This is a genomic window from Lysobacter dokdonensis DS-58, assembly GCF_000770795.1.
Lineage (GTDB): Bacteria > Pseudomonadota > Gammaproteobacteria > Xanthomonadales > Xanthomonadaceae > Noviluteimonas > Noviluteimonas dokdonensis.
The window spans coordinates 1-113488 of the sequence record NZ_JRKJ01000002.1 but is presented as its reverse complement, the minus strand read 5'-3'; the positions used below and the strand labels follow the sequence as shown (position 1 = coordinate 113488).

Genomic DNA, 113488 nt, shown 5'->3' with positions numbered 1-113488 from the left:
ATGTCGGCGACCGCGCGAACAACGGGCTGCGCGTCAACGGCGCCGACCTGCGCTGCAAGGTGGTGGGCGAGGGCGGCAACCTCGGCCTCACGCAGCTGGGCCGCGTGGAAGCGGCGCAGCACGGCGTGCTGCTCAACACCGACTTCATCGACAACTCCGCGGGCGTGGACACCTCCGATCACGAGGTGAACATCAAGATCCTGCTCAACGCGCAGGTGCAGAAGAAGAAGCTCACGTTCGATGCGCGCAACACGCTGCTGGCGTCGATGACCGACGAAGTCGCGCAGCTCGTGCTCAACGACAACTACCGCCAGAACCAGGCGATCAGCCTGATGGAGCGCATGAGCCTGTCGCGCATGGGCTCCAAGCTGCACTTCATGCGCACGCTGGAATCGCAGGGCCTGCTCGATCGCCAGATCGAATTCCTGCCGACCGACAAGGAAATCGCCGAACGCAAGGTGCGCGGGCAGGGCATGACGCGGCCGGAACTGTCGGTGCTGCTCTCCTACGCCAAGATCGTGCTGTTCCAGCAACTGCTCAACTCGGACGTGCCGGAAGATGCGTACCTGTCGAAGGAGCTGATCCGCTACTTCCCGAAGCCCTTGCAGGACAAGTACGCCAAGGGCATGCAGGAGCATCGCCTGAAGCGCGAGATCATCGCGACGGTGGTGACCAACTCGATGGTCAACCGCATGGGCGCGACGTTCACCCTGCGCATGCAGGAAGACAGCGGCCGCACGCCGGCCGAAGTGGCCAAGGCGTTCACGATCACGCGCGAAACGCTCGACATCCGCGACCTGTGGACGCAGATCGACGCGCTCGACGGCAAGGTCGCCGAGCCCGTGCAGATCGACGCGTTGCAGGTGATCTGGACGTTGCAGCGCCAGTTCACGCGCTGGCTGCTCTCGCGCCCGGGTGCGATCCCCGACATCGCCACGGCGGTGGAGCGTTACCACGACGGCTTCCGCGACATCCGCGCGGGCGAGCGCATCCTTCCGGATTCGCAGCGCCCCGCGTACGAGGCGAGCATCAAGGACTGGAACGCGAAGGGCCTGCCGCCGGCACTGGCCGACCAGCTCGCCGCGTTGCCGTACCTCGAACCGTGCCCCGACATCATCGAGCTGGCGAAGGAACGCAAGCTGCGCCCGACGGATGTCGCGAAGGTCCACTTCCGCCTCGGCGATGCGCTGCGCGTGCCGTGGTTGCAGAAGCAGATCGACGCGCTGGCGGTCGAAGGCCGCTGGCATGCGGTGGCGCGCGGCGCGCTGCGCGAGGAACTCGGCGCGCAGCAGCGCCTGCTCGTGAGCCAGGCGCTGTCGATGCCGGGCAACGACGCCGACGCCAAGGTCCGCGCGTGGCTCAACCGCGACGACAGCTCGCTGCGCTTCACCCTGGCGATGCTGGAAGAGATCGCCTCGCAGAAGACGCTCGACTACCCGACCGCCTCGGTCGCGGTGCAGCGCCTGTCGCAGCTGGCCTCGCGCGGGTAAGCCGACAGGCGTACAGTCGGGGCCCGTGAAACGCAGGCCCCGACGGTTTCCCGGCGTCGTGCGCACGCGCACCGCGGGCGCCGGGTTGCGCGCGCAACTGGATCTGGTGCGGCTGGAGCTCGCGCTGCGATCGGCCAAGTTGATCGTGTGGGTGTGGGACATGGCCACCGACCTGTTCGAGATGACCGACGAGGACCGCGCGTACGCGGGCCTCGCGCTGGACCACGTCCGCGCCGCGCAGACGTTCGCGATGATGCATCCCGACGACCTCGCCCCGACGATGGGCTATGTCGCGCGCGTGAAAGCGGGCGAAGCGCACGTGCCGATCGAGTTCCGGCTGCCCGACGGACGTGGCGGTTGGCGGTGGTGGGTCGGCCAGGCCTCGCGCTTCGGCGCAGGCGAGATGCCGTTCATCGTCGGCGTCTGCTATGACGACACGCAACGCCGCGCGCACGAACAGGCGCTCGCCGATTCCGAAAACGCCGCACGCCAGGCGGCCGAGGACAAGGCCCGCTTCCTCGCCACGATGAGCCACGAGATCCGCACGCCGATGAACGGCGTGGTCGGCATGATCGAACTGCTCGCGCACACCGCGCTGGACGGCGAGCAACGCCGCATGATCGACACCTGCCGCGACTCCGCGCTCGTGCTGTTGTCCCTGCTCAACGACGTGCTCGACTACTCGAAGATCGAGGCCGGGCACCTGGACCTCGAAGCGACGCGCCTGTCGCCGCGGCGCCTCGTCGAACAGGTCGGCGCGGTGCTCGGCGCGCAGGCCACGCCGCGCGGGATCGATGTCGACGTGCAGGTCGAGGCCGACGTGCCGTCGCGCGCCATCGGCGACCGCGTGCGCCTGCGCCAGATCCTCGCCAACCTCGGCGGCAACGCCGTGAAGTTCACCGAACGCGGACGCGTGTTGCTGCGCGTGGCGGTGGAGCGACGCGACGAGACCCACACGCACCTGCGCTTCGACGTGCACGACACCGGCATCGGCATCGCGGACGAGGTCGTGCCGCACTTGTTCCAACCCTTCCGGCAGGCCGATGCATCGACCACGCGTCGCTTCGGCGGAACGGGCCTGGGGTTGAGCATCGTCGGTCATCTCGTCGCGTTGATGGAGGGCCGCGTCGAATGCGAAAGCCGCGCGGGGGAGGGCTCGCGTTTCAGCGTCGTGGTGCCGCTCGCGCATGCCGACGTGCCCGATGCGCGCGCCGCGGCGCCGACGCACGCGATCGTGTTCGCCGCCGATGCGCGGCGTCGCGCGTTGTTGCGCGATGTCTTGCTCGACCTGCAGGTGGACGTGGCGACCGCGGCGGACGGTGACGAACTCGCCGCGCGTTTGTCCGAAACGCCGCGGGATACGCCGAGCGTGGTCGTGGTCGACAAACGCACGCCGCTGGCGGGGCAACTGCTCGCCGGCTTGCCGACCACACCGTCGCTCGGCGGCGTGCCCGTCATCCTCGTGCGTGGCCTGGAAGGCAGCGCGAGTGCACCGCACCTCGTGCAGGTCGAAGGCAACCCACTGACGCGCGCGAACCTGCGCGATGCGATCGAGGCGGCGCTCGGGCGCACGCAACCGCGCGCGACACCGGCGCCGACGCCGCTCGTGCCGCAGCTTGAACCGGATGTCGCCGCGCAACTGGGTCGCCTCGTGTTGCTCGCCGACGATCACCCGGTGAATCGCGACGTCATCGCGCAGCAATTGCAGCAGCTGGGGTACGGATGCGTGACGGTGGGCGACGGCGAACACGCGTGGTCGCTCGTGCGGGACGCGCGCGTGCGTTACTGCCTGTTGCTCACCGACTGCCACATGCCGGCGCTCGACGGCTTCGCGTTGACCGCACGCGTGCGCGCCGCCGAAGCCGAGGGTCGATGGCCGCACTTGCCGATCGTCGCCATCACCGCGAGCGCGACGCAGGGCGAAGGCGAGCGTTGCCTGGCGGCCGGCATGGATGGATTCCTCGCCAAGCCCGTGCAGATGGAAGACATGCGCGCGATGCTCGCCACCACCTTGCCGCCGATCGCCGGCTACGACACGCTCGCCCGGCTCGTGCAGGGCGACCGCGACCGCCTGCGCCGCATCCTCGGCAGCTATGTGCTGGACACGCGCAGCGACCTGGACCGTTGGCGACTGGCCGAATCCACGGGCGATCGCGACGCGTTGCAACGCCTGGCGCACAAGCTCAAGTCCGGATGCGTGCAGGTGGGCGCGCGCGATGCGGCGCAGGCGATGGAGGTCGTCGAACGCGACGCGCCCGATTCCCGCGTGCCGCGCGCCGTGCTCGACGCCGCGGTCGCGCGGGCGCGCGTTCGCGTTGAAGCGATCGTCGCGGACATCGAACGGGCGCTCGGCGGGTTATCCTCGGCCGCATGACCCAGGACCGCACGTCACCGCCCGGCATGCCGGCCTCGCCGCGCCTGTCGTTCCTCGCCAGCCCGGCCGACGAAGCCCAGAAGGCGCTCGCGCACCTGGTCGAGGTGCACGGGCAATGCGAGCCCGAGGCCGCCGACGTGCTCGTCGCCCTCGGCGGGGACGGTTTCATGTTGCAGACGCTGCACCGCCACGGCGGCTTGGGCAAACCGGTGTTCGGCATGAAGCTAGGGACCGTCGGGTTCCTGATGAACCACCATCGCGACGACGCCGCCGAGGGCCTGATCCAGCGCATCACCTCCGCCGAACCCGCCGTGCTGCGCCCGCTGGAAATGGTGGCGCAGACCGAATCCGGCGCGAGCGTGGGCTCGCTCGCCTATAACGAAGTCTCGCTGCTGCGGCAGACGCGCCAGGCCGCGCACGTGGCCATCGACCTCAACGGCAAACCCCGCCTGGACGAATTGATCTGCGACGGCGTCCTGGTCGCGACGCCGGCCGGCAGCACCGCTTACAACTACTCCGCGCACGGCCCGATCCTGCCGCTGGGCTCGCGCATCATGGCGCTGACGCCGCTCGCGCCGTTCCGCCCGCGTCGCTGGCGCGGCGCGTTGCTGAAGGCCGATACCGAAGTGCGCTTCCGCGTGCTCGATCCCTACAAGCGCCCCGTGAGCGTGACCGCCGATTCGCACGAGGTCCGCGACGTCGTCGAAGTCACCATCCGCGAATCGGGCGAGCGCACCGTGACGCTGCTGTTCGACCCCGAGCACAACCTCGAGGAACGGATGCTCAGCGAACAGTTCGTGGTGTGAGATGGCCAGCGACCCGCACCCGCCGCTGACCGTCGCGATCACCTCGCGCGCGTTGTTCGACCTCGAACACAGCCACCAATTGTGGGAACGCGAGGGCATCGACGCCTACCAGTCCCACCAGCGCGAAAATGAAGACACGCCGCTGCAACCGGGCATCGCGTTCCAGCTGGTGCGCAAGCTGCTGGCGTTGAACGGCAGCGGGGAAGACCCGCGCGTCGAAGTCATCCTGCTGTCGCGCAATTCCTCCGACACCGGCCTGCGCATCTTCAATTCGATCCGCCACCACGGCCTGGACATCTCGCGCGCGACGTTCACCTCCGGCGCGCCGACGTGGCCCTACATCCGGCCTTTCGGCGCGCACCTGTTCCTCTCGGCCAATCCCGAAAGCGTGCGCCGCGCGCTCGAACACGGCGTCGCCGCCGCCACCATCCTGCCGGCGAAGGCGGCCGCGCAGACGCATGGCCAGTTGCGCATCGCCTTCGACGGCGACGCGGTGATCTTCGGCGACGAATCCGAGCGCGTGTCGCAGGAGCAGGGCCTGGCCGCCTTCCACGACCACGAAACCACGCGCGCCCACGAGCCGCTCTCCGGCGGTCCGTTCCGCGGCTTCCTCGATGCGCTGCATCGCCTGCAGGCCGCATTCCCCGCCGGCGACGCCGCGCCGATCCGCACCGCGCTGGTCACCGCGCGCAGCGCGCCCGCGCACGAACGCGTGATCCGCACGCTGCGCGAATGGGACGTGCGCCTCGACGAGGCCCTGTTCCTCGGCGGGCGGCCGAAGGGCCCGTTCCTCGAGACCTTCGGCGCCGACATCTTCTTCGACGACTCGCTGCACAACATCGATTCGGCACGGCTGCACGTCGCCGCCGGCCACGTCCCGCACGGCGTGTCGAACGAGCCCGCCAAAACCGGCTGAACAAGGGTGACGTTGTTCACATAAGCGGCCGCACAGTCGGATACGCTGCGCCGCAGGGGACTGCCGACCGGGGGGACGGCATGCGGAAGTGGGTGGGAAGGGGGCTCCTTCTTTCAGGTCTGATGCTGTCGTCGCTGGCGACGGCCGCGTCGTTGTCGGTGCAGGTCACCGATCGCGCCGGCAAGCCCGTGGCCGATGCCGTCGTCACCGTGCTCGGCGCCGGTCCGCGCTACGTGCCGGTCACGCGCGTGGTCGACCAGAAGCAATTGATGTTCCTCCCGTATGTCGAGGTCTTCCACCCCGGCGACAGCGTCGTGTTCCGCAACAGCGACGGCACGCGGCACCACGTGTATTCCTTCTCTCCGATCAAGCCTTTCGAACTGGTCGTCGAATCCAAGGCGCGCTCGACGCCGCTCCTGCTCGACAAGACCGGCGTGGTCGCAGTGGGCTGCAACATCCACGACGGCATGATCAGTTACCTCTACGTCACCGATGCGCCGTATGCCGCGCGCACGGACGCCAGCGGCCGCGTGTCGTTCGAGGATCTGCCCGCCGGTGCATTCGACGTGCGCGTTTGGCAACCGCGCTTGCCGCCGGGCCGGCCCGACCTGCGCCGACAGGAGATCGTGCTGGGCGCGGAGGACATCCGCACGCTCGCGTTCCCGCTCACGCTGCGGCCCGATCCGCGCCGCCAGTTCGACCGCGAACACACCCACTACTGACGCCATGAACTTCCGCATCCGCCTCGCGTCGTTCTTCGTCGCCGCGCTCGTCGTGATGCAGGGGCTGACCGCGTTCCTCGTGTATCGCGTGACGCGCTCGGAACTGATCGGAGAAGGCCAGCGGCAGCTCGACGTGGCGGCGCGCGCATTCGCCGGCCAGCTCGACGAACTGTCCAATCGCGTGTCCGCCAGCGTGCAGGTGCTCGCGTTCGACTTCGCATTGCGCTCGGCCATCGCGCAGCGCGACCACGCCACCGTCGTCTCCGCGTTGCGGAACCACGGCATGCGTGTAGGCGCGAAGCGGATGCTGCTGGTCGGCGTGGACGGGCGCGTGGAAGCGGATACCGACGGCAAGTTCGCGCCGGGTGCGGCGTTCCCGTTCACCGACCTCACCACGCGCGCCCTGGAAGCGCCGGCATCGGCGATCACGGCGTGGGAAGGGCGCGCGTACTGGGTCGTCGTCGTGCCGGTCTCGGCGCCGGACCTGGTGGGCTTCATCGCCGCTGCGATCCCCGTCGACGACCGCCTGCTCGAACGCCTGCAGCGTCAATCGGCGTTGCCCAAGCGGATCGAACTCGCGACCCGCGGGCGCGACGGCCAATGGCACATCGTCGCGCAGGGCGGCGGCGACGCCGACGTCGATGTCACGCCCGCGCTCGCCGCGCTTTCGCCATCGCTCGCGACCCGGCCGGCGGTGATCGAAGTCGAGGGCCGCGAATACGTCGCGCAAGCGGTGCCGTTGTCGCATTCGCAGCAAAGTGCGCCGGTGGCCGCGGTGCTCGGCTATTCCGTCGATGCGGCGCTGCAACCGTATCGCTCGGTCGGCGCGGCGTGGGCCGTGCTGCTCGGCCTCGGCTTGCTGGTCGGCCTGATGGTCGCGTTCTTCATCGCCCGCAGCGTTTCGCGTCCGGTGGAAGCGTTGGCCGACGCCGCGCGGCGCATCGCCGACGGCGACGACAGCGTCGTGCCGCCGTCGCACGACCGTGGCGACGAACTCGGACAACTCTCCGGCGCGTTCTCGCACATGGTGCAAGCCCTGCGCGAACGCGAAGCGCGCATCCGACACCAGGCCGGCCACGACCTCGTCACCGGCTTGCCGAACCGCATGGCCGCAGAGGCCGCGATCGGCCGCGCCCTGGAAGCCAGCCCGTCGGCGCGCGCGGCGCTGCTCATGATCGGCCTGGCGCGCCTGCCGGAAATCATCAACACGATGGGCCACGTGGTCAGCGACCGCCTGATGGCCGACGCCGCCGCGCGCATCGCGCCGCTCGCGGGCGACGGCCTCGTCGCACGCGCGACCGACGACGAGTTCTCCGTCTTCCTGCCCGCCGCGACGCGCAGCGAAGCGGTGAGCATCGCGTTGCGCTTCGTCGAAGCCTTGTCCGAGCCATATCGCGAATCGGAATTCACGCTCGATCTCCAACCGGCAATCGGCATCGCGCTGTCGCCGAAACACGGCGGCGAAGCGAGCACGTTGCTGCGCCGCGCGGAAGTCGCGCTGCTCGGCGCGATGGGCACCGAAGAACCGGTCGCCTTGTACGACCCCACGACCGACCCGCATCGCCCCGAACGCCTCTCGCTGATGTCCGACCTGCGCAAGGTGCTCGAAGGCCCGGGGGTGCACGGCGAACTCTCGCTGATGTACCAGCCGAAGTTGCACCTGCCGACCGGACGCATCGACGGCGCCGAAGGGCTGTTGCGTTGGCGGCATCCCGTCGCGGGCCCGCTCGCGCCCGACGCGTTCATCGCGCTCGCCGAAGAAACCGGCAACATCCGCCGCCTCACGCGGTGGGTGCTCGGCGCGGGCATCGAACAGGCCGGGCGCTGGCAGGCCGCGGGCGACGATCTGCGTCTCTCGCTCAATGTCTCCGCGCGCGACCTCGACGATGTCGACTTGCCGCGCCGCGTTGCCGGGCTGCTGGCCGCGCACGGCGTTTCGCCTTCGCGCATCGTCCTGGAGATCACCGAGAGCGCGATCATGGGCAAGCCGGAAACGGCGATCACCGTGTTGCGCCGCCTGGCGGAGCAGGGCATCGAACTGGCGATCGACGACTTCGGCGTCGGGCAATCCTCGTTCGCCTACTTGCGCCGCCTGCCGGTGCGCGAGTTGAAGATCGACCGCACGTTCATCGCCAACCTCGCGCATTCGCGGGAAGATCGCGCGATCGTGCGTTCGATCGCCGACCTCGGCCACGACCTCGGCTATCGCGTGACTGCCGAAGGGGTCGAAGACGCCTACGCGGTCGAACTGCTGCGCGACATGGGCTGCGACTACGCGCAGGGTTATCAGGTCGGGCGGCCGTTGACTGCGGATGCCTTCCTGTCGCTCGTCTCGTCGACTGCGGGCGTAGAAGCATGAAGCGCGTCGCCTTGCTGGCGTTGGCGGCCGCGAGCTTCGCGGCGCACGCGCAGTCGGTCGAAGTGCGCGGCTTCCTCGAAGCGCGCGCGACCACGTCGCCCGACGAGCGCGCATGGCGCGACGGCGGCCTGGGCAAGACGCGCTTCGGTCACGGCGACGATGCGATCGGCGGCAACGCCGCGCTCGGCGTGAGTTGGCAGGCGACCGAATCGTTGTTGTTTTCCGCCGCCGGTCAGTACGTGCCGGATATTCGCCCCGACTTCGACTTGATCGATGCGTCGGTGCGCTGGCGCCCGGTGTCGACGACGCCGTGGCGCTTTTCCGCGACAGGCGGAATGTTCTTCCCACCGATCTCGCTGGAAAACGACGGCGTCGGCTGGACGAGCCCGTGGACAATCACGCCGTCGGCGACCGACAGTTGGGTCGGCGAAGAGTTGCGCGTGTTCGGTACCGAGTTGCGGCTGGAACATCGCAGCGAAGGCGCGACGTGGGACGTACGTGGCGCGGTGTTCGGCAAGAACGATCCCGCCGGCGAATTGCTCGCCTCGCGCGGGTGGGCGATGGGCGATCTCACCTCGGGCCTCGACGCGAGCGTGCGCCAGCCCGACGTGCACGCGCCTTACGCGGGCGCGAGCGCGCCGCTGCGGTTCAAGCCGTTCGTGGAGATCGACGACCGCCTCGGCGCGTATGTTTCGGTCGGCCGCGAGTCCGGCGACGACCGTCTACGCGTGCTGTATTACGACAATCGCGCCGACCCCAGCATGGATGTCGTCTACGCCAACCGCGAGTTGTACGGATGGCGGACGCGATTCTGGAGCGCCGGCTGGCGGCAGGGTTTCGGTGATTGGACGATCGCCGCGCAGGCGATGACGGGCAAGACGCGCATCTCGCCCGACCACGACTTCCTGCTGGACACCGATTTCAACGCCGGCTACGTCCTCGCCACGCGCGCGTGGGGACAATGGCAACCCGCGCTGCGTATCGACTTTTTCCAGGCCTACCAGACCTTCGACGGTGCGCCTGCGTTGCTCAGCGAACATGGCAACGGCATCACCGCCGCGCTCAACTGGCGACCGAACGACCGCTTCCGCATCATCGGCGAAGTCCTGCGCATCGACAGCACGCGCAATCAACGTGCACTCGAAGGTTCGGCACCGCGCCAGGTGGACGTGCAGGCGCAGCTCGCGGTGCGCGTTTACTTCTGAGCGATGACACGAGTCGCGCGGGATGACGTCAGTTGCCCAGCGGCAACCGGATGTCCGCCAAGCGCCAGCGCAAGCCATCGCGCTTCAGCACGAAGACGACGGGTTTGCCCTGGTCGTCCTGGATCGTGGCCGTGAAGCGCGACGTCGACTCGTAACGCAGCACCGCGTCTTCCAGCGGCTTCTTCGGCTCGGCCGCAGGCAACGGCTCGCCGTTGCCATCGAGCGGCGGGCGCTCGAAGCTGTCCTTCGAGTTCTTCCACAACCGCCGGCCCTGCATCACGGCGGTGAGCCCGCCGGCATTCACCATGCCGTCGACGAGGCCGTTCACCACGCCCGTCGCCATCGTCAGCGCGATCGCGCCGAAGGGATTGCTCTGCACGTCGGGGCCGGCTTGCCGCACCATCTCGTCGACCATCTGCGCCTTGAGGCTGGCGCGCAGGGCGGGGAAATCGACCTGTTCGGCGAGCTCGCCCGCATCCTGTGCCTGCACCGCGTGTTGGATCGCGCGGATCGTCATGTACGGGCCCGCGGCGACCCACGCGAATACGAGCAGCACGACCGCGAGGCCGAGAGCGATCCACTTCTTCATCGTCAGAACTCCAGGTCGAGCGCAGCGCAAAGATAATCGACGAACGGGCCGAGCGCGGCGAGATCCGTCGCCAGCGTCTGCCGCAGGCGCGGGCCGAGCATGGTGTCGTCGTCGAGCGTGCGCTCGGCCACGAAGTTGCGCCGCCGCAGGTCGTCGACAAACGGAAAGTCCTCGGGATACCCCTTCGGCGTCCGCACGAGCATCTCGCTGTCGTCCAGGTCGAACCGCTTGCGGAATGCCGTGCCATGCGCGGCGGCCTTCCAGCCCGACGGATTGTCGACGATGAACTGCCGCACCTGCCGCTGCACGGGCGTCGGCGAATGCCACACCCCCGCGCCGACGAAACACTTCCCGGGTTGCAGGTGCATGTAGAACAGCGGCGCTTCCACCTGGCGGCTGCGGGCATGCATCAACCGCGCGCCCTGCCAGGTCTTGTACGGCGTCTTGTCGTTCGCGAAGCGCGTGTCTCGCTGGATGCGGTACAACGACCCGCCGACGGGCTTGGGATCGACGCGGTACTGCGCGCTGATTTCCGCGACGACGGGCTGCAGGTCCGTCAGCAACCGCTGGAACGGCGCGCGCACGTGCGCGTCGTAGTCGACCTTGTGCGCGAGGAACCACGCGCGGTCGTTGTTCCGCGCCAGTCCGCGCAGGAATTTGAAAGTCTTTTCCGTGAAGTACGTCGTCATGACAGTTCGACGGCGCGCTGCCGCCCCCAGTCCTCCAGGGCATCGAGGAGCGCGAGTTTAGGGCCATGATCCGCATGCGCGGCGCGAAGTGCCGTGATTTCCGCGAAGAACGTGGCGAGCGTGTACTCGGACAAGCCGGCGTCGCGCGTCAGGCGCCCGCGGCGGTAGTCGTCCCAGCGGACGCGTTCGTCGGCACTCAATGTCTCGGGCCAGTTGCGCGCGCGATAGCGGAACAGCAGTTCGGACATGCGCGCATCCTTGAAGTCGAAGGCATGCGTGGCGAGCGACTTCGGCGGCAGCGAGCGCACGGTGGCGAACTTGCGCTTGTCGCCTTCGTCGAGGAAACCGTCGTAGATCGAATGGTCGACGTCGTTGCCTTCGCCGCGCTCGCGCTTGACCGCATAAACCCGACGGACCTTCTCCGCGAGTTCCGGTCCCGCGTCCCGCAAGCGTTGCGCGCGGGACTCGCACAGCGCGCGGTCGATCGACAAGCGCCCGAAGTCCGCTTCGCGCAGATGCTCCCACTGCACGACGATCGGGCACTTGTTGACGTGCACTTCCTTCAGCGCGACGCGCACGGCCCCATCGGGCAGGTCGGCGCTCGGGGTGTAAAGGTGATCGGCGATCTCTTCCGGCGAGAACGTGAGCAGCGCTTCCGGGTCCTGGTCGAGGTCGAACACGATCACGCGGCTGTCGATCTGCGGATGGCGCGCGACCGGCACCACCGGCGCGCTGCTCATGCGCAGGGCCGGGAAGCGCTGCGAGACGTGCAACACCGGCTGCATGCGGACGGGATCGACCAGTTGCGCGACGTAACGCTTGTCGCGCAGGCGCAGCGCGTAGTCCCAGAGCTTCGGCTGCGCCTGCTTGAGCTTGCGCGCCAGGCCGACGAGCGCGAGCACGTCGGAGAGCGCCTCGTGCGCATCGCCTTGCCGCACGTCGTTCGCGACGGCGAGGTGTTCGAGCCGGAACGACGCCGCGCCGTCGTCGCGCAACGGCCATGCGATGCCTTCGGGCCGCAGCGCATACGCCATGCGCAGGACGTCGAGCAGGTCCCAGCGCGAATTGCCGCCGCGCCACTCGCGCTCGTACGGATCGTAGAAATTGCGGAAGAACCCGCAGCGCACGAATTCATCGTCGAAGCGCAGCGAGTTGTAGCCGAGCGTGCAGGTCTCCGGCCGCGCCATCTCGTCGAAGATGCGGGCGAAGGCGACCGCTTCGTTGACGCCTTCGGCGTGCGCACGTTGCGGCGTGATGCCGGTGATCATCGTCGCGGCGGGCGAGGGCAGCAGGTCGTCGGCGGGCTGCACAAAGAGGCTGATCGGATCTTCGACCGCGTTGAGGTGCGCGTCAGTACGCAATGCTGCGAACTGCGCGATGCGCGTCCGGCGCGGATCGCTGCCGAAAGTTTCCAGGTCGTAGAAGAGGAAGCTCGCCGGCACGCGCGCGTCAGCCTTCGACCGGCAGCGGCGGGAGGCGACGTTCGACTTCGGCATCGAGCCATGCGCGGTCGATACCATCCAGGTCCTTGCGGCCCCGCGTCGCTTCGACCAGCAATTCGCGCTGGATCCGGCCGCGTTCGAATGCGACGGCGTACGGCAGGCGGCGGAAGGTCACCATGCCGTAGCGCGGGACAAATCGCGTGGGATGGCGTTGCGCGAGTTCGCGTTCGAGGTCGCGTTGCAGCAGGAAGTCCTGTTCGTCGACGCGGGCGCGCATTTCCAGGTAGTTCTCCAGCGCCATGGCCTGGATCGCGCGGGCGTTGGGCAGGCGTTCTGTCTCGAAGTCGGCGAAGGCCTGCGCGAGATCCGGCGTGCGTTCGAGGTGGTTGGCGAGCGCGACGCAATCTTCGAAAGCGCAGTTCATGCCCTGGCCGTGGAACGGCACCATCGCGTGCGCCGCGTCGCCGAGCAGGACAGCGCGGCCATCGAGGTGCCAGTGGTCGAGGTAGAGCGTCGAGAGCTGGCCGATCGGGTTGTGTTCGAAATCCTCTTCCAGCGCCGGGATCAGCGGCACGGCGTCGGCGAAGTCGCGCTCGAAGAACGCGCGCGCATCGTGGCCGGTGCGGACCGTTTCGAATGACGGATCGCCCGTGAGCGGCAGGAACAACGTGACGGTGAACGTGCGCTCGTCGTTGGGCAACGCGATGCACATGTAATGCCCGCGCGGCCAGATGTGCAGCGCGTTGGGTTCGATGCGGAAGCCGCCGTCGGGCGCGGGCGGGATTTCGAGTTCCTTGTAGCCGTGTCCCAGCGATTCGATGCGCTCGCCCAGGGCGGTGTGCTGCTGCATTGCGTTGCGCAAAGCCGAGCCTGCGCCATCCGCGCCGAGCAGCGCGGTGAAGACATGTTCGCTGTGCTGTCCGTTGGTGTCGTCGACGAAGTGTGCGCGCATCGCATCGAAATCGACGGCGTCCAGGCGCCGGTCGAAGTGCAACCTGGCCCCGGCGCGCTCGGCCGCATCGAGCAGTGTGATGTTCAACTCACCGCGGCTGACCGACCAGATGACCTCCGAATCGTCCTTGCCGTAACGCAACAACTGCTGACCGCCATCGAGCGAATGCACCATGCGCCCGCGCATCATCACGGCCTTGTCGAGCACCGCGCCATCCGCGCCCGCGGCACGCAACGCATGCAGGCCCCGTTCGGCGAGCGCGAGGTTGATCGACCGCCCGCCGGCATACCCCTTCACCCGCGGATCGCCGCGACGCTCGAACACATCGACGGACCAACCGCGCTGAGCGAGCAGAGTGGCGAGCAAACCGCCGGCGAGGCCGGCGCCGATGAGGGTCAGGTGGCGTGTCATGCGCCCAATGGTGCCAGCCCGTCCGCGCCGCCGCCATCGGCGTCCCGGTTCGCATCTTCCGAATGCACCTCACGCGGGGTGGCGTTGCATGCTGCGGGCGTCAACCACCGGAGCTTGTCGTGCACGTCGCCACCGAGGAACAAATGCTCGATCTCACGCGGACCCTGCTGCAAATGGGCGCAATGCGCCTGGAGGAGGAGCGGTTCGAGATCTTCGGGCTCGCGCTGCGGCTCGACGGCTCCCTGGCGCAGATCGTGGCGACCGAGGGCGAGGAACCGTCGATCGACAGCATCGCCGCCCTGTGCAAGCGCGTGCAGGGCGCGTGCCTGGCCTTCGGGATCTTCGCGATGGTCGCAGTGGAAGGCGTGCCCGACCATTGCTTGTTCACGATGGCCATCGAAGGCCGGTGCGGGCACGCGGTGTGCTCGTGCGGCCTGATCGCGAAGGGGCCGGACGGTGTGTATGACGTCGAGGACGGATTCGATGTCCCGTCGAAGCCGGGGTTGTTCGAAATGGTCCACCACTGACGGGCGTCAGCCCGTGCGCCAGCGATCCGTTTCCGTCGCGAACCGCAGGATGTCCTCGCGCGTGTTGTACAACGGCGCCGGCGAGATGCGGATGACGTCGGGTTCGCGCCAGTCGCCCAGCACGCCGCGCGTGGCCAGGAACTCGAACAGATCGCGGCCCGCCGCACGCCCGCTCAAGCCGCGGCCCTGCAACACGCGAATCGACAACTGCGCACCACGGCGCTCGCTTTCGCGCGGCGTGACGATCTGCAGCGTGTCCGACAACTTCGCGCGGATCAGCGACTCCAGGTAAGCCGTCAGTTCCAGCGAACGCGCACGCAACCGGCCCATGCCCGCACGCGCGAACACATCGAGCGATGCACGCAAGGGGGCGAGTCCGAGGATCGGCGGATTGCTCAACTGCCAGCCGTCGGCGCCGGGCGTGGCCTGGAAGTGCCCGTCCATCTTGAAGCGCGATGTCTGGTCATGCCCCCACCAACCCGCGAAACGCGGACGCGTGGTCTGCGCATGGCGCGCATGCACGAAGCACCCCGCGACTGCCCCCGGCCCGGCGTTCATGTACTTGTAGTGGCACCACACCGCGAAGTCGGCGTCGCTGTCGTGCAATTGCACGGGCAGGTTGCCGACCGCGTGGGCGAGATCGAACCCGACGATCGCGCCGGCCGCGTGACCGAGGCGCGCGATTTCCTTCAGGTCGAAGGCCTGCCCGGTACGGTATTGCACGCCCGGCCACACGATCGCCGCAAGTCGCGGGCCGTGCTGCGCGATCGCGCGTTCGATGGCGGCCATCGAGAACGTGCCGTCGGCTTCGTCGGGTTGCAGTTCGATCAGGTCGGTGGCCGGATCGAACCCATGGAACCGCACCTGCGATTCCAGCGCATGACGATCCGACGGAAACGCGCCGGCTTCCATCAGGATCGCGGGGCGCTCGCGCGTGGGGCGATAGAAACTCACGAGCATCAAGTGCAGGTTCGCCGTCAGCGTGTTCATCGCGACGACTTCCGACGGCTGCGCACCGACCACATCGGCAAGCGCATCGCGCACCAGCGCGTGGTAAGGCATCCAGGGCGCGGGCTCGAGGAAATGGCCTTCCACCGCGTCGCGCGCCCACTTGTCGAGGACTTCCTCGACCATCGCACGCGCGCCCTTCGGCTGCAGGCCCAGCGAGTTGCCGCAGAAATACGCCTGCGGGGCGCCGTCGTGGATCGGGATGTGGAAGTCGTTGCGGAACTCGCGCAGCGGGTCGGCGGCGTCGAGCGCGCGGATGCGGTCGACGTCGAACAGGGCGTCATTCATGGGTGTGTGCGATCAGGCGCCGTTGAAACGCGAGGCGGACAGCCCCAGCCATTCCAGCGCGGTGCCGTGGTAGAGGCGGGCCTGCTCGTCTTCCGACAGGCCGAGCGCGGCAATGCCGGCGCCCGGTTCCTGCTCGCCGAGCGGGAAGGGATAGTCGGTGCCGAGCATGATGCGCTCGGCGCCGCAGGTGTCGATCAGGTAGCGCAACGCGCGCGGATCGGCGACCCACGAATCGAAATACATCCGCGCCAGGTACTCGCGCGGATTGCGGAAGTTGTCCGTGGCGACCAGGTCGGGCCGCATGTTGAAGCCGTGCTCGATGCGCCCGATGGTGTACGGGAAACTGCCGCCGCCGTGCGCCATGCAGATGCGCAGGTTCGGCAGGCGTTCGAGCACGCCGCCGAACACCAGGCAGCACGCCGCGCGCGATTGCTCGGCCGGCATGCCGACCAACCAGGGCAGCCAGTACTTGGGCATCGACTCGCTGCCCATCATGTCCCACGGGTGCACGAGGATCGCCGCGCCGAGTTCGCTCGCCGCTTCGAAGAACTCGAACAACTCCGGGGCGTCGAGGTTCCAATCGTTGACGTGCGAACCGATCTGCACGCCCTGCAGGTCCAGCTGGTCCATGCAGCGTTCCAGTTCGCGCACGGCCAGCGAAGGCGATTGCAACGGCACCGTGCCGATGCCCGCATAGTGCTTCGGATAGGCGCGGCAGGCCTCGGCAGTGTGGTCGTTGAGCGCCTGGTGCAGTTCCAGCGCGTGGTGCGGCTTGGCCCAGTAACTGAACATCACCGGCACCGTGCTGATCACCTGCACCTGCACGCCGAAGCGTGCGTAATCGTCCAGGCGGATCTTCGGGTCCCACGTCTTGGGCCAGATTTCGCGGAAGAACTTGCCGTCCTTGTAGATGCGGTGCCGCCCGTCGTCGCCGTGGTGGATGACCGGGAACCGCTGGTCGCCGTACTTGGCGGACAGGTCCGGCCAATCGCGCGGCAGGAAGTGGGCGTGGGTGTCGATCTTGAGCATCCGGCAAGCTTACCGGAGGCGCCACGGCCGGGCTCGTTCGGGCGCGGGTGAACGGGGCATACTGGCCGCATGCGGGTTCGGCAGGCGACATCGGCGTGGTGCGTGGCGGCCCTGGTGGCCGCGATGTCGGCCGCCCCCGCGCATGCAGCGGTCATCGCCACCGCCGCCCGCAAGGATGGGGCCACCATCCGCCTCACCGACGAAATGCCCGCGGCCTGCAACCAGGGCAGCTTCCACGGCGGTGCGCGCATCCATCGCGGGAACAAGGTGCAGCAGGCGTGCTGGGCGTTCGACTGGAAGGCGCGCGTGTTCCGCGTCGTGCCGCTGGCGCCCAAGCCGATTTCGCAGGGCGTGCTGCAGGGCGTCGCGCGCTTGCTCGATGGCGACCAGGCCGCCGCATGGCGCGAAGTGCAATCGCGCGACACGCTCGACGATGCGCATGCGTTGCGCATGAAGGCCAACGAGTTCAAGTGGGTGGACAAGAAAGCCCCCGGGTGAGGTGACCGGCGGTCACATCGCCCGCCAATCTCGGGCACCTCGCCGTCGCGCGCCGATTACGACAACCCTGTTTGTTATCCTCGCCCGTCATCGAGCATCGCGGTCCACGCGATGCCGGAAGGGGGCAGGGGAATGCAGGCAATCAACGGGGCGGCCGCGCTAGCGGTCGCCGTGCTCGTGGCCATCGCGGGCAGCGCCGGTGCGCGCGATTTCGAATTCAACACGAGCCCGACCTACCTCAAGGATGCGCCGGCGATGCGGTCGAGCTCCGAGTGGGTCGACATCGGCGATGCGAACAACGACGGACGCGACGATCTGTCGGTCGTCGTGTGGGATCCGTGGCCGACGGCGCCCGACACCAGTCCGGTCTATCGGCACGTCAACGTCCGGCTCCAGCGCGACGACGGATCGCTCGCGGCCCCGCTGTCGCTCTCGCTGCCCATGACCAGCATGAACACCGTCGAGGCGGTGGACCTGGACGGCAACGGGCAGAACGAACTCGTCGTCGGCTACGACGAGGGGCTCGCGATCTATCGCTGGAACGGCGCGGAGTTCGTGCCGACGCTGGTGCCGGCATCGTTCGATTGCGACGACATGGCGATCGGCGACATCGACGGCAACGGCACGCGCGACATCGTGTGCCAATCGGCGGCCGCCAACGTGGCCTCGATCTACATGGTCGCGTCCGACGGCACCATCGCCGGTCCGGGCTACATGGGGACGCCGTCGTCGAACGCCGCCCGCCAGACCAAACTCGGCGACGTGACCGGCGACGGCCGTCCCGACCTGCTCCAGGCCGACCAGGGCATGTGGAGTTTCATCGTGTACGCCAACGACGGCGAAGGCGGCTTCCTGCCGCCGCGCTCCTACGCCTATCCACTGGACTACTACACGGGGTTCAACGGGCGCGGCATCGAAGCATTCGACACCGACGGCGACGGGACGCTCGAAGTGGTCGTCGGCCGTGAATGCAACACGCCGTGCGCGAACCTGCTCGTCTACCGCAACGGGAGCGACGGCTACCTGCGCCTTGCGCAGATCATCGCGACACTCGACAACCCCGACGCGCTCGAGAAGGCGGACGTCGACGGCGACGGCTATCCCGACTTGCTGGTGACCCACGGCGGCTACTCCACCCTCGGCCGCTACATGGGCGGCCCGGACGGAATGGCGACGACGGAAATCCGGTCGGGCGCCCTCAATACCCAGGCGACCGCGTTCTTCGACCTCGGCGACCTCAACGGCGATGGCCGCATGGACTTCGCCATCAACAACACCGGCTGGAATGCCGGCGTGAAGTACGGCATGGGCAAACGCTCGCGCGACGTCAACGGCAACTGGATGTCGGACCTGGTGTGGCGCGACACCACGGGGCGCACCGCCGTGTGGCCGCAAGGGTGGGTGTCGAATTCGATGGCGCTGCCGAACGTCGCGTTGCCGTGGGCGGTGAAGGCCGCGGGCGATTTCGACGGCGACGACAAGGCCGACCTGTTCTGGCGGAACCCGTCCAACGGCGCGAACATGATCTGGCTGGGCGCCGACGCGAACACGACGCAGGACGCCATCCCGCTCGCGCCGCAATGGCAGATCGCCGGCAGCGGCGACTTCGACGGCGATCTGCACGACGACATCCTCTGGCGCAATTCGAGCACCGGCGAGAACGCGATCTGGTTCTCCGGTCGCTTCGACGATGCGATCGCGATCCGCGCGGTGCCCGACGTGCGCTGGCAGGTCGCCGGCATCGGCGACTTCGACGGCGACCGCGTCGACGACATCCTGTGGCGTCATTCGGCGACCGGTTCCAACAGCGTCTGGTTCTCCGCGGACGTCGCCACGAGCGTCGCGCTGGCCCCCGTGCAGAACCTTGCATGGAAGGTCGCCGGCATCGGCGACTTCAACCGCGACGGCATGGACGACGTGCTGTGGCGCAACGCGCAAAGTGGCGGCAATTCGATCTGGCGTTCGGCGAACGCCGCGCGGCAGCAGCCCGTCGCGAGCGTCGGCAATCCGGCCTGGCAGGTCGCCGCGGTCGGCGATTACTCGGGCGATGGCATCGACGACATCGTCTGGCGCAATACCAACGGCAGCAATCTGATCTGGCTCGACGCCGACGCGGCGAAACAGCAAACCCTCGGCACGGCTGGTCCCGCATGGCAGGTGGTCCCATGATGAAGCGTTCGATCCTCCTGTTCGTGCTCGCCCTGTGCGCGCTGGATGCCAGTGCGGCGAACGTCTCCTTCAGCCGCCCGATCCGGTTGACGACGGAGTGGGGCCCGTTCGGTTCCACCGCCATCGGCGATGTCGACGGCGACGGTCGCAAGGACCTCGCGGTGACGCGTGCGTCCGGCTACGAGACACCGACGCTGCTGGTGTACCTGCAGCGCACGGACGGCACCTTTGCGGCGCCGTTGCAGACCGTGCTGCCGCCGGCCTACGGCAGCGACCTTCCGATCCTGCTCGTCGACCTGGACAAGGACGGCAAGCCGGAGCTCTTCGTGGGGCAGGGCAATACGCAGGTGTCGATCGTCAAGGTGGCCAATGGCGCGTTGACGAAGTCCTCGTTCCCCACGCGCATGTCCTGCGCGTACGCCGCGGCCGGCGACATCGACGGCGACGGCAACGTGGACATCGCCTGCCACGACGAACAAGTCACCGCGACGATTTTCTTCGGCAATGGCGCCGGGGGATTCCGCAACAACCTGGAAGTCGGGACCGGTGCCGGCACCTGGTACAAGGAATGGGAGATCAAGGGCATCGACCTGGCCGACGTGACGGGCGACGGCCGCCCCGACCTGCTAGTGACCTCCTCGTTGATCAGCAGCTTCTTCGTGCTGCAGAACAATTCGCTGGGCGGTTTCTTCCCGGGCGCGACCGCGTATCCGCATCCGTACACGCCGACCGGGGTCTATCCGGCGGCGGTGCGCGCGGTGGATACCGATGGCGACGGCATCGATGAAGTCGTGACCGTCAGCCCGGACAACCGACCGAACGCGTACATCAACGTCTACAAGCGCAGGGCGAACGGCTACCTCGGCCTGTCGGCGCGCATCCCGACGTTCAGCAGCACCACCGCGCTGCTCGCCTCCGACCTCGACGGCGACGGCGACAAGGAGTTGGTGCTGGGCCATCACCAGATGGGCGCGATCAGCGTGGCCGGCGCCAACGGGAGCGGGCTGCAGTCGCAATCGCGCTTCGAATTGCCCGGCTTCGGCAACGCGGTGTGGGATCTGTTCGAGATCGTGGGGTCGTCGCACGCGTTGTCGATCGGCGATGTCGATTCGGACGGCTGCCCGGACCTGGCCGCCACCACCTTCACGGGGACGACGCTGCTGTTCGGCTGCGAACCGAATTTCCACAAGCTGCCGGTCAACGACGTCGACGGCGATGGCTTCGCGGACATCCTCTGGCGCGAAGGCCCAGGCGGCGTCCAGTACTCGATGTTCCGAGTCACCCAGTACTGCATCCGCGCCTACTACAACTGTCCGACGACGGTGGATCCCTACCAGGAACCGCAGGCGCTGGGCGATTTCGACGGCGACGGCACGTCCGACATCCTGTGGCGCAACCCGGCCACGGGTGCGAACACCGTTTTGCTGGCTTCGTTGTTCCCGCGGATGCTGACGCCGGCGGGCACCGCGTGGCGCGCGATGGGCACGGGCGATTTCGACGGCGATGACCGCTCCGACCTCTTCTGGCGCAACAGCGTGTCGGGTGCCAATTCGATCTGGCGCTCGGCCGATGCGTCGGCGCAGATCGCGGTCGCGCCGGTCGGGAACACCGACTGGAAGGTCGCCGGCATCGGCGATTTCGACGGCGACGGCAAGTCCGACGTCCTATGGCACCACGCGATTTCCGGCGCGAACACGATCTGGCGCTCGGGCAACAACCTGACGCAGATGGCCATGACCGGTGTCTCCAACACTGCTTGGCAGATCGCCGGCATCGGCGACTTCGACGGCGACGGCCGCGATGACGTGGTGTGGCGCAACGCGGTCAGCGGCGCGAACACGATCTGGCTCGCCGCCAACAACGCGACCCAGCGATCCGTCACCGGCGTCTTCAACCCCGACTGGCAGATCGCCACCATCGGCGACTACGACGGCGACGGTCGCGCGGATTTGTTCTGGCGCAACGGAGCCAGTGGCGCGAACACGATCTGGTTGTCCGCCAACAGCGCCACGCAACTGGCGGTGCCGACCTGGCCGACGTACTTCACGTTCTTCGGCCAGCGCTGATCAGCGCCGGAACAACACCGTCTCGTTCCGCTCGAGCGGTGGCGCCAACACGCGATCGCGCCAATGCGCGGTCGCGGGGAACGCCGCGATCATCGCCGCCTCCAGCGCGGCGAACCCATCACGCGTCTCGCCGACGGCGAGCGCGTGCCCTCCGACGGTGAAGGCGAGATAGCCCTCGCTGTCGGTCGCGTGGTCGCACTGCCACGCCCGGATCTCGCACACGGTCTGCCATGCGACGAACGCATCCCCGCACGCGAACCCGTGCGGCGTCACGACCACCGGCGCATCGGCCGCGGTCCGGCAGGTCTTGAGGGTGTGGAGGGTGCCCATTGCGCTTCAAGACGCATCGGATGGGCGCCAGCGGACAGCCGCCGTTACCCATCCATATAGTTTGGTTGCCGGCCGATCGCGCTTCCCGCGTTCGGCCCCGGCATGGACCTCCAGGACCTGGGCAATCTCGCGCAGGCCGTCGGCGCGGCGACGGTCGTGGGCGGCACGATCTTTGCGCTGATCCAATTCTTCGAATACAAGCGGCAACGGCAGGACGCGGCCATCGCGGAGGTGATGCGCACCTTCATCGGCGCGGAGCTTGCGCGGGCGTTGACGATCCTGATGGAAATGCCCGACGGCGTGTCGGTCGAGCAGTTGCGGGAGAAGGGCTTCGAAGCGGAGTACGCGGGCGTGCTGGTGTGCACGACGTTCGAGACGCTCGGCATGCTGGTCTATCGGCGCGTCGTGCCGTTCGCGCTGGTGGTCGAACTGGCCGGCGGCATCATCGTCGTGATGTGGCGCAAGCTGGGGCCGTGGTTGATCCACACGCGCGAGGTGCAGCAACAACCGTCCTGGGCGGAGTGGTTCGAATGGCTCGCGCGCCAATGCGCGCGGCACAAGGACGAGCGCACGCCGGCCTACGTGCGCCATGCCGACTGGACACCACCGCGGCTGTGAGCGCCCCGATTTCCACGCCCGACCGCGTCTGTCGCGCATTCAGGTGACTGATCGGAAAAATGTTCCCTGCGCGCGCAACGCGCGCTGACCGGCATGCCCGACGGGCGGCGTTTGAATCCGACGAACACACGCGCGTCACGGTGCGTTAGCACGCCAGGCTCACGGGCAGGCGCACAGGATGCGCAAAGTCGCCGGACAGTCGCTTGCGACGATGAATGGCGGAGGGGCAGGGACATGAAGCAGTACCGCAACGTGGTGGCGTTCTTCCTGATGTGCGGCGCGGGTGCATTGCTCGCGGCGGCAGGCGACACGCTCACCACACCCGATGGCGGCATCACCGCGGATTTCGCATTCCGCCCGAGCATGCCGCCGCAATCGCTCAAGCAAGTGCCGGTGTGGACGGAGATCGAGCGCATGCTCGATAACGCCAACGCGATCGGCGTGTGCCCCAACGACCCGACCGGCAACGCACTGCCCGGCAACGCGCAGGGTTACGGCGCGCGGTGCTCGACGATCCAGCGCCGCCGTTCGTTCCTGCCCGCCGGTTGCACCTACGATCCGTCCACCGGCCTGCCGCCGTGCAACGACGCGTTGCTGCCGCGCCTGGTGGTGCATCCGCTCACCTACAACCCGATCACCGGCGAGCAGATGCGCATGCTCGATCCGGCGTTCCCCGGCGTTGGCGCGTTCGCCAATCGTGGCCCGGTGTCGGCCGGTGCGGCGCGTTTGCCGAACGGCGCGACGCCCGTGGTGGACTTCAACAGCCCGCTGGTGAACGACGGCGGCGACCCCGGCGAACCCGCGGGTTATTCGTCTGCGGCCGTATGCGGCACCGAAGCGTTGGTCGGCTACACCGAAACGCGCCCGGTGTGCGCGAACCAGACCGGGCGCCTGTTCGATCCGACGCGCACCGCCGGCGGGCAACCGCGCGGCTTCGTCGCGCGCTTGCGCAAGCCGAGCATCGCGCAGAACTACCTCGTCAATTCCGCCGCGGCGCTCGCGGGGCGCGCGCAGGCGCTGCAACCGTCGATCCCGAGCGACTACGTGCGCGACCCGGCCATGGCGATCGCGCTGGGCAAGGCGCTGTTCTGGGACATGCAGTTGGGCAGCGACGGCGTGCAGGCGTGCGGTTCGTGCCATTTCAACGCCGGCACCGACGACCGCGTGCGCAACTCGATCAACCCCGGCCATCTCGCCGGTGACACGCAGCTGGAAATCTTCCGCAACCGCCACCTCGACACCGACGAAGTCGCCTCCGACCAGGACGTCAACCGCGCGCTCGAAGGCATCGACTGGCCGACGCACCGCCTGACCAACAAGGGCCAGCCGGGCGAGCCGCTGATCAATCCGAACAACAACACGCGCGACACAAACGATGTCATCGGTTCGATGGGCGTGCGCCTGCGCCGCTTCACGGACATCCAGGTGCCGGGCACCGGTTCCTTTGCGCCGGCCGCCAACGGCGTGCGCGCGTTGCTGCCCGAAGTCGGCGTGACCCTGACCGACGAGATCCCGCTCTTCCGCAACTTGCGGCGCGTGGAACCGCGCAATACGCCGACGATGATCAATTCGTCGTTCTACTACGACAACTTCTGGGACGGACGCGCGAGCCACGACTTCAACGGCGGCAGCGTGTTCGGTGCGGCCGACCCGCAGTCGCACGTGTACGTCGACTCGGGCGGCGCGTTGCAGCCCACGCGGCAACTGATCCGATTCTCGAGCGTCGCCTCGCAGATCGTCGGCCCGGCGCTGTCGGATTTCGAAATGTCGTTCCGTGGCCGCAACTGGCAGAAGATCGGCAAGAAGCTGTTGCAGGGCAACAATACGGCCGCCTCGCCCGATGTCGTGCCGTTGGCCAACCAGCTCGTCGCGGTGAGCGACAGCGGCATGGGCCCGTGGTCGAACCAGGGCGGTTCACGTTGCGTCGCGCTCGGCCGCACGACGGCGGCGGGACGCCCGGGCCTGTGCGTGTCGTATCGCGAGATGATCCAGCAGGCGTTCTTCCCGGGGCTCTGGCAGAACACCGCGCAGCATCTCAACGGAACGGCGCGTCCTTGCACGAGTGCGCTCAACGGCGTGGTGACGCCGGCAGGATGCGATCCGTTCGATGGCTTCGTGCTCGCCATCGCCGGCGGCGCGGCCGCACCGGCCGACCGCAACCAGTTCACGCAGATGGAAGCGAACTTCTCGCTGTTCGCGGGGCTCGCGATGCAGGCGTACACCGACATCCTGGTGTCCGACGATTCGCCGTTCGACCGCTTCCTCGACCGCAACCCGCAGGCCTTCGTTGCGTTCACGCAGGCGATTTCCTCCTGCAACGCCACCGGCAATCGCCAACCGTGCGTCACGCAGGTCGAAGGCTTCAACCGCGCCACGCCGGTCGAACCGGAAGACGACCGCCTGCGCGGCATGGACCTGTTCTTCGGCACCAACCTCAGCACGCGCAATCCGACCCTGCAGAACGCGCGTTGTGGCGGTTGCCACGGCGGCGGCCTGATGAGCAACAACAGCTGGATGAACACCAATCGGCTGATGCCGATGGACTTCGTGCGCGAATTCTCCACGCCGGGCACCAAGCTGGCGCGCAAGCCGATGGGGATGCCGCGCCTGGCGACGGGCTTCCTGCTCGAATCGCTGGTCAACGGCAACGCGGTCAATGCGATCCGCCGCGACTTCATCAACCCGCGCTTCGGCCTGGATGCGAACGGGCAATCGCGGCCGCAGGGCGCTTCGTTCTTCGACACGGGCATGTACAACATCGGCGTGCGGCCCACGGACGAAGACGCGATGCGCGGCGGCCTGGATCCGTGGGGCTGGCCGCTGTCGCTGATCGCGTTGCAGCTGAAGAACCTGGGCGGACCGACGATGGTGCCGGGGACGCGCTTGCCGACGTTCGACCCGAACGCAGAGGCGTCGTGCTCGCCGCGTTGCACCACCGGTGGCTTGTTCGCGCGCACCGCCCAGGACCAGAACATCAATCCGGGCTTCAGCGGCCGCATCATCACGCCGCGCCTGCCGTCGACGCTCGCGCCGTGGATGCCGCCCTTCATGCTCGGAAAGGCGCATCCGGTGGTCGATGAAGTCGACATCGGGCTCAACACGGTGACCACCGTGCCGATCCAGGACGGCTACCTCGACGTGCGCGGCCCGTTCAATTCGCGCGCGCGCCTCAACCAGCAGACCAACGCCGCGCAGGGCGCGCTCGCGGGCACGTTCCCCAACGTCAATCGCGTCGGCGGGATGGGCGGCAGCAAGGTGCCGTCGCTGCGCAACGTCGAACTCACCGGCCCGTACTTCCGCAACGGCGGCAAGGTCACGCTGCGCCAGGTGATCAACTTCTACGCGCACGCCGGCGACTTCCCGGTCACCAACGGCGCGGAAAAGGACGCCAACATCGTGGACCTCGACCATGAGCAGCCGATCGTGCTGAGCACGAACGAACGCATCGCGCTGACCTCGTTCCTGCTCTCGCTGACCGACGAGCGCGTTGCGCGGGAGCAGGCGCCGTTCGACCGGCCCGAGCTGTTCATCCCGAACGATGGCCGTGCGCCGGACAACACCGGCGGCCGCGCGCGCATCGCGGCGCAGGCCAATGCGGCGAGTTCGTGCGGCACGGCGATCTGCTATCGCCGCCTCGCGCCGACCGGTGCGGCCGGCCACGCGAATCGCCTGCCGTCGTATCTCAACGTGCAACGCACGTTGACGAACGGCGTCAACAACGACCACTTCGACCAGTAGCGCGATGCGCACTGCCGGTCGAGTGGTCCTCGGGGTCGTGTTGATCGCGGCGGCGTTCGCCATCGCCACGGCGTGGCGGCATCCGCGCGTGGCGCCCGTGTCCGTCGCGCCCGCGCCCGTCGCGCCTGCGAAAGTCTCCGACGCCGCATTCGAAACGCCGGCGCAACCGCAACAACGCATGGTCGTCGCCTTCAAGCTGCCCACCGACATCACGCGCGGCCATTACCTGGGCGAGCGGTGGGTCTCGCCGCCGAAATTCGCTTTCGCGCAGGCGGGCAGGGAGTACACCGCGCAGGCGAAATTGCAGCAGGTCGGCGACGATGGCACGCGCACCGACCTCAGCGGCGATTGGTCGACGAGCGATCCGAACATGATCGCCATCAGCCACGACGCGGCGGGGCAGGTCACCCTCGTCGTGCGCGAACCGGGCGAGGCGCAACTCACGGCGTCCGCGGGTGGGCAGCGCAAGGTCCTGAAGGTACGCGCGACGCGGACGGACGATGCGATGGAGGTCGCCTTCGTCCAGTAGCTTGCGTGCGACCGCAACGGCATGGCCCAATCGCCGGACTTGGGGACTCGGGCTTCCACGCACATGGCAACACGAACGACGTCGCCGCTCGCCGGCATCCGGTGGCTGCGCGACGCCATCAACCTCGGCGGACGCAGCCCGGGCACGCTGGTGCTCGCGGCGGCGATGGTGCTGCTCATCGGGCTCGTGCCGAGCCTGGTCACCTTCGCCTTGCAGTACTTCTTCCGCAACAGCACGGTGGCCACGGGGATCGCGTTCGGGGTATCGCTGCTGGTCGGGCTTGCGCTCTCGCCGGTGTTCGCGGGTTTCCTGCAGGTCATCCATGCCATCGAGACCGGCCGCGGCGCGAAGGCGCGCGAGATCTTCGCGCCGTATCGCAACGGTGCGTGGAAGCCGGTGATCGGGTTCGCGCTCATGATGTGGCTGGTTTACATCGTCGGCATCGCGCTGGTCGTGCTGGCCGCAGGCGATGAGATGCGCACGGTGTACATCGAGTCGCTGTCGCAGGGTCAACCGATGCGGATGGAGACGACGCCGCCGGGCTTCTGGCGCGCTTTCGGTGTCGCCAGCGTCATCGGGGTGGTGGTCGCTTCGGTATGGGCGATCGGTTACGGGCAGGTCGCGAACGGGCGGCGCCCGGTGCTCGGTGCGTTCGTCGACGCGTTCACGGGCATGGTGAAGAACCTCCCCGCGATCCTCGTGTTCGTGATCGGCGCAGCCTTGCTCACCGTCGTGCTGGTGATCGTCTTCCTGCTCCTGGCGATGGTGCTCGGCCTGGTCGCGAAGTTCGTCGGCGCTTGGCTCGCGGGGGTGTTGCTGGTGCCGCTGTACATCTTCTTCGCGCTCGGCGCCTACATCTGGATGTTCGGCGTGGCTTACGCGATGTGGCGCGATATCTGCGCTGAGTGAGCGCCATGCCCGTTGACGATCAGGTATCGGGCATCACGTATTTCGAGGGCGCCGGATTCAGATGCCCGCACTGTTTGCATGTGCGGTGTTCGCGCGAGGAATAGAACCGGTCGAACACGGGCGGGAAATCCAGCTCGATGTTCACCAGCTTGAAGAACTCCTCGTACAACTTTGCGTTGCACTGCTCGCAGAACCACAGCAGGCCGTCTTCTTCATGCGGCAGGCGCTTGCGTTCGATGACGAGGCCCACCGAATCGGGCATGCGCTGCGGCGAATGCGGCACGCGCGGCGGCAGCAGGAAGGTCTGGCCCGCGCGGATCGGGATGTCGCGCACCGCGCCGTCTTCCTGGATCCGCAGGATCATTTCGCCTTCGAGCTGGTAGAACCACTCGGCGCCTTCGTCCCAGTGATAGTCGGTGCGCTGGTTCGGGCCGCCGACGACCATGACGATGAAATCGCCGTCGAACACCACCTTGTTGCCCACCGGCGGCTTCAACAGATGGCGGTGTTCCTCGATCCAGGCCTGCAAGTCGAGCGGGGCGGGGAGCATGGTCAGTCCTCCGCGCGCCGCAACGCGGCGACGCACTTGAGTTCGATCGCGATCGGCGTGGGCAACGCGGTGATGCCCAGCGTGGTGCGGCAAGGCGCGCTCGCCGGATCGGCGAAGTGCTCGGCCCAGATGGCGTTGTAGGCCTTGAAGTCGCGCGCCATGTCGGTGAGGTACACCGTGACGTCGACGAGGTCTTCCCAACGGGCGCCGCTCTCGGTGAGCACCGCCCGCACGTTGGCGAACACCGCGCGCGCCTGCGCTTCGATGTCGTACTTGCGCAGGCGGCCGTCGGCGAAATACTCGTTGCCGGCGATTTCGTTGGTCGCCGGATCGCGCGGGCCGATGCCGGAAAGGAACAACAGATCGCCCACGCGCCGCGCGTGCGGATACACGCCCACGGGCTTCGGAGCGCTGGCAGCCTGGATCACGTCGCTCATGCGCGTGCCTTCGAGGTACGGATACGCGCGATGGCCGCGTCGTATGCCGGTTGCAGTTCGTCGGGCGTGGCCACGCCGAGCCCGAGGTCGTTGACGCGCCCGTCGAGCAGCGAATAGCACCAGCCGTGCACGCTCAGCGCCTGCCCGCGCGCCCATGCATCCTGCACGATGGTGGTCTGGCACACGTTGACGACCTGCTCGATGACATTGAGTTCGCACAGGCGCGCGTGGCGCAGCGAATCGAGATCCACTTCCTCCAGCAGCGCCGCATGCTTGTTGGCCACGTCGCCGACGTGGCGCAGCCAGTTGTCGGCGAGCCCGATGCGCGCGCCGGTCATGGCGGCCTGCACGCCGCCGCAGCCGTAGTGGCCCGTGACCAGGATGTGCTCGACCTTCAGCATGTCCACGGCGAACTGGATGACAGACAGGCAGTTGAGGTCCGCATGCACGACGACATTGGCGATGTTGCGGTGGACGAATACCTCGCCCGGATCGAGCCGCATGATCTGGTTGGCAGGCACGCGCGAATCCGAGCACCCGATCCACAGGTACTTCGGCGATTGCTGCGCGGACAGGCGCTTGAAGAAGGTCGGGTCGTCGCGACGGACCTGTTCGGCCCATTCCCGGTTGTTGCGCAGCAAGTCGTCGAGTTTGCGGGTCACAGGGCAATCCCCACGTTCCGCGGGTCGGTGAAGAAACGCATCGCTTCCAGTCCTCCCTCGCGGCCCAGGCCCGATTGGCCCATGCCGCCGAACGGCGTGCGCAGGTCGCGCATCAGCCAGGTATTGATCCACACCATGCCCACGCGCAGTCGCGCGGCGACGCGATGCGCGCGATTGAGATCGCGGGTCCACACCGACGCCGACAGGCCGTAATCGCCGCAGTTCGCGCGATCCACCGCTTCGTCGTCGTTCTCGAAGTGTTGCAGCGTGGCGACAGGCCCGAATATCTCGTCGGTGTTGGTCGCGCAATCCGGCCCGAGGCCGTCGATGACCGTCGGCGCGATGAACCAGCCCGGGCGCTTCAACGCATTGCCGCCGCAGCGCAGCTGGCCGCCTTCGACTTTCGCGCGGCCGATGGCGGCCATCACCTTGTCGAAGTGCGCCTGCGACACCAGCGGGCCGAGGTCGACGTCCGGATCCATCGGGTCGCCGACGCGCAGGGCAAGCGCGCGCTCGACGAAGGCATCGCGGAATTCGGCGTAGATGCGCCGCTCGACGAGGATGCGCGAGCCGCACAGGCAGATCTGGCCGCTGTTCTGGAAGGCCGAACGCACGATCACGTCGAGTTGCGATTCCCAGTCGCTGTCGGCGAAGACGAGCGTCGGATTCTTGCCACCGAGCTCGAGCGAGACTTTCTTCAGCAACGGCGCGGCGAGGGTGGCGATGCGCTTGCCGACCGCGGTGCTGCCGGTGAAGGAGATCGCCTTCGTGCGCGGATCGAGCACGAGCGGCTCGCCGACGTCGGGCCCGAGCCCGTGCACGATGTTGAGTACGCCTTTCGGGAATCCGATCTCCGCCGCGAGCTGCGCGAGCATCGTCGCCGTGTGCGGCGTGACTTCCGAGGGTTTGGCAACCACCGTGTTGCCGGCCGCGAGCGCGGGCGCGATCTTCCAGGTGAACAGATACAGCGGCAGATTCCACGGCGAGATCGTGCCGACGATGCCGAGCGGTTGCCGCAATGTGTAATTCAGCCCGGCCTGGCCGTGGTGCGACTCGCTGGAGAATTGCGTCGCGGCGTGCGCGAAGAAGCGCAGGTTGCTGATCGCGCGCGGGATTTCGATTTCGCGTGCGAGACGCAGGGGCTTGCCGCCGTCGCGCGATTCGGCGTGCGCGAAGTCATCCAGGCGCGCTTCGACCGCATCGGCCAGGCGTTCCATCCAACGAGCGCGTTCGCTGTTCGGCAGGCGCGACCATGCGGGGAATGCACGTTCGGCGGCGGCGAGGGCGGCATCGACGTCGCGCGCATCGCCGGCGGCGACCTGGCCGTAGGGTTGCGCGGTGGCGGGGTCGAACACGTCGATCCAGCGGCCACTGGCCGCCTCGCGTGCTTGCCCGTCGATCCAGTGCGTAAGGCGCATGGCGATCAGCTTACAGCGACTTCGTGCGCCCGCCGTCGACTGGCAGGTTCACGCCGTTGATGTACCCCGCCGCGGGGGAACACAGGAACGCGATCACCGCGCCGAGTTCGGATGCATCGGCGAAACGCCCCGCGGGTACCGTGGCAAGCATGCCCTTCGCGATGGCGTCTTCCGGTTGGCCGGTGGCCTTTGCGCGGTCGCCGAGGATCTGGTCGAGCCGTTGCGTGCGCGTGTAACCGGGCAGCACGTTGTTGACGGTGATGCCGTCGCCGCCGACTTCGGTCGCCAGCGTCTTCGCCCAGCTGGCCACCGCGCCGCGGATGGTGTTCGACACGCCCAGGCCCGCGATCGGTTCTTTCACCGAAGTCGAAATGACATTGACGATGCGGCCGAACCGCGCGGCGCGCATGCCGGGCAACACGGCCTGCGCGAGCGCCTGGTTGGCGAGCAGGTGCTGGCGGAACGCGCGCTCGAATGCGTCGCTTTCGGCGGCGTTGACCGGACCGCCCGGCGGGCCGCCGGTGTTGTTCACGAGGATGTGCACGGGCTTTCCGGCAGCAAGGGCCTGCGCTTGCGCGCGAAGGCGATCGGTGTCGAGCACGTCGGCGGAAATCCAGGCGTGTTGCTGGCCATCGCTGCGGGGCAGCTCGTCGGCGAGCGTTTCGAGCACGTCGGCGCGCCGCGCGAGCAGCGTGACATCGGCGCCGAGCAGCGCGAGTTCGCGCGCGGCGGCGCGGCCGATGCCTTCCGAGGCGCCGCACACGAGCGCGTGCTTGCCGGTGAGATCAAGATCCATGTCGGTCTCCGGCGCGCGACGCGGCGAGCGCTTCGCGCATCCATTGGGCGACGCTGCGTGCGTCGTCGGTGTCCTGGGCGCCGAGCTTGCCGATGACGGCTTCGCGATTGGCGTCGGGGTGGTTCTGGCTGAGCTTCACTTTCGTGTCGATGCGGTCGACATGCAGCCGGAAGCCGACGATGCCGCGCAACTGCGAACGATGCGCGTCGTCGTCGACATAGCGCCACTGCTCGCCCACCTGCGTTTCGAAGCGCGCGCTCAGGTCGGCGACGATGGAGGCGAGATCGTCGGTGCCGGTCAGCCGTTCGAGCGTGCCGTGCAGGTGCGCGACGACGTAATTCCACGTCGGCACGCGCGTTTCTTCGACCTTGTCCGTGTACCAGGACGGCGAGACGTACGCATGCGGGCCGTGCACGATCGCCAGCGCCGGGCCGGTGTGCGAGGACTGCGGGTTCGGCTTCGCCCAGTGGCCACGAAGCGCGAGTCGGCCGCCGTCGCGTTCGATCAGGACCGGGAGATGGCTGACGACGGGCGCGCCATCGACGACGGTGACCAGCGTGACGAACGGATCGGCGGCGAGCAACGCGTCGAGCGCGGCGGGGTCGTTCGATGCGAAGGCGCGCGGCGTGTACATGGGCCTCAGTGGCGCGGCGGGAGTTGCACGACCATGCGGGCGCGCAGGGCTTCGTCGGTGTCGGCGCGCGGCGGTGCGACTTCGTCGAGGTCGAAGCCGCGGTCGATGGCGTCTTCGCGGTCCAGGCCGTCGTACTCGACGAACTCCGCGTCCATCAGCGCGGCGCGCGCGCTGTCCTCGCTGTCGTAGGCGAGGGTGTTGCCGTCGCTGTCGAACACTTCGGCCGTGCCCGCCTCGCGCACGCGCATGCGCGCCCAGACGATGGTGCGGCCCAGCGTCGCGAGCCACCAATTCGTGTTGCCGTCTTCGTGATCAGCCATACGCCTGCGCCCAGAGCCACAACATGCCGGCGAACGCCAGGCCCGCGATGATCACCAGCAGCGACACGCGCGCCGGCGTGGCGAGCCCGCTCAGGCCGCTGTCGCGCGCCGACTGGTAATCGCCGCGCAGCAACCACGCGAGCGCCGACGGTTTGAGGAATGCGCCATGCCCGAGCACGGCCGTGATCTCCGGATGCTTGTCGCGGATGTGCACCAGCGCGAGCGGCCAGAAGATCACGAACGCCGTGGCGCCGGCGATGGCCAGCGCGAGGAAGAGCAGGGCGAAGAAGAGGATCAAATGCTCAGAACTCCGCGTGGCCCGGCGTGCGCGGATACGGGATCGCGTCGCGGATGTTCGACAGGCCGCAGACGTACACGACCAGGCGTTCGAACCCGAGCCCGAAGCCCGCGTGCGGCACGGTGCCGTAGCGGCGGAAATCGCGATACCACTGGTAATGCGCGGGATCCAGGCCGAACTGCGCGATGCGCGCGTCGAGCACGTCCAGGCGTTCCTCGCGCTGCGAACCGCCGATGATCTCGCCGATGCCCGGCGCGAGCACGTCCATCGCCGCAACCGTCTTGCCGTCGTCGTTGAGGCGCATGTAGAACGACTTGATGTGCTCGGGGTAATTCATCACCACGACCGGGCGGCCGACGTGTTGTTCCGTGAGCCAGCGCTCGTGTTCGGTCTGCAGGTCCAGGCCCCATTCGACCGGGAAGTCGAACTTCACCTTGGAGGCCTGCAGCAGCTTGATCGCGTCGGTGTACTCGATGCGTTCGAACGGCGCGTTGACGAAGGTTTCCAGGCGCGTGATCGCGGACTTTTCCACGCGCTCGGCGATGAACGCCATGTCGTCGGCGCGTTCGGTCAGCACCGCGCGGAACAGATACTTGAGGAAGTCCTCGGCCAGGCGTGCGTCGATGTCGAGGTCGGCGAACGCGATTTCCGGTTCGATCATCCAGAACTCGGCCAGGTGGCGCGTGGTGTTGCTGTTCTCCGCGCGGAAGGTCGGGCCGAAGGTGTACACCTTGCTCAGCGCCAGGCAGAACGCTTCGACGTTGAGCTGGCCCGAAACGGTGAGGAAGGTTTCCTTGCCGAAGAAGTCGCGCGAGAAATCCACGGCGCCGGCGGCGTCGCGCGGCAGGTTTGCCATGTCGAGCGTGGAGACGCGGAACATCTGGCCCGCGCCTTCGGCATCGGACGTGGTGACGATCGGCGTGTTGACCCAGTAGAAGCCGTGCTCGTGGAAGAAGCGATGCACCGCCTGCGCCAGGCAGTGGCGGATGCGCGTCACCGCGCCGAACAGGTTGGTGCGCGGTCGCAGGTGCGAGACCTCGCGCAGGAATTCCAGCGAATGCGGCTTGGGCTGGATGGGATAGGTTTCCGGGTCTTCGACCCAGCCGACCACTTCCAGGTGCGTGGCCTGGATTTCATACGACTGGCCCTTGCCCTGCGAGGGCACGAGCGTGCCGCGGGCGATGACGGCGCAACCGGCGGACAGGTGCCGGACTTCGCTCTCGAAATTGCCGAGGGCCTCGGTGGCGACCACCTGGATGGGCGCGAAGCAGCTGCCGTCGCTGACGTGGACGAAGCTGAGGGCGGCCGTCGCGTCGCGCCGGGTGCGCACCCAGCCGCGGACCGTGACTTCTCCGCCGGCGGGCATCTTGCCCGAGAGCGCGTGTTCGACGCTGACCACCGTCATGCCTTGAATCTCCGAGAGGGCGAAACCACTTCCTGAACACATAAGTGTAGCCGCACCGGCATCGCCGGTCCGCCCCCTCTACAATGTGCGCTGCACACCGGAGTCCCCCATGGCCGTCACCCTCGCGCCCGCCGCCCTCGACCGTGTCCGCGGTTACCTGCAAGCCGCGCCCACCGCGCTGGGCCTGCGTTTCGGGGTGAAGAAAACCGGCTGTTCGGGCTGGGGGTACCTCGCCGACATGGCGAAGGACGAGCGCCCCGGGGACACCGTGTTCGAGCAGGACGGGGTGCGGATCTACGTCGACGCCGAGAGCCTGGAGTTGATCGACGGCACGCAGATCGACTTCGTGAAGCAGGGCCTCAACGAGCAGTTCGTGTTCCGCAACCCCAACGTGACGGCCGAATGCGGCTGCGGGGAAAGCTTCACGACCCGGGCCGACGTGGCCTGACGCCCTTCGGGGTTGCCTCAACCCCTTGATTCCCCCATAATTTCGCGCCCCGCGGAACGCCCGCGGGTTTCTTGCTCCACCGGGTGGCTGTATCGCTGCACTCCCCGGGGGGCTGTCCGGCCTGCGAAATCGGGCCACATCCTCAAGGAACCACCATGCGTCACTATGAAATCGTGTTCCTGGTCCATCCGGACCAGAGCGAGCAGGTGCCCGCCATGATCGAGCGCTACAAGTCGCTCATCGAAAACGGCGCCGGCAAGATCCACCGCCTGGAAGACTGGGGCCGCCGCCAGCTGGCGTACCCGATCGAAAACCTGGTCAAGGCGCACTACGTGCTGCTGAACATCGAAGCCGACCAGGCCGTGCTCAACGAGCTCGTCGACACCTTCCGCTTCAACGACGCCGTGCTCCGCCACCTCGTCATGAAGCGCGACGACGCGGTCACCGAGCAGTCCCTGATCATGAAGAACAAGGACGAGAAGGGCGACAAGCCCGAGCGTGGCGAACGTCGCCGCCGCGATGACGACGGTGCCGTGGGCATCGCCGACAACGACGACGCCGCCGAAGCCGCCTAAGGAGCACACGACATGTCCAAGTTCTTCCGCCGCCGCAAGTTCTGCAAGTTCACGGCCGAGGGCGTCAAGGAGATCGATTACAAGGATCTCAACACGCTCCGCCAGTACCTCACCGAGACCGGCAAGATCGTCCCGAGCCGCATCACGGGCACCAAGTCGAAGTACCAGCGCCAGCTGCAGTCGGCCGTCAAGCGCGCGCGTTTCCTCGCGCTGATCCCGTACACCGACAACCACAACGCCTAATCGTCCATTCGGACAGCAACAGTTGCGGCGCGCATCGCGCGCCGCTAACGAATCGGAGTAAATGAAATGGATCTGATCCTTCTCCAGAAGGTCACCAACCTCGGCAACCTCGGCGACAAGGTCAAGGTCAAGCCGGGTTACGGCCGCAACTTCCTCGTCCCGCAGGGCAAGGCCGTGCCGGCCACCGCCGGCAACGTCGCCGAGTTCGAAGCCAAGCGCGCCGAATACGAAGCCAAGGCCAAGGCCTCGCTCGACGGTGCCGAAGGCCGCAAGGCGCGCCTGGAAGGCACGTCGGTCACCATCGCCGCGAACGCGTCGACGGAAGGCAAGCTGTACGGTTCGGTCGGCCCGCGCGACATCGCCGACGCCCTGACCGCCGCCGGCACGCCGGTCGAGAAGTCCGAAGTGGTGATGGGCGAAGGCCCGCTGCGCAACATCGGCGAATACGACGTCCTCGTGCACCTGCACGCCGACGTCGAAACGACCGTCAAGGTCATTGTCGTCGCCGAAGCCGCGTAAGCGCGATCAAGCAATACGACGAACGGGCGCCCCTCGGGGCGCCCGTTTTTTTTGGCATCTCATCCCGTGCGACGGACATCCGGTTCGATTTGCACCGGTTATCCACAGAGTTGTCTGCAACGCATGTCGCCCGAGGGCGACTAGGATCGCCCGTCAGGGCAGGGGAGACGGAAGACCGATGAGCGGACGCAATGGGTTGCGGGATGCCGCGTTCGCAACGCGCAACGACCACAAGGTCGAGCAGTTGCGCGTGCCGCCGCAGTCGGTGGAAGCCGAACAGGCGGTGCTCGGCGGCCTGATGCTCGCGCCCGATGCGTACGACCGCGTCGCCGACCTGGTCGTCGAAACCGACTTCTATCGCCGCGACCACCAGTTGATCTGGCGCGCGATCCGCGAACTCGCCGAACGCAACAAGCCCTACGACGCGGTGACGCTCGGCGAATGGTTCGAGTCGATGGGCCTGGCCGAACAAGTAGCCGGCGGTGCCTACCTGATCGAACTGGCCAGCACCACGCCGTCGGCCGCCAACATCAAGGCCTACGCCGAGATCGTGCGCGACAAGGCGGTGCTGCGGCAGCTGATCGACGTCGGCACCAACATCGTCAACGACGGTTTCATGCCCGAAGGCCGCGACAGCGGCGAGCTGCTGGCCAAGGCCGAGCAGGAAGTGTTCGCCATTGCCGAAGCCGGCGCGCGCGGCCGCACGGACTTCACCGCGGTCAACACCGCGCTGTCCGAAGCCTTCGACGTGCTGCAGAAGCGCTACGAGAACGGCGGCAGCGTCACCGGCCTGCCCACCGGTTACACCGAATTCGACGAAATGACCGCGGGCCTGCAGCCCACGGACCTGTTGATCCTCGCCGCGCGCCCCGCGATGGGCAAGACGACGCTCGCGCTCAACATGGCCGAGTACGCGGCGATGAAGACAAAGAAGGCCGTCGCGGTGTTCTCGATGGAAATGTCGGCTTCGCAGCTCGCGCTGCGCCTGATTTCCTCCACCGGCCGCGTCAACGCCACGCGCCTGCGCACCGGCCAGCTCGAGGACGAGGACTGGAGCCGCGTCACCAGCGCGATCCGCCTGCTGCGCGAAGCCAAGATCTTCATCGACGACACGCCGGGCCTCTCGCCCGAGGTGTTGCGCGCCAAGGCGCGCCGCCTCAAGCGCGAGCACGACCTCGGCCTGATCGTCATCGACTACCTGCAGCTGATGTCCGTGCCGGGCAACAGCGAAAACCGCGCCACCGAAATCTCCGAGATCTCGCGCTCGCTCAAGGGCCTGGCGAAGGAACTCAACGTGCCGGTGATCGCGCTCTCGCAGCTCAACCGCTCGCTGGAAACGCGTACCGACAAGCGCCCGGTGATGGCGGACCTGCGCGAATCGGGCGCCATCGAGCAGGACGCGGACGTGATCGTCTTCATCTACCGCGACGACTACTACAACAAGGAAAACTCGCCGGACAAGGGCCTGGCCGAAGTGATCATCGGCAAGCAGCGTAACGGCCCGACCGGTTCGATCAAGCTGAAGTTCTTCGGCGAATACACGCGGTTCGACAACCTGTCACACGACTCGGTGGGCAGCTTCGAATAGCGCACGCGGCAACGATTTTCTTTCCCCCGGGAGGATCGGCGATGGCGTACGTGTACACGGTGGAATTCCGCATCGGGCCCCAGGACGAGGAGGGCGCGCCCGAATCGGGCCTGCGCAAACACATCCTCGCCGACGACCGCTACGAGGCCGTGCAACTCGCCCGCCAGTTGCTGCGCCTGCAGGAGCCGGACATCGACGCCGAGCGCATCGATCTGTTCAAGGTGGTCCGCCGTCCGTAGCGTCGTAGAATTCCCGCCCATGGCACGCCCGACCTCCGCGACGATCCACACCGACGCCCTGCGCCACAACCTCTCGCAGGTGCGCGCGCGCGCGCCCGGCAGCCGCGTCATGGCGGTGGTCAAGGCCGACGGCTACGGCCACGGCCTGGAACGCGTGGCGCGCGCATTGCAGGGCGCCGATGCCTTCGGCGTCGCCGCGCTCAGCGATGCCGAACGCCTGCGCGCCGCGGGCCTGTCGCAACCGATCGTCCTGCTCTCCGGCTTCGACGCGGCCGACGACCTGCCGCAGTTGCGCCGCCTCAACGTCGAAACCGTCGTGCACCACGCCACGCAACTGACGATGCTGGAACAGGCGCCCGACGGCGACCCGATCCGCTGCTGGCTGAAGGTGGACAGCGGCATGCATCGCCTGGGCTTCGCGCCCGAGTGCGTGCGCGAGGCGTACGCACGCATGCAGGCGATGCCGGCCGTCGCCGATGGCGTCGTGCTGATGAATCACTTCGCGAGCTCCGACGAATTCGCGAACGGCCCCGGCGACGGCGCGCAGACGAAAGCGCAGATGCGCCTGTTCGACGAGGCCACCGCGGGACTCGCGGGCCCGCGTTCGCTCGCCAATTCCGCCGCGGTCCTCGGCTGGCCCGACGCGCATGCCGACTGGGTGCGCCCCGGCGGCGCGCTGTACGGCATCTCCGTGGTCGAAGGCACCACGGGCGCGGACTTCGACCTGCGTCCTGCAATGACGCTGGGCACGCGCCTGATCGCGGTGAACCGCGTGTGCAAGGGCGAGCGCGTCGGCTACTCGGCGACGTGGACCTGCCCGGAGGACATGCCGATCGGCGTCGCTGCGATCGGTTACGGCGACGGCTATCCGCGCCACGCGCCGTCGGGCACGCATGTGTTGCTCGATGGTCGCCCGGCGCCCATCGTCGGCCGCGTGTCGATGGACCTGATGACGCTCGACCTGCGTAACCATCCCGGCGCAAAGCCCGGCGATCCGGTCGTCCTGTGGGGCGACGGCCTGCCGGTGGAAACCATCGCCGCGGCCGCGGGCACCATCGGCTACGAGCTGGTGTGCTCGATCACCCGCCGCGTGCGCTTCGTCGAGGCCTGACCGCAACCGGCGCGCGGCCGCCCGTATCGAATGCAGGTCCCGGTTCCCCGAGGCCTGCCATGGGCACGTACCGATTCCCCTTCGATGCACGCAGCCTGGTCGCGCTCGTCGCGCTGGCGTGGCTCGCGTCCTTCGCGCACGAGTTCACGCACCACGCCGCCGGCGCCTGGCTGTGCGGCGTGCCCGGGCGCATGAGCCTGTCGTTGTTCGCGCTCGACGTCGCGTGCGGCGAACGCTGGCCGTGGACGACGGCCGCCGGCCCCGCGCTGAGTTACGTGCTGATGTGGATCGGCATGGCGCTCATCGTGCGCGACATGCGGCGCGGCGCGGATCCGTGGTGGGGTTTCGCGCTGGTGATCGCGAACAAACCGTTCCTGCGATTGCTGACCGCCGTGATGGGCGGCGGCGACGAAGGCGTGTTGTGGGATCTGCTCACGCCCGATGCGGGGCGGTGGATCGCGACCGCGACGGTCATCGCCTTGTCGTTGCCGCCGATGATCGTCTGCTGGCTCGCGTTGAAGCCACGCAATCGCGGTCGTGTCTTCGCGGCGGCCTTCCTCGTGCCGATGCTGCCGCTGCTGCCCGTGCCGTTCCTCGACCGCGCGGTCTACGGCGCATGGTTCGACGGCACCACGGTCCTCGGCGCGTGGTTCGGCGTGCCATGGACCGTCTGGGCCATCGAAGCCGGCGTGCTCGCCGCGCTCCTGCTCGCGCGCGTTTGGATGCCGCGTACGGCCGCGTCGAGCGCCTTCGCGCGTTGACCCTGTCGCGCCGGGCGTGATTCACTCCCGGGCAATCCCGGAGAGGAACGCCGCATGGCCACGAAGGCCCGCCGCAGGCGCGCAACGCGCGAACCCATGTCGCGGGTCGACACCGCGTGGCTGCGCATGGAACGCGGCACCAACCCGATGATGATCACCGGCGTCCTCATGTTCGCCGAGGCGATGTCGCTCAAGGCGCTGAAGCAGGTCGTCAAGACGCGGTTCCTCGAATACGCACGCTTCCGCCAGAAGCCGATCGACACGCCGGCCGGCGCGTACTGGCAGGACGACGAGAACTTCGACCTCGACTGGCACGTGCAGCTCGCCGCGCTCCCCGGCAAGGGCGGCAAGCGCGCACTCGAGCGCTACGTCAGCCAGCTCGCATCGAGCCCCCTCGATGCCAGCCGTCCGTTGTGGCAATTCCACCTCGTCGAAGCCTACGAAGGCGGATGCGCGCTCGTCGCCCGCATCCACCACAGCTACGCCGACGGCATGGCGCTGGTGCAGGTGCTGCTCTCGCTCACCGACACCTCGCCCACGGCGGTGAAGGGCAGCGACCTCGGCAAGGCATGGTTGAAGGACGAAGCCGTGCCGGTCGAACGCCGCGTCGGCGCCGCGCAACGCGCGATGAAGCTGGGCGGCAAGATGCTCGGTTCGGGCATGGCGATCTATCGCGATCCCTCGCTCGGCACGCTGCTCGCGAAGGAGGGCGGCGAAATCGCGCGCGAACTGTTGCAGGCGCTCGCGTTGCCCGACGATCCGCCGTCGTTGTTGCGCGGCGACCTCGGCACGACCAAGCGCGTCGCGTGGGCCGAGCCGCTCGACCTCGAAGACGTCAAGGCCGTCGGCCGGGCAAGCGGATTCACCGTCAACGACGTGTTGATGGCTGCGGCCGCCGGCGCGTTGCGCAGCTACATGCTCGAACGCGGCGCGGACGTCGACGGCATCACGCTGCGCGCGACGGTGCCGGTCAACCTGCGCCCGCTGGAACACGCGAAGAAACTCGGCAACCACTTCGGACTGGTGTTCCTCGACCTGCCGGTGGGCGAAGCCAATCCGATGCGCCGCCTGGAATACGTCGGCGAATGCATGCATCAGTTGAAGGCTTCGCGCCAGGCGATCGTCGCCTTCGGGCTGCTCGCCGCGCTCGGCATCGCGCCCCCGGCGGTGCAATCGCTCGCGCTGGAGTTGCTCAGTCGCAAGGCGACCACGGTGGCGACCAACGTGCCCGGCCCGCAGCAACCCCTGTATCTCGCCGGTTGCATGGTGCGCGAGATGATGTTCTGGGTGCCGCAGACCGGTTCGATCGGCGTCGGCATTTCGATCCTGAGTTACAACGGCCGCGTGCATTTCGGCCTGATCGCCGATGCGAAACTCATCCCGGATCCCGATGCGGTGATCCGCCGCTTCGGTCCGGAATTCGACAAGTTGTTGTACCTGGCGTTGATGGGCGACTGGGATCGCGAGCTCGATTCGGTGGCGGCCGAAGCGTTGCTCGCCTGACTCGTGCTTGAACGCATGAATGCGTTCCTCACCCGTTGCGCACGCTGTCCTGCTTAGCTTGACACCCGCATTCAGCGGACTTCCCCCGCAAGCAAGGAGCAGCTCCATGAAGATTTCCATGATCGCCGGTGTCGTCGCCACGGGTCTCGCGCTCGCCGCATCCGGTTGCGCGACCTACACCGGGCAGACGAATGCACCGGACGATCCCAACCGCACGCAGCGCGGTGCGCTGATCGGTGCCGCCATCGGCGTGGCCGCCGGCCTGCTCACGGGCGACGATGCGGTCGAGCGCCGCCAGCATGCGCTCGTCGGCGCGGGCGTCGGTGCACTCGCCGGCGGTGCGGTCGGCGCGTACCAGGACAAGCAGGAAGCCGAACTGCGCCGCAACATGGCGGGCACCGGCGTCGATGTCGTTCGCCAGGGCGACAACATCACGCTCAACATGCCCAGCGGCATCACGTTCGACTTCAACAGCTCGACGCTGAAGCCGGAATTCGGCGGCGTGCTCGACAAGGTGTCGCAGACGCTGACGCAGTACAACCAGACCGTCGTCGAGATCGCCGGCCACACCGACAGCGTCGGCACCGACCAGTACAACCAGGCGCTCTCGGAGCGTCGCGCGAACACGGTCGCCGGCTACCTCGGTTCGCACGGCGTGCTGCAGCAGCGCATGATCGTCGTCGGCGCCGGCGAAACGCGTCCGATCGCCAGTAACGATACCGACAGCGGCCGCGCGCAGAACCGCCGCGTGGAAATCACGCTCGTCCCGGTGGAACAGCAGTCGGGCGGTTGATCGCTCGCCGTCGCGAAGACCAGGAGGGCCGCCGGATGGCGGCTCTTCTCGCATCAGTTGAAGAACCGCCGCGCGAACTCCTCTTCCGACATCGGCCTGCCGAACAGATACCCCTGCATCGCGTCGCATCGCAGCAGGCGCAGCAGCTTGGCCTGATCTTCCTCTTCCACGCCTTCGGCCACGACCTGCAGGGACAGCGAGTGGGCGAGGGTGATGATGTTGGTGACCAGGCCCATCGTTTCCGGTGATTCGGTCAGCAGCGCGACGAAGCTGCGGTCGATCTTGATCTCGTCGGCCGGCAGGCGCGCGAGATAGTTCAGCGACGAGTAACCCGTGCCGAAGTCGTCGATGGCCACGCGGCAGCCGAGTTCGCGCAGGCGATCGAGCAAGTGCGTGCTCCGCTCGACATCGTCCATCAACAGGCTCTCGGTCACTTCGATGTCGATGGGCTGCTCGCCCGCGTACGGGCCGAGGATGGCCGCGTAGGCTTCGATGAAGTCGGCGCTGCGCAATTCGCGCGCGGAGAGATTGACCGCGATGCGGATGCTCGGATGTTTTTCGCGCCAGCGCGTCGCGGTGGCGAGCGCGCGCTTGAGCACCCAGCGCCCGACCTGCACGATGAGCCCGGTTTCCTCGAGCACCGGGATGAACTCCACCGGCCCGATGATCGTGCCGTCCGGCAGCACCCAACGCAGCAAGGCTTCGGCGCCGAGCAAGCGTTGCGTGCCGGTGTGGAATTTCGGCTGGTAGTAGAGCGCGAACTGGTTGCGCTCGATGGCAGTGCGCAGGTCGCGTTCCAGCTCCAGGCGTCGCGCCGCACGGCCGCGCAAGTCTTCGGTGAAAGGCAGGACCCGGGCGCGACGCTTCTTCGCTTCCGCCAGCGCGGCGAGTGCGCTTTGCTCCAGGGATTCTCCGTCGTTGCCGTGCAACGGCGACAAGGCGAGGCCTGCGGACAACGTGATGTAGACCGATTCACCGTCGACGACGAAGGGCGTGTGTCCCAGCTGGTGCAGGAACGCATCGAGCCGTGCGGACACTGCATGCAAGTCGTCGGCGCCGGCCGGCCATGCCACGGTGAAGTTGTCGGACTCCGGATGCGCGACGAGGCCGCCGCCATCGATGCGCGACAGCGCCTGGCCGACTTCCTTCAACAACGCATCACCGTAGGGGCGTCCGCGCGACTCGTTGATGCGCCCGAAGCCCTGCACGTCGAGCACGGCGACCGCCAGCGGGCCCACGACTTGCAGCATGGCCGGCAGGCGTTCGCGGAACTCGGCGCGATTCGGCAAGCCGGTGATGGGGTTGTGGTAAGCCAGATACTCGAGGCGCTCGCTCTTCTGGATGAAGTCCGCGGCGTACGCGATGTCGCCGGCCAGTCGGCCGAGCAACTCGGCTTCCTCGTCGTCGGTACGTTGCTTCGTGGCCGAGAACAACAGCATCGCGCCCCACGGCGGCGTGCCGAGCGGCAGGGCGACCTCGGAGCACACGCCGGCGTCCTCCATGGTCGCGCGCAGGCGTTCGGGGAGCGCGGGGTCGGAGAGGTCCTGCATGGCGATCGTCCGCGCCTCGCGGATCGCGCGCACGCCGGGATAGGCCGCCCGCGGGTCGTCGGTGTCCAGCAACGACATCGGATCGGCGTGCAGAATCGCCGCGAGCACCTCGGGCGCCCCGCAGCGTGCGACGAAGCGCAGCATGTCGTCCTGCCCGCGCTCCACGATGAACGCTGCGCGGAACCCGCCCTGTTCGACCGCGACATGGCACGCGCGGTCCAGCACCTGCTTGCGGTCGGTCGCGCGCAACACTTCCGTGCCGAAGGCGCTGAGCACCGAATGGATGCGCACCAACGTACGGATCTTGCGGTCCTGCTTGATGCGCTCGGTGTCGTCGTGGTGCGTGCCGCGGAAGCCCAGGACCGTCTGTCCGTCGTCGTGCATCGAGCGCGCGTTGCTGAGCAGCATGCGTTCGCTGCCGTCGCGGTGCACGAACGCCATGCTGCGGCGGCGCCAGCGGCCCGAGCCGACGAGGTACTGCGGGATCAGCGCTTCGGCCGCTGCGCGCGAGATCGGCGACATCAGGTCGAGCATGTTGCGCCCGATCACCTCGCGCGCCGTGTACCCCAGGATGTCACGCACCGCCTCGTTGCTGTAGACGATGAGGCCGGTCCGGTCGATCTCCCAGATCCAGTCCAGGCTCGATTCGACGATGCTGCGGAAGCGCTCCTCGCTTTCGCGCAACTGCGCGGAGATCCGCAAGCGTTCGGCACGCTCGTGCGCCGAGCGGATCGCGCGGTCCATCGCCGACGGCAGGCGGCGCAGGTTGTCCTTCAGGACGTAGTCGTCCGCGCCGCGCTTGACCGCCTCGATGGCGAGTTCCTCGCCGATCGTGCCGGAGACGAAGATGAAGGGTGTTTCGGCCACGACTTCGCGCGCGATCTGCAACGCCTCCTGGCCGCTGAAGCCCGGCATCGAGAAATCGCTGAGGATGATGTCGGGCCGCGTTTCGGCCAGCGCCATCCGCATCGCATGTTCGCTGGTGACGCGCCGGTGCCGGATCGGGATGCCGAGATCGCGCATGGCGCGCAGGATCAGCTCGGCGTCGGCGGGCGAGTCCTCCACCATCAGCACTTCCAGTGGCTGCGTGCGTCGGTCCATCAATCCGGCACCTCGTTGGCGATCATCCAGTACATGCCGACTTGCGCGATCGTGCTCGCGAACGCATCGAAGTCGACGGGCTTGACGATGAAGCTGTTGACGCCGAGCGTGTAACTGGCGAGCAGATCGAACTCCTCGCGCGAGGAGGTCATCATCACGACGGGGATGCGTTGCGTGCGCGGGTCGCGCTTCATGCGCTCCAGCACCTGCAGGCCGTCCATGCGCGGCATCTTGATGTCGAGCAGGACCAGCCGCGGGTCGCCGTTGTCGCGCCCGGCGTATTCGCCCTCGCGGAACAGCCATTCGAGCGCCTGCACGCCATCGCGCACCCAGTCGACGTGGTTGGCGATCCCGTGCTTGCTGAGCGTGCGCAGCGTCATCTCCGCGTCGGCCTTCGAATCTTCGACCAGCAGGATTTCCACCTGGCGCAGGTTCACGCGGCCGCTCCTTCCAGCGCGTGCGCCGGGAACTCCATGGTGAAGACCGCGCCTTCGCCGAGCGTCGCGTTCGCCGTGACGCGCCCGCCGTGGCGCGCGACGATGCGCTGCACGATCGCCAGGCCGACGCCGGTGCCTTCGAATTCGTCGTTGGCGTGCAGGCGCTGGAACACGCCGAACAGCTTGTCGGCGTAGCGCATGTCGAAGCCGACGCCGTTGTCGCGCACCGTGTAACGCACGCGATCGCCGTCGGTCTCGCCTTCGATCTCCACGCGTGCGTCGGCGCCGCGGGGCGCGCTGTACTTCAGCGCGTTGGACAGCAGGTTGACCCAGGCCTGGCGCAGCAGCGCGGGGTCCGCGTCGGCGGGCGGCAGCGGATCGATGCGCACGCGTGCGTTCGAGTTCGCACCGCCTGCTTCGTACAAGGCCTGGCGGGCGAGGGCGGTCATGTCGACGTGGGTGCGCTCGATCGGCTTGCGCCCGAGGCGCGAGAACGCGAGCAGGTCGTCGATGAGCGTGCCCATGCGGCGTGCGCCGTCGCTGATCACCTCGACGTATCGGCGCATGTCGTCGCTCAGCGCGGGGCCGGCGTCCTCCCGCAGCATCTTCGCGTAGCCGTCGATGTGGCGCAGCGGGGCGCGCAGGTCGTGCGAGATCGTGTAGCTGAAGGCTTCGAGTTCACGATTGCTGCTTTCCAGTGCCTCGGCGTTGCTCGTCAGCTTCTCGTTGAGCGCGCGCACTTCGTTCTCGACGGCGCGGCGCTTCCGGACGTCTTCCTCCAGCGCTGCGCGGATGCGGTCGTTGCGCCGCAACAGCCGCGCCAGTTCCCACGTCATCACCAGGACGAGCACCAGCGCCGCCGCCGTTCCGAACACGAGCAGGTCGACGAACCGCTCCGCACTCCGCTGCGCGCTCGCGACGCGCTGCTGGCGGCGCTGCGCGGCGGCACTGCGGACCGCACCGAGTTCGGCGCGAACGCGCGCGTAGGCGTCGGCGCCACGGACCTGGAAACTGCGACGCACCAGGTCGGCCTCGCCGAGCGCGGCCTGCCGGGAAGTCTCGATCATGAGCGCGTGCCGCGCCCGCAATGCATCGCGCACGTCGTCCACGCGGGCGATCTGGGCCCGGTCGCCGGCGAGCTTGCGCCGCAGCGAGTCGCTTTCGCGCAGGGCCTCACGCCATGCCGACTCGCGTTCCGCGCGCAGCGCGGGATCGCCGGTCAGCAGGTAACCACGATGATGCGCTTCCATCGCCGCGGCCGTGGCCTGCAATGCGAGCGTGTCGTGCAGCACGCCGGTCGTCTGTGCGACGAAAGCCTGCGTGGCCTCGGCCCGCAGATGCTGGCGCCACGCTTCGAATGCGAGCAGTGCGACGATGGCCACGCCGATGCCGATGCCCGCGAGCAGCCACGCGCGGTGATGGTGTGTGCGCCGCCTGCCATGGCGGTTGAGTCGATCCATGTTCCCCCGGACCGTATTCAGTCGTTTGCGTTCAACTGCACCATGGTGCCCACGCAATGAAAGCCGCGTTAAGCGAATGCGGCTCAACGGGGAGAGTGTTGGTCAACAATGCGGAATCGGCATCGAGCCTAAAAAAACGGGCCGCGTTGGCGGCCCGTCGGTGTCACATGCGTGAGGGTTTTCCCTCAGTGCATCAGTAGACCTGCACGCGCTTGTCCGGCGCGAGGAACAGCTTGCCGTCCTTGACGTCGAAGGCCTGGTACCACGGATCGAGGTTGCGCACCGTCAGTGCGCGGTAGCGCGCCGGCGAATGGCCATCGCCGATGATCTGGTTGCGCAGGGCCGCTTCGCGCACCTTGGCTCGCCACGCTTGCGCGAAGGCGATGAAGAAGCGCTGGTCGCCGGTCAGGCCGTCGATCACGGGCGCCTCCTTGCCGTTCAACGACTTGCGGTACGCCGCGTGCGCAGCGGCCAGGCCCGCGACGTCGGCGATGTTCTCGCCGAGCACGAGATTGCCGTTGAGGTGCACGCCCTTGATCGGTTCGTACGCGTCGTACTGCGCGGCGAGCGCGGCGGCGGCGGTCTTGAAGTGCGCCATGTCCTCCTTCGTCCACCAGTTGCGCAGCGTGCCGTCCGAATCGAACTCGGCGCCGGTGTTGTCGAAGCTGTGGCTGATCTCGTGGCCGATCACCGCACCGATCGCACCGTAATTGGCGGCGGGGTCGGCCTTCGGGTCGAAGAAGGGCGCTTCGAGGATCGCCGCCGGGAAGTTCAGCGCGTTCTGCAGCGGCAGGTTCACCGCGTTGACCGTCTGCGGCGTCATCCACCATTCGCGGCGATCCAGCGGCTTGCCGAGCTTCGAGAGCTGGTGCTGGTACTCGAACTTCTCCGCGCGCAGGAAGTTGCCGAGCGCATCGTCGGGGCGGATCTCCAGCGACGCGTAATCGCGCCAGGTTTCCGGGTAGCCGACGGCGACCTGCATTTCCTTGACCTTGGTGCGCGCCTTGGCCTTGGTCTCGGGCTTCATCCAGTCGAGCTTGGTCAGGCGATCGTCGAACGCGGCGACGATGTTCTTCACCATGTCCTCGACCTGCGCCTTCGACGAGGCCGGGAAGTACTCCTTGGCATAGATCTCGCCGACGGCGTCGCCCAGTGCGTTGTTGGTCGAGTTGATGCCGCGCTTCCAGCGATCGGTCTGCTTCTGCGTGCCCGACAGCGTGCGGCCGTAGAAGTCATAGGCGGCGTCCGCATAGGCCTTCGGCAGCAGGCCCGCACCATGGTTGATGGTGTGGAAGCGCAGGTAATCCTTCCACGTCTGCAACGGTTCGCCGGCCACCAGCGCCGAGAGGTTCGCGATGGCGTTGGGCTGCCATGCCAGCACGATGGGCTGCCCACCGACGCCGGCGGCGTCGAAGAACGCCGTCCAGTCGATGCCCGGCGCACGCTTGGCGTACTCGGCGACCGGCCAGGGGTTGTTGGCCTTGTGCACGTCGCCGCTTTCTTCGAGCGAGGTGTGCGCCTTGGCGATCTTCATTTCGAGATCGAAGACGGCCTTGGCCTTGGCCTTCGCGTCCGGCGTGCCCGAAGTGGAGAGGATCTTCTCGATGTAGGCCAGGTACGCGTCGCGCTTCGCGGCGAGGTCCTTCTCGAGGTAGAAGTCGCGGTTCGGCATGCCCAGGCCGCCCTGCATCAGGTACGGCACCTGCGTGCCGGCCTTGTCGAGCGGTTGCGAGACGAAGATGCCGAAGAGGTGTTCGGTGTCGTAGTTGGTCGCGTTGAGCGGATCGGTGTCGGCGCGCACCTGGCCGCCGAGCGCGCGAGAGAGCGATGCGACGTCGGTGATGCCGTCGATGGCCTTGAGGTCGGCGTCGATGGCCTGCAGGCCGCGTTTCTCGATCGTCCCCTCATCCATGTACGCGGCGTAGTAGTCGGCGATCTTGCGCTCGTCGGTGCCTGCGGCGGGGTTGGCCTTGCCGGCGTTCTGGATCAGGTCGCGCGTGCGCTTTTCGGAGAGTTCGTAGACGTAGAAGCCCGTGCCGATGCTCGCGCGGTCGGCGGGGATCTCGGTCTTGTTGCGCCATGCGCCGTTGGCGTATTCCTCGAAGTCGTCGCCCGGCTTGACGGACTTGTCGATGCCGGCCAGGTCGATGCCGATGGTCGGCGAGGCGTTGGCCGCGGTGGTGGAGGCGGGCGCGGGGGTGGTGGCCGCCTTGTCCGCCGGCGATTGCGCGTTGCAACCGACGATCAGGGCGGTGGTCAGGATCCAGCCGATGCGGTGCTGCATGGGGCGGGTCTCTCTCCGGTCGATGGGCCGCCATCATGGCGCCGGAGGCCCGCCCCGACGCATGGACCGAAGGTCATGCAACCCCGCATCAATCTGAATGCGGCGCAGGCGGACTTCCGGCAAACCTCACGGGAATGAACCTCACCTGACCTTTGCAGTAAGCCACTTACGCTCCAAGGCCGTATCCACCGACTTCCCCCGAACGTGGACGAATCGCAACACCCGCCGCAGGACGCGGCCACCGCGCGCCTGGAGCGCGAACTTGCGACGTGCCGCCAGCAGTGCCGGTTCGCGGACGCCGCAGTGCGGGCGATTTCCGACGCCGTGGTGATCATCGACCTGCAAGGCAAGATCACGCTGCTCAACCCCGTCGCCGCGCACCTGACCGGCTGGACGGAACCCGAATCCCTCGAGCGCCCGTTGGGCGACGTGGTGCGTTTCGTCGACGAGCACGGCAACGGCATGGATCCGCTCTCGCCCGAATCGGACTGGCACTTCACGATGCTGCGCCGTCGCGACGGGCACGTGGTGCTCGTCGATGGCAACGTCTCTCCCATCGTCGACGACCTGCGCCGCGTGCTGGGCTCGGTGGTGACGTTCCGCAACGTCACCGCGGCCAAGCGCCTCACCGACGAGCTCACGCACCAGGCGCACCACGATCCGCTGACGGGCCTGCCCAACCGTCGCGCATTCGAAAGCCGCCTGCGCCGCGCCGTGCAGAGCGCGAAGGAAAACGGCTCGCGCCACGCGCTGCTGTACTTCGACCTCGATCATTTCAAGCCGGTGAACGACACCGCCGGCCACGCCGCCGGCGACGAACTGCTGCGCCAGCTGGCGAAGTTGCTGCGCAGCCAGTTGCGGGAGAACGATGCGCTCGCGCGCCTGGGCGGCGACGAATTCGCGATCCTGCTCGAAGACGCCGCGCCGGAGCAGGCCAGCTACGTCGCCGAGAAGGTGCGTCGTGCGATCGGCGCGTATCCGTTCGAGTGGCAGGGCGAGGTGTTCCGCATCGGGGCGAGCATCGGCCAGCTCGAATTCGCCGACGGCAAGTTGAGCGCGTACGAATTGCTCTATCGCGCCGACGAAATGTGTTACCTGGCCAAGTCGCGCGGGCGCGACCGCGTCGTCGCATTCTCGCGCGAGCGCAAGGGCGCGCAACCGGTTCCGAAAAGCGTTTCCGCGCTGCGCAGCAACCGCCAGCGCATCCGCCGCCCGCGCTCCCCCGCGCACACCTGAGGGCCGGTAGAATGCGCGCCGGCATGCGTGCAACCGTCTTCCACCGCCTGATGCACCGGCTCGCGCTGGCGGCGACGTTCGCGCTGTTGGTGATGCCGGTCGCCGGGCGCCTCGCGCAGGCGGCCCGGGCCGGGGAGGCCCACCACGGTCACCAGATGGCGATGGCCGGGGCGATGCACCACGCCGCCCCGGAAACCCCGCCGCCCCCGCACCATGGCAACGGCGATTGCGATTACTGCCCGTTGCTGCAATCGCTGGTCTCGCCCGACGTCCCGTCGCTGGCGGCGGTCGCCGACACGGTGCCGGTCGCGCCGGCGGTCGTCGAAGCCGCGGCCCCGCCGAACTTCCGCCATCCCAATGGCCTGGGCTCCCGCGGGCCGCCGTCCTTCTCCTGAGTCGACGCCATCTTCGGACCGCGCGGCCGTCATCGACGGCGCGCGTCGTATTCGTGCTTCAGGAGAGCACCGATGTCTTCCCCGTATTCCGCGCGATGCGCGGCGCCTTGCCGCGTCGCCTTCGCGTCCACCTTGTTGCTCGCGTGCGCACCGTCGCACGCGGGCGAACCGGTCGTGCCGCAACGCACGCCCGAACAACTCGACACCGTCACCGTGCTGGGCGCGCGCCCGATCCGCACGGTCGACGACCTGGCCAACGCACGCCGCAAGGCGAACGAACGCACCGGCGGCACCGCGGTGATCGATGGCGATTCCTATCGCGACCGCCGCGCGGGCACGCTGGTCGATGCGCTCGGCTTCGCGCCGGGTGTCTTCGTGCAGCCGCGCTTTGGCGCCGATGAATCGCGCGTTTCGATCCGCGGTTCCGGCCTGCAACGCACCTTCCACGGGCGCGGGCTCGTCGTGCTGCAGGACGGCACGCCGATCAACCTGGCCGACGGCGCCTTCGACATGCAGGCGATCGAACCGCTCGCGTCGCGCTACATCACGGTGTATCGCGGCGCGAACGCGCTGGAATACGGCGCGGCGACGCTCGGCGGCGCGATCGATTTCGTGTCGCCGACCGGGTACGACGCGCCGTCGTTCACCGGTCGCGTCGAAGGCGGATCGTTCGATTTCCGCCGCGGGCAAGTGGCCGCCGCAGGCGTCTCGGGCCGCGCCGATGGCTACGCGACGCTGACCGGCACCTCGCAGGACGGCTATCGCGACCACGCGGTGCAGGAGACGTATCGATTCTTCGGCAACGCCGGCTACCGCTTCAACGAGACGCTCGACGGCCGCCTGTATTTCACGAAGGTCGATTCGCGCTCGCAGTTGCCGGGCAACCTGACCTTCGCCGAGTTCGCGCGCGATCCGTCGCTCGCGGCGCCGGCCAATGTGTCGATGGATCAGCGCCGCGACTTCGTGCTCGAACGCCTCGCGGGCCGGCTGGCGTGGTCGCCGACTGCGGGCGACCAAGTGGCGTTGTCGCTGTCGGTGTCCGACAAGCAACTGCACCATCCGATCTTCCAGGTGCTGGAACAAGACTCGCGCGATGTCGGCGTCGACCTGCGCTGGCGGCACGAGTCGGAGTGGGGCGGTCACGCGGCGACGCTCATCGCCGGCGTGCGCACGACCAACGGCAGCTTGCACGACGAACGCTTCGTCAACGTCGGCGGCAACCCCGGCGCGCCGACGAACATCTTCGACCAGCATGCGCGCGACAGCATCGCGTATCTCGAACAGCAGGTCGCGCTGGATGATCGCTGGACCGTGGCACTGGGTGCGCAGGGGTTGCACGCGGTGCGTCGCTCCGACGACAAGTGGATCACCGGCGGCCGCGACGAGAGTTTCGACAAGACGTATTCGGGCGTGAGCCCCAAGCTCGGCGTGCGCGCGAAAATGGGCGAGCACGCGCAGGTCTTCGCGAACGTCAGCCGCAGCCTGGAACCGCCGACCTTCGGCGAACTCACCGGCGGCCCGGGCGTCACGCAGGTCGACATGCAGACGGCGACGACGGTCGAAGTCGGCACGCGCGTGCAGCATGACAAGGGTTGGCTCGATGTCGCGCTGTACCACGCGCGCGTGGACGACGAACTGCTCGCGCTCAACGATGCGAACGGCAATCCGCTCGGCACGACCAACGCCGACCGCACCGTGCACCAGGGCATCGAACTCGGCGGCGCGTGGGACTGGACGTCGCGATGGCGCACGAGCCTGCAGTACCTGTTCAACGATTTCCGTTTCGACGGCGATCCGCGGTACGGCGACAACGCGCTGGCCGGCGTGCCGCGCCAGCAGGTGCGTGCGGAACTGCGGTGGTCGCCGGTCGCCGCATTCCACGTCGTGCCGGGCGTGGAGTGGAACGACAAGACGTGGATCGACCACGCCAACTCGCTGCGGGCGAAGGGTGCGACCGTGTGGAACCTGCGCATCGGCGGCGACCTCGGCGCGCGATGGACGTGGTTCGCGGACATGCGCAACGTGTTCGACAAGCGATGGATCGCGAGCACGAACGTCGTGGCCGATGCGCGCGGCGTGGATGGTCGGCACCTGTTCCCGGGCGACGGGCGCGGGCTGTACGCGGGGGTCGAACTCCGGCTCTGACGTCCGGGCGCCGGATGGGCCGTGCGCGGAGGCGGAGACGATCCGCTTCCGTCGCACGCGCTGATGTGCGTAACGTCGGCGCCATGGCCGACGACACCGACGGCGACTTCGCCGAGCTGTCCCGATGGTTGCCCCACGACGCGGCGCGCGTGCGCCGCATCGTGGCGGCGTTCCACCGCATCACGGTGCGCGACCTGCTCTCGATGGAACACGCGGCCGCGCGCGGCGACTGGGGCGAAGTACGGCGTCTGGCCGAGCGCATCTCGATGGGCTGCAAGCATGTCGGTGAAACCCGCGCGGCCGCGTGCCTCGCGCCCTTGCTGGAAACGCAGTACGAGGTGAGCCTGAAGGCGTTGTATTTCGCCTGGTATGCGCCACGGCGCGGCGGGTTGTTGCGGCTGGTGGACCGCGCGGCGTCCGTGGCGATGGGGGAGGCCTTCGCGTGAGGTAGGCTGGCGCGATGGTTACCCTGCCATCGCTCGAAACGGCGACTCCGGAAACGCCCCTGTGGATCGCGCATCGCGGTGCGGCGTCGCTCGCGCCGGAGAACACGCTCGAGGCCTATCGCGCGGCGTGGGCGAGTGGACTGCGCGTGCTTGAACAAGACGTCCGCGTGCTCGCCGACGGCACGCTGGTGGTGATGCACGATGCGTCGGTCGAACGCACGACGACGGGCAGCGGGCCGGTTGGAGCGATGGACCTCGCAATGTTTCGGGCGTTGCGCGCGCGGCCGTTTCGCGGATTTCCGTCGACGGTGGCGCCGCCGGTGTTCGCCGACGTGCTCGACGAATTCAAGGGGCGCGCTGTGTTCGTGCCGGAAGCGAAAGCGCCGGGCAGCGGCGCGGCGCTGGTCGATGCCTTGAACGCGGCGGACATCCCGGTGACGCAAGCGCTCGTGCAAGCCTTCGCGCTCGATGATCTCTTTGCCGCCGTCGCTGCCGGTTACCCTGCGATGTTCCTCACGCGCACCGGCGACGGCATCGATGCCGCACGTGCAGCCGGCGTGCAGTGGGCCGGCGTGGATCGCCGCGCGCCGCCCGCGGTGTTCGCTGCATGGCGCGAGGCCGGGTTCCGCGTCGTCGCCTACACGGTCAACGACCGCGCCGAACGCGACCGCCTGCTCGCGCTCGGCGTGTGCGGGTTTTTCTCCGATGATCCGGTGTCACTGATGACGGACTGACGCGTGGGGTGCATGCTATCGTCGCGCGCATCCGGAACGACTTGGGGAAGTCGCTTTGATCGCTCGTCTGTTGCTTGTCGCGCCGCTCGCGTGCGCGTTCGCCGCGCCCGCATTCGCCGGAATGAAAGCGCCGCCGCCGGAGCTGGCGGCGTTCGTCGCCGCCGTGAAGAAGGCCGACGCGATCGACGATCCCCTGCAACGCTGCCTGGCGTATCCGGATCTGCCTGGCAACACGTGGGCGCCGGGCGCGGCGAAGGCGCGTTGCGTGATGTTCAACCAGCGACCGTTGTTCACCCTGGGCGAGATCGAAGGGATCCTGCAGGGCCCTGGGGGCGCGAAGACGATCGATGCGAAGTTCCGCGCGTTGCTCGACGCGCATTTCACCGACCCGAACGCGCGCGACCAAACGTTCACCGCGTACTTGCCGTTCGCCGACCGCGGCAAGCTGGTGTGGTCCGAAGGCGTCGCGCGCAAGTGGCTGGCGGCGTCGCCCGACAGCCCGTACGCGAATACCGCGGTGGGCCGCGTGCTGGTGAACAAGGGATGGGCGGCGCGCGGCGGCAAGTGGATCCAGGACACGCCGCGCGAAAACCTGATCGCCATGTCCGGGTATTTCGAAGAAGCGCAAGCCCATCTCGACAAAGCGCTCGAGATCGAACCGCGCCTGCTGCCCGCATGCGAAGCGCTGATGCAGATGGGCCGCCAGGCGGACGATCAGGTGCAAGTGAAGGCCACGGCCACGTGCCTGGCCGCCGACCCGAACTCGTACAACGTCGTCGAAGAAATGATGAACAACGCCGAGCCGCGCTGGGGCGGTTCGCTGCGCGAAATGCGCGAGGTCGCGCGGTATGCGAGCGACCACGTGAAGGAGAACCCGGCGCTGGCGGTGATGACCACCTCCCACGAAAGCTACGAATTCGAACTCGAAGCGGATGAGGCGCGCGCGATCCCGGAAATCGAGCCGCTCGCACTGCGCGTCCCCAATGCGGGATACCTGCGCACCGTCGGTGGCGCGTATCTGCACAAGGATGATTTCTGGAAGGCGTTCGTCTACCTCTCCGAAGCGCTGCGCTTCATGCCGGATTACGGACAGGAGTCGCGCTGGCGCGCGTACGTGATCTCCGAACTCGGCGATCCGCAATGGGCGCGCGCAGACGCGCAGCGCGCACTGAAGCTCGAACCGGAGGATCCGTCCGCGAGCCGCATGCTCGCCGACATCCTGCGCGATACCGGGCATTCGGCCGAGGCGCGTCCGCTTTACGAGGTTGCGATGCGCGAGCCGAAGTTGCGCCAGAACGCCTACATCGAGTTCTGCAGGGTGGCGGTCGATCGGCGCGGGTTCCTCGCATGCACGGACGCGCTGACGACGGAGTTCCCGGACTTCGGGCCCGGCTGGTACCAACGCCTGTCCGCGCTGGGCGGTTACGACGCGCCGGGCGCCGAAAACGCCATGCGCCGGTTCCTGGCGACGTACATGCGCGACTGGCCGCTGCACGTGAAACGTGCGCAGGAAATCCGCGCGTACATGGCGCGCCACGACATCAAGGAGTGAGCCTCACTCCTTGTCGGGGCTGATGCGCAGGCCCGTCGTGTTGCGCTGGATCACGACCTGGAAATCCGGCGTGCCGCGGCGGGCTTTCACCAGCACGTCTTCGCCGTCGTCCACTTCGGATTTGTAGAGCGCGTCGCCGAACTGCTTGCGGATGGCCTCGACCGTGAGCTTGGCGGCGCGGTTTTCACCCGTGCCTTTCGGGATCGCGACGATCACGTGCACCGCTTCGCCTTCCCTGGGCGTAAGCACGAGTTCGATTTCACCATCGGTGTCGGCGTGGCCGCTGAACTGCAGGCGCCACTTGTTCGAATCGACGGCCGCCGCGGGCAGGGCGAGGGCGAAACCGCAGACCAATGCGAGTGCGCGGAGCCGAAACGGAGTGCCCATGGTGCCGCCTGCGAGGGGGACGGGCGTCCATCTGGAAACAGCCGCGGTTAAACCGGCGTGACTGCCGCCGGCCCCCTCGAAACCTGCGATGCCGCCCCCATCTCCCATGCATCCCGTGAGAGAGGACCGCACATGACGACCGAAACCGCACTGCTGGCCGGTGGCTGCTTCTGGGGAATGCAGGACCTGATTCGGCGCCAGCCAGGCATCGTGTCCACGCGCGTGGGCTACAGCGGCGGCGACGTGCCGAACGCGACTTACCGCAATCACGGCACGCATGCCGAAGCGATCGAGATCGTCTTCGATCCCGCGAAGACCAGCTACCGCGAGATCCTGGAATTCTTCTTCCAGATCCACGACCCCAGCACGAAGAACCGCCAGGGCAACGACATCGGCACGAGTTACCGCTCGGCGATCTTCTACGCCGACGATGCGCAGAAGCAGGTGGCGCAAGACACGATCGCCGACGTCGACGCATCGGGCCTGTGGCCCGGCAAGGTCGTGACCGAAGTGTCGCCGGCGGGCCCGTTCTGGGAAGCCGAACCCGAACACCAGGATTACCTGGAGCGGTATCCGACCGGATACACGTGCCACGTGATCCGGCCGGGATGGCGCTTGCCGAAGCGCGCGTGACGCGCGCGGTCAGTGCGTTGCCGGCGCCTTCGCCCGGCAAGCCGAGTAGGTGCAGGTGATCGAGGCCGCGAGCGCCTCGACGCTTTCGGCCTGCGCGTCCATCGCTTCCGCCGCGATGGGGGCATCTGCGATGGCGTAGACGTTCGCCATGCGTTCCTCGAATGCGAGCACGACGCCGCGGATTTCCCCTGCGCCCCCGCCGTTGTTCGTGCCGGTGCCCGCGTATCGGATACCCGCGCGCCCGTCCTTCGTGGTGAACGGGTCCAGCGCCGTCAGCGCGTAGCCGCCGGTGCCGAAGTTGTGCGCGAGGTAGTCAGCGATGAAGCCTTTCCAGTAGTCGACGAAGGCGTCGTTGGAGAGCGCGCCCTGGAGATAGATCCACTCGATCGAGCGATGCCCGGTGGAATCTGTCGCGTCGATGTTGAATGCGTACAGGCACTTGTTGTCGAAGCTGCCGAATTCGAGGTTCTGCGTCTTGAACGGCAGCGTGAACGAGAATTCGCCGTTGCGGCTCTCGAACGTCCCGGCCGGCACCTGTTGCAACTGGAAGTTCCGCAGCGACAGCGACTGGCATTCGGCGTGCGCCGCGGTCGCGGCGGACGACAGGCCGAGCAGGAACAACCCGTGGCAAAGCAGGCGGCGTGCGTTCATCGATTTCCCCCGAAATGATGGCGCAAGCGTAACAGGCGGAGCTGCCGCGCAAGAGCGAACGGGGCGCAGGCGCCCCGTCCGCGATGGATCACAAGCAGGACACCGGGTCTGCGTCCGCCGGACAGAACGGTTCCATCGGCCCGCCCGTGGTGCACGCCGCGCCGTTGCGGTCGGTGTAGTAGGCGGTTTGCTGGCCGTCCATGATCCAACCCAACGAGTTGCCGTACGTGGGGCAATGCAGCACGCCGATGCCGACGGCCGTCGTCTTCGCAGGCGTCGAATAGAACGTGCGCGTCAGCTGATAGGGCTGGTAACGGATCGCGAACGCGCTTCCCACGCCCACCGCGAACAACGCAACGCCGATGACAAGCTTCTTCATGCAACCTCTCCCTGTTGTCGTGATGCGATGCAATCCACATCGCGCATCGAGACTAGGATGAGTTCGCGCCACGCGATAGACGAGAGGATTGGTGACGAGGTGAGCGACTGCGTGCGCGATTGGTGAGCATCGCTCACGTCGCGCCACGGGGTAACGCGCGCACCACGCGGCACGGATTGCCCGCGGCGAATACGTCTGCGGGAATATCGCGGGTGACCACGCTGCCCGCGCCGATCACCGCACGCGCGCCGATCGTCACGCCTGGGCAGATGATTGCGCCGCCGCCGATCCATGCGTCGTCGCCGATCACGATGGGCTTGGCGAATTCGCGCCCGCTGCGACGTTCCTCCGCGTCGAGTGGATGCGTCGCGGTGTAGACCTGCACCGCGGGACCGAACATCACGTTGTCGCCGATGGTCACCGGCGCGACGTCGAGCACGACGCAATTGAAGTTGAAGTAGACGTTGGCGCCGAGCGCGATGTTCGTCCCGTAGTCGCAATGGAACGGCGGCGTGACATATGCATTCGTCGGTGCACCGAAGATCGCCTCGATCAGCGCCTGCCGCTCCGGATCCGCGGCGGAAGCGGGCAGGGTGTTCAGCGCCTGGCACCGCTCACGCGCAAGCAGGCGTTCGGCGACGCGTTGAGGATCGTTGGCGAGGTACATCTGTCCGGCGAGCATCTTGTCTTTTTCGGTGCGCATCGTCTCAGCAGGTCCAGTAGATGCGTTTCTCCAGGTCCACGACTTCGGGGCCATCGGAGCAGCCGCCGACTTCCGTCGCTTCGCTGTCGGCGGGGAAGAGCGCGATGATCCATTGGCTGGCGTGCGCGTTCCAGAGCAACCGGCCGTCTGCGATGACGCCGCCCGGCAACGCCGCGGACGGCGACGGATTGGTGATCGTGATCCGTCCCGCGCGGATGCTGGCCTGCATGTCGACGCTCGGGATGAAGGGGTGCTCGGCGAATCGATGATGGAACGTGTAGTCGCCGTCGGCGATCGGGCGCGCCGGCGCGGCGCTCGCCGCTTGCAGCGCGGGAATCTTGCCGCTGTTGATCATGTCGACGACCAACATGATCGCCGCCAGACCGGCCCGGTCCTTCCTGTCGTCCGTGTGCAGGCTCATCGTGGTGGTGTAGATGCCGTCGCCGCCGAGGATCGCGATGCGCTGGCGCCACGGGTTGCCTTCGTTGTTCGCGCGGTAGGCCAGGACCGCGACGACAGTGCCGTTGATGTCGACGAAGTCCACGTCGACCCCCGGGATGATCGGATTGTCCTGGACCTGCGTTGCATCGACCTCGGGCTTCACCGAAAGCGCGACGGCTTCCGCCACCTGCTGGATGGACGTCAGGCCGCCCGCGGGAATCGGGCCTTCGATCTCGATGTGGTACTTCGCGTGCGGCGCGCCGGTCGGCAACGTGACGCCTTCGCGCGAGACCAGGTCGATCCCGTGCGCCGTTCGCTGGGTGGTGTAACTCGTCTTGACGAACTCGAGGTTGGCGATGCGATCGTAGAGATCGGGTTCCGCCGCGGTGGCGGGCAACGCCGCGAGGAAGAGGGCAGCGATGACGCGGAGCATCGAAGTCCTCGCGTGCATGATCACCGCGCGGCCGCCCGACGTTCTTCCTTGTCGAGCAATGTGTCCTGGCGATCCGCCTGCCGTTCCCACCGCGTCAGCAACGCCTCCATCCGCTTCTGCTGCTCCGCCGAGATGGCGAGCTGCCGTTCGGCCGCCGCTTGTTGTTCGGCGACGCGTTGCATCTGGCGGTCGTATTCGGCCATGCGTTCGGCGTCCGTGCGAGTGTCTGGGTTGGACGATTGCACTCGGCGGGGCTCTGGTTGGGATTGGTAGAAGCAACCCGAGAGGGCGGTGGTCGAGAACGCGATGATCAAAGGTAAAACGAGGCGTCGCATGTCGAATCCCCTCCCTGGTGCGTCAAGCGTGCCAGAAACCGGGAAGTGGCGTGAGTCCAAGCGTCCCGCTACCGTCAGATGATGCGCGTGACTATTGGTCACAAGCTGCTCGCTCGGCCGATGGCGGAGTAGAGTTCCCGCCCGATCATCGAGGCGGTTGCCGCTCGGTTCGGAATCGTCCTGACGGAAAAAGCCGCCGCGCAGGTCGTGCCAGTGCTAGGCGCGATCACGGGTGCCACGCTCAATACGCTGTTTGCCGACCACTACCAGGACATGGCGCGTGGTCACTTCATCGTAATGCGATTCGCGCGCGGCAGTAGTGCCCCGCATGTTCGCGAAGGCCGGCGGCGCGCACACCGCCGGCCTTCGTCGTTCGTGGTTAGAGATCGATTCGCAGCACTCCTCCGACGCCCGGCAGCGGCGGTCCGAAGCCGACATGGGAGACATACAGGTTGCCGTCCGGCCCCATCGTCATCGCAGTGGGCAGCGTCAGCCCGTCGACGATCGTTTCCGGTCCACCACCCGGGCGAATGCGCACGATGCTGCCGGCGCCCGGCGTCGGTCCCGGATTGCCGGTGGTGTTCTGCAGGATGTAGAGGTTGTCGCGCGAATCGAACGCGAGTCCCAGGATCGTCGTGCCTTGCGCGACCACCTGCAGGCGCGTGGGGTTCGACAGCAGGCGCCACACGCGCGAGGAGCCGTCGACGATGGGGAACGTCCCCAGGTTGCCGATGTACCAGTAACCGCCCCGGCGTGCGAGCGCGGTCGGCACCGCATGGCCGACGCGTGCGGACACATCGATGACGCGCTGGATCGCGCCTGTCGCGGCCGACACGCGCACGAGTTCACCGTGGTTGGGTTCCAGCGCGTACAACCATCCGTCGCGCGCGACCATGCTGTACCACGTGCCGTCCGGTTCGAAATCGTCTTCTTCGATCACCGCGGTAGGGTGGGTCTTCTGATAGGCGCTGAGGTTGGCGACCAGCGATGGCGCGCCACCCGCACCGATGCGCACGATGGCGTTGTCGCGGTTGGCGACGCCGTGCGAACAACCACCACCGGCAATCAACGCATACAGTCGCCCGTCGACGAACGCGACGTCGGCCACGCCGCTCACGAGCGAACCCAGGTCCGGGCTCGTCGTGCTCGTCGGCAAGTTGGTGGTCACGGTCGTGCGATGGCCGGCCGAGTCGATGCGTGAGATGCGACCGCCGGTGCTGCTGCCAAGGTAGGGTCCGACGGGCGGCACGACTTGATCGCATTGCGAAGGTGTCGTCGAGCGGCTGCCGCCGATGCCGCCTTCGGCAACGTACAGGTTGCCGTCCGGGCCGAACTTCAGGCCGCGCGGATTGTTGAGCCCGGTGGCGAAGACCGAGACGCCGATGGCTTGCGCCGCTTGCACGCGAACTAGGCCCGCGGCTCGCGACAGTGGATCGGTATGCTGCGCGGCGCTCGCCGCCGAAGCAGCGATCGCCAACGCGAAGGCGAGTGCGCATGTGCGCACGGATGAGTCGTGTTTCATCGCATTTCTCCGGGCGGAAGCAGGTCCGCCACATGGAGCAACGCGAACAAGGCAATCGACGGACAGCGGGCACCCGAGCAGGGGAGCGCACGCCGCGCGCGCAACGCGCAGAACACGCAGCGCGCAGAATCGGAAGCGGCAAACGGAGGGCGAACCCATGGAAGCATCCGTCTTCGTCGGCACGAGCCTCGATGGCTTCATGGCGCGACTCGACCATTCGCTGGACTTTCTCCCGCCGGGCGGCGGTGAACCCCACGGCTACGAAGAGTTCATGGCGACGGTCGATGCATTGGTCATCGGCCGGAACACGTTCGACACGGTGCTGGCGTTCGATCCCTGGCCCTACGGAAAGAAGCCCGTGTTCGTGCTGAGCACGCGGACGTTGCCGCAGATAGCGGAGGGTGCGGTGGTTGAGCGGCTCTCGGGGGAGCCGGTCGAAATCGTTTCGCTCCTGGCTGCACGTGGCATCCGCCATCTTTATGTCGACGGTGGCATCACCATCCAGCGCTTCCTGCGCGCCGGACTGATCACGCGGCTCATCGTCACGCGCGTTCCGGTGCTCATCGGCCAAGGGATTCCGCTGTTCGGCGCGTTGGAACGCGACATCGCGCTCAAGCACGTTCGGACGCAGCAGTACGCGAGCGGCCTGGTCCAGAGTCAGTACGACGTGGATTACCTGGCCGTCAGGTAAGGGCGGGAGACGCCGAGCGCCGCCAGTGCGCCGATCAATTGCGCGATGACGAACCAAGGCACGTCGGCAGGACGGATGCCGGCGAAGGTCTGCGTCAACGACCGCGCGATCGTGACGGCAGGATTCGCGAAGGATGTGCTGCCCGTGAACCAATACGCGGCGAAGATGTAGGCGCCGACGAGTGCCGGAACGGCCGCGGGGCGATGGGCGAGGCCCAGCAGGATCGTCAGCAACAGCCCGAACGTCGCGACCCCCTCGCTCAACCACTGCCCGGTCCCTGCGCGTGCATGCGTGCCCGGTTGAAGCAGCGCCTGGTCGAACATGCCGTGCGCCAACGCGACGCCGACGACCGCGGCGATGATTTGCACCGCAATGTAGGCAAGGGCTTCCCGCGTTCCGAGGGCACCACGCAAACGCATCGCCAGGGTTACGGCCGGATTGAAGTGCGCGCCCGAGACAGGACCGAACAGCACGATCAGGACATAGAGGATCGCAGCGGTGGCGCCCGCGTTGGCGAGTAGCGCGATCGCATCGTTGCCCTGCGCGAGCTGCGTTCCCATGATGCCCGAGCCCACGACCGTCGCCAGCAACAGGGCCGTGCCGAGCGCTTCGGCGACGAGGGCGCGAGACAAGCCGGTCACAGCGTCGCCAGCAGCGTACGCACGCGCGCGGCGATGTCGTCGCGCACCGCGCGATACCCGTCGTCGTCCATGTGCTTGGGATCGCTCAGCGCCCAATCCTCGCGGCGTTTCGCGGGTACCCACGGACACTCGTCGCCGCAACCCATCGTCACGACCGCATCGAATTCGCCCTGGACTTCATCAAGTGACTTCGAACGATGCGTGGTCAGGTCGTAGCCGACTTCTTCCATGAAGCGGATCGCCTTCGGATTCACGACGCCGGAGGGACGCGAGCCGGCGCTCAGTGCTTCGACTTCGGCGTCGCCCGCCATGCGGGCAAACGCCTCCGCCATCTGGCTGCGGTTGGCGTTTTCGACGCAGACGAACAGCACGCGTTTCATCAGCAGCACGCCGAGGCGGGCGAACAGCAGGACGCGCCCTTGTCGATCTTCGGTTTCATCGACGCCACGCCAGGCGTGCAGGCTGCGCCGTCGGTCGCACAGGCCGCATCGGGCGCGTGGTAAGTCGTGGCGTCGCCGAAAGTGTGGAACGTCTCCCAGCGCGTGCCTTGCGGGTCTTCGGTCCAGTTCTTGTCGGACTGCGCGTAGCAACACACGGTGGCTTCTTCGGGGACGACGGTGCCGCCCGCGGCTTCGAGGCGCTTGCCCAACGTGGCGAGTTCCTCGCTCGAGTCGACCTGCAACCCGAGGTGGTCGACGCCCGGCGCGCGGCCGGTGTTGGAGATGGCGAAGTTGACGCGGGGATCTTCCAGGATCCACTTCGCGTAGTCGTCCTTGCGCACGGTGGGCTTGGCCGCGAACAGTTCGGTGTAGAACGCGATGCTGGCGTCGAGGTCGGCAACGTTTAGGTGCACGTGGAATCGATTCATTTCGAACCTCCTGTCTTGCGCGGCTTGCACGTGGAGGGCACCGGGGCGCAGGGGCCGGAGCCGGCGCAGCAGTTCTCGGTGAGATAGGCGATGAGGCCGTTCATGCGGTCGTAGTTCGCGCGCACGCGGATGACGCGGCCTTCGCGTTGGTCGGTGACCAGGTCGGCGGCGCGCAACACGTTGAGGTGCGCGGTGAGCGTGGCCGGCGGGAGGTCGAGGTGTTCGCGCAGTTCGCCGACCGGGAGGCCGCCGGGCCCGGCTTCGACGAGGCGACGGAAGGCCCGCAGGCGGGACTCGTGGCCGAGGGCCGCCAGGCAGGCGAGGGATGAGGACATTTCCATACTTCTAAGAATATGGAAATATGGAGCGAAGTCAACAGGCCTTGCTGCCCCCTCCATCGGTCCCGGAACATCGCGCAATGGAAATTCGACCCGCCGAACGCACCGACGCCGCTGCCATCGCGGCGATCTACAACCACTACGTCGCGACGACGTGCATCACCTTCGAAACCGAGCCGGTTACGCCTGACGACATGGCCGCACGCATCGAGGAAACGCGCCACGCCAACTTGCCCTGGTTGGTCGCGGTCGATGCGGATGCGATCGCCGGGTATGCGTACGCATCCAAGTGGAAGGGCCGATGCGCTTATCGCTATTCAGCCGAGTCCACCGTCTATCTCGACCACGCGCGCACCGGTCGTGGCCTGGGCCAGACGCTCTACGTGGCGTTGATCGATGCGCTGCGCGCGGGCGGAATGCAGACGATGATCGGCGGGATCGCCCTGCCCAACGCGGCGAGCGTCGCGTTGCACGAGCGGCTCGGCTTCGAGAAGGTCGCGCACTTCAGGCGTGTGGGGTTCAAGCAGGAGCGGTGGATCGACGTGGGGTATTGGCAGCTGTTGCTCGGCTGACGGCGACGCCGACCGAGAAAAATTCTCGTGCGCCCGAATGCCGGCGCCGGCGTCCCGGTCGGTAGACTGCCGCGGGGTTTCGTCTGTCGCTCTTTTCAGGTCTTTCCGTGTCCATCCTGTTTCGTTTGTCCGTCTGCGCGGCGCTGCTGCTGCTGGCCGCGTGCGCCAGCCATGGGGCCGCCGGCGGCGCGCCGTCCATGCTTCCGCCCGCCGATCCCGTCGCCGACGCCGTCGGCCGTCCGGAATACCGCATCGGTCCCAGCGATCTGCTCGCCGTCACCGTGTTCCAGATCGAGGACCTCGGCCGCGAAGTGCGCGTCAACAACGCGGGCGAGGTCTCGCTTCCGTTGGTCGGCACCGTCACCGCGGCGGGGCGCACCGTCGACGAACTCGAACGCGACATCGCCGCGCGTTACAACCAGAAGTACCTGCAGGACCCGCAGGTCACCGTGTTCGTCAAGGAATTCGCGAGCCAGCGCGTGACCGTCGGCGGCGCCGTCGACAAGCCCGGCATCTTCCCGATCACCTCGCGCATGACGTTGCTGCAAGCCATCGCGATGGCGGGCGGGTTCGACGACGTGGCGAGCCACGACAACGTCTTCGTCTTCCGGACCTCGGGCGGGCAGCGCGTCTTCGCGCGGTTCGACGTCAAGCAGATCCAGGCCGGCCTGCAGGCCGATCCGGAACTGACGGGGGAGGACGTCGTCGTCGTCGATACCTCCACCGGCAAGATCACGCTGCAGAACCTCATCAAGCTGGCGCCTTTCGTCGCCGTATGGCGGGCCTACCGATGACGCTCGTGAATCTGCAAGCCCAGCCCGCGCCCGATGGCCGCGAGGACGAGGACACCATCAACCTGCGCGAGTACTGGCAGGTCCTGCGCGACCGGCGCTGGGTGATCGCCGGCGTGACCGCGGCGGTCGTCGCGCTCGCGCTCGCCGTGACGCTGCTGGCGACGCCGATCTTCCGCGCCTCGTCGACGCTGCAGATCGAACGCGACACCATGAAGATCATGGACGTCGAAGGCCTGACGCCCACCGAGTCGCCGATGGACCGCGACTTCTACCAGACGCAATACGAATTGCTGCGCAGCCGCTCGCTCGCGCGCCGCGTCGTGCAGGATTTGCGCCTGGTGCAGGCGCCGCTGTTCGCCGACCTGGTGGCCAACGTCGATGCGGGCCTGGAAGACAAGCAGGCCACGCCGGCCGCGCAGCGCGAAGCGCGCGAGCGCGCGCTGGTGGAGACCGCGCTCGAATCGCTGACCATCGAGCCGGTGCGCAATTCGCGCCTGGTGCGCGTGAACTTCGATTCGGCCGATCCGGCGCTGTCGGCCAGGATCGCCAACGCCTGGGCCGACGCCTTCATCGCCAGCAACCTCGAGCGTCGCTTCGATGCGTCCTCGTACGCGCGCAAGTACCTCGAGGAGCGCCTCGCGCAATCGAAAGCGCGGCTGGAGGACTCGGAGAAGGCGCTGGTCGCGTTCGCGACGCAAGAACAGATCGTCAACGTCGGCGAGAACCAGCCTTCGCTGAGCGCGCAGAACCTCGGCGAACTCAACGCGGCCCTCGCGCTCGCGCAGGCCGCGCGCATCCGCGCACAGGCCGCGTGGGACCAGGCGCGCGCCGGCGACGGGCTCGGCCTGCCGCAGGTCGTCCAGAGCCCGTTGATCCAGAAGCTGCGCGAATCGCGCTCGCTGCTGGCCGCGCAGTACCAGGAGCAGTTGCGCACGTTCAAGGCGGACTACCCGGACATGCGCCGCCTCGCCGGGCAGATCGCGGAGACCGACCGCCAGATCGCCACGGAAGTCGCGCACATCCGCGCCGCCGTGCGTTCGGAGTATGACGCCGCGCGCGCGCAGGAAGGCCTGCTCGAAGGCCGCATGAGCGGCCTGAAGAACGACGTGCTCGACCTGCAGGGCCGCAGCATCCAATACAACATCCTGCGCCGCGAAGCCGAGACCAATCGCCAGCTCTACGACGGGCTGTTGCAGCGTTACAAGGAAATCGGCGTCGTCGGCGGCGTGGGCGCGAACAACGTCTCGGTGATCGATCGCGCATTCGTGCCCGAGCGTCGTCACTCTCCGCGCATCCCGCTCAACCTCGCGGTGGGCGTGCTGCTCGGCCTGTTCGCCGGCGTGCTCACGGCCTTCCTGCTGCACCATCTCGACCGCCGCATGCATTCGCCGCAGGCGCTGGAAGAAGCGCTCGGCCTGCCGGTGCTCGGCGCGATCCCGCGCCTGCCCAATGGCACGTCGCCGCAGATGGCGTCGACCGATGCGCGCTCGCCGTTCGCCGAAGCTTATCGTTCCGTCCGCACGTCGCTGCAGTTCGCGACCGACCACGGGCTGCCGCGCAGCCTGCTGATCACCAGCGCCGGTCCGTCCGAAGGCAAGTCCACGACCGCGCGCGAACTTGCGCGCAACATCGCGCAGACCGGCAAGCGCGTGGTGCTCGTCGACGCGGACCTGCGCAAGCCGTCGTTGCACCGCTTGCTGGACGTCTCCAACGCGAGCGGCTTGTCGAACGTGCTCGCGGGCGCGGCCGACATCGCAGACGTGCTGCGCGCGGCGCCGGGCGAAACCTTCAGCGTCATCACCGCCGGTCCGTTGCCGCCGAACCCGCCGGAGCTACTGGCCGGCGATCGTCTTGCGCGCATGCTCGATGCGCTGCGCGATCGATTCGACATCGTGGTGATCGACGGTCCGCCGGTGCTCGGCCTGGCCGATGCGCCGCTGCTGGCCCACGTCGCGGAGGGTACGTTGCTGATCGCGGCGGCCGGACACACGCGTCGCGATGCCTTGCGTGGCGCACTGCGTCGCCTGTCGTCCACGCGCGGCCGCATGCTGGGCACGCTGCTCACGCGCTTCGACCTGGAGCGCAAGGGCGACGACTACGGATACGGGTCGTACGCCTACTACGGCTACGGGACGAAGCAGGCCGCGTGATGAGCGGCGTCCGCGTCGCGGCCGCACTGGCATGCGCGGCGCTCGTCGCCGTCGCGGCGGTGCAGATGTCACGCGTCGATACGGAGGCGGGCAGGGCGTTCGGCCCCGATCGCCTGCAACGCCGGCTCGACGCCGCACCATCGCCCGACGCGCACCGCGCGCGTCAGGCGCGGGCGATCCTCGCCACGCGCCCCATCGACGGACGCGCGTACCGCACGATCGCGCTCGCCGAACAACGCGATGCGTTGATCACGATCGCCGGCGCACGCGGGCCGCGCGATCCGATGACGCTGGCCACGCTCACCGACCGTTCGCTCGCCGCCGGTGAGATCGAAACGGGCCTGACGCACCTGGACGCATTGCTGCGCGTCGCGCCGGCCACGCGCGAGTTGTTCCTGCCGCTGCTCATGCCGCACCTGCACGACGCACGCGTGCGCGACAGCCTGGTCGAACGGCTCGCGCAGGATCCGCCGTGGCGCGGCGCCTTCCTGGCGACGCTGCGTAGCGAGGCGGCCCCGGCCGCGGACGCCGATGCATTGCTCGCCGCGCTCGCACGCCGCACCCCGGCCGACGAGGATATGCAGCGCACGCGCATCGCCGTCCTGGATCGAGCGGGGCGCCACGCCGACGCGCGCGCGGCATGGATCGCGACCTTGCCCGTGCACGAGCGCGCGCTGGCCGAAGGGGTCTTCGACGGCGGGTTCGAAGCGGGGCAGGGCAACGTGGCCGGCTACGGGTGGTGGTTCGACGACGTGCCGGGGGCGATCGTCGAAATCGCCCGTGATGCGCCGCGTTCGGGAAAGGCCGCGCTTTCGGTGGAATTCGACGACCGCGCGGTGCGGTTCTCCGCCGTGCACCAGTCGCTCGCGCTCGCGCCGGGCCGCTATCGGCTCCAGGCCGCGGCGCTCGACCGCGTCGACAGCACGCGCCCCTTCGAGTGGCGGTTGGCGTGCACGAACGGCGCCAAACTTGCGCAGTTGCCGCTCGCACGCGACGCCGACTGGCGCGTGCAATCCGTCGACTTCGACGTCCCGTCTGCCTGCACGCAGCAATCCCTGGTGCTGGTGCATGCCGCTCGCTCGCTGGCCGAGCGCCGGCTGCGTGGGCGGCTGCTGGTCGACGACCTAGGAATTTTTCTGATCCCGTCGTCGTCTTCACGCGGATGAAACACCGCTATCCTTCACAGGTTCGCGTCGAACGTCGACGCAGCGTCATCAGGGGAAACGCAATGAAGTACGCCGTCGCCGGCCTTCTGGCCGTCTTGTTCGCAGGCAACGCCGTGGCGCAGACCGCGCCCGCCCAGGAATCGCAGCAAGCCCCGGCCCCGCAGGCCGAAGCGGAGCCCGCGAAGACTGCGCAGCCGCAGGTCCCGACCGTTCCGGTGCAGAGCCCGAAGAAGAACCACACCACGATGATCATCGGCGCCGTCGGCGCGGCCGCGCTGCTGGCCGGTGCTTCTGGTGGCGGCGACGACAAGCCGAAGGCGCAGCCTTCGAAGCCGTCGAGCCCGTAAGACGCTCGCAGCACGCAACACGGACGGGCCGCTCTCGCGGCCCGTTTTTTTTTCGCAGGGCCATTCCGCAAATGTCGTCGCGCCAGGATCAGTTCGCATTCGCCATCGCCGCGTTGACGGTCGTGGTGGCGATGCTGTTCGGCGGCGGGCCGCGCGGCACGGGCGACGCGCTCGTGCACGCGACGATGGTGCCTTGCCTCGCGCTCGCCATCGTGCGTTTCCGCTGGAGCGATGCGTCGCGATGGGATCGCTGGTTCATCGGCTGGTGCATCGCCGTGCTCGCACTGGTGATTGCGCAACTGGCGCCCTTGCCGCCGCACCTTTTCGCCTCGCTGCCGCAACGCGCGGGTGTCGCGGCGGATCTCGCGCACGCTGGTGTGGGCCAGGCATGGCGTCCGATGACGCTCGACGTGTGGGCCACGGTGCGTGCCGCGCTTGCGTTCATGACCTTCGCGGCCACGTGGATGTTGTGCAGGACGCTCGATGCGACCGCGCAGCGCCGACTGCTGCAGATCGCCGTGGCGGTGGGGGTCGCGCTCGCATTCTTCGGTTTCGCGCAGGCGGCGGCAGGCACGCATGCGATCCGTTTCCATCGCTTCCACCACGACCTCGGCGCGATCGGGCCGTTCGCCAACCGAAACCACTTCGCCGCGCTGATGGCGATGCTCGCGCCGATCGCGCTCGCGTTCGCCGCACGCGCGCAGCGGCAGGGGGAGCGGCCACTGTTCGCGGTGTCGCTCGCCGCGGCGTTCGTGTTGTGGCTGGCGGCGGCGTTGTCTTACTCACGCGCGGGCTTCGCGCTCGCGTCGTGCGCGTTCCTCGTCGCGACCCTGTGGTTGTGGTGGCCCCGCGGCGGCGCCAGGCGCGCCTGGATGGCGCCGGTCATGCTGGTTGGAGTCACCACGCTGGCGATCGGCCACTACGCGTGGGACGGCCTCATGCAACGGCTCGCGCAGGATCCGCTCGACGACCTGCGCTGGCAGTACGTGCGGCATGGGCTGGAAGCGATGCGCGCCTACCTGCCGTGGGGCAGCGGATTGGGCAGCTTCCCGTGGGTGTACGCGCCGTTCGAGCCGGTTGCGGAAATGGGGCCGACGTTCGCCGGGCGCGCGCACAACGATCCGCTGCAGATCGCCATCGAGGCCGGCGTGCCGGGCGTGCTGCTGATGCTCGCGTTCGTGGCACTAGTCGTCGTGAAGGCCGCGAGAATATTTCCCATAGGACCGGACCCGGGCAAGCGGGATGATCGCGTGGAAAACGTGATCGCCATCGCGCTCGCAGTCCCCTTGCTCCATGCATGGGTGGACTACCCCCTGCGGACGCTGGCCGTTTCGGTCATGGCTGGCCTGCTGCTTTCGCTCGGGGGGGCGGAGCGGCAGGTCAGCCGCGTTCCGCAGGGGAAGTAGCCGCATGTTGTTCGCACCGATGCCGCAGGAACTGCGGCAAACCACACTCACGCCCGGCAAGTACGGTGCGTTGCTCGGATGGGGACTGCGCTTCGCCGATCTGACGGCGATCGCCGGCGCCGCTGTCGTGGCGTGGTGGGTGCGCTTCGGTCACTTCGATATCTCTCTGGTCTACCAGCGCCACGTCGCGATGGCGGTGTTGCTCGCCTTGCCGGTGTTGAGCCTCTCGCGCATGTATCGCAGCTGGCGCGGGCAGGGGCTGTTCGCCGAACTGCCGCGCATGGCTGGCGCATTCGGCCTGATCTTCGGCTTGACGATCCTTTACGCCGTCGCGTTGAAGTTGCCCGTCAATCTCTCGCGGTTGTGGTGGCTGCTGTGGTTCGGCCTGACGATCGCGAGCGGCGCGACCATGCGCCTCATCGCACGCCGCGCCGCCGCCGCGGTGCGCGAACTCGGCATGGACCTGCGCACGGCAGTGATGGTGGGCGGGGGGCAAGATGCGCGGCGGATCGTGGATGCGTTGCATCGGCAGAAGGGCGCGGGCATCCGCGTGCTCGGCTGGTTCGACGTGCCGGGTCTCGGCGGCGAACTGCCGGATACGCCGCGACTGGGCGACCTCGCGCGCCTGGCCGAATTCATCGAGCGCCAGCACGTCAACCAGGTCTGGATCACCTTGCCGATGAGCGCGGAGCGCGATATCGCACGCATCCTCGACGCGCTCGCGCATTCGACCGCCGACATCAAGTTCGTGCCCGATTTGCTGGGCCTGCAACTGCTGAATCATTCCGTCGAACAGATCGCCGGGCTGCCCGTCATCAACCTGCGCGCGAGCCCTTTCGACGGCGACGCGCGCCTGTTGAAGGCGGTCGAAGACCGCGTTCTCGCCACGGTGATCGTGCTCATGATCGCGCCGCTGCTCGCCGCCATCGCGATCGGCGTGAAACTCAGCTCGCCCGGCCCGGTGCTGTTCCGCCAGCGCCGCCACGGCCTCGACGGCAAAGTGATCAGCGTGTGGAAGTTCCGCAGCATGCGCGTGCACCACGAAGCGCATGGCCAGGTGACGCAGGCGACGAAGGGCGACGCCCGCATCACCAAGCTCGGCGCCTTCCTGCGCCGCACGAGCCTCGACGAACTGCCGCAGTTCCTCAACGTGCTGCAAGGCACGATGTCGATCGTCGGCCCGCGCCCGCACGCGGTGGAGCACAACCACCAGTACAAGAGCCAGGTGCAGCTGTACATGCAGCGGCATCGCGTGAAACCGGGGATCACCGGCTGGGCGCAGGTCAATGGATTGCGCGGAGAGACCGATACGCTCGACAAGATGGAGCGGCGTGTCGAAGCCGACCTGTATTACATGCAGAACTGGTCGCTGATGCTGGACCTGCGGATCGTCGCGATGACGATCGTGCGCGGGTTTCTCGGCAGGAACGCGTACTGAGGAATCGGCAGTGCAGTCCCGCAAGCGCCAACCCCGCATCCTCGTCGCGGGGATCAACTACGCCCCCGAGTGCATCGGTACGGGCAAGTACACCAGCGAGTTCTGTGAGTGGCTCGCGGCGCGGGGCCATGACGTTCGCGTCGTGACGGCGCCGCCGTACTACCCGGAATGGAAGGTCGCATCGGAGCACCGCACGCGGTGGTTCCGGCGCGAACGCCGCAACGGCGTCGACGTGATCCGCTGCCCCACGTGGGTGCCCGCGAAGCCGCGTGGCATCACGCGCATGCTGCACCTGGCGTCGTTCGGCCTGTCGTCGATCGCGGCGCTCATCGCGTCGCTGCCGTGGCGCCCCGACCTCGTCATCAATATCGCGCCGACTCTGGCGAGCGCGCCGGGCGCGTGGGCCATCGCGCGCATCGGCGGCGCGAAGTGTTGGCTGCACATCCAGGATTTCGAAGTCGATGCCGCGATGGACATGGGCATCGTCGACGCCGGCCCGCTGCGACGCATGGTGCTGGCGGTCGAGCGCGTGCTGCTGCGCCGCTTCGACGTCGTGTCGACCATCTCGCCAAAGATGATCGAACGCCTGACGGACAAGGGCGTGGCACTCGAGCGCCGCGCCAGTTTTCCCAACTGGGCCGACATCGAGCGGATCCGCCCGCTGACCGCACCGAGTGCATATCGCGCGGAGCTCGACATCCCCGAGCGCGCCATCGTCGCGTTGTACTCCGGCAACATGGGCCTCAAACAGGGACTCGAGCTGCTCGGCAAGACAGCACGCCGTCTCGCGGACGAGCCGCACTTGTACTTTGTCTTCGGCGGCGAAGGCCCGGCACGCGCCGAGCTCGAGGCGGCATGCGCCGGTCTCCCCAATGTTCGCTTCCTCGGTCTGCAGCCGACCGAACGCATGCAGGACTGGCTGGGTCTCGCCGACATCCACTTGTTGCCGCAACGCGCAGATGTGGCCGACCTGGTGATGCCCTCCAAACTCACCGGCATGCTTGCGAGCGGACGTGTCGTGCTCGCGACCGCGTTGCCCGGTACGGGCGTGGCGCACGCGATTGCCGGTTGCGGCATCGCCACGCCGCCCGGCGACGCGAACGCGTTCACCGGGGCGCTGCGCGAACTGCTATCCGACTCCGATCTGCGACGCGACCTTGGCGATGCCGCCCGGGCCCGCGCCGAACACGACCTCGCCCGCGACGCGATTCTCGCGCGCATCGACGCGCGCATCCGCGCGTTGCTCCTTGACACAATTCCTGACAAAGCGACTCCCGCATGACCAAGCGCGCCCTCATCACCGGCATCACTGGCCAGGACGGCTCGTACCTCGCCGAACTCCTGCTCGAGAAGGGCTACGAAGTCCACGGCATCAAGCGCCGCGCCTCGTCGTTCAACACCGAGCGCGTCGACCATCTTTACCAGGACCCGCACGAGCAGGAACGCAAGTTCCACCTGCACTACGGCGACCTAACGGACACGAGCAACCTCACGCGTATCGTCGCGGAAGTGCAGCCCGACGAGATCTACAACCTCGGTGCGCAGAGCCACGTGGCGGTGAGCTTCGAGATGCCCGAGTACACCGCGGACGTCGACGGCCTCGGCGCCTTGCGCCTGCTCGAAGCGATGCGCTTCCTCAAGCTTGGCGACAAGTGCCGCTACTACCAGGCGAGCACGAGCGAACTCTACGGCCTCGTTCAGGAAGTGCCGCAGACCGAGAAGACGCCGTTCTACCCGCGCAGCCCCTACGGTGTGGCCAAGTTGTATGCCTACTGGATCACGGTGAACTACCGCGAGGCCTACGGCATGTATGCCTGCAACGGCATCCTGTTCAACCACGAAAGCCCGCGTCGTGGCGAAACGTTCGTGACCCGCAAGATCACGCGCGGCCTGGCGAACATCGCCGTCGGCCTCGAGGACTGCCTGTACATGGGCAACCTTGACGCGCTGCGCGACTGGGGCCACGCGAAGGACTACGTCCGCATGCAGTGGATGATGTTGCAGCAGGAGCAGGCGAAGGATTACGTGATTGCGACGGGCGTGCAGTACAGCGTGCGGCAGTTCGTCGACATGGCGGCGAAGGAGCTTGGCATCACGCTGGCGTTCGAAGGCGATGGGGTTGAGGAACGCGCAGTCGTACTGAAGGTGGATGGGGATAAGGCGCCTGCAGTGAAGCGGGGCGATGTCGTGCTTCGGGTCGATCCGAAGTACTTCCGACCGGCGGAAGTTGAAACTCTACTGGGTGACCCGACTCTCGCCGGCGTAGATATGGGATGGGTGCCTCAAGTCACGCTAAGGGAAATGGTGGGGGAAATGATGGCGTCGGACTTGGCGCACGCTCGGAAACACGCGTTGTTGACGAGTCACGGCTATGAGTCGCCAGTAACGAATCGGCGTTGATATGCCGCTCCTCCAGTCGCTGATCAGGGCAAGGAAGTCCCTGCCAAGACAGTTTGCATTACAGGTTGCGACGTTACTGTTTGGTCGAGTAACGGGCGCGGCCATGCAAGCTCTTTCGTTGATGGTCTTCGCTCGCTGCGCCGGAGTCAGTGAGTTTGGAGTCTTGGCGACCGCGCTTGGCGTGGCCGTTGTCCTCCAGACGGCGGGCGATGTCGGTGCCACCACCTTCATCGCGAGAGAGATTGCGGATAAAGGCCTAAGTCCGGAAGCGAAAGGCGCGGAGCAACTTAGCCGGTTCGGAACCTTATCCGCAGCATTCGTTGGCGCCCTCGTCCTGGCCGCGCTAGCCCTCGTCTCGGAGCCGATCTATCTCCAGTTGCTGCCCTTGGCGGTGTGGTTGCCCGTCGAACGCGCGATCGAACTTCGTGCCAGCGCGTCTCTGGCAAATGGCGATGCAAAGATCGGGGTGGCGTGCGTCGCCACAAGGCGCTCTTTGTCCCTCTTGCTCTTCATCGCGCTGGTCTGGCTTCACCTTCAGCCAGTACTTGCCTACTCGTTGAGCGCGCTAACCGCGGCAGCGATGACCTTGGCATTCTTCAACAACAGGCTCTGTCTGATTGGCCGTGGGCCCGGTATCTCGACTGGTTTTCGCGAGGCATTCAGAAGTTGTCGCCCCTATTGGTTGCATTCGTTGTTCGTTCAATCACGAAACCTGGATGCTCCGCTGGTCACATTGATCCTGGGTCCGCACAACGCTGCGTTCTTCAGTCTTGCGGCTCGATTGATGACACCGCTCAGAATGGTGCCGGCGGCGATCTCTAGCGCGCTGCTTCCGTACCTGACGAGGGCGAAACTATCCCAGGAGTCTGAGCAGACTCTCCTCCTAATTGTCTCAGCGGGGATGGCCGTTCCGTACTTGCTGCTCGCATGGCTGGCACCGATGGCAATTCATTTGGTGCTCGGAGCCAGGTATGCCGACGCGGCCGTTCCTACCCAAATCATGATCGCGGCGCTGGCGTTTGTTTCTTCGGCGTCAATCGTCACCGCTGCGATTCAGGCGAAAGGAAGCGCGACGACAGCTGCCCGGCTCACGGTCATGTGTACGCCTGTCTACGTGGCACTCGTTGCGATCGGTGCCACGACCAGTGGTTCGGTAGGTGCGGCAGTAGGGGCCGCCTCCGCCATGTGTTTCCAAATGTTTGGTCTTGTTGTCGCGTACCGGCTGCCACGGCGGGCCGGTTCCAGGGCGACCGCCTGATGTTCATGTCCTTGCGAACCCAGTACGAGAACTTGGGAGACCTGATGATCAACAGAGCCGCCCTTGAGCTGATGCTTGAAACGGGCGCCGTGGTTGGCAGTTCGTCAAAAGTTCCCGACTGGTATAGGGATCGGCTTCTGGCAGGGTTGAAGAACGTCTCGGTAACCGGAAGGTCGCTGCCATCGCTTGTGGGTGCCTCCAAGATCGTCGTGCTCAAGCCCGGTGGATATCCCGGGATTCGGAGCGCGCGCGCAGCGCTGCTTTGGGCGGTTCACACCCTGTACCTCTTCGCGCTCAAAGCGCTCGGCTTTCACGTGGTTCGTCTGCCCTCGTCCCACGCGCTTTCACGCAGGCGCTATCGATGGATCGACAAGGCACGAGCCTTGGCGCCACGAACGCTGCTGATACGGGACGCCGAATCGAACGAAACTCTCTTGAATCTCGGCGCGCGTACGACACTCTGTCCAGACTTGGCAGTGCACTTCTTCGATGTGCATTCCCCGTATTCCACGCCAACGGCCGCGATAGACGATTCTGCAAAGACGGAATTGACCTTCAGTTTCCGCGGCGATCGTAGACCTGTCGATCTTGGTGTTCTGGAGGAGACACGCCGCTACCTCGGCGTGAGTTCCCGGGTCAAGGTTGCCTCGCAAGTTTGGTTCGACCACGCGCACAACGCACTTCTTGCCGATTCGGCTGGGGCCGAGTTCGTGGCATACGACGGCAGTGAGACCTCACTGATGAAGATCAAGGAGACCTACTTGGGCTCCAATTGGGTTGTCTCGGATCGGCTGCACGTTCTGCTGATGGGTGCTCTCAATGGTGCCATTCCCGTGGCGCTAATCGATCCGAAGCGAGATCAGAAGGTAAGTGGCTGCCTGGCCCAACTGGGCATCTATAACGTGGCAACCTACGACGAGCGAGGCGCCATCTTCTGGCCTCCTGAGCTGCAGGGGATCGCCGCAATACGCGCAGCGCTCTTGAAGAGCAAGGCGGCCCTGTCAGGCGTGCTTGCGGAGGCGCTTCATGACTGAGCTGATCTTTACCGCGTGCTATCTCTTTTTTGCCTTCGCAGTGCTCCGTGGGAGCGGCACTTCTACGGGCAGCATGCTCGGCCTCTTCGTCTTTATGACGGTGCAATTCGGTCCTCACACGGCGTGGGTAAGTGCTCCTCTTCGGTACTCGCTTGCCGCTGCCAGTCCGCACGTCGGAGATGCGTACAACATTGTTCTTTCCGCGTTCTATCTCGTCTTCGCGCTTTGTGCCATTTCAATCCCGCGGACCAAGCTGGCGCCTGCGGTCAAAGACGTTCTCAGCCTGGGCTCGATAACGCGTTCGGAAATGCGGGCGGCATACATCGCGTCGGCGTCACTCGTTGCAATTTCGCTTGTCCTGCAGCCTGGTCTTTCCATCACATTCGAGCACATGCGGTTGTTTTTTGGAGCCTCCTCATTTTCATACTCGGAGATTCGCCGGTCCTTGTACGCAGATACGGCGTGGTTCGGGTTCGCGAATCTTGTTCGCTTTACCGCGGTACCGTTTTTGTTCGGCATTCTGACCATTCGCGCTCTCACCGTTAGGAAGCTTCAGCTGGCCATCGTGCCAATGCTGTGGGCCACAGCCCTTCTTCTTGTCGTCTCCATTCAGCTGAACAAGTTCTATTACCTGTATTTCGCGGCCTTCTTTTGCGCGCTTTGGTTCGTGATTCGAAGGGGCAGGATGCCTCGCGTGAACCTATCCAGCACCGCTAGATCCGCGCCGCTGCTGCTCGCATTGACAGTTGTCTTTGCGGGGGCAGTCTTCTTCCTCTACCGATTCCAGTATCAAGCCGGCCTCAACGAGGGTCTGGTTGATGTCGTTCAGCTTCGCGAGACGCTGATTTATCGGGTGTTTTTTGCGAGTAGCGACGCTTTGCGTCTATGGATTGACTACTTCCATTTTGGCAATGGCCCGGTGGGTGTCTCCGCCGTCAGCAAGCTGTGCGAGATCTGGTCAGATCAGTGTGTAAATTCAAACACTCTGATTCCGGAGATGTATGTCGGGAAGCAGTTGACCACGATGCAGGTTGGGTTTCTTGGCACCGCAATCGCCACGGTCGGGCTGGCAGGAGTGCCGATCGCTTCGATCGTTGTGGTGCTGATCATCGCGATCAATGGAGCTGTCCAACGGACTTACGCGACAACCGTCCTGTCGCTCTCATTGGCCATCCATCTATTCTTGAACGCATTCTTCCTGACGACACGCGAAATGCATACGGCGATGCTTTCCGGTGGGGCGCTATCGCTCCCGCTTCTGTACTGGGGCTGGAACAAGTTCGTAGCCAAGCCGGCCAGGAACCGAGAGGCGATGAATCATGGTTAGTCGTCGCGTCGTCCTTACACAGCTTTCGATTGCGGACTACCGGGACAAGTTCATCGAACTGCTCAGCGAGCGCCTGCCCGGCCTAGAAGTTCAAGTGGGTGAGCAGTACTTCGAACAGTCGACAAAAACCAGTTCCTATGTGCGTCGGCAGCGCTACGTCGATCTCGTGAAGAATCAATACAGGTTCGCACGAAAAGTCGTGTGGCAAGGGCTTTCTTGGCGCCGGATCGCTATGGCGGACGTCGTCGTTGGAGAGCTGAACCCGCGAATCTTGTCCACATGGGTCATGCTCCTTCTTCGACGCTTACTGGGAAAGCGTACGCTGCTCTGGGGGCATGCTTGGCCGCGCGCAGGTGCACAGGCCCGTTCTGATTGCATTCGCGGGCTGATGCGCGCCTTGTCGTCGGGTCTCATCCTCTACACCGAAAGTCAGAAGAGTGAGCTGTTATTGCGTTATCCCAACCGCTTGACGGGCTGCTTTGTTGCACCAAACGCGCTTTACAGGAGCGAGGAGATGGTCCCGTGCCGCGGGCGGGTCGCACCCACCGATTTCATCTACGTTGGCCGGCTCGTCGCAAGTAAGAAGGTTGACATTCTCTTGCACGCGTTTCGGCTGTTCGTCGCCGTCCATCCCGAGTCGCAGTTGCACATTGTCGGCACCGGCGATCAATACGCAATGCTCCAAGGCGTTGTTCGGGATCACTCGATTCCAGGCGTCACCTTCCACGGTCACATCGCGGAGTTGAACGATCTTCGTGCCATCTATGACACATGCGTGGCGTCGGTTTCCCCTGGTTACGTCGGATTGTCTGTGACGCAGAGCTTCTCCTTGGGGGTTCCGATGATCATTTCCCGTAACGAGCCTCACTCGCCGGAGATCGAATGCGTTGTGGACGGCGTCAATGCGAGCTTCTTCGAGACGGACGCTCCTGCGAGCTTGTGTGGTGAGATGGAGTCCTGGTACGGGCGTGCGGGGCAGCACGACGATCGCGCAGCCGCAATAGCAGCCGATTGCAAAAACAGGTATTCCGTCGAAAGGATGGTTGCCGGGTTCGTGGAGGCAGTGAACGCATGAGCGCCTCTCCCGACAAGCCACTGGGCTTCCTTCTGACGGCCATTCGCCGCGTTGTTCGTCGCATTCGTATGGCTTCGCTTCGGATTCGAGCCAATGGTCGCCTCGAAGCAGGAGAGAACGCATACATCGCTCGGGGAGCTTCCCTATACATCCCGACGTTTGCGCGCATCGGGACAAACGTTTCAGTCGGCGCCAACTTTGTTGCGCAGACGGATTTCGTCATCGGTGACGAGTGCCTGCTTTCATCCAATGTGAGCTTTGTTGGGAATGATCACGACCTGTACGGGCCATCCGCGTATTTCAGCGGCAGACTGCCCCCGTCGAAGATCGTTCTTGAAGGAAACAATTTCATCGGCTTCGGGGCGACGATTGTTGGAAACGTCACTCTGGGGCGAGGTGCAATGGTGGCGGCCGGGGCGGTCGTGATTTCAAACGTAGAGCAGGGGATGGTGGTGGCTGGCGTTCCCGCTCGGGTCGTGAAGCAAAGATATAAGTCTATTGAATCGGAGTTGGAAGCATGAGCGACGCTCAGATCACATACGGAACCGGGCACGGCGCTTGGAACAACTACCACACCGAGCTGCTTGAGCTGGTAGAACGACTTGGTGTGAAGAATATTTGCGAAGTCGGCGGCGGAGCAAATCCGGCGTTGCCGCTGGAATTCATTGTCGCGCGAGGCATCACCTATACCGTCCTGGATATCTCTCAGGAGGAGCTGGACAAGGCTCCCGAGGGGTACGCAAAGGTGAGGGCGGACATTTGCGACGGCACTTCGCTGCCGTCATCCGCCTTTGATTTCATCTTTACGAAGATGTTGGCGGAGCACGTGCCTTCTGGAGAGCACTTCCATCGGAATGTATTGCGCATGCTTTCGCCCGGTGGATACGCATTCCATTACTTTCCGACGTTGTTCGCCCTTCCATTCGTCGTGAATCGAATTTTTCCAGAGGCCCTTACGGCGGCAGCGCTCTCTCGTTTGGCGCCGCGTGACAAGGTCAAGCAAGGCAAGTTCCCCGCATTGTATAGCTGGTGCTTCGGACCCTCGCGCAGGCAAATCAATCGACTGCATTCGGTGGGCTTCCAGGTCGTACGTTACAAGGGCCTCTTTGGCGCCGAGGCGTATTACCGCCGAATTCCATTTGGTTCGGCGGTTTCCAAATTGTTCAGAGCGCTGATGCTGCGCTTCCCGGTGCCGCAATTGACGGCCTTTTCGCAGGTCCTCCTCCAGAAGCCTGTGGTCCAAGGCGCTGCGTAAGCCATGATCCCCATCATCCTCTCCGGCGGCTCCGGCAGCCGCCTTTGGCCGTTGTCCCGCGAGGCCTATCCCAAGCAATTCCTTCCGCTCGCCGGCAAGGACACGATGCTGCAGGCCACCTGGCATCGCGTCGCGCCATTGACAACCTCCGCGCCGATCGTCGTCGCCAACGAAGCGCATCGCTTCATGGTCGCCGAGCAGTTACGCGAGGCGGGCTGCACGCCGTCGGCGATCGTGCTCGAGCCGCTCGGACGCAACACGGCGCCGGCGATCGCGGTCGCAGCGTTGCAGGCGATGGCGGGCGGCGACGATCCGTTGTTGCTCGTGTTGCCGTCGGACCATGTCATCGCGGATGCCACCGCGTTCCGCACGGCGGTACTGCGCGCCGAGTCGGCTGCGCGGAAGGGCCGTTTGGTGACGTTCGGCATCGTGCCCTCGGGTCCGGAGACGGGTTACGGGTACATCCGCGCGAAGTCGGACGATACGGCGGCTGACGGCGCGCGCGATGTCGCCGAGTTCGTCGAGAAGCCCGACGCCGCGACGGCGGCTGGCTACGTGGCCTCGGGTGATTACTTCTGGAACAGCGGGATGTTCCTGTTCCGTGCGTCGCTGTATCTCGCGGAACTCGAGCGGCAGTCGCCGGCGATGCTCATCGCATGCCGCGCGGCGTTGGCGAAGGCTGCGGTCGATGCGGACTTCGTGCGCCTGGACCAGGTGTCGTTCTCCGAGTGCCCGTCGGATTCCATCGACTATGCGGTGATGGAGAAGACGGCGCTGGCGTCGGTGCTGCCGATCTCGGTGGGTTGGAACGACGTCGGCAGTTGGTCGGCGCTGTGGGACATCGCGGAGCAGGATGGCAACGGCAACGCGCACCACGGCGACGTGATCGCGCGCAATTGCCGCGACACGCTGGCATGGGGCGATGGTCGCCTGGTCGCGTTGCTGGGTTTGCAGGATGTGGTCGTCGTCGATACGGCGGACGCAGTGCTTGTCGCGCACAAGGACCACGTGCAGGACGTCAAGTCGATCGTCTCGTCGCTCAAGGCGCAGGGCCGTCCGGAACCCACCTGGCACCGCAAGGTGTATCGCCCGTGGGGCAGCTACGATTCCATCGATCTCGGCGAGCGGTTCCAGGTCAAACGCATCACGGTGAAGCCGGGCGCGCAGTTGAGCCTGCAGATGCACCATCACCGCGCCGAACATTGGATCGTCGTCAGCGGCACCGGCCGCATCACGCGCGGCGACGAAACGCTGATCCTCTCGGAAAACCAGAGCACCTACATTCCGCTGGGAGTGAAGCATCGCCTGGAAAACCCGGGCCGCATGCCGCTTGAATTGATCGAAGTTCAGTCCGGCAGCTATCTCGGCGAAGATGACATCGTGCGCTTCGAGGATGCCTACGGGCGAGGGTGATCGGGTGATCCGCCAGCGGTGGGCGAGGGCGCTGGGCATCACGTGCCTCGCGGCGCTCTCGTGGATCTACTGCCAGCCGCGACATCCTTCGGCCGGCAATGCGCCCGCGCTCGATGCGCTGGCGCATTGTGCGTTGTTCGCCGTTGTCGGTTTTTGGTACGCACGTACGATCAGTGCGCGCTTTGTGCTCTTCGTGCCGCTCATTGCATTGGCGGTCGGCCTGGAGTGGCTGCAGTGGATCCGTGGCGATTACATCGGCATCGAATGGATCGACGCCGTCTGGAATGTCATCGGCCTTCTGCTTGGTTGGGTGTCGCGCGGTTGCTTCGCAAGAATTCGTCGGGCGCGTAGAGGCGCGCGACGCTAGGAAGAATTCTCGGCCACAAGACCGTCTCGAAACGGCATCGTATGCACTGGTGAGCCGTTCTTCAGGGGGGAACGATGTTGAAGGTTGCAGGAATCGTCGCCGCGCTCGTCGTGGCGGTATCGCTCGGGGGATGCGTAACTGCGACGCCGGTGATCACGCCGACCGGCCAGCAGGGGTTCACGATCAACTGCTCGGCCATGAACGACGTGGGGCAGTGCTACAAGAAGGCCGGCGAGTTGTGCGGCAGTGCCGGTTACGAAATCTTCGACCAGAACAACAAGCCGGCGGGTTTCTGGTCCGCAGCAAATCAGACAATGGTCGTTCGGTGCAAGGTTCCGGGCGAAGCGCAAAAGGCCACTTCATAAGCGAAGTGCCTGCGTTCGCAAAAAAAGCCCGCGTCAGCGGGCTTTTTGTTGGTCATCCATCAGACTTCGCGGAGCGAGGATTGGTGTTCCAGGAACCAGCCATACGTCGCCTCGATCCCGTCGCGCAAGGGGATCTTCGCCTTCCATCCAAGCCCTTCGAGGCGGCCGACGTCGAGCAGCTTGCGCGGCGTGCCGTCAGGCTTGCTGGTGTCGTTGACGATCGTGCCTGCGTAGCCGGTGATGTCCTTCACCAGTTCGGCGAGCTCGCGGATCGCGATGTCATCGCCGACGCCGATGTTGACGATGTCCTCGCCTTCGTAGGTCTTCGCGAGGTGCACCACCGCGTCGGCGAGGTCGTCGACGTGCAGGAACTCGCGGCGCGGGGTGCCGGTGCCCCACATGACGACTTCGGCGTCGCCACGTTGCTTGGCTTCATGGAACTTGCGGATCAGCGCGGGAAGAACGTGCGAGTTCTGCAGGTCGAAGTTGTCGCCCGGGCCGTAGAGGTTCGTCGGCATGAGGCTGATCGCATTGAAGCCGTACTGGCGACGGTAGGCCTGGCACAGCTTGATGCCGGCGATCTTCGCGATCGCGTACCACTCGTTGGTGGGCTCCAGGGCGCCCGTCAGCAGGTATTCCTCGCGGATCGGCTGCGGCGCGAGCTTCGGGTAGATGCAGGACGAGCCGAGGAACACCAGCTTCTTCGCGCCATGGCGGTAGGCGGCGTCAATGACGTTGTCCTGGATCTGCAGGTTCTCGAGCAGGAATTCGGCCGGGTACGCGTTATTGGCGTGGATGCCGCCGACCTTCGCGGCCGCGAGGAACACGACGTCGGGCTTCTCGGCGGCGAAGAACGCTTCGACTGCGTCGCGATCGCGCAGGTCCACGCGGTCGCGGCCGGCAAGGAGCAGTTGGCTGAAGCCTTCGGCCTGGAGGCGGCGCACGATGGCGCTGCCGACGAGGCCGCGGTGGCCGGCGACGAAAATGCGGTCTTGAGCGTGCATGGAGGCGGATTTCGGAAACGAGGGCGCATGATACCGGCGCGTCGCGCCACTTCCCGCCGGGCGGGGCGTTTCGGAAGCGCGAAAAGTTCTCATGGCGCGGCGGCGCGGGGCCGATAGGGTGGCGCCCTCACATCGATTTGCAGGTCCTGCAGTGTCCCGTCGCATCCGCAAAGCCGTCTTCCCCGTCGCCGGCCTCGGCACGCGTTTCCTCCCCGCCACCAAGACGGTGCCGAAGGAGATGTTGCCCATCGTCGATCGGCCGCTGATCCAGTACGCGGTCGACGAGGCGGTCGAGGCGGGCTGCGACACGCTCGTGTTCGTCACCAATCGCTACAAGCACGCGGTGGCTGATTATTTCGACAAGGCCTACGAGCTCGAGGAGAAACTCGAGCGCGCCGGCAAACAGGCGCAGCTCGAAGTCGTGCGCAACGTCCTGCCGCCTCATGTGCGTGCGGTGTTCGTGACGCAGGCCGAGGCCTTGGGGTTGGGCCACGCGGTGTTGTGTGCGAAGCCCGTGGTGGGCGATGAACCGTTCGCGGTGTTGTTGCCCGACGATCTGATCTGGAATCGTGGCAACGGTGCGCTGAAGCAGATGGCCGATCTCGCCGCGCGTTCGGGCGGTAGCGTCGTCGCGGTGGAGGACGTGCCGCGGGAGAAGACGGGCAGCTACGGCATCGTCGATGCGCCGGACTTCGATGGTCGTTCCGGCCTGGTGCGTTCGATGGTCGAGAAGCCGTCGCCGGCCGATGCGCCGAGCACGCTCGGCGTCGTCGGACGCTACGTCCTCGACGGGCGCATCTTCGACCTGCTGGAACGCACGCAGCCGGGGAAGGGCGGCGAGATCCAGTTGACGGACGCGATCGCCGCCTTGCTGCAGGAGCAACCCGTGCGCGCCTATCGTTTCGAAGGCACGCGCTTCGATTGCGGCAGTCACCTTGGTTTGATCGAAGCCACCATCCGTTTCGCACTCGATCACGAGGTGCTGAGCAACGGCGCCGCCGCGGCGATGCGCACGGCGTTGGACGAGTTGGGCGTCGTCGAACACTGACGGCGCCGCACGGCGCATCTCACTCCCTCGGCTGCACGCCCTCCGCCAGCTTCACTCGCACCTCCAGCATGTGCCGCGGATGCCCCGACTCGGGGTCGAAGTCGTAGTTCGCCCCCATCGCGTCCGCGCGGTCGTAGATGTTCTGCAGGCCGTGGCCGGTGTTGCCCATGGGGATGTCGAAGGGGCCGGCGTCGTCTTCGATGCGCAGGGTGACATCGCTGGCGACGAGGTGGTGGTGCACGCTCAGGTCGATCCGCAGGCGGCCGCCGCAGCCGTGGCGCGCGGCGTTGGTCACGGCTTCCTGGCAGATGCGGTAGATCGCGGCGGCCGTTTCCTGCGGTAGCACGTCAACGTCGCCGTCGATGTGGCATTGGTAGTCGATGTCGTGCTCCTTCGCGAGCGTGGCCATGGGGCCGGCGGCGAGGGCGCGCGAGAGGCCGAATCGTTCGAGTACCAACGGGTGCAAGGACTGGATCGTCGCGCGCAGGTGTTCGTGCGCGTTGCCGACGAGCGCGTCGATGGAGCGCAGGCCGTCGCGGACTTCGGGGGAATCGGTCGTGCGCGCGAGCAGGCGCAGGCGCGTGGCGATCGCGGTCATGTCCTGGCCGAGTTGGTCGTGCAACTCGGCGCCGATGCGGCGGCGTTCTTCTTCCTGCTGCGAGACCAGGCGATTGGCGGTGTCGGCGAGCGCGCGCGTGCGCGTGGAGAGCATGTCGATCGACGCCTTCAACGCCTGGCCCTGCCGGCGCAACGCATCGGCGGACATACCCAGCGTGAGTGTCGCGAAACCGGCCGCCGCCAGCATCGATTGCAAGTGCACGGGCTGCCAGAGGCGGAACACGTCTTCGCTGAAAGCGTATGCCGATGCCGAAAGCAGCAGCAGCGAGACCGCGCCCGCACGCCAGCCGAAGCGGTGGGCGATCCAGAACAACATGAAGCTCGCGAAGATCACGGGATAGATTTCGGCGCGTTCCACCGGGAGCATCGACAGGCCGACGGCGAGCGCCGCAGGTGCGAGCACCAACCCGTACGCAAAGATCTTCGACCACGGCTCGCGCGCGCCGCGCAACTGGGCGTTGATGAGGCGGATGATGGGCGCAAGCAGCAGGATCCCGATGAAGTCGCCGAGCGCGAAATTGACGAACGCGGTCACCGGGCGCGCCGGAATGCCGTCGTCGATGGCGTTGACCGTCGTCAGCACGAGGGCCACCGAAAACGATGCCCCGATGCCGCACAGCAGGAACCGCATCATCGATTCGGGCGTCGGCGCCGGGCCGGGGGCGCGTGCGAAGCGGTGCACCACCAGCGCGTAGATGCACCACGGAATGACCGCTGCGGCGAGCAGCGTTGCCTGCGACTCGAAGACGCCGCGGTACGTGGCCACGCCGTAGATCGCGGTCATGTCGGCGAGCGCCAGCAGCCACCAGTCGCGGCGGTTCGACAGCCACAATGCCGCCAGCCGCATGCCGGCGGGCAGGAACCAATACACGCTCGACAAGCTGAACAAGACAACATAGGCGACGACATAACCCACCGGCAGCAGCCAACGGGCTGGACGCTGGGCCGCGCGCCGCGTTTCAATGCGTGTCCCACGTTCCGACTTGGTCCGCATGCCACCCCTTCGTATTGCGCTGGTCGACGATCATCCCATCGTAAGGTCTGGCTTCCGCCAATTGCTGGAAATGGAGCCCGGCTGGACGGTGACGGCCGAAATCGGGAGCGCGCGCGAGCTGGGTGCCTGGATGCTCGGCGGCGCCTGCGACGTGATGGTCATGGACCTGACGCTGCCCGACGGCGATGGCCTGGTGCTGATACGCCACGTGCTCGCCCAGCGGCCGGGCCTCGCGGTGGTGGTGCTGAGCATGCACGACGGGATGTTGTTCGTGCAGGACGCGCTGTCGGCCGGCGCGCGCGGCTACGTGACCAAGCGCGCCGCGCCCGACGAACTCGTCGACGCCATCCGCGCCGTCAGCGCCGGCGAGGTCTACCTCGGCACCGACGTGCGCACGCAAGGCAACGACGGCGAGCAGGGCGGGCAAGAACACTTGCTGCCCGAACTCACGCTACGCGAAGCCCAGGTCTTCCTGCTCCTCGCGCGCGGCCATTCCGTCGCGCGCGTGGCCGCCACCATCGGCATCAGCAACAAGACCGCCTACGCGCACCGCGCCAACATCTACCAGAAGCTGCAACTGCGCTCGGATTTCCAGTTGCACGAGTTGGCGTTGAAGCGCGGTTTGGTGAGCTGAAGTCCGCGCTCGCTCAGACCGCGCGGAACACCAGGGTTGCGTTCGTCCCGCCGAAGCCGAAGCTGTTCGACATCACGGTCTGCAGCTTCGCCTCGCGCATTTCGCGCAACACCGGGAAGCCTTCAGCGCGCGGATCGAGCGTCTCGATGTTCGACGAGGCGGCCATGAATCCGCCCTGCAGCATCAACAGGCTGTAGATCGCCTCGTGGACGCTGGCCGCGCCGAGCGAGTGACCCGTCAGTGCCTTGGTCGAGGACAGCGGCGGGATCGGCGCGTCGCCGAATGCGGCACGCACCGCCTCCAGCTCGACGATGTCGCCCGCGGGTGTCGACGTGCCATGCGTGTTGAGGTAGTCGACGGGACCGACGCCTTGCCCGTCCAGGCCCGCCAGCGATTGCTTCATGCAGCGGGCCGCGCCTTCGCCGCTCGGCGCGACCATGTCCGCGCCGTCGGAGGTGACGCCATACCCGACGAGTTCCGCGTGGATACGGGCGCCGCGCTTCACCGCGTGTTCGTAGTCTTCCAGCACCAGCATGCCGCCACCGGAACCGATGACAAATCCGTCGCGATCGATGTCGTACGGCCGCGAGGCGCGCTCGGGCGTGTCGTTGTACTTGGTCGACAGCGCACCCATCGCATCGAACTGCGAGGTCATCGCCCAGTGCAGTTCCTCGCCGCCGCCGGCGAGCACGATGTCCTGCGCGCCGTGACGGATCAGGTCGGCCGCAGCGCCGATGCAGTGCGCCGACGTTGCGCACGCGGCGGACAGCGAATAGCTCACGCCGCGGATGCCGAAGGCTGTTGCGAGATTGGCCGACACCGTCGAGCACATCGTGCGCGGCACCATGTACGGGCCGATGCGACGTACGCCCTTTTCGCGCAGCAGGTCGCTGGTTTCGGTCTGCCAATGCGGCGAACCGCCGCCGGAACCCGCGATCAGGCCGGTGCGCAGGTCGTGCACCATGTCTTCGCTCAAGCCGGCATCGGCGATCGCCTGCTGCATCGACACGTAGGCATACGCGGCTGCGTCGCCCATGAAACGCTTGAGCTTGCGGTCGATCACCGCATCGAAGTCGATCTCGCAAACGCCGGCCACCTGGCTGCGCAGCCCGTGGTCCGCATGATCGCGTGCCGCGCGCAGGCCGCTGCGGCCTTCACGCAGGGATGCTGAGACCGTGGCGGCATCGTTGCCGAGTGGCGACACGATCCCCATTCCGGTAACGACGACGCGACGCATCAGAAGCCCTCCGTCGACTGGAACAGGCCCACGCGCAGGCCTTCTGCTTCGTAGATCAGGCGATCGTCGACGTAGGTGCGGCCGTCGGCGATGACCATGCGCAGTTTGCCGCGCAGCACGCGCTTGACGTCGATCTCGTAACGGACGAGCTTCGCCTCCGGCAACACCTGGCCCGTGAACTTCACCTCGCCCACGCCCAGCGCGCGGCCGCGGCCGGGCTCGCCCAGCCAGGGCAGGAAGAAGCCCGCGAGCTGCCACATCGCGTCCAGGCCCAGGCACCCGGGCATCACCGGGTCGCCTTCGAAGTGGCAGGCGAAGAACCAGAGGTCCGGGCGAATGTCGAGTTCGGCGACCAACTGGCCCTTGCCGAAGCCGCCACCGTCCTCGGTGATGCGGGTGATGCGGTCGAACATCAGCATCGGAGGCGCGGGAAGGCGTGCGTTGCCCGGGCCGAACATCTCGCCGCGGGCACATTCGAGCAACTGCTGGTAATCGAGTGAAGCGGGCCGCGACATGCTGGGGTCCGGGGGAAGGAAACGCCGATTGTGTACCGGAATGACTACCATGCGACATCGCATGGTGGCGTGGATTCTCGGGATGGAAGTTCCCTCGCCAATACAGATGATCGAGCAGAAAACAAAAAGCAAAGGCCCGCGCTGGGCGGGCCTTTGCTTTCAATGGTGGAGGTGGGGGGAATTGAACCCCCGTCCGAAGGCACTCCATCCCCGGCACTACATGCTTAGCTCGCCGTTCGTTCTCGGCCCTTGGCAACACGACGTGCGAGGCACACCAAGGGACACACCCGCTTTAGGTTAAGTCGAAGCTGACGGGTCGCCACTCCAACCGATCCTGTGATGATGACCCTACATCCACGAGCACAGGCACAAGTGGGTTCGGGGCTAGGCCTTAAGCGGCCAGAGCGTAGACGTCGTCGTTCGCGTCTAGGTTTTTGCAGCTGGATTAACGAGGAAAGCTACCCCCTCGGCATGCGCCAAGTGATTTCGCGACCCCCGTCGAAGCCAGTGCACCCCCGGGAGACATCGATTTCGCTGACCCGCCCAGTATAGGCGCGCAGCCGGGGAGGGCAAGGCGCGGGGGCGGCGGGGTCGGGGCGGGTTCATCCGCTTATGCTGGGGCCATGCCGAATGCGTCGCGTCCCCCCGCCGCCGCGCCCGACGCCCCGCGTGCGACGCCGGGCGTCGCGGGCTTCGTGCTCGCGGTGCTGGTGCTGGTGGCCACCGTGTTGTTGGTCGTGATGGCCTGGCGCGCGGCGCGCGAGAATGCGCTGGAAAGCGCGAAGGCCGAATTCCACGCGTCGACGGACGAAATCGTCGAGTTGTTGCAACAGCGACTCGTCAATTACGAACTGACGATCCGTGGCGGTGCGGCGCTGTTCGCGAGCGTCGCACGGCCGAGTCCGGCGGAATGGCAGGCGTACGTCGACGGGCTCAACCTCAAGGAACGCTTTCCCGCGATGACGGGTCTGGGGTACGCGGCCTTCGTCAGCCGATATCAATTGCAGCAATTGCAGATCGATACGCGCGATGCCGGCCGCGGGCTGCTGACGGTCTGGCCGCGCGGCGAGCGCGAGCGTTACGGGCCGATCCTCTACTTGGAACCACGCACCGCCGAAAACCTCAGCGCGATCGGCTTCGACATGTACAACGAGCCCGCACGCAATGCCGCGATGCAGGCCGCGATGCGCGAAGCGCTGCCGCGCATGAGCGCGCGCGTGAAGCTCGTGCAGGATCTCGATCCGCACGCCGGCGGCTTGTTGTTGTACGTCCCGGTGTTTCCGGGCGGGCTCGCGCCGCCGACGGTGCTGCAGCGCCAGGCGGCGATCACCGGTTGGGTGTACGCACCGATCCGCGCGAAGCGGTTCGTCGAAGTGGCGCTGGCGCCGATCAAGCGGTCCGTGACGTTCCGCTTGTACGACGTCACCGATGGCGCGCGCGTCCTGGTGTACGCCGATCCCGGCTTCCGCGACGGCGACAAGGCCGCGTTCCACGATGCCACCACCGTCCGCGCCTACGGCCGCCAGTGGCATTTCGATTTCGCCTCCGGGCCGCTGCACCAAGCGGCGCCGGGGTTGGCCCCGTTACGTACCGCGTTGATCGTCGGTCTGCTCGCGTCGCTGTTGTTGTTCGGCATCGTGTGGTCGCTGGCGCATACCGAACTGCGTGCGCAACGCCTGGCGGCGCGCATGAGCCTGGCCGCGCGTCGCAGCGAGGCGCGCGTGCGCGCGATGAACCGCAGCCTCGAAGCGCGCGTCGAAACGCGCACGCGCGAGTTGAGCGAAGCCAACCGCGAGCTCGAATCCTTCGCGTACTCGGTCTCGCACGACCTGCGTGCGCCGCTGCGCGCGATCGAAGGCTTCGGCCGCGTGCTCGACGACCGCTACGCGCCCGTGCTCGACGACACGGGCCGCAGTTACCTGGAACGCGTGCGCAACGCCGCCGCGCGCATGAGCGAGTTGATCGAAGGGTTGCTGAAGCTCTCACGCGTCGCGCGCGGGGACCTCGTGCCCGAACGCCTCGACTTGTCGCGCATCGCCGGCGAAATCATCGCCGACCTGCGCACGGCCGAACCGCACCGGCCCGTCGCCGTCGACATCGCACCGACGCTGGTCGCCACCGCGGATGCCGCAATGGTGCGCAGCGTGTTGCAGAACCTGCTCGGCAACGCGTGGAAGTTCACCCGCGACCGGATCGATGCACGCATCGTGTTCGCGCAGGACGACGACGGCGAAACCTTCTACGTGCAGGACAACGGCGCGGGCTTCGACCAGGCGTACGTCGACAAACTCTTCCGTCCCTTCCAGCGATTGCATGACGAAGCCGAATACGCGGGGGAGGGCATCGGCCTTGCGACGGTGAAGCGCATCGTCGAGCGCCACGGCGGCACGATCACCGCGACGGGCGAGTCCGGGAAGGGTGCGATGTTCCGCTTCACCCTGCGCTGAGGATCACGCGTCCTTGTTGTGTCGACGCAACACGCGCTGCTTCTCGCGGTTCCAGTCGCGTTCCTTGCTGGCCTCGCGTTTGTCGTGCGTCTGCTTGCCGCGCGCCAGCGCGAGTTCGGCCTTCACCTTGTTGGCCTTCCAGTACAGCGCGGTGGGGACGAGCGTGTAGCCATCGCGTTGCACGCGGCCGACGAGCGTGTCGATCTCGCGCCGATGCAGCAGCAGCTTGCGGGTGCGGTGCGCTTCGGCCACCACGTGCGAGGAGGCGGAGATGAGCGGCGTGATCTGTGCACCGAAGAGGTACAGCTCACCGTCCTTGACGATGGCGTAGGCCTCGCCGATGTTGGCGCGGCCCGCTCGGATCGCCTTGAGCTCCCAGCCCTGCAAGGCGATGCCGGCCTCGATCTTCTGTTCGAGGTGGTATTCGTGCTTGGCGCGCTTGTTGAGGGCGATGGTCTTCTGCGCGGGCGTCTTCGCCGCGCCGGGGGCCGACTTTCCCTTATCCTTGGCCGCTTTCTTGTTCATCCCGCCATTCTCGCCGAAGCCGGCCGAAGATGCCCACGATCCAGCGCAGCGCCCTCGTCGAACACTCCGCCGCCCGCATGTTCGCGCTCGTGAACGACATTGCGGCGTATCCGCGCCGTTTCGACTGGTGCGAGGCCGCGCAGGTGCTCGAAACCAGCGATGAACGCCTGGTCGCGCGGCTGGACCTGGGCCTGGGTTCCCTCCGCACGTGGTTCACCACGGAGAACACGCTCTCGCCGCCGCACCACATCGACATGCAGCTGAAGGACGGTCCGTTCAAGAAGTTGCACGGGCGCTGGCAGTTCCATGCGCTCGACGAGTCGGCGTGCAAGGTGACGCTGACGCTGGATTTCGAGCCGAAGAACAAGTTGCTGGGGCCGGCGTTCGCGATCGGGTTCCAGGGGCTGGCCGATCGTATGGTCGACGATTTCGTGCGCGCGGCCGACCGCGGCGCGGAGTAGGTCCGTGCGCATCGAGATCGTGCTGGCGGTGCCGCGGGCGTTCGAGTCGTGGTCGGCGGACGTGGCGCCGGGCACGACGGTGGCGCAGGCGCTGGAGTCGGCGGGGCTCACGCCCGATGTGCTGGCTGCGCGCGGGATCGACGGGCTGGCCCTGCACGGCGTGCGGACGTCGCCGCAAACGGTGTTGCGGGGCGGGGACCGGATCGAATTGCTGCGTCCGCTGGTGGCGGACCCGAAGGACGCTCGACGGGCACGCGCGGCGCGCCCGAAGTAACGCCGAAGGTCAGCGCTTGCGCTGCTGCTGCTTCTTTTTCTTGTCGACCGGCAGGTTGCCGTAGTGGTCGCGCATTTCCTTGGAGAGCTGTTCGTCCTGCTCGCCGAAGTACTCGCCGTCCCACTTGGCCAGCTGGTCGTTCTCGAACCACAGGGTGAGCGTCTTCTTTTCCGTGGCGCCCACGCGTCCGGTGCGCTGCGTGGCGACGTAATCCCAGCGGTCGTGGTGGAACGGGTCGGCGACGGAGGGCGAGCCGAGCAGGTTCATCACCTGGCGCTTGTCCATGCCTTGCTGGAGTTGCTCGACGTTCGACTTCTCGAGCAGGTTGCCCTGGTAGATCGGCGTGCGGTACAGCATGCCGCAACCGGAGGTGAGGGCGGCGAGGGCGAGGGCGATCAGCAGCTTGCGCATTCGGTGGCTATGGGCGGCGCGGGGAGGGGCCGATGATACACTCCGCCGCCATGGAACAGCAGGATCTCCGCAAGGCCGGGCTCAAGGTCACCCATCCGCGCATGCGGATCCTCGAGCTGCTGGAGCAAACCCGCCCGAAGCACATGACGGCGGAGGACATTTATCGCCAGTTGCTGGACCACGGGGACGAGATCGGCCTGGCCACCGTCTACCGGGTGCTGACGCAGTTCGAGGCCGCCGGGCTGGTGCTCAAGCACAACTTCGAAGGCGGGCACGCCGTCTACGAACTCGATCGCGGGGAACACCACGACCACATGGTCGACATCGAGACCGGCAAGGTCATCGAGTTCCAGAGCGCGGAGATCGAGGAGCTGCAGAAGCAGATCGCGGCCAAGCACGGCTACGACATCGAAGAACACGCTTTGGTGTTGTACGTCCGCAAGAAGCGTTAGTTCGCGTCCGCCAGCAGCCTTCGCGCCGCCGCGCGGGCTTCCTTGCTCACTTCCACGCCGCCCAGCATGCGGGCGAGTTCTTCCTCGCGTTCCTTCGCTTCGAGCTTGCGCACGGCGCTTTGCGTCATGCCGTCGGTGGCGGCCTTGCTGACGCGGTAGTGCGCGTGGCCTTGCGCGGCCACTTGCGGCAGGTGCGTGACGCACAACGCCTGGCGCGTGCCGCCCAGTGCGCGGAGTTTCTGGCCGACGATGTCCGCCACCGCGCCGCCGATGCCCGAGTCCACTTCGTCGAAGACCATCGTCGGGACGGCGTCCAGGCCGAGTGCGGCGACTTCGATGGCCAGCGAAATGCGCGAGAGTTCGCCGCCCGAGGCAACCTTGCGGAGCGCGCGCGCCGGTTGTCCGAGGTTGGCGGCGACGAGGAATTCGATCCGTTCGGCGCCCTGCGGATCGGGATCACCGTTGGTGTTCGGTTCGATCGACACGGAGAAGCGCCCGCCGCCCATGCCGAGTTCGCCGATCAGCGCGGTCGTCGACGTCGACAACGTTTCAGCCGCCTTGGTGCGCGCCTTCGTCAGCGCATCGGCGGCTTTCTTCCAGGTGCTGCGGGCGGTGTCGATCTCGCCATCGAGCGCGCGCACGCGTTCTTCGGAACCCTGCAGCGCCACGGCTTCGGCCTCGATGGCGTCGCGTTGCGCGGCCAGCGCGTCGGGCGCGACGCGGTGCTTGCGCGCGAGGTCGTGGAGTTGCACCAACTTGCGGTCGAGCGTGTCGAATGCGGCCGGGTCGATGTCGAGGTCGGCACGCACGCGTTCCAGCAACGAAGCCGCTTCGTCGAGCTGGATCGCGGCGATGTCGAGCATCGCGTCGATTTCGGCCAGGCGTGGTTCGTGCTCGGCCTGGCGCGCGAGATCGTTGCGCATCTGTTGCAACTGGCGGCCGAGCGACGGCCCGTCTTCGCCGCCGAGGCGTCCGCCCGCGGCATCGCACGCGGCGATCAACCCCGCGGCGTGCGCGTGGCGCTTGTGCGTGGCGACGAGGTCGGCGAAGGCGTCGGGTTCCAGCGCTTCGCGGCGCAATTCGGCCAGTTGGTGTTCGAGGAAGGCAATGCGGTCGCCGGGGTCGCCACGTTGCGAGAGCGCGTCGCGTTCGCGCACCAGCGCGGTCCATGCACGCGCGGCGGCCTGCACGTCGGCGAGCTTGGCATCGTTGCGGCCGAAGGCGTCGAGCAGCGCCAGTTGCGAGCCGCGCGACATCAACGCCTGGTGTTCGTGCTGGCCGTGGATTTCGACCAGCAGCCCGGCGATCTCGGACAGTTGCGCTATCGTCGCCGGCCGCCCGTTGATCCACGCCTTCGACCCGCCATCGGCCCGCAGCGTGCGGCGCAGCTGGCACGCCTGCCCATCGTCGTCGAGTTCCTGCTCGCGCAGCCATGCGGCTGCTTCGGGCGCATCGTGCAGCGCGAAGACGGCGATCAGTTCCGCGCGTTCCGCACCGTGGCGGACCACGCCGCTGTCGCCGCGCGCGCCGGAGAGGAACCCCAGCGCATCGACGAGCAGCGACTTGCCGGCGCCGGTTTCGCCGGAAATCACGGTGAGGCCGGGGCCGAAATCGAGTTCGGCGGCGCGGACGACGGCGAAGTCCTGGAGGGCGAGGTGCGTGAGCATGGCGTTAGCGTAAACGGTCCTGCGTCTCGCCCGAAGAGATTCCGCCTTGCGCGTGTCGCGCCACGGGCTTATACCGCCGACATGGCCCCACGTCCCCCCGATGCTGAACTCGACCCGCGCGCACGGCAGTTGCTGCGCACGCTGATCGGGCGGTACATCCGCGATGGCGAGCCCGTCGGTTCGCAGACGCTGGCGCGCCACTCGGGCCTGGACATCAGTCCGGCCACCATCCGCAACATCCTCGGGGACCTGGAAGAGGGCGGCTTGCTGACTTCGCCGCATACCTCCGCCGGGCGCGTCCCGACCACGCAGGGTTATCGCGTGTTCGTCGATTCGCTGCTGCAGGTCAAACCGCTGCCCGAAAGCGAACTCGTGCGGCTGCGGCAGGAGATGCCGGCCGGGTCGGGGACGCAGGCGTTGCTGGGCAACGCCTCCGAACTGCTGTCGGCGATGACGCATTTCGTCGGCGTGGTCGGCGTGCCGAAGCGCGAGCAATTCGCCTTCCGCCACATCGACTTCGTCTCGCTCGACGCCAACCGCGTGCTCGCGATCCTCGTCTTCGCCGACAACGACGTGCAGAACCGCATCCTGCACACGCGCCGTGCGTGGGATTCGGGCGAACTCGAACGCGTCGCCAATTACCTCAACCAGCATTTCGCCGGGCGCCCGTTGCAGGAGATCCGCGTGACGCTCGTGCACGAGCTGCGCGCGGCGCGCCTGGAGATGGAAACGCTGATGGCCCACACGGTGGAGCTGGCCGAACAGGCGCTGGCGCCGGGCGGCGGGGACGACGTCGTGCTCGCCGGCCAGACCCGCCTGATGGGCGTGCAGGACTTGTCGGACCTCGATCGGTTGCGCGAACTGTTCGAAGCCTTCTCCCGCAAGCGCGAGATCCTGCAGTTGCTCGAACGCACGGCCCGCGCCCCGGGCGTGCGCGTGTTCATCGGCGAGGAGAGCGGGATCGCGCCGCTCGAATCGGTCTCGCTGGTGACCGCGCCCTACGGCGCCGGCGGCCGCGTGCTGGGCGTGCTCGGGGTCATCGGCCCCACGCGGATGGCCTACGACCGCGTGATCCCGGTGGTGCAGGCCGCCGCCGGGGTACTCGGGCAGGCGCTGGAGTCGTCCTCGGGGACTTGAAAGCGGGCGCCGGCGGCCGCATCGCTGTGCCACGGGCGGCGAGGATGCCGCCGTTCACGGACCACCGGCATGACCCAAGACCCCCAGGAAGGCGGCGCGACGCTCGATTCCGACGCCTCGCCGCAGGACCAGATCGAAGCCCTCCGCGGCGAAATCGAACAACTGCGCGCCGAGCAACTGCGCGAGCGCGCCGACCTCGACAACCAGCGCAAGCGCCTGGCACGCGACGTCGACATGGCGCGCAAGTTCGCCAATGAGCGCCTGCTCTCCGAGCTGCTGCCCCTGTTCGACAGCATGGAAGCCGGCCTGGCCGCGGCCGAGAAGGCCGACCCGCTGCGCGAAGGCATGGAGCTCACGCTGCGCCAGCTGCACCGCATCGCCGCGTCGAACGGGCTGATCGAGGTGGCGCCCCTGCCGGGCGACAGCTTCGACCCGGAGAAGCACCAAGCCATGAGCATGGTCGAGGCCGGCGCGCTGCCGCCCGGCGCCGTGGCGCAGGTCTTCCAGAAAGGCTACGTGCTGAACGACCGCCTCCTGCGCCCGGCGCTGGTGGTGGTGGCCAAACACGACTGAACACGGGCGCCGCGGCCACTTGAAGCGGCCGCGCGAACCCCTACATCGCAGACATTCCGGCGGCGCGGCCGCCGACACATTCGATCAAAGAAAGTTTCGAGGGAGACACACCATGGGCAAGATCATCGGCATCGACCTGGGCACGACCAACTCGTGCGTGGCGATCATGGAAGGCGGCAAGGCGCGCGTCATCGAGAACAGCGAGGGCGATCGCACCACCCCGTCCACCGTCGCCTATACGAAGGACGGCGAAGTCCTGGTCGGCGCCTCGGCCAAGCGCCAGGCGGTCACCAATCCGAAGAACACGTTCTTCGCGGTCAAGCGCCTGATCGGCCGCAAGTTCAAGGACGCCGAAGTCCAGAAGGACATCGGCCTGGTGTCCTACCAGATCATCGAGCACGACAACGGCGATGCATGGGTTGCCACCGCCGACGGCAAGAAGCTCGCGCCGCAGGAAGTCTCCGCGCGCGTGCTGGAAAAGATGAAGAAGACGGCCGAGGCCTACCTCGGCGAGACGGTGACCGAAGCGGTCATCACGGTGCCGGCGTACTTCAATGACAGCCAGCGCCAGGCCACCAAGGACGCCGGCCGCATCGCGGGCCTGGAGGTCAAGCGCATCATCAACGAGCCCACCGCGGCCGCGCTGGCCTACGGCATGGACAAGAAGGGCGGCGACCGCAAGGTGGCCGTGTACGACCTGGGCGGCGGCACGTTCGACGTGTCGATCATCGAGATCGCGTCGGTCGACGGCGAGATGCAGGTCGAAGTGCTCTCCACCAACGGCGATACGTTCCTCGGCGGCGAAGACTTCGACAAGCGCGTCATCGATTACCTCGTCGAGGAATTCCTCAAGGACCAGGGCATCGACCTGCGCAAGGATCCGCTCGCGCTGCAGCGCCTGAAGGACGCCGCCGAGCGCGCGAAGATCGAGCTGTCCTCCGCGCAGCAGACCGAAGTGAACCTGCCGTACGTCACGGCCGACGCCTCGGGCCCGAAGCACCTGAACATCAAGCTCACGCGCGCCAAGCTCGAAGCGCTGGTGGACGACCTGGTCAAGAAGACGATCGAGCCGTGCCGCATCGCGCTCAACGACGCCGGCCTGCGTGCCAGCGAGATCAGCGAAGTCATCCTCGTCGGCGGCCAGACCCGCATGCCGAAGGTGCAGGCGATGGTGGGCGAGTTCTTCGGCAAGGAACCGCGCAAGGACGTCAACCCCGATGAAGCCGTGGCGCTCGGCGCGGCCATCCAGGGCGGCGTGCTCGCCGGCGACGTCAAGGACGTGCTGCTGCTCGACGTGACCCCGCTGAGCCTGGGCATCGAAACCCTCGGCGGCGTGTTCACCAAGATCATCGAGAAGAACACCACGATCCCGACCAAGGCCTCGCAGACCTTCTCCACCGCCGAGGACAACCAGTCCGCGGTGACGGTGCACGTGCTGCAGGGCGAACGCGAGCAGGCGCGCTTCAACAAGTCGCTGGCGCGCTTCGACCTGTCGGGCATCGACGCCGCCCCGCGCGGCATGCCGCAGATCGAAGTCTCCTTCGACATCGACGCCAACGGCATCCTGCACGTGCACGCCAAGGACAAGAAGACGGGCAAGGAGCAGAAGGTCGAGATCAAGGCCGGCTCGGGCCTGTCGGACGAAGAGATCCAGCAGATGGTGCGCGACGCCGAAGCGCATCGCGAGGAAGACAAGAAGTTCCATGAGCTCGTGCAGGCCCGCAACCAGGCCGACGCGCTGATCCACTCGGTGCGCAGCGCCATCACCGAGCACGGCAGCAAGGTCGGCGGCGACGTGATCGGCCGCGTCGAAGGCGCGCTGTCGGATCTCGAGACCGCGATGAAGGGCGACGACAAGGGCCAGATCGAAGCCAAGACGCGTGCGCTTGAAGAAGCGGCGCAGTCGCTCGCGGCGGCGGCATCGGGCGGGCAGGGCGGCGGCGACGCCGGCGGCCCGCAGGGTGGCCAGCCGGCCGGCGACGATGTCGTCGATGCCGAATTCACCGAGGTCAAGGACGACAAGAAGTAAGCACGGATGAAACGCGACTACTACGAAGTCCTCGGCGTTGCCCGGGACGCCAGCGACGATGACCTGAAGAAGGCCTATCGTCGCAGCGCGATGAAGCATCACCCGGACCGCAACCCCGGCGACCACGCCGCGGAAGCCGCGTTCAAGGAATGCAAGGAAGCCTACGAAGTGCTGTCGGAGCCGGCCAAGCGCCGCGTGTACGACCAGCACGGCCATGCCGCGTTCGAACACGGCATGGGCGGCGGTGGCCCGGGCGGACCGGGCTACTCCGACATGGGCGATATCTTCGGGGACATCTTCGGCAACATCTTCGGTGGCGGCGCGCGCGGCGGTCCACGTCGCGGCGCCGACATCGGATACGTGATGGAGCTCGATCTCGAGGAAGCTGTCGCGGGCCTGGAAAAGCGCATCGAAGTGCCGACGTTGGTGTCGTGCCACCACTGCGCGGGCACCGGCTCCAACGACGGCGTGCTCGAGGACTGCCAGACCTGCCACGGACGCGGCCAGGTGCGCATGCAGCGCGGCATCTTCCAGATGCAGCAGACGTGCCCGCATTGCGCCGGGCGCGGCAAGACCATTCCCAATCCGTGCAAGCCGTGCATGGGGCAGGGACGCCTGGAGGAAGAGAAGGTCCTCTCGGTGAAGATCCCCGCGGGCGTCGACAACGGCGACCGCATCCGCCTGCAGGGCGAAGGCGAAGCCGGCCCGCCGGGCACGCCGCCGGGCGATCTGTTCGTCGAAGTGCGCGTGCGCCCGCACGACATTTTCGAGCGCGACGGCGACGACCTGCATTGCGACATCCCGCTGCGCATCTCGCAGGCGGCGCTGGGCGACATCATCCGCGTGCCCACGCTGCACGGCGACCTCGAACTGCGCATCCCCGCCGAAACGCAGACGGGCAAGGTGTTCCGCCTGCGCGACCGCGGCGTGCGTTCGGTGCGCAGCCGCGCGCCGGGCGATCTCTACTGCAAGGCCGTCGTCGAAACGCCGGTGAATCTCACGGCGGAACAGCGCGACTTGCTGGAGAAGTTCGAAGCGACCTTCGTCGGCGAAGGCGCGCGGAAGCACTCGCCGAAGGCGAGTACGTTCCTGGATGGCGTCAAGGGTTTCTGGGACCGGATGACGAGTTGATGCAGCTGATCCGGCTTACTGCCGGATCAGATCCACCTGCGCGATCATCGCGTCCGCGCCGGTTTCCGGGGTACCGCCCGGCACGATCTTCACGAACAACTGGTCGCGCGCCGTGCTCGCCCGGCTGGTCTTCGCCATGCCCGACAGCAACGGCGTGACGTCGAAGCTGTAGATGTTGTCGCCCAGCGCGGTATCCAGTTTGCTGCCGCCGCCGTGGTCGTGGAATTCGGCATCGAAGAAGTTGATGTTGCCCACGTAGTTCTTCGCCGCGACCGGCGCATTCGGCGTGTCGCACAGGTACACGTGGAAGAGCACGCCCGGCTGCTTCCATGCATGCAGCTTGCGCAGCACCAGGTAGGTGCGGCGCGCGTCGCTGTCCAGGCCCAGCATGTTCGTCGCCTTCGCGTTGGGCTGGCGCGCGAGCTTCACCGTCGCCGCGGCCTTGCCCAGCGTCACCATGTTCACCGAGGAAGCGACCTTCTGCGCGCCCGAGACGGCCTTCGCCATGAGCGTGGTGGCCGGTGGCGTCGTCGGCTGCACGGGCGGACGCGGGAAGAACGCGTCGTAGTCGTAGCCCAACTGCAACACGCTGAAGAGGTTCTTGCTGCTGCGCGATGCGCGCAGGCCGCGTTCGTCGGCCAGGACGAACGCGTTGTTGATCCAGGGATTGGCCACCGCGTCGGTCGGGTTCTTGTTGCCGTTCCTGTTCCAGCTGGCCCACATGCGGTCGATGTTGCAGTGGTGCACGAAGAACAGCGGGTCGTTGCCGGCGTACGGCACCGCGCCCATGCCGCGCGTGTTGCCCACCAGCGTGTGGATGCGGCCGTGGATGGTCGAATCGAGCGTACGGCCGAAGCCGGTGACGCTGCCGACGGTGCTGTAGTTCGTCTTCGACATCGCCTCGTCGATGTTCATCGCATCGCCGGGCTGCAACGCATGGATCGGCAGGCCGTTGTTCGCGCGCGAGACGCGGTTCGGGCGATACAGCACGCCGAACACCGGGTCGTCGGGCAAGCGGAACTGCAACGGCACCACGCCGCGTTGCGCGGGATCGGCGGACGTGTAGTTCCAGTAGGGCATCGCGAAATCCACGCGCCCCGTGACCGAGCGGATGATGCGCTCGAGCATGAAGACGTAGTAACGGTGCCACGGCAGGAAGAAGTTCGAGCTCTGGCCCGCGTGCGATTGGCAGGTGTTCCAGACTTCCTCGGCCAGCGTACGCTGCGGCGTGACGGTTTCGCCCCACACGCGCGCGATTTCGGCGGCCTTGTTCGTCGCACCGTCGGTGAAGTGGGTGTACCACTGCCACAGCCAGCTCAAGGGGTTCTCGGGGCCCATCGCCTGCATCAGGCGGATGGCATCGGCATACGTCGCCAGCATGTCCTGGCCGCCCGGCGTTGACAGATCGCACCGAAGGAAGGTGGCGGCGCGCGCGTTGCGCGCGAAGCCGAACACCAGCGGCGTGGCCGCGATGCCTTTGATCAGGTTGCGTCGGGTGAGGTCGCTCACGGTGGTTCTCCTGCAAATTGCGCGTGCAGCAGGAGACTTCGCCCCCTGCCGCGATTACGGACGAGCATGACGCCCGTCCGGGTGATGGCAGGGTGTAAGCGACCTCAAGTAACGCACGAAGACGGCCCCCTGCCGCCGCTGCGCGCCTGCGTCGGCGCGCAGCGGTTTGCCTTCGTTTACTGCCGGACCAACTCGATCGTGGCGACCATGCTGCCGGCACCCTGCGTGGGCTTTCCGCCCGGCACGAAGGTCACCTGCAATGCATTGCGCGCCACCGCGCCGCCACGTTCGAAACGGCGCAGCAAGTCGGTCACGTCGAAGCTGAAGAAGTTCTCGCCCAAGGCGGTGTCCAGCTTCGCGCCGTGGCCGCCGTGGTCGTGGAATTCGGCGTCGAAGAAGTTGATGGCGCCGACGTAGGTGTTCTTGTTCAGCGCGTTGCCCTTCGCCGGGCCCAGGTACACGTGGTACAGCACTTCCGGCTGCTTCCAGGTGTGCAGGTTCTTCAATACCAGGTATGTGCGTTGCGGGGCCGTCGCCGGCACCAGGCCGAGCATCGGCGAGATCTGACGCGCGGCGGCCAGGCGCTGCACGGTGACGCGCGTGTTGGCTGCGCCGAGTTCGGCCATCTTCAGTGACGACGCCACGCGCTCGGGCGGGCTCACCATCAAGGCGGCGACCCGCTGCGCGTTGGAGGGCGCGACGGTCTTCTTCTTCTTGGGCGTTGTCTGTCCCGCAGCCGGCGGGGTCTCCGGGGGCGGCGGAGGCGGAGGCGGCGGCGCCACGAGCTGGTCGTACTGGTAGCCGAGCAGGCCCAGGTCGAAGAACTCCTTCAGCCGGCCGGTGACGCGCTGGCCCAGGCGATCGGCGAACACGAACTGCGTGTTGCCCCACGTGGAGACGGGATTCACGCCCGCGTAGTTCTTGTTCCAGCTCTCCCACAGGCGGTCGATGTTCGAGTGGTGCACCCAGAACAGCGGGTCGCGCGCCGCGTACGGCACCGCGCCCATGTTCTTCGCATTACCGACCAGCACGTGGATGCGGCCGTGGATGTTGGAGTCGATCGAGCGGCAGAAACCGAGCACCGTGCCGACCGTGCTGTACGCCGCGCACGCCATCGTCGCGCTGATGTCCATCTGGTCGGTCGGCTGCGTCTTGTCGATGCGCTGGCCGGTGTTGGCGAGCGTCGTGCGATCGGCGCGATACAGCACGTTGAACACCGGGTCCAGCTTCAACCGGAACTGCAGCGGCACGATGCCGCGCTTGAGCGGATCGGCGGAGGTGTAATCCCAATAGGGGAGGGTGAAGTCCGGGCGGCCGCTGACTTCGCGGATGATCTGTTCGAAGAAGAACACGAACATGCGATGCCACGGCAGGAAGTGGTTGGTGTTCTGCCCGGCGTGCGACTGGCAGGTATTCCACATCTCGTTGGCGAGCGTGCTCTGCGGCGTCACCGTCGTGCCGAAGATGCGCGTGAGTTCGGCGGCTTTCGTGGTCGCACCGTTGACGAAGTGCGAGTACCACTGCCACAGCCAGCTGGTCGGATCGGTTTCCGGCTTGGCGAGCATCGTGCGCATCGCGTTGGCGTACGTCGTGAGCATGTCCAGGCCCTGCGGCGAGGCGATGTCGTAACGCACCAGGGGGAGCGACTGCGCGAACGCGTTGCTGGACAGCCACGTGGCCAGCGGCATCGCGCTGGCCCCTTGCAGGAAGCGACGGCGGGACAACGAAATCATTGGAGCTCTCCGCGAATGATCGTTTGAAGCGGCGCCCTTCCCGACGCCCCTTCGCAACACAACACCGTGATTTGCGTGACATTCCGGTCACGGGTGGCGGGATCCGCACGAGGGGTACAGCAACGTGACGAAGACGTTGACGCGATGGGCGCGTGACGTAGCGGGGTGACTTCCGATAGCCTCACCCGCATGGACGAGACCCTCACGCCGACTTCACCGCTGCGCCTGCTGATCAACGGCGCCAACGGCCGCATGGGCCAGGCGTTGCAGCGGCTGGCGGCGGAGCAGCCGGAGCGCTTCGTGGTAATCGGCGCGGTGACGCGCAAGGTCGGCCAGCGCGTCATCGACGGCGTGCCGCAATTCGCATCGGCCGAACTGGCCGGCGCGCCCGAGTGCGACGTCGTCATCGACTTCAGCCTGCCCGAAGCGTTCGACGCGGTGCTCGCGCACTGCGTCGAGCACGGCCGCGCATTGGTCAGCGGCACGACGGGGTTGTCGGAATCGCAACGCGTCGCGCTCGATGCAGCCGGCGCGCGCATCCCCGTGTTGTGGGCGTCCAACTTCAGCCTCGGCGTGGCCGTGCTCGCCGACCTCGTCGAACGCGCCGCGCGGTCGTTGCCCGGCTGGGACGTCGACATCGTCGAGCAACACCACGTGCGCAAGCTCGACGCGCCCTCCGGCACCGCGCTGACGCTCGGGGACGCCGCGGGGCAGGGCGGCGCCGTCCCGCGCTATGCATCGCTGCGCGCCGGCGACATCGTGGGGGAGCACACCGTGCAGTTCGCCACCTTCGGCGAACGCATCGAGCTGACTCACCGCGCCACCAACCGCGACATCTTCGCCCGCGGTGCGCTGCACGCCGCCGCATGGCTCGCGAACCGGCCGCCGGCCCGCTATCGCATCGGCGACCTGCTGGGCTGATCGCCGGAAAACGCCGGCATCGTTTGTCGGAAGCGTCCGACGCCGGTACAATCCCGGCTCGCCTGCCACCTGCCAGCACGGACCGGAACAAACGCCGCGTCCGCGCTTTGCTGCAACCTCCTTCCGGAGCTCGCGGCCAGGGGCAACCCCCCGACCGAGGCGAAATCCCCGTGACCCCAACTGCACTCCTCGCACTCGAAGACGGCACGATCTTCGAGGGCGTTTCCGTCGGCGCGCCCGGCCTGTCGGTCGGCGAAGTGGTGTTCAACACCGCGATGACCGGCTACCAGGAGATCCTGACGGATCCCTCCTATGCGCGGCAGCTCGTCACGCTGACCTATCCCCACATCGGCAACACCGGCTGCACCGACCAGGACGACGAAGCCCGCCAGGTCTGGGCCGCGGGCCTGATCGTGCGCGACGTCCCGCGCCGCCCGAGCAACTGGCGCAACCAGCAGGCGCTGCCGGAGTGGATGAAGGCGCGCGGCGTGGTGGCCATCGCCGACATCGACACCCGCAAGCTCACCCGCCTGCTGCGCGACCGCGGCGCCATGAACGGCGCGCTGCTCGCCGCCACGGCCATCGGCGAAGTCCTCGACGTCGACAAGGCCATCGAGGCCGCCCGCAAGTTCCCCGGCCTGAAGGGCATGGACCTGGCGAAGGAAGTCAGCACGCGCGAAGCCTACGGCTGGCGCGAAGGCCAGCTCGACCTCGATACCAACGCCTTCGTCGCGGGCGAACAGAAGTACAAAGTCGTCGCCTACGACTTCGGCGTGAAGCAGAACATCCTGCGCATGCTGGCCGAGCGCGGCTGCGACGTGACCGTCGTGCCGGCGCAGACGCCGGCCGAGCAGGTGCTCGCCATGCAGCCCGACGGCGTGTTCCTGTCGAACGGCCCCGGCGACCCGGCCCCGTGCGATTACGCCATCGAGGCCATCCGCACCTTCGTCGACCGCAAGCTTCCGACCTACGGCATCTGCCTGGGCCACCAGCTCCTCGGCCTGGCCATCGGCGCGACCACCAGCAAGATGAAGTTCGGCCACCACGGCGCGAACCACCCGGTGATCGACCTCGAATCCGGCCGCGTGATGATCACCTCGCAGAACCACGGGTTCGCGGTGGACGAGGCCTCGCTGCCTGCGAACGCCAAGGTCACGCATCGCTCGCTGTTCGACGGTTCGAACCAGGGCATCGCGCTCACCGACGCCCCGGCCTTCTCCTTCCAGGGCCACCCGGAAGCGAGCCCCGGCCCGCACGACGTCGCGCCGCTGTTCGACCGCTTCATCGACGCCATGCGACAGGGAAAGCCGTCGGCGTGACCGCGCGCCGCCGCCGACGCAAGTTCGCCGCCATCGCCGTGCTGTTGCTCGGCGCGTATCCGGCATTCGTGCTCGGCACGGTGTACGCGCATTGGTTCAAGGCGAACCTCCCCGGCGGGCGCAACGGTCCTTCGGATGCGTATCGCCACACGCTCGCCAGCGCGACGGTCGCCTACACGACCTCGCCGCGCATCGTCGCCCTCGTCACCCGCGTGATGGAACGCGACGGGCAGGGCGGCGACATGCGATGGATGGACGCACACAACAACCGCATCGGCGCGCGCATCGGCACCGAGGCGAACAGCTGGAGCGACATGCAGGCGCGCGTGCGCGCCTCGATCGCCACCGGCGCCGTCGGCGCGACCGACGACAACCAGATCACCTGGCTGCCGCGCGAGCGGTGGCAGGACCGCATGTATTGAGCACGGGGAACTCGATGCGCATCTTCGACCGATCCATCCACTTCCTGGCCGGGCTGGCGCTGGCTTTCGCGTGCACGACCCCGGCCTTCGCCGATGACGTGCCGCCTGCCGCGCCCGTGCAGGCGCCCGCGCAGCAAGCCGGCATCGACCGGCTGCTCGTGTTGTTGAAGGTCCGCGAGCACTCCGAAGAAGCCATCGCGGAGCTGCGTCCGAAGTTCGAAACCGTCGCCGAACCGCAACGCACTTGCATCGTCGAGACCTTCAGCGCGGACATGCTCTTCGACACCATGCGCACGCATTACGAAGCCTTGTTCGGCGCGCCCGGCACGGCGGACCAGACCGTCGCCTTCTTCGAATCCTCCGCCGGCCGGAAGATGCTGACCGCCATCGAGGGCGGCGCAAGGGAAGGCAACGACATCCTGGCCAGCCTGGACAAGAAGGAGCTCGCGCAGGTCGAGCGCTTCATGACCACGCCCGCCGGCGAGGTCTTCCTGACCGTGAACAAGCGTTTGCCCGAGCTGACCCAGGCGTCGGTCAAAACCATCGTGCAACAAGTGACCGCCAAGTGCGGCCCGCCGCAGAAGAGCTGATCCCCCATGCCGAAGAGAACCGACCTCAAGACCATCCTCATCATCGGCGCGGGCCCGATCGTCATCGGGCAGGCGTGCGAGTTCGACTACTCCGGCGCGCAGGCCTGCAAGGCGTTGCGCGACGAGGGGTATCGCGTCGTCCTGGTGAACTCGAATCCCGCGACGATCATGACCGACCCGGAAATGGCCGACGCGGTCTACATCGAGCCGATCAACTGGCAGACGGTCGAGAAGATCATCGCGAAGGAAAAGCCCGACGCGCTGCTGCCGACCATGGGCGGCCAGACCGCGCTGAACTGCGCGCTCGACCTCGCCGACAACGGCGTGCTGGAGAAATACAACGTCGAGCTGATCGGCGCCTCGCGCGAAGCGATCCGCATGGCCGAAGACCGCGAGTTGTTCCGCGTCGCCATGCAGGACATCGGGCTGGAATGCCCGAAGGCCGCGGTCGCGCGCACGTTCGAGCAGGCCGTCGAAATCCAGGCGACCGTCGGTTACCCGACGATCATCCGTCCGTCCTTCACGCTGGGCGGCACGGGCGGCGGCATCGCCTACAACAAGGAAGAGTTCGAAGAGATCGCCAAGCGCGGCCTGGAGCTCTCGCCCGTGCACGAAATCCTCGTCGAGGAATCGGTGCTGGGCTGGAAGGAATTCGAAATGGAAGTGGTCCGCGACAAGGCGGACAACTGCATCATCGTGTGCTCGATCGAAAACCTCGACGCGATGGGCGTGCACACCGGCGACTCGATCACCGTCGCGCCGGCGCAGACGCTCACCGACAAGGAATACCAGCGCCTGCGCGATGCGTCGGTCGCCGTGCTGCGCAAGATCGGCGTCGACACGGGTGGTTCGAACGTACAGTTCGGCATCAACGCGCAGACCGGCCGCGTGGTGGTGATCGAAATGAACCCGCGCGTGTCGCGTTCGTCGGCGTTGGCATCGAAGGCCACGGGCTTTCCGATCGCGAAGGTCGCCGCCAAGCTCGCCGTGGGTTACACGCTCGATGAACTGCGCAACGAGATCACGGGTGGCAAGACGCCGGCCTCGTTCGAACCGACCATCGACTACGTCGTCACCAAGATCCCGCGCTTCGCGTTCGAGAAGTTCCCTGCCGCCGATGCGCGCCTGACGACGCAGATGAAGTCCGTCGGCGAAGTGATGGCCATCGGCCGCAGCTTCCAGGAATCGCTGCAGAAGGCATTGCGCGGGCTGGAGACGGGCAAGATCGGCCTGGATCCCACGGGTCTGGACCTTTCGAACGAAGACGACCTGATCAAGATGCGCCGCGAACTGAAGGAGCCGGGCCCGGAACGCATGTTCCACCTCGGCGACGCCTTCCGCGCGGGCATGTCGGTCGAAGACGTGCATGCGCTGTCGTTCGTCGATCCGTGGTTCCTCGACCAGATCGAGGAATTGATCGCGATGGAACGCGACGTCGCCGCGATGGGCCTCGACGGCCTCGATGCGCGCACGCTGCGCCAGCTCAAGCGCAAGGGCTTCTCCGACGCACGCATCGCGCAACTGGTGAAGACGAACGAATCGGCCGTGCGTGCGTTGCGCAAGGCCTTCAACGTGCGTCCGGTGTACAAGCGCGTCGACAGCTGCGCCGCCGAATTCTCCACCAGCACCGCGTACCTGTACTCGACGTACGAAGACGAGTGCGAGGCGATGCCGACCTCGCGCGACAAGATCATCGTGCTCGGCGGCGGCCCGAACCGCATCGGGCAGGGCATCGAGTTCGACTACTGCTGCGTGCACGCGGCGCTTGCGCTGCGCGAGGACGGGTTCGAGACCATCATGGTCAACTGCAACCCGGAGACCGTGTCGACCGATTACGACACGTCCGACCGCCTGTACTTCGAACCGTTGACGCTCGAAGACGTGCTCGAAATCGTCGAACTCGAACAGCCCAAGGGCGTGATCGTGCAGTACGGCGGCCAGACGCCGCTGAAGCTCGCGCAGGCGCTGGAAGCCAACGGCGTGCCGGTGATCGGTACCTCGCCGGATTCGATCGATCTGGCCGAAGACCGCGAACGTTTCCAGCACCTGGTCAACGAACTCAAGCTGCTGCAGCCGCCGAATGGCACCGCGCGCAACCACGACGAAGCGATCGCCATCGCCAGGCAGATCGGATATCCGCTCGTCGTGCGCCCGAGCTACGTGCTCGGCGGCCGCGCGATGGAGATCGTGTATTCCGACGCCGACCTCTCGCGCTACATCCGCGAAGCGGTGAAGGTGTCGAACGATTCGCCGGTACTGCTCGACCGCTTCCTCGACAACGCGGTGGAAGTCGACGTCGACATCATCGCCGACCAGGACGGCAACGTGCTGATCGGCGGCGTGATGGAACACATCGAGGAAGCCGGCGTGCATTCGGGCGACTCCTCGTGCTCGCTGCCGCCGTACTCGCTGTCGGCGCAGACGCAGGACCGCCTGCGCGAGCAGGTGATCGCGCTGGCCAAGGCGCTCAAGGTGGTCGGCCTGATGAACACGCAGTTCGCCATCCAGCAGAACGACGACGGCGACGACACCATCTTCCTGCTCGAAGTGAACCCGCGCGCCTCGCGCACGGTGCCGTTCGTGTCGAAGGCCACTGGCGTGCCGCTGGCGAAGATCGCCGCGCGTTGCATGGCCGGCAAGTCGCTGGCCGAGCAGGGCGCGACGAAGGAAGTCGTGCCGGGCTACTACTCGGTGAAGGAAGCGATCTTCCCGTTCGCGAAGTTCCAGAACGTGGATCCGATCCTCGGCCCGGAAATGCGTTCGACGGGTGAGGTGATGGGCGTGGGCCGCAGCTTCGGCGCGGCGTTCGCTCGTGCGCAGGAAGCCGGTGGCATCAAGGCGCCGCCCGTGGGCAAGGCGTTCATTTCCGTCCGCGACCCGGACAAGGTGCGCGTGCTCGGCGTCGCGCAGGATCTCGTGCGTCGCGGGTATTCGCTCGTCGCCACCGGGGGCACTGCGGATTTCCTGCGCGACCAGGGCCTGTCGTGCGACCGCATCAACAAGGTGATCGAGGGCCGTCCGCACATCGTCGACCTGATCAAGAACGGCGAGATCGTGTATATCGTCAACACGACCGAGGGCAAGCAGGCGATCGCCGACTCGTTCTCGATCCGACGCGAGGCCTTGCAGCAGCGCGTCACGTACTCGACCACCATCGCGGGCGCCCGCGCATTGTTGAATTCGCTCGACCATCGCGGTGCGGGCGAGGTCAACGCGCTGCAGGCGCTCCACCAGGAACTGAAGAAGACGGCATGACCACCCGGGCCCCCATGACGGCGAAGGGCGCGCAACGTTTGCGCGCCGAACTGGAAGAACTCAAGTCGGTGAAGCGGCCGGCGGTGATCCATGCGATCGCCGAGGCGCGCGCGCACGGCGACCTCAAGGAAAACGCCGAGTACCACGCCGCGCGAGAGCAGCAGGGTTTCATCGAAGGCCGCATCAAGCAGCTGGAATCGGAGCTCTCGCACGCGCAGGTCATCGACGTGGGCGCGCTCAACGCCGGCTCGCGCGTCGTGTTCGGCGCGACGGTGGAACTGGCCGACGCCGACAGCGGCGAAGAGAAGCAGTACCAGATCGTCGGGGACCTCGAAGCCGACATCAAGCAGGGCATGATCGCGATCTCCTCGCCGGTGGCGCGTGCGCTGATCGGCAAGCACGAGGGCGACACGATCACCATCGACGCGCCCGCGGGCCAGCGCGAGTTCGAAATCGTCGCGGTCCGATACGAGGCCTGACGACGTGACGCGCACCGCGGCGCCGGCGACTTTCCTGTTGCCGGCGCGCGCGCGATTCGGCGGGCAGGCATTGTCGCCCGCGTTCGCGAAGGCCCTGGGTCGCGCGGATCGCACCGACGGCGAGCCCGGCGAGCGCGCGCAACTGCTGCGGCATTTCGACTTGCTCCCGCGCGGCTGGCCGGTCGCGGCGATCACCCGTGCGTTCGATTCCAACGATGCGACGCTCGGCGCGTGGTTGCGCGCCGATCCCGCGTTCGTGCGGCCCGATCTCAATGGCGCGCGTTTGCTCGCGTGCGGCGATGCGTTGCAGATGACGCAGGCGGAGGCCGATGCGTTCCTGTCCGCGCTCCGGCCGTTGTTCGGCGATTCGGGAATGCCGATCGACGCGCCGCGTCCCGCGCGTTGGTACCTGCGTTTGCCGCGCGAAGCGAAACTGCCGTCGATGGCCTCGCCCGAGGAAGCCCTCGGCGCCGACCTGTTCGATCATTTGCCGGAAGGACCGGAAGGCCGTCGCTGGCGTGCCTTGTTGAGCGAGGCGCAGGTCGCGCTGCATCAGCATCCGTTGAATGCCCAGCGGCAGGCGGAAGGCAAGCCGCCCGTGAATTCGTTATGGTTCTGGGGTGGTGGCGTGGTGCCGGATCACGTGACGACGTCGCACGCGCGCGTGCATTCGAATGAAGTGACGTTGCGGGCGTTGACGAAGGCGGCGAAGGTCGATGGCGGCGATGTGCCTGCAAACTTCGACGGCGCGGGTTTGATCGACCTGCGTCCGCTGCGCGACCTGCGCGCGTTCGAAACGAAGTGGCTGGAGCCGGCGATGGCCCAACTGCGCAGCGGTGCGTTGACCGCGATCCACCTCGACCACGACGACGGCGCGCGCTTCACGCTGCTGCCAAACCACCGCTGGCGCTTCTGGCGCAAACCGCTCAAGGCGTTCGACGCATGACGCTCATGCGCCGCATCGTGCGCCGCCCCGTCGTCGTTCCCTCGGGTGAATGGCCCGACCAAGTCCCGATGCTGTTGCGCCGCTTGTACGCCACGCGGGGCGCGGCGGATTTCGAGACTGCGCGTCCGAAGCTCGCGCGCCTGCATGCGCCCGACACGATGGGCGGGATGGACGCGGCAACCGCCTTGCTGCGCGATGCGATCGTCCAGGACAAGCACATCGTCGTGGTCGGCGATTTCGATTGCGACGGTGCGACCGCGTGCGCGGTCGGCGTGCGCGGGTTGCGGATGCTCGGCGCGAAGCGCGTGTCGCATGCGGTGCCCAATCGCGCGGTGCACGGCTACGGGCTGTCGCCCGGGCTCATCGACGATCTCGCCGCGTTGCAGCCGGAGTTGCTCGTCACGGTCGACCACGGCATCGCATGCCATGCCGGTGTCGCCGCTGCACGCGCGCGCGGCTGGCAGGTGCTCGTCACCGACCATCACTTGCCCGGGCAGACGCTGCCCGACGCGAATGCGATCGTCGATCCCAACGTGCGCGGCGACGGCTTCCCGAGCAAGGCGCTCGCGGGCGTCGGTGTCATGTTCTACGTGTTGCTGGCGTTGCGTGCGCGCCTGCGTGCCGAAGGATTGCCCGGCGACGCGGATCTGACGACGCTGCTCGACCTCGTCGCGGTCGGCACGATCGCCGACCTGGTTCCGCTCGACGCGAACAACCGCGCGCTCGCCGGCGCCGGTTTGCGTCGGCTGCGCGCGGGGCAGGGCTGCGCGGGACTGCAGGCGTTGATCGAGGGCAGCGGGCGCGACGTGCGCACGCTCACCGCCGCCGACATCGGCTACGGGCTCGCGCCCCGCATCAATGCCGCCGGCCGCCTCGAAGACATGGCACTCGGCATCGAGTGCCTGCTCTCCGATGATCTGGCCCACGCGCGGCATCTCGCCGGGGTGCTCGGCGAAATCAACGCTGAGCGCAAGGGCGTACAGCAACAAATGACGGACGAGGCGGAAGCCGCGCTGGCACGCGTCGCGCTCGACGGCGACATGCCGCCGGTGTTGTGCCTGTTCGATCCGGCCTGGCATCCGGGCGTCGTCGGGCTGGTCGCGTCGCGCATGAAGGATCGCGTGCATCGGCCCGTCGTGGCCTTTGCGCCGGCCGAACCGGGTAGTGAAGCCTTGCGCGGCTCGGCACGCTCGATTCCCGGATTGCACATTCGCGACGCGCTCGCGGCGGTCGATACCGCGCTGCCGGGCATGATCCCGCGCTTCGGCGGGCACGCGATGGCCGCGGGCCTGAGCCTGTCGCATGGTGCGCTCGATGCCTTCGCCAATGCGCTGCGCGTGCACGTCGAGGGCGTGCTCGATCCGGCGTTGCTGCAGGCCGAAGTGGTCAGCGATGGCGCGCTTGAAGCACACGAGTTCGACCGCGCGAGCGCCGAATGCCTGCGCGATGGCGGTCCCTGGGGCCAGGCATTCCCCGAGCCGCTGTTCGACGGCGTGTTCGACGTCGTGGGGCATCGCGTCGTCGGCATGCGGCACCTGAAGTTGTCCCTGCGGCTTCCCGGGCGCCCCGCGCCCCTCGACGCCATCCACTTCAACGGATGGACCGGCCATCCGCCGCCGCCGCGCGTGCACCTGGCCTATCGCCTGGCGGTGGACGACTACCGCGGCGGCGACGCGATCCAGTTGATCGTGGAATACTCGGCCGACGCCTGACCCCGTTCGCGCCAGCCGCGCGTTCGAGGGACCAACCACGGCTCGCACAGGGGACATCGATGCAGCGCACCACCCTCGCGGCGATCGCATGCGCGATCACGTTCGTTCTCGGCTTTTCGTCGCCCGTCTCGCAGGCACAGAACGTCACCGCGCCGCTCGTGCGCATCGGTGGCGATGCGCAGGGATTGCAACCGATCCAGGTGCGCCGCGTCGAAGCGAAGGTCGACGTCGCAGGCCGGCTGTCGCGGAGGACGCTGACGTTCGAACTGCGCAACCCGAACGCACGCCTGCTCGAAGGCACGCTGGAATTCCCGCTCGCAGCGGGCCAGCAGATCTCCGGCTTCGCGCTGGATATCGGGGGCGAGATGCGCGAGGCGGTGCCCGTGCCGAAGGACAAGGGACGCCAGGTGTTCGAATCCATCGAACGCCGTGGCGTGGACCCGGGGCTGCTGGAACAGACCGCCGGCAACAATTTCCGCGTGCGCGTGTATCCGATCCCGGCGAACGGCACGCGCCGCGTGCGATTGGTGATCGACGAAACCGTCGAACGCAGGCAGTCGAACAGTGCCGCGTACGCCGCACGCCGCGACAACGGCGATGTCTACGTCCTGGGCGAAGTGCCGATCGGCAAGCCGATCCTCAAGCCGCGCGTCGTGCCCAAGCGCATCGGCTTGCTGTGGGATGCCTCGGCGTCGGAGCGCACGCGCGACCGCGCGCAGACCTACGCGCTGCTCGATCGCTATTTCGCCGCGATGGGCGAGGGCCGCGTGACGTTGCGCATCCTGCGCGACGTGGGCGAAGACGGCGGCACGTTCGAGATCCGGAACGGCCAGTGGCACGCGTTGCGCAAGAAGCTCGACGCCACGGTGGAAGACGGCGCGACCGATCTGGCCGACTGGATTCCGACCGCCGATATCGACGAATACCTGCTTGTCAGCGACGGCCAGCGCAACTACGGCGAGACCGAAGTGCCGCGCCTGGAAGCGAACCAGCGTCTGTACGCGATTTCCACCACGCCGGTCGGCGGCGACCCGACGCGATTGGCCGTGCTCGCGCAGCAGCGCAACGGGCGGCTCGTCGACGCGAGCGGAAAGGGCTTGTTCGATGAAGCACCGCGCATCGTCGGTCTCGCGCCGCATGGTGTGACGGACCTCGAAGTGCCAGGGCGTTTCGTCGACGACTTCATCCTCCGTGTCGCGGGTCGCGCGACGCAGCCGGGCGCGTATGTCGACGTCACCGTCGAGGGGGCCGGCGGCCGCAAGGTCGTGCGCGTCGACATGCCGATCGATGGCTCCTCGCATCCGCAGATCGCCGCGTTGTGGGCCGGCTGGAAGGTCCGCGCGTTGTCCGCCGATCCGGAACGCAATGCCGCACGGATTGCACGGATCGGGCAGGAATTCGGCATCGTGACGCCGGGGACGTCGTTGCTCGTGCTCGAGAACGTCGACGACTACGTGACCTACGACATTCCGCCGCCGCCGGCCTTGCGCGCGGAAGTCGCCGAACTGCGCAAGATGCACACGGACATCGATACTCGCCATCGCACCGAACGCATCGACAGCGTTGCGGACAAATTCGTCCAGCGCATCGCCTGGTGGGAGCGCAAGTTCCCGAAGGATCTGCCGGCGCGCGCGAAGATCGCGGCGGGAGAAGAGGACCAGGCGCGCGATGCGGTCTCGCGTCGCGAGGTCGCGGCAGCTGCTGCGTCCGAGCAGCGCGCGATGGCCTATGCGCCGGCGCCGGCGCCGGCGC

110 protein-coding genes, 1 other RNA gene and 1 pseudogene (1 of these 112 cut by a window edge) are annotated in these 113488 nt (G+C 67.1%); 71 read left to right on the top strand and 41 right to left on the bottom strand.

The genetic code is table 11. The features are described from left to right. From LF41_RS00905 to LF41_RS00875, 7 genes are all read left to right on the top strand, one after another. On the top strand, positions 1-1490 hold the end of the coding sequence (locus tag LF41_RS00905; RefSeq protein ID WP_084073199.1) for an NAD-glutamate dehydrogenase. The gene continues 3514 nt to the left of window position 1, outside the view; the window shows 1490 of its 5004 coding nt (coding positions 3515-5004); the start codon falls outside the window, past its left edge; the stop codon is at positions 1488-1490. 25 nt (positions 1491-1515) lie between these two features. After that, on the top strand, positions 1516-3864 hold the full coding sequence (locus tag LF41_RS00900; RefSeq protein WP_152599819.1) for an ATP-binding protein: 2349 nt from the start codon (positions 1516-1518) through the stop codon (positions 3862-3864). A 26-nt stretch (positions 3865-3890) separates the two neighbouring features. Further along, entirely contained in the window at positions 3891-4670 is a 780-nt protein-coding gene (locus tag LF41_RS00895; RefSeq protein ID WP_036165579.1) for an NAD kinase, read from the top strand. A 1-nt stretch (position 4671) separates the two neighbouring features. Continuing rightward, on the top strand, positions 4672-5586 hold the full coding sequence (locus tag LF41_RS00890) for a 5'-nucleotidase (RefSeq protein WP_036164503.1): 915 nt from the start codon (positions 4672-4674) through the stop codon (positions 5584-5586). A 122-nt stretch (positions 5587-5708) separates the two neighbouring features. Next, positions 5709-6308 (top strand): carboxypeptidase regulatory-like domain-containing protein, encoded by a 600-nt coding sequence (locus LF41_RS16840; RefSeq protein ID WP_052116008.1) that lies wholly within the window; start codon positions 5709-5711, stop codon positions 6306-6308. A gap of 4 nt (positions 6309-6312) precedes the next feature. Then, positions 6313-8667, top strand: coding sequence for a putative bifunctional diguanylate cyclase/phosphodiesterase (locus LF41_RS00880; RefSeq protein ID WP_036164501.1), 2355 nt, complete (start codon positions 6313-6315; stop codon positions 8665-8667). After that, the gene (locus tag LF41_RS00875) at positions 8664-9872 is read left to right on the top strand and encodes a porin (RefSeq protein WP_036164499.1); all 1209 of its coding nucleotides are present in this window, start codon (positions 8664-8666) and stop codon (positions 9870-9872) included. Before LF41_RS00880 ends, LF41_RS00875 begins: the two co-directional genes overlap by 4 nt. Before the next feature lie 28 nt (positions 9873-9900). Here LF41_RS00875 and LF41_RS00870 read toward each other — a convergent pair whose 3' ends face one another. The 4 genes from LF41_RS00870 to LF41_RS00855 are packed head-to-tail and all read right to left on the bottom strand — an operon-like array spanning position 9901 to position 13955. After that, the gene (locus tag LF41_RS00870; RefSeq protein ID WP_036164498.1) at positions 9901-10461 is read right to left on the bottom strand and encodes a DUF2939 domain-containing protein; all 561 of its coding nucleotides are present in this window, start codon (positions 10459-10461) and stop codon (positions 9901-9903) included. Positions 10462-10463: 2 nt separating this feature from the next. Beyond that, positions 10464-11150 (bottom strand): DUF2461 domain-containing protein, encoded by a 687-nt coding sequence (locus LF41_RS00865; protein ID WP_036164496.1) that lies wholly within the window; start codon positions 11148-11150, stop codon positions 10464-10466. Continuing rightward, a complete protein-coding gene (gene sbcB, locus LF41_RS00860; protein ID WP_036165574.1) occupies positions 11147-12592 on the bottom strand; it encodes an exodeoxyribonuclease I in 1446 nt (481 codons plus the stop codon). Before sbcB ends, LF41_RS00865 begins: the two co-directional genes overlap by 4 nt. Positions 12593-12599: 7 nt before the next feature. Further along, positions 12600-13955, bottom strand: coding sequence for an FAD-dependent oxidoreductase (locus LF41_RS00855; protein WP_036164494.1), 1356 nt, complete (start codon positions 13953-13955; stop codon positions 12600-12602). 119 nt (positions 13956-14074) lie between these two features. Here LF41_RS00855 and LF41_RS00850 point away from each other — a divergent pair, with 119 nt between their 5' ends. Beyond that, a complete protein-coding gene (locus LF41_RS00850; protein WP_036164488.1) occupies positions 14075-14482 on the top strand; it encodes a hypothetical protein in 408 nt (135 codons plus the stop codon). 6 nt (positions 14483-14488) lie between these two features. Here LF41_RS00850 and kynU read toward each other — a convergent pair whose 3' ends face one another. Both kynU and LF41_RS00840 read right to left on the bottom strand, forming a co-directional pair. Continuing rightward, the gene (gene kynU, locus LF41_RS00845; protein WP_052116007.1) at positions 14489-15778 is read right to left on the bottom strand and encodes a kynureninase; all 1290 of its coding nucleotides are present in this window, start codon (positions 15776-15778) and stop codon (positions 14489-14491) included. 12 nt (positions 15779-15790) lie between these two features. Further along, entirely contained in the window at positions 15791-16807 is a 1017-nt protein-coding gene (locus LF41_RS00840; RefSeq protein WP_036164487.1) for an amidohydrolase family protein, read from the bottom strand. Positions 16808-16909: 102 nt separating this feature from the next. Here LF41_RS00840 and LF41_RS00835 point away from each other — a divergent pair, with 102 nt between their 5' ends. The 3 genes from LF41_RS00835 (at position 16910) to LF41_RS00825 (ending at position 21540) form a co-directional block, all read left to right on the top strand. Continuing rightward, positions 16910-17305, top strand: coding sequence for a hypothetical protein (locus LF41_RS00835; RefSeq protein WP_036164486.1), 396 nt, complete (start codon positions 16910-16912; stop codon positions 17303-17305). 132 nt (positions 17306-17437) lie between these two features. Further along, positions 17438-19474: an FG-GAP repeat domain-containing protein gene (locus LF41_RS00830; RefSeq protein ID WP_036164485.1), complete on the top strand. Its 2037-nt coding sequence runs from the start codon at positions 17438-17440 to the stop codon at positions 19472-19474. Then, positions 19471-21540 carry an FG-GAP repeat domain-containing protein gene (locus tag LF41_RS00825; RefSeq protein ID WP_161786900.1) on the top strand — a complete coding sequence of 690 codons (2070 nt, stop codon included), beginning with the start codon at positions 19471-19473 and terminating at the stop codon, positions 21538-21540. The genes LF41_RS00830 and LF41_RS00825 overlap by 4 nt, the downstream gene beginning before the upstream one ends. Here the strand turns inward: LF41_RS00825 and LF41_RS00820 are convergent, their stop codons facing one another. Next, entirely contained in the window at positions 21541-21870 is a 330-nt protein-coding gene (locus tag LF41_RS00820; RefSeq protein WP_036164482.1) for a hypothetical protein, read from the bottom strand. A 102-nt stretch (positions 21871-21972) separates the two neighbouring features. On the opposite strand from LF41_RS00820, the gene LF41_RS00815 reads away from it, so the two are divergent. From LF41_RS00815 to LF41_RS00800, 4 genes are all read left to right on the top strand, one after another. Continuing rightward, positions 21973-22488, top strand: coding sequence for a DUF4760 domain-containing protein (locus LF41_RS00815; RefSeq protein ID WP_036164481.1), 516 nt, complete (start codon positions 21973-21975; stop codon positions 22486-22488). A gap of 234 nt (positions 22489-22722) precedes the next feature. Then, positions 22723-26226 (top strand): cytochrome c peroxidase, encoded by a 3504-nt coding sequence (locus tag LF41_RS00810; RefSeq protein ID WP_036164480.1) that lies wholly within the window; start codon positions 22723-22725, stop codon positions 26224-26226. A 4-nt stretch (positions 26227-26230) separates the two neighbouring features. After that, the gene (locus LF41_RS00805; RefSeq protein ID WP_152599817.1) at positions 26231-26755 is read left to right on the top strand and encodes a hypothetical protein; all 525 of its coding nucleotides are present in this window, start codon (positions 26231-26233) and stop codon (positions 26753-26755) included. A 63-nt stretch (positions 26756-26818) separates the two neighbouring features. Continuing rightward, positions 26819-27664, top strand: coding sequence for a hypothetical protein (locus LF41_RS00800; protein WP_036164476.1), 846 nt, complete (start codon positions 26819-26821; stop codon positions 27662-27664). A 19-nt stretch (positions 27665-27683) separates the two neighbouring features. Here the strand turns inward: LF41_RS00800 and LF41_RS00795 are convergent, their stop codons facing one another. Genes LF41_RS00795 through asnS form a run of 9 tightly spaced genes read right to left on the bottom strand, consistent with a single transcriptional unit; the run spans position 27684 to position 34184 of the window. Further along, entirely contained in the window at positions 27684-28214 is a 531-nt protein-coding gene (locus LF41_RS00795) for a 3-hydroxyanthranilate 3,4-dioxygenase (protein ID WP_036164474.1), read from the bottom strand. A gap of 2 nt (positions 28215-28216) precedes the next feature. Beyond that, complete coding sequence (locus tag LF41_RS00790) at positions 28217-28651, bottom strand: RidA family protein (protein ID WP_036164472.1); 435 nt, start codon at positions 28649-28651, stop codon at positions 28217-28219. Continuing rightward, complete coding sequence (can, locus tag LF41_RS00785; protein WP_036164470.1) at positions 28648-29313, bottom strand: carbonate dehydratase; 666 nt, start codon at positions 29311-29313, stop codon at positions 28648-28650. The genes LF41_RS00790 and can overlap by 4 nt, the downstream gene beginning before the upstream one ends. Then, a complete protein-coding gene (locus LF41_RS00780; RefSeq protein ID WP_036164468.1) occupies positions 29310-30731 on the bottom strand; it encodes an aldehyde dehydrogenase in 1422 nt (473 codons plus the stop codon). The genes can and LF41_RS00780 overlap by 4 nt, the downstream gene beginning before the upstream one ends. 10 nt (positions 30732-30741) lie before the next feature. Next, positions 30742-31527: an SDR family oxidoreductase gene (locus LF41_RS00775; protein WP_036164466.1), complete on the bottom strand. Its 786-nt coding sequence runs from the start codon at positions 31525-31527 to the stop codon at positions 30742-30744. Further along, positions 31517-32161 (bottom strand): FMN-binding negative transcriptional regulator, encoded by a 645-nt coding sequence (locus tag LF41_RS00770; protein WP_036164465.1) that lies wholly within the window; start codon positions 32159-32161, stop codon positions 31517-31519. The genes LF41_RS00775 and LF41_RS00770 overlap by 11 nt, the downstream gene beginning before the upstream one ends. A 5-nt stretch (positions 32162-32166) precedes the next feature. Beyond that, positions 32167-32481, bottom strand: coding sequence for a hypothetical protein (locus LF41_RS00765; protein ID WP_036164464.1), 315 nt, complete (start codon positions 32479-32481; stop codon positions 32167-32169). Then, positions 32474-32779: a hypothetical protein gene (locus LF41_RS00760; RefSeq protein ID WP_036164463.1), complete on the bottom strand. Its 306-nt coding sequence runs from the start codon at positions 32777-32779 to the stop codon at positions 32474-32476. Before LF41_RS00760 ends, LF41_RS00765 begins: the two co-directional genes overlap by 8 nt. Before the next feature lie 4 nt (positions 32780-32783). After that, positions 32784-34184, bottom strand: coding sequence for an asparagine--tRNA ligase (gene asnS / locus LF41_RS00755; protein ID WP_036164462.1), 1401 nt, complete (start codon positions 34182-34184; stop codon positions 32784-32786). Between the two features lie 109 nt (positions 34185-34293). Between asnS and LF41_RS00750 the strand changes: the two genes are divergently transcribed. The 10 genes from LF41_RS00750 to LF41_RS17250 all read left to right on the top strand — a co-directional run bounded on the left by LF41_RS00750 (position 34294) and on the right by LF41_RS17250 (position 41964). After that, positions 34294-34632 (top strand): HesB/IscA family protein, encoded by a 339-nt coding sequence (locus LF41_RS00750; RefSeq protein WP_036164461.1) that lies wholly within the window; start codon positions 34294-34296, stop codon positions 34630-34632. A gap of 155 nt (positions 34633-34787) precedes the next feature. After that, positions 34788-35207 (top strand): 30S ribosomal protein S6, encoded by a 420-nt coding sequence (gene rpsF / locus LF41_RS00745; RefSeq protein WP_036164460.1) that lies wholly within the window; start codon positions 34788-34790, stop codon positions 35205-35207. Between the two features lie 12 nt (positions 35208-35219). Then, positions 35220-35450 (top strand): 30S ribosomal protein S18, encoded by a 231-nt coding sequence (gene rpsR / locus LF41_RS00740; RefSeq protein ID WP_036164458.1) that lies wholly within the window; start codon positions 35220-35222, stop codon positions 35448-35450. A gap of 66 nt (positions 35451-35516) precedes the next feature. Continuing rightward, positions 35517-35969 carry a 50S ribosomal protein L9 gene (rplI, locus tag LF41_RS00735; protein WP_036164456.1) on the top strand — a complete coding sequence of 151 codons (453 nt, stop codon included), beginning with the start codon at positions 35517-35519 and terminating at the stop codon, positions 35967-35969. A 178-nt stretch (positions 35970-36147) separates the two neighbouring features. Further along, the gene (locus tag LF41_RS00730; RefSeq protein WP_036164454.1) at positions 36148-37557 is read left to right on the top strand and encodes a replicative DNA helicase; all 1410 of its coding nucleotides are present in this window, start codon (positions 36148-36150) and stop codon (positions 37555-37557) included. Positions 37558-37598: 41 nt separating this feature from the next. After that, positions 37599-37796 (top strand): hypothetical protein, encoded by a 198-nt coding sequence (locus LF41_RS00725; RefSeq protein ID WP_036164452.1) that lies wholly within the window; start codon positions 37599-37601, stop codon positions 37794-37796. A 19-nt stretch (positions 37797-37815) separates the two neighbouring features. Continuing rightward, a complete protein-coding gene (gene alr, locus LF41_RS00720) occupies positions 37816-38907 on the top strand; it encodes an alanine racemase (protein ID WP_036164451.1) in 1092 nt (363 codons plus the stop codon). Positions 38908-38966: 59 nt separating this feature from the next. Continuing rightward, a complete protein-coding gene (locus LF41_RS00715; protein WP_036164449.1) occupies positions 38967-39668 on the top strand; it encodes a hypothetical protein in 702 nt (233 codons plus the stop codon). 54 nt (positions 39669-39722) lie between these two features. Then, a complete protein-coding gene (locus LF41_RS00710) occupies positions 39723-41171 on the top strand; it encodes a WS/DGAT/MGAT family O-acyltransferase (RefSeq protein WP_036164448.1) in 1449 nt (482 codons plus the stop codon). Between the two features lie 106 nt (positions 41172-41277). Next, positions 41278-41964, top strand: coding sequence for a YiaD family glycine zipper/OmpA-like lipoprotein (locus LF41_RS17250; RefSeq protein ID WP_036164446.1), 687 nt, complete (start codon positions 41278-41280; stop codon positions 41962-41964). Between the two features lie 53 nt (positions 41965-42017). Here the strand turns inward: LF41_RS17250 and LF41_RS00700 are convergent, their stop codons facing one another. The 4 genes from LF41_RS00700 to LF41_RS00685 all read right to left on the bottom strand — a co-directional run bounded on the left by LF41_RS00700 (position 42018) and on the right by LF41_RS00685 (position 48796). Next, positions 42018-44615 carry an EAL domain-containing protein gene (locus LF41_RS00700; protein ID WP_036164444.1) on the bottom strand — a complete coding sequence of 866 codons (2598 nt, stop codon included), beginning with the start codon at positions 44613-44615 and terminating at the stop codon, positions 42018-42020. Further along, positions 44615-45052: a response regulator gene (locus LF41_RS00695; protein WP_036164442.1), complete on the bottom strand. Its 438-nt coding sequence runs from the start codon at positions 45050-45052 to the stop codon at positions 44615-44617. The genes LF41_RS00700 and LF41_RS00695 overlap by 1 nt, the downstream gene beginning before the upstream one ends. Continuing rightward, a complete protein-coding gene (locus LF41_RS15900) occupies positions 45049-46512 on the bottom strand; it encodes a sensor histidine kinase (RefSeq protein ID WP_052116006.1) in 1464 nt (487 codons plus the stop codon). The genes LF41_RS00695 and LF41_RS15900 overlap by 4 nt, the downstream gene beginning before the upstream one ends. Before the next feature lie 193 nt (positions 46513-46705). Then, positions 46706-48796 (bottom strand): M13 family metallopeptidase, encoded by a 2091-nt coding sequence (locus LF41_RS00685; RefSeq protein WP_036164440.1) that lies wholly within the window; start codon positions 48794-48796, stop codon positions 46706-46708. A gap of 204 nt (positions 48797-49000) precedes the next feature. On the opposite strand from LF41_RS00685, the gene LF41_RS00680 reads away from it, so the two are divergent. The 6 genes from LF41_RS00680 to LF41_RS00655 all read left to right on the top strand — a co-directional run bounded on the left by LF41_RS00680 (position 49001) and on the right by LF41_RS00655 (position 55304). Then, complete coding sequence (locus LF41_RS00680; protein WP_052116005.1) at positions 49001-50032, top strand: diguanylate cyclase; 1032 nt, start codon at positions 49001-49003, stop codon at positions 50030-50032. Positions 50033-50055: 23 nt separating this feature from the next. Beyond that, positions 50056-50427, top strand: a complete 372-nt coding sequence (locus tag LF41_RS00675) for a DUF2946 family protein (protein WP_161786899.1) — start codon at positions 50056-50058, stop codon at positions 50425-50427. A 72-nt stretch (positions 50428-50499) separates the two neighbouring features. Further along, a complete protein-coding gene (locus LF41_RS00670) occupies positions 50500-52572 on the top strand; it encodes a TonB-dependent receptor family protein (RefSeq protein WP_084073189.1) in 2073 nt (690 codons plus the stop codon). An 83-nt stretch (positions 52573-52655) separates the two neighbouring features. Next, complete coding sequence (locus LF41_RS00665) at positions 52656-53018, top strand: hypothetical protein (protein WP_036164436.1); 363 nt, start codon at positions 52656-52658, stop codon at positions 53016-53018. 14 nt (positions 53019-53032) lie between these two features. Beyond that, positions 53033-53752, top strand: a complete 720-nt coding sequence (locus LF41_RS15895; RefSeq protein WP_052116003.1) for a glycerophosphodiester phosphodiesterase — start codon at positions 53033-53035, stop codon at positions 53750-53752. A gap of 55 nt (positions 53753-53807) precedes the next feature. Then, positions 53808-55304: a tetratricopeptide repeat protein gene (locus LF41_RS00655; protein ID WP_036164435.1), complete on the top strand. Its 1497-nt coding sequence runs from the start codon at positions 53808-53810 to the stop codon at positions 55302-55304. A gap of 3 nt (positions 55305-55307) precedes the next feature. Here LF41_RS00655 and LF41_RS00650 read toward each other — a convergent pair whose 3' ends face one another. Next, a complete protein-coding gene (locus LF41_RS00650) occupies positions 55308-55691 on the bottom strand; it encodes a hypothetical protein (protein ID WP_036164434.1) in 384 nt (127 codons plus the stop codon). A gap of 132 nt (positions 55692-55823) precedes the next feature. On the opposite strand from LF41_RS00650, the gene msrA reads away from it, so the two are divergent. After that, positions 55824-56324, top strand: coding sequence for a peptide-methionine (S)-S-oxide reductase MsrA (gene msrA, locus LF41_RS00645; RefSeq protein WP_036164432.1), 501 nt, complete (start codon positions 55824-55826; stop codon positions 56322-56324). 9 nt (positions 56325-56333) lie between these two features. Here the strand turns inward: msrA and LF41_RS00640 are convergent, their stop codons facing one another. The 6 genes from LF41_RS00640 to LF41_RS00615 form a co-directional block, all read right to left on the bottom strand. Continuing rightward, complete coding sequence (locus LF41_RS00640) at positions 56334-56975, bottom strand: hypothetical protein (protein ID WP_036164428.1); 642 nt, start codon at positions 56973-56975, stop codon at positions 56334-56336. Positions 56976-57063: 88 nt separating this feature from the next. After that, on the bottom strand, positions 57064-57354 hold the full coding sequence (locus tag LF41_RS00635; protein WP_036164427.1) for a hypothetical protein: 291 nt from the start codon (positions 57352-57354) through the stop codon (positions 57064-57066). 133 nt (positions 57355-57487) lie between these two features. After that, entirely contained in the window at positions 57488-58057 is a 570-nt protein-coding gene (locus LF41_RS00630; protein ID WP_036164426.1) for a sugar O-acetyltransferase, read from the bottom strand. A gap of 4 nt (positions 58058-58061) precedes the next feature. Beyond that, positions 58062-58931: a hypothetical protein gene (locus LF41_RS00625; RefSeq protein ID WP_152599816.1), complete on the bottom strand. Its 870-nt coding sequence runs from the start codon at positions 58929-58931 to the stop codon at positions 58062-58064. Between the two features lie 20 nt (positions 58932-58951). Beyond that, on the bottom strand, positions 58952-59134 hold the full coding sequence (locus LF41_RS00620) for a hypothetical protein (protein ID WP_036164423.1): 183 nt from the start codon (positions 59132-59134) through the stop codon (positions 58952-58954). A gap of 511 nt (positions 59135-59645) precedes the next feature. Further along, a complete protein-coding gene (locus tag LF41_RS00615) occupies positions 59646-60788 on the bottom strand; it encodes a ScyD/ScyE family protein (RefSeq protein ID WP_052116002.1) in 1143 nt (380 codons plus the stop codon). A gap of 157 nt (positions 60789-60945) precedes the next feature. Here LF41_RS00615 and LF41_RS00610 point away from each other — a divergent pair, with 157 nt between their 5' ends. Next, complete coding sequence (locus LF41_RS00610; protein ID WP_036164421.1) at positions 60946-61479, top strand: dihydrofolate reductase family protein; 534 nt, start codon at positions 60946-60948, stop codon at positions 61477-61479. On the opposite strand, the gene LF41_RS00605 is transcribed toward LF41_RS00610, so the two are convergent. The 4 genes from LF41_RS00605 to LF41_RS00590 are packed head-to-tail and all read right to left on the bottom strand — an operon-like array spanning position 61461 to position 63323. Continuing rightward, positions 61461-62120, bottom strand: coding sequence for an aquaporin (locus LF41_RS00605; RefSeq protein ID WP_036164419.1), 660 nt, complete (start codon positions 62118-62120; stop codon positions 61461-61463). The genes LF41_RS00610 and LF41_RS00605 overlap by 19 nt on opposite strands. Next, a complete protein-coding gene (locus LF41_RS00600; protein WP_036165555.1) occupies positions 62117-62500 on the bottom strand; it encodes an arsenate reductase ArsC in 384 nt (127 codons plus the stop codon). Before LF41_RS00600 ends, LF41_RS00605 begins: the two co-directional genes overlap by 4 nt. Next, positions 62500-62988, bottom strand: coding sequence for an ArsI/CadI family heavy metal resistance metalloenzyme (locus LF41_RS00595; protein ID WP_036164418.1), 489 nt, complete (start codon positions 62986-62988; stop codon positions 62500-62502). Before LF41_RS00595 ends, LF41_RS00600 begins: the two co-directional genes overlap by 1 nt. Next, positions 62985-63323: an ArsR/SmtB family transcription factor gene (locus LF41_RS00590; protein ID WP_425599457.1), complete on the bottom strand. Its 339-nt coding sequence runs from the start codon at positions 63321-63323 to the stop codon at positions 62985-62987. Before LF41_RS00590 ends, LF41_RS00595 begins: the two co-directional genes overlap by 4 nt. Positions 63324-63406: 83 nt before the next feature. Here LF41_RS00590 and LF41_RS00585 point away from each other — a divergent pair, with 83 nt between their 5' ends. The 19 genes and pseudogenes from LF41_RS00585 (at position 63407) to LF41_RS00500 (ending at position 81693) form a co-directional block, all read left to right on the top strand. Continuing rightward, the gene (locus tag LF41_RS00585; RefSeq protein WP_036164416.1) at positions 63407-63898 is read left to right on the top strand and encodes an arsinothricin resistance N-acetyltransferase ArsN1 family B; all 492 of its coding nucleotides are present in this window, start codon (positions 63407-63409) and stop codon (positions 63896-63898) included. A 197-nt stretch (positions 63899-64095) separates the two neighbouring features. Continuing rightward, the gene (locus tag LF41_RS00580) at positions 64096-64692 is read left to right on the top strand and encodes a polysaccharide biosynthesis/export family protein (protein WP_084073287.1); all 597 of its coding nucleotides are present in this window, start codon (positions 64096-64098) and stop codon (positions 64690-64692) included. Beyond that, a pseudogene (locus LF41_RS17310) lies at positions 64674-66086 on the top strand (GumC family protein); the annotation flags it as partial. The gene LF41_RS00580 and the pseudogene LF41_RS17310, both read left to right, overlap by 19 nt. Then, the gene (locus tag LF41_RS17305; protein WP_425599462.1) at positions 66072-66842 is read left to right on the top strand and encodes a CpsD/CapB family tyrosine-protein kinase; all 771 of its coding nucleotides are present in this window, start codon (positions 66072-66074) and stop codon (positions 66840-66842) included. The pseudogene LF41_RS17310 and the gene LF41_RS17305, both read left to right, overlap by 15 nt. Beyond that, positions 66842-68008 (top strand): hypothetical protein, encoded by a 1167-nt coding sequence (locus LF41_RS00570; RefSeq protein ID WP_036164415.1) that lies wholly within the window; start codon positions 66842-66844, stop codon positions 68006-68008. The genes LF41_RS17305 and LF41_RS00570 overlap by 1 nt, the downstream gene beginning before the upstream one ends. A 62-nt stretch (positions 68009-68070) precedes the next feature. Next, positions 68071-68355 carry a hypothetical protein gene (locus LF41_RS00565; protein ID WP_036164414.1) on the top strand — a complete coding sequence of 95 codons (285 nt, stop codon included), beginning with the start codon at positions 68071-68073 and terminating at the stop codon, positions 68353-68355. Between the two features lie 71 nt (positions 68356-68426). Next, complete coding sequence (locus LF41_RS00560) at positions 68427-69761, top strand: O-antigen ligase family protein (RefSeq protein ID WP_036164413.1); 1335 nt, start codon at positions 68427-68429, stop codon at positions 69759-69761. Between the two features lie 4 nt (positions 69762-69765). Further along, the gene (locus LF41_RS00555) at positions 69766-71199 is read left to right on the top strand and encodes an undecaprenyl-phosphate glucose phosphotransferase (protein WP_052116000.1); all 1434 of its coding nucleotides are present in this window, start codon (positions 69766-69768) and stop codon (positions 71197-71199) included. A 10-nt stretch (positions 71200-71209) separates the two neighbouring features. Further along, positions 71210-72481 (top strand): glycosyltransferase WbuB, encoded by a 1272-nt coding sequence (locus tag LF41_RS00550; protein ID WP_052115999.1) that lies wholly within the window; start codon positions 71210-71212, stop codon positions 72479-72481. After that, positions 72478-73599, top strand: a complete 1122-nt coding sequence (gene gmd, locus LF41_RS00545; protein ID WP_036164408.1) for a GDP-mannose 4,6-dehydratase — start codon at positions 72478-72480, stop codon at positions 73597-73599. The genes LF41_RS00550 and gmd overlap by 4 nt, the downstream gene beginning before the upstream one ends. Before the next feature lies 1 nt (position 73600). After that, entirely contained in the window at positions 73601-74857 is a 1257-nt protein-coding gene (locus LF41_RS00540) for a lipopolysaccharide biosynthesis protein (protein WP_036164407.1), read from the top strand. Next, a complete protein-coding gene (locus tag LF41_RS00535) occupies positions 74857-75891 on the top strand; it encodes a polysaccharide pyruvyl transferase family protein (protein ID WP_036164406.1) in 1035 nt (344 codons plus the stop codon). The genes LF41_RS00540 and LF41_RS00535 overlap by 1 nt, the downstream gene beginning before the upstream one ends. Continuing rightward, complete coding sequence (locus LF41_RS00530; RefSeq protein ID WP_036164405.1) at positions 75884-77218, top strand: hypothetical protein; 1335 nt, start codon at positions 75884-75886, stop codon at positions 77216-77218. The genes LF41_RS00535 and LF41_RS00530 overlap by 8 nt, the downstream gene beginning before the upstream one ends. After that, positions 77211-78293, top strand: a complete 1083-nt coding sequence (locus tag LF41_RS00525; protein ID WP_036164403.1) for a glycosyltransferase family 4 protein — start codon at positions 77211-77213, stop codon at positions 78291-78293. Before LF41_RS00530 ends, LF41_RS00525 begins: the two co-directional genes overlap by 8 nt. Beyond that, positions 78290-78814, top strand: coding sequence for an acyltransferase (locus LF41_RS15890; RefSeq protein ID WP_084073186.1), 525 nt, complete (start codon positions 78290-78292; stop codon positions 78812-78814). Before LF41_RS00525 ends, LF41_RS15890 begins: the two co-directional genes overlap by 4 nt. After that, the gene (locus LF41_RS00515) at positions 78811-79548 is read left to right on the top strand and encodes a class I SAM-dependent methyltransferase (RefSeq protein ID WP_052115997.1); all 738 of its coding nucleotides are present in this window, start codon (positions 78811-78813) and stop codon (positions 79546-79548) included. The genes LF41_RS15890 and LF41_RS00515 overlap by 4 nt, the downstream gene beginning before the upstream one ends. A gap of 3 nt (positions 79549-79551) precedes the next feature. After that, positions 79552-80961: a mannose-1-phosphate guanylyltransferase/mannose-6-phosphate isomerase gene (locus LF41_RS00510; protein WP_036164401.1), complete on the top strand. Its 1410-nt coding sequence runs from the start codon at positions 79552-79554 to the stop codon at positions 80959-80961. Positions 80962-80965: 4 nt separating this feature from the next. Beyond that, on the top strand, positions 80966-81328 hold the full coding sequence (locus LF41_RS00505) for a hypothetical protein (RefSeq protein WP_036164399.1): 363 nt from the start codon (positions 80966-80968) through the stop codon (positions 81326-81328). Positions 81329-81402: 74 nt separating this feature from the next. Beyond that, positions 81403-81693: a hypothetical protein gene (locus LF41_RS00500; RefSeq protein WP_052115996.1), complete on the top strand. Its 291-nt coding sequence runs from the start codon at positions 81403-81405 to the stop codon at positions 81691-81693. A 59-nt stretch (positions 81694-81752) separates the two neighbouring features. Here the strand turns inward: LF41_RS00500 and fcl are convergent, their stop codons facing one another. Then, entirely contained in the window at positions 81753-82697 is a 945-nt protein-coding gene (gene fcl, locus LF41_RS00495) for a GDP-L-fucose synthase (RefSeq protein WP_036164397.1), read from the bottom strand. A 151-nt stretch (positions 82698-82848) separates the two neighbouring features. Here fcl and galU point away from each other — a divergent pair, with 151 nt between their 5' ends. Next, entirely contained in the window at positions 82849-83745 is an 897-nt protein-coding gene (gene galU / locus LF41_RS00490; RefSeq protein ID WP_036164396.1) for a UTP--glucose-1-phosphate uridylyltransferase GalU, read from the top strand. A gap of 19 nt (positions 83746-83764) precedes the next feature. Here the strand turns inward: galU and LF41_RS00485 are convergent, their stop codons facing one another. Further along, on the bottom strand, positions 83765-85357 hold the full coding sequence (locus tag LF41_RS00485; protein WP_084073184.1) for an MASE1 domain-containing protein: 1593 nt from the start codon (positions 85355-85357) through the stop codon (positions 83765-83767). Between LF41_RS00485 and LF41_RS00480 the strand changes: the two genes are divergently transcribed. Further along, the gene (locus LF41_RS00480) at positions 85356-85991 is read left to right on the top strand and encodes a response regulator transcription factor (RefSeq protein ID WP_036164393.1); all 636 of its coding nucleotides are present in this window, start codon (positions 85356-85358) and stop codon (positions 85989-85991) included. The genes LF41_RS00485 and LF41_RS00480 overlap by 2 nt on opposite strands. Before the next feature lie 13 nt (positions 85992-86004). Here LF41_RS00480 and fabB read toward each other — a convergent pair whose 3' ends face one another. The 3 genes from fabB to ssrA all read right to left on the bottom strand — a co-directional run bounded on the left by fabB (position 86005) and on the right by ssrA (position 88260). Then, a complete protein-coding gene (fabB, locus tag LF41_RS00475) occupies positions 86005-87228 on the bottom strand; it encodes a beta-ketoacyl-ACP synthase I (protein WP_036164392.1) in 1224 nt (407 codons plus the stop codon). Then, positions 87228-87743, bottom strand: a complete 516-nt coding sequence (gene fabA / locus LF41_RS00470) for a 3-hydroxyacyl-[acyl-carrier-protein] dehydratase FabA (protein ID WP_036164390.1) — start codon at positions 87741-87743, stop codon at positions 87228-87230. Before fabA ends, fabB begins: the two co-directional genes overlap by 1 nt. 163 nt (positions 87744-87906) lie before the next feature. Continuing rightward, positions 87907-88260: a transfer-messenger RNA gene (ssrA, locus tag LF41_RS16350) on the bottom strand. Positions 88261-88366: 106 nt separating this feature from the next. Between ssrA and LF41_RS15885 the strand changes: the two genes are divergently transcribed. After that, a complete protein-coding gene (locus LF41_RS15885; RefSeq protein ID WP_052115995.1) occupies positions 88367-90190 on the top strand; it encodes a sensor histidine kinase in 1824 nt (607 codons plus the stop codon). A gap of 3 nt (positions 90191-90193) precedes the next feature. Here the strand turns inward: LF41_RS15885 and smpB are convergent, their stop codons facing one another. Further along, a complete protein-coding gene (smpB, locus tag LF41_RS00460; RefSeq protein WP_036164388.1) occupies positions 90194-90715 on the bottom strand; it encodes an SsrA-binding protein SmpB in 522 nt (173 codons plus the stop codon). 29 nt (positions 90716-90744) lie between these two features. On the opposite strand from smpB, the gene LF41_RS00455 reads away from it, so the two are divergent. Both LF41_RS00455 and LF41_RS00450 read left to right on the top strand, forming a co-directional pair. Continuing rightward, positions 90745-91176 carry a type II toxin-antitoxin system RatA family toxin gene (locus LF41_RS00455; protein WP_036164386.1) on the top strand — a complete coding sequence of 144 codons (432 nt, stop codon included), beginning with the start codon at positions 90745-90747 and terminating at the stop codon, positions 91174-91176. Between the two features lie 4 nt (positions 91177-91180). Beyond that, positions 91181-91450, top strand: a complete 270-nt coding sequence (locus LF41_RS00450) for an RnfH family protein (RefSeq protein ID WP_036164384.1) — start codon at positions 91181-91183, stop codon at positions 91448-91450. A 9-nt stretch (positions 91451-91459) separates the two neighbouring features. On the opposite strand, the gene LF41_RS00445 is transcribed toward LF41_RS00450, so the two are convergent. Next, positions 91460-91861 carry an outer membrane protein assembly factor BamE gene (locus LF41_RS00445; RefSeq protein WP_036164382.1) on the bottom strand — a complete coding sequence of 134 codons (402 nt, stop codon included), beginning with the start codon at positions 91859-91861 and terminating at the stop codon, positions 91460-91462. A gap of 50 nt (positions 91862-91911) precedes the next feature. Between LF41_RS00445 and fur the strand changes: the two genes are divergently transcribed. Beyond that, positions 91912-92313 carry a ferric iron uptake transcriptional regulator gene (gene fur / locus LF41_RS00440; protein ID WP_036165532.1) on the top strand — a complete coding sequence of 134 codons (402 nt, stop codon included), beginning with the start codon at positions 91912-91914 and terminating at the stop codon, positions 92311-92313. Here the strand turns inward: fur and recN are convergent. Then, positions 92310-93980, bottom strand: a complete 1671-nt coding sequence (gene recN / locus LF41_RS00435; protein ID WP_036164380.1) for a DNA repair protein RecN — start codon at positions 93978-93980, stop codon at positions 92310-92312. The two genes, fur and recN, sit on opposite strands and share 4 nt — an antisense overlap. 81 nt (positions 93981-94061) lie before the next feature. Between recN and hrcA the strand changes: the two genes are divergently transcribed. The 4 genes from hrcA (at position 94062) to dnaJ (ending at position 98850) form a co-directional block, all read left to right on the top strand. Next, positions 94062-95117 carry a heat-inducible transcriptional repressor HrcA gene (hrcA, locus tag LF41_RS00430; protein WP_036164378.1) on the top strand — a complete coding sequence of 352 codons (1056 nt, stop codon included), beginning with the start codon at positions 94062-94064 and terminating at the stop codon, positions 95115-95117. Between the two features lie 69 nt (positions 95118-95186). Then, a complete protein-coding gene (gene grpE, locus LF41_RS00425) occupies positions 95187-95690 on the top strand; it encodes a nucleotide exchange factor GrpE (protein WP_036164376.1) in 504 nt (167 codons plus the stop codon). Between the two features lie 112 nt (positions 95691-95802). Further along, a complete protein-coding gene (gene dnaK, locus LF41_RS00420; protein WP_036164374.1) occupies positions 95803-97719 on the top strand; it encodes a molecular chaperone DnaK in 1917 nt (638 codons plus the stop codon). Positions 97720-97725: 6 nt separating this feature from the next. Next, on the top strand, positions 97726-98850 hold the full coding sequence (gene dnaJ / locus LF41_RS00415) for a molecular chaperone DnaJ (RefSeq protein WP_036164372.1): 1125 nt from the start codon (positions 97726-97728) through the stop codon (positions 98848-98850). 15 nt (positions 98851-98865) lie between these two features. Here dnaJ and LF41_RS00410 read toward each other — a convergent pair whose 3' ends face one another. Together LF41_RS00410 and LF41_RS00405 are read right to left on the bottom strand one after the other, a co-directional pair. Beyond that, complete coding sequence (locus tag LF41_RS00410; RefSeq protein WP_036164370.1) at positions 98866-100359, bottom strand: tyrosinase family protein; 1494 nt, start codon at positions 100357-100359, stop codon at positions 98866-98868. Between the two features lie 176 nt (positions 100360-100535). Further along, positions 100536-102092, bottom strand: a complete 1557-nt coding sequence (locus LF41_RS00405; RefSeq protein ID WP_036164368.1) for a tyrosinase family protein — start codon at positions 102090-102092, stop codon at positions 100536-100538. A gap of 189 nt (positions 102093-102281) precedes the next feature. Here LF41_RS00405 and dapB point away from each other — a divergent pair, with 189 nt between their 5' ends. From dapB to LF41_RS00360, 9 genes are all read left to right on the top strand, one after another. Then, complete coding sequence (gene dapB / locus LF41_RS00400; protein WP_084073181.1) at positions 102282-103013, top strand: 4-hydroxy-tetrahydrodipicolinate reductase; 732 nt, start codon at positions 102282-102284, stop codon at positions 103011-103013. A 170-nt stretch (positions 103014-103183) separates the two neighbouring features. Next, positions 103184-104332, top strand: a complete 1149-nt coding sequence (gene carA, locus LF41_RS00395) for a glutamine-hydrolyzing carbamoyl-phosphate synthase small subunit (RefSeq protein ID WP_036164366.1) — start codon at positions 103184-103186, stop codon at positions 104330-104332. After that, positions 104329-104754 carry a DUF6973 domain-containing protein gene (locus LF41_RS00390; protein WP_036164358.1) on the top strand — a complete coding sequence of 142 codons (426 nt, stop codon included), beginning with the start codon at positions 104329-104331 and terminating at the stop codon, positions 104752-104754. Before carA ends, LF41_RS00390 begins: the two co-directional genes overlap by 4 nt. Positions 104755-104768: 14 nt before the next feature. After that, positions 104769-105344, top strand: a complete 576-nt coding sequence (locus tag LF41_RS00385; RefSeq protein WP_036164356.1) for a hypothetical protein — start codon at positions 104769-104771, stop codon at positions 105342-105344. A 6-nt stretch (positions 105345-105350) separates the two neighbouring features. Further along, the gene (gene carB, locus LF41_RS00380) at positions 105351-108599 is read left to right on the top strand and encodes a carbamoyl-phosphate synthase large subunit (RefSeq protein WP_036164354.1); all 3249 of its coding nucleotides are present in this window, start codon (positions 105351-105353) and stop codon (positions 108597-108599) included. A 14-nt stretch (positions 108600-108613) separates the two neighbouring features. Beyond that, a complete protein-coding gene (greA, locus tag LF41_RS00375) occupies positions 108614-109078 on the top strand; it encodes a transcription elongation factor GreA (protein ID WP_036164352.1) in 465 nt (154 codons plus the stop codon). 4 nt (positions 109079-109082) lie between these two features. Further along, positions 109083-110024, top strand: a complete 942-nt coding sequence (locus LF41_RS00370) for a phosphoglycerate mutase (RefSeq protein WP_036164350.1) — start codon at positions 109083-109085, stop codon at positions 110022-110024. Continuing rightward, complete coding sequence (gene recJ, locus LF41_RS00365; RefSeq protein ID WP_036164348.1) at positions 110021-111736, top strand: single-stranded-DNA-specific exonuclease RecJ; 1716 nt, start codon at positions 110021-110023, stop codon at positions 111734-111736. The genes LF41_RS00370 and recJ overlap by 4 nt, the downstream gene beginning before the upstream one ends. A gap of 59 nt (positions 111737-111795) precedes the next feature. After that, the coding region (locus tag LF41_RS00360) for a VIT domain-containing protein (RefSeq protein WP_272913759.1) at positions 111796-113488 on the top strand (1693 nt) is incomplete at its 3' end.

Excerpts from the sequence above, each read along its gene's own strand:
- gmd (WP_036164408.1), top strand. The coding sequence starts at position 72,478 with ATGACCAAGCGCGCCCTCATCACCGGCATCACTGGCCAGGACGGCTCG.
- LF41_RS00715 (WP_036164449.1), top strand. The coding sequence starts at position 38,967 with ATGGGCACGTACCGATTCCCCTTCGATGCACGCAGCCTGGTCGCGCTC.
- LF41_RS00630 (WP_036164426.1), bottom strand. The coding sequence starts at position 58,057 with ATGCGCACCGAAAAAGACAAGATGCTCGCCGGACAGATGTACCTCGCC.
- LF41_RS00620 (WP_036164423.1), bottom strand. The coding sequence starts at position 59,134 with ATGGCCGAATACGACCGCCAGATGCAACGCGTCGCCGAACAACAAGCG.
- LF41_RS15900 (WP_052116006.1), bottom strand. The coding sequence starts at position 46,512 with ATGGATCGACTCAACCGCCATGGCAGGCGGCGCACACACCATCACCGC.
- LF41_RS00455 (WP_036164386.1), top strand. The coding sequence starts at position 90,745 with ATGCCCACGATCCAGCGCAGCGCCCTCGTCGAACACTCCGCCGCCCGC.
- LF41_RS00875 (WP_036164499.1), top strand. The coding sequence starts at position 8,664 with ATGAAGCGCGTCGCCTTGCTGGCGTTGGCGGCCGCGAGCTTCGCGGCG.
- LF41_RS00830 (WP_036164485.1), top strand. The coding sequence starts at position 17,438 with ATGCAGGCAATCAACGGGGCGGCCGCGCTAGCGGTCGCCGTGCTCGTG.
- LF41_RS00895 (WP_036165579.1), top strand. The coding sequence starts at position 3,891 with ATGCCGGCCTCGCCGCGCCTGTCGTTCCTCGCCAGCCCGGCCGACGAA.
- LF41_RS00480 (WP_036164393.1), top strand. The coding sequence starts at position 85,356 with ATGCCACCCCTTCGTATTGCGCTGGTCGACGATCATCCCATCGTAAGG.
- fabB (WP_036164392.1), bottom strand. The coding sequence starts at position 87,228 with ATGCGTCGCGTCGTCGTTACCGGAATGGGGATCGTGTCGCCACTCGGC.
- LF41_RS00555 (WP_052116000.1), top strand. The coding sequence starts at position 69,766 with ATGTTGTTCGCACCGATGCCGCAGGAACTGCGGCAAACCACACTCACG.
- carB (WP_036164354.1), top strand. The coding sequence starts at position 105,351 with ATGCCGAAGAGAACCGACCTCAAGACCATCCTCATCATCGGCGCGGGC.
- LF41_RS00675 (WP_161786899.1), top strand. The coding sequence starts at position 50,056 with ATGCGTGCAACCGTCTTCCACCGCCTGATGCACCGGCTCGCGCTGGCG.
- LF41_RS00640 (WP_036164428.1), bottom strand. The coding sequence starts at position 56,975 with ATGAACGCACGCCGCCTGCTTTGCCACGGGTTGTTCCTGCTCGGCCTG.
- LF41_RS00730 (WP_036164454.1), top strand. The coding sequence starts at position 36,148 with ATGAGCGGACGCAATGGGTTGCGGGATGCCGCGTTCGCAACGCGCAAC.
- LF41_RS00765 (WP_036164464.1), bottom strand. The coding sequence starts at position 32,481 with ATGGCTGATCACGAAGACGGCAACACGAATTGGTGGCTCGCGACGCTG.
- LF41_RS15890 (WP_084073186.1), top strand. The coding sequence starts at position 78,290 with ATGAGCGCCTCTCCCGACAAGCCACTGGGCTTCCTTCTGACGGCCATT.
- LF41_RS00635 (WP_036164427.1), bottom strand. The coding sequence starts at position 57,354 with ATGAAGAAGCTTGTCATCGGCGTTGCGTTGTTCGCGGTGGGCGTGGGA.
- LF41_RS00750 (WP_036164461.1), top strand. The coding sequence starts at position 34,294 with ATGGCCGTCACCCTCGCGCCCGCCGCCCTCGACCGTGTCCGCGGTTAC.
- LF41_RS00570 (WP_036164415.1), top strand. The coding sequence starts at position 66,842 with ATGAGCGGCGTCCGCGTCGCGGCCGCACTGGCATGCGCGGCGCTCGTC.
- LF41_RS00685 (WP_036164440.1), bottom strand. The coding sequence starts at position 48,796 with ATGCAGCACCGCATCGGCTGGATCCTGACCACCGCCCTGATCGTCGGT.
- LF41_RS00700 (WP_036164444.1), bottom strand. The coding sequence starts at position 44,615 with ATGGACCGACGCACGCAGCCACTGGAAGTGCTGATGGTGGAGGACTCG.
- LF41_RS00445 (WP_036164382.1), bottom strand. The coding sequence starts at position 91,861 with ATGCGCAAGCTGCTGATCGCCCTCGCCCTCGCCGCCCTCACCTCCGGT.
- LF41_RS00820 (WP_036164482.1), bottom strand. The coding sequence starts at position 21,870 with ATGGGCACCCTCCACACCCTCAAGACCTGCCGGACCGCGGCCGATGCG.
- LF41_RS00870 (WP_036164498.1), bottom strand. The coding sequence starts at position 10,461 with ATGAAGAAGTGGATCGCTCTCGGCCTCGCGGTCGTGCTGCTCGTATTC.
- LF41_RS00815 (WP_036164481.1), top strand. The coding sequence starts at position 21,973 with ATGGACCTCCAGGACCTGGGCAATCTCGCGCAGGCCGTCGGCGCGGCG.
- smpB (WP_036164388.1), bottom strand. The coding sequence starts at position 90,715 with ATGAACAAGAAAGCGGCCAAGGATAAGGGAAAGTCGGCCCCCGGCGCG.
- LF41_RS00595 (WP_036164418.1), bottom strand. The coding sequence starts at position 62,988 with ATGAATCGATTCCACGTGCACCTAAACGTTGCCGACCTCGACGCCAGC.
- LF41_RS15895 (WP_052116003.1), top strand. The coding sequence starts at position 53,033 with ATGGTTACCCTGCCATCGCTCGAAACGGCGACTCCGGAAACGCCCCTG.
- LF41_RS00855 (WP_036164494.1), bottom strand. The coding sequence starts at position 13,955 with ATGACACGCCACCTGACCCTCATCGGCGCCGGCCTCGCCGGCGGTTTG.
- LF41_RS00585 (WP_036164416.1), top strand. The coding sequence starts at position 63,407 with ATGGAAATTCGACCCGCCGAACGCACCGACGCCGCTGCCATCGCGGCG.
- LF41_RS00405 (WP_036164368.1), bottom strand. The coding sequence starts at position 102,092 with ATGATTTCGTTGTCCCGCCGTCGCTTCCTGCAAGGGGCCAGCGCGATG.
- LF41_RS00805 (WP_152599817.1), top strand. The coding sequence starts at position 26,231 with ATGCGCACTGCCGGTCGAGTGGTCCTCGGGGTCGTGTTGATCGCGGCG.
- LF41_RS00840 (WP_036164487.1), bottom strand. The coding sequence starts at position 16,807 with ATGCTCAAGATCGACACCCACGCCCACTTCCTGCCGCGCGATTGGCCG.
- LF41_RS00535 (WP_036164406.1), top strand. The coding sequence starts at position 74,857 with ATGTTCATGTCCTTGCGAACCCAGTACGAGAACTTGGGAGACCTGATG.
- fur (WP_036165532.1), top strand. The coding sequence starts at position 91,912 with ATGGAACAGCAGGATCTCCGCAAGGCCGGGCTCAAGGTCACCCATCCG.
- LF41_RS00385 (WP_036164356.1), top strand. The coding sequence starts at position 104,769 with ATGCGCATCTTCGACCGATCCATCCACTTCCTGGCCGGGCTGGCGCTG.
- LF41_RS00880 (WP_036164501.1), top strand. The coding sequence starts at position 6,313 with ATGAACTTCCGCATCCGCCTCGCGTCGTTCTTCGTCGCCGCGCTCGTC.
- rpsF (WP_036164460.1), top strand. The coding sequence starts at position 34,788 with ATGCGTCACTATGAAATCGTGTTCCTGGTCCATCCGGACCAGAGCGAG.
- LF41_RS00610 (WP_036164421.1), top strand. The coding sequence starts at position 60,946 with ATGGAAGCATCCGTCTTCGTCGGCACGAGCCTCGATGGCTTCATGGCG.
- dnaK (WP_036164374.1), top strand. The coding sequence starts at position 95,803 with ATGGGCAAGATCATCGGCATCGACCTGGGCACGACCAACTCGTGCGTG.
- fabA (WP_036164390.1), bottom strand. The coding sequence starts at position 87,743 with ATGTCGCGGCCCGCTTCACTCGATTACCAGCAGTTGCTCGAATGTGCC.
- LF41_RS00590 (WP_425599457.1), bottom strand. The coding sequence starts at position 63,323 with ATGTCCTCATCCCTCGCCTGCCTGGCGGCCCTCGGCCACGAGTCCCGC.
- LF41_RS00810 (WP_036164480.1), top strand. The coding sequence starts at position 22,723 with ATGAAGCAGTACCGCAACGTGGTGGCGTTCTTCCTGATGTGCGGCGCG.
- asnS (WP_036164462.1), bottom strand. The coding sequence starts at position 34,184 with ATGACGGTGGTCAGCGTCGAACACGCGCTCTCGGGCAAGATGCCCGCC.
- LF41_RS00650 (WP_036164434.1), bottom strand. The coding sequence starts at position 55,691 with ATGGGCACTCCGTTTCGGCTCCGCGCACTCGCATTGGTCTGCGGTTTC.
- dapB (WP_084073181.1), top strand. The coding sequence starts at position 102,282 with ATGGACGAGACCCTCACGCCGACTTCACCGCTGCGCCTGCTGATCAAC.
- hrcA (WP_036164378.1), top strand. The coding sequence starts at position 94,062 with ATGGCCCCACGTCCCCCCGATGCTGAACTCGACCCGCGCGCACGGCAG.
- LF41_RS00580 (WP_084073287.1), top strand. The coding sequence starts at position 64,096 with ATGCTTCCGCCCGCCGATCCCGTCGCCGACGCCGTCGGCCGTCCGGAA.
- LF41_RS00560 (WP_036164413.1), top strand. The coding sequence starts at position 68,427 with ATGTCGTCGCGCCAGGATCAGTTCGCATTCGCCATCGCCGCGTTGACG.
- LF41_RS16840 (WP_052116008.1), top strand. The coding sequence starts at position 5,709 with ATGCTGTCGTCGCTGGCGACGGCCGCGTCGTTGTCGGTGCAGGTCACC.
- LF41_RS00865 (WP_036164496.1), bottom strand. The coding sequence starts at position 11,150 with ATGACGACGTACTTCACGGAAAAGACTTTCAAATTCCTGCGCGGACTG.
- LF41_RS00775 (WP_036164466.1), bottom strand. The coding sequence starts at position 31,527 with ATGGATCTTGATCTCACCGGCAAGCACGCGCTCGTGTGCGGCGCCTCG.
- LF41_RS00670 (WP_084073189.1), top strand. The coding sequence starts at position 50,500 with ATGTCTTCCCCGTATTCCGCGCGATGCGCGGCGCCTTGCCGCGTCGCC.
- LF41_RS00710 (WP_036164448.1), top strand. The coding sequence starts at position 39,723 with ATGGCCACGAAGGCCCGCCGCAGGCGCGCAACGCGCGAACCCATGTCG.
- LF41_RS00725 (WP_036164452.1), top strand. The coding sequence starts at position 37,599 with ATGGCGTACGTGTACACGGTGGAATTCCGCATCGGGCCCCAGGACGAG.
- LF41_RS00530 (WP_036164405.1), top strand. The coding sequence starts at position 75,884 with ATGACTGAGCTGATCTTTACCGCGTGCTATCTCTTTTTTGCCTTCGCA.
- LF41_RS00770 (WP_036164465.1), bottom strand. The coding sequence starts at position 32,161 with ATGTACACGCCGCGCGCCTTCGCATCGAACGACCCCGCCGCGCTCGAC.
- LF41_RS00625 (WP_152599816.1), bottom strand. The coding sequence starts at position 58,931 with ATGCTCCGCGTCATCGCTGCCCTCTTCCTCGCGGCGTTGCCCGCCACC.
- LF41_RS00615 (WP_052116002.1), bottom strand. The coding sequence starts at position 60,788 with ATGAAACACGACTCATCCGTGCGCACATGCGCACTCGCCTTCGCGTTG.
- dnaJ (WP_036164372.1), top strand. The coding sequence starts at position 97,726 with ATGAAACGCGACTACTACGAAGTCCTCGGCGTTGCCCGGGACGCCAGC.
- recN (WP_036164380.1), bottom strand. The coding sequence starts at position 93,980 with ATGCTCACGCACCTCGCCCTCCAGGACTTCGCCGTCGTCCGCGCCGCC.
- fcl (WP_036164397.1), bottom strand. The coding sequence starts at position 82,697 with ATGCACGCTCAAGACCGCATTTTCGTCGCCGGCCACCGCGGCCTCGTC.
- LF41_RS00600 (WP_036165555.1), bottom strand. The coding sequence starts at position 62,500 with ATGAAACGCGTGCTGTTCGTCTGCGTCGAAAACGCCAACCGCAGCCAG.
- LF41_RS00485 (WP_084073184.1), bottom strand. The coding sequence starts at position 85,357 with ATGCGGACCAAGTCGGAACGTGGGACACGCATTGAAACGCGGCGCGCG.
- LF41_RS00525 (WP_036164403.1), top strand. The coding sequence starts at position 77,211 with ATGGTTAGTCGTCGCGTCGTCCTTACACAGCTTTCGATTGCGGACTAC.
- LF41_RS00540 (WP_036164407.1), top strand. The coding sequence starts at position 73,601 with ATGCCGCTCCTCCAGTCGCTGATCAGGGCAAGGAAGTCCCTGCCAAGA.
- LF41_RS00825 (WP_161786900.1), top strand. The coding sequence starts at position 19,471 with ATGATGAAGCGTTCGATCCTCCTGTTCGTGCTCGCCCTGTGCGCGCTG.
- alr (WP_036164451.1), top strand. The coding sequence starts at position 37,816 with ATGGCACGCCCGACCTCCGCGACGATCCACACCGACGCCCTGCGCCAC.
- greA (WP_036164352.1), top strand. The coding sequence starts at position 108,614 with ATGACGGCGAAGGGCGCGCAACGTTTGCGCGCCGAACTGGAAGAACTC.
- LF41_RS00500 (WP_052115996.1), top strand. The coding sequence starts at position 81,403 with ATGTTGAAGGTTGCAGGAATCGTCGCCGCGCTCGTCGTGGCGGTATCG.
- recJ (WP_036164348.1), top strand. The coding sequence starts at position 110,021 with ATGACGCTCATGCGCCGCATCGTGCGCCGCCCCGTCGTCGTTCCCTCG.
- msrA (WP_036164432.1), top strand. The coding sequence starts at position 55,824 with ATGACGACCGAAACCGCACTGCTGGCCGGTGGCTGCTTCTGGGGAATG.
- LF41_RS00890 (WP_036164503.1), top strand. The coding sequence starts at position 4,672 with ATGGCCAGCGACCCGCACCCGCCGCTGACCGTCGCGATCACCTCGCGC.
- kynU (WP_052116007.1), bottom strand. The coding sequence starts at position 15,778 with ATGAATGACGCCCTGTTCGACGTCGACCGCATCCGCGCGCTCGACGCC.
- rpsR (WP_036164458.1), top strand. The coding sequence starts at position 35,220 with ATGTCCAAGTTCTTCCGCCGCCGCAAGTTCTGCAAGTTCACGGCCGAG.
- LF41_RS17250 (WP_036164446.1), top strand. The coding sequence starts at position 41,278 with ATGAAGATTTCCATGATCGCCGGTGTCGTCGCCACGGGTCTCGCGCTC.
- LF41_RS00515 (WP_052115997.1), top strand. The coding sequence starts at position 78,811 with ATGAGCGACGCTCAGATCACATACGGAACCGGGCACGGCGCTTGGAAC.
- LF41_RS00795 (WP_036164474.1), bottom strand. The coding sequence starts at position 28,214 with ATGCTCCCCGCCCCGCTCGACTTGCAGGCCTGGATCGAGGAACACCGC.
- LF41_RS00565 (WP_036164414.1), top strand. The coding sequence starts at position 68,071 with ATGAAGTACGCCGTCGCCGGCCTTCTGGCCGTCTTGTTCGCAGGCAAC.
- rplI (WP_036164456.1), top strand. The coding sequence starts at position 35,517 with ATGGATCTGATCCTTCTCCAGAAGGTCACCAACCTCGGCAACCTCGGC.
- LF41_RS00800 (WP_036164476.1), top strand. The coding sequence starts at position 26,819 with ATGGCAACACGAACGACGTCGCCGCTCGCCGGCATCCGGTGGCTGCGC.
- LF41_RS15885 (WP_052115995.1), top strand. The coding sequence starts at position 88,367 with ATGCCGAATGCGTCGCGTCCCCCCGCCGCCGCGCCCGACGCCCCGCGT.
- LF41_RS00790 (WP_036164472.1), bottom strand. The coding sequence starts at position 28,651 with ATGAGCGACGTGATCCAGGCTGCCAGCGCTCCGAAGCCCGTGGGCGTG.
- LF41_RS00510 (WP_036164401.1), top strand. The coding sequence starts at position 79,552 with ATGATCCCCATCATCCTCTCCGGCGGCTCCGGCAGCCGCCTTTGGCCG.
- LF41_RS00780 (WP_036164468.1), bottom strand. The coding sequence starts at position 30,731 with ATGCGCCTTACGCACTGGATCGACGGGCAAGCACGCGAGGCGGCCAGT.
- LF41_RS17305 (WP_425599462.1), top strand. The coding sequence starts at position 66,072 with ATGCATTCGCCGCAGGCGCTGGAAGAAGCGCTCGGCCTGCCGGTGCTC.
- LF41_RS00665 (WP_036164436.1), top strand. The coding sequence starts at position 52,656 with ATGGCCGACGACACCGACGGCGACTTCGCCGAGCTGTCCCGATGGTTG.
- grpE (WP_036164376.1), top strand. The coding sequence starts at position 95,187 with ATGACCCAAGACCCCCAGGAAGGCGGCGCGACGCTCGATTCCGACGCC.